The following is a 115,343-nucleotide window of genomic DNA, read 5'->3' as shown; positions in this document are numbered from 1 at the left end:
ACCCCTCTAAACCTGTCCATCAAATTAAAAATTGATTGTACGTCTGAATTTTTATTCAATCCATTTCACTTCCTTGTAAAGAAAATTGTATTCTTTCCTTTAAAGTCGGCTTACTAAAGTTTTGTAGCTCATCTAAATTTATTTCCGTATTAAAATATTTTAAAAAACATAATGCTTTCAATCCATCTAGATGGCAGCCAATTAAATCGGCTCTTAAACTATCTGCACGTTGCCAAATTAGTTCAGACTTCATAATTATTAGCATCTCCTACCGCATTTTTCAGCTTCTCATTCATTAACTTTTCTTCCATCTCATTTATTTCTGTTTGAAGTTTTATCTTTTGAATACGTATCATATGAATGTCTCCAATTAACACTTGCTTTTCATATGACGGCAATACCATTTCTAAATCCTTAATCCCGCTGATTTTTAGCATTGCAACTGTACGACTACTGTCTGTCATTGCTTCAATTTGTTTGCGCATTTCTTGGTGATGATTGAAGTACCAAACAAAAAATGGTGGATATACATCCCCATCTAATTCAACAGTCGCGAAGTTTGCAGGAACAATGTAACCTTCAACCTTTTCTGATAAAATTGCTGCTTTTCTAAGTTGTAAATGAATCACCAAACGCTCTCCGCCTACAGTATTTAACTTTTGTAAACCTACTTCTGTAACCTTAATTTGCTGTTCTTCTCCACTTCCCCGATAGCTCTCTCCTAGAGCCTCATTGAAATCTTTCGAATTTAATACGGTCACCTTTTGTGCTGCCTCATCCTCTGTTTCAAATCGTTTTGCCTGAGAACCAACCGATACTTTCGCTTTGTCCGAAATCTTCAAGTTCAGCACCTCCTTGTGAATACTATAAATTAAAACAAATAAAAAAACAAGTATTATTTATGTTATTTTTAAAAGTAACAGAAATAATACTTGTTCCTAATAGATAAAACAAGTTGTATTCTTTAATTTCATAGTTCATTCAAAACTAAAAATTTGTAGATATAAATAAATACCATGAAATAGAATAAATAATCTTCAGGTAATCTTTGCCCAAATAATTAAATACCCGTTTTTTCCATTTAAATAAAACAAATTCATATAACAAAGTGCAGTAAGGGTTGTCCTAATGGATAACCCTTTTTATTTTCTACAATACAAAAACCTGAATAATACTTTAGAACTATAAGAACGTAAAAAATCATAAGATATACTGATTTGCAGATTTGAAGAAATACACCGGGGTTGCATTTAAACAATTTAATAAAAATATTTATAGCTATTCGAATCTATAAAATACCATGGTAGAATAATTCAAATTTTAGTAAGACAAGTTGATTAGTCCTTCTAGTATTCGACAGCAGCCTATCCGGAAAGCAAGCTGTCAAAGTATTATTTAACGTTTAGGTACTTAGGCAAGAAAGTCAAAGAAAATGGAGGAAATTTGGATATGCAAAATAAACAAGAGTCGAATGAATTTGATCAAAATAGACAAGAAGTGGAGGTGAATTTCTCAACAGTTAAATCTAAGCAAAACATTGAAAGTGCAATAAAGCAAACTAAAATAATCACAACCAACGGTAAAGGTAAAGAACTTCAACTTTATGAAGAACTACATGAGAATATAAATAGTACTGATGAATATGGATACGAATGGCAACCACCAATAACATTTGAAGAGTTAACCTCAAAGCAATTTGACGTCAATGTTTTTCCTAGCACTTTAAAGAATATGGTTTTATCAGTAAGTCGATTTGCACAGACGCCAGTAGATCTTGCTGCAATTAGTTTAATTGGTGTACTATCAACTGCTTTACAAAAGAAGTTTCACGTTGAACCTACGAAAGGCTGGAAAGAACCTTTGAACACATACACTGCTGTACTATTGCAACCCTCAAATCGTAAGTCGACTATTTTTGGATTGATGATGGGACCTATATTCGAGTATGAATCAAACCTTATTAAGTCACATCAAGAAATACAAAAAAAAGATGCAAGACTACTATCTTTACTACAGAAACGTATAGATAAACTTGAAAATGAATATACAAAATCAGGCGACAGTGAACATCTAGAAGTGTTGGAGAATTTATGGGTTGAAAGAGAAAAGTTAAAACCAAAGCCAACCCCAGCCCTCATTCTAGATAACTCAACCGAAGAAGTAATCGTCTCAAGGATTACCCAAAACTCTGAACGTATTGCGATTGCTTCTTCAGAAGGTGATTTATTTGAACGGTTAAAATCATCAATTAAATTAGAAGCAAGTAAACTAGATGTGTATTTAAAGGGTTATTCGGGTGACTCCCTGCGGACTGATCGAATTTCAAGAGATACTGAACGAATAGAAGAGCCTTTAGTAACGATTTGCATCTCTGCGCAGCCAACCGTTATTCAGGATATGCCTCAAAAAATTATTGATCGGGGTTTAATCCCACGATTTCTTATCGCAATACCTGAAGATTTATTAGGCAAACGAGATGTGTACAATGCTAAACCAGTAGATTCCGTTACGAAAAAATCATATAACAATTTAATTTCTAAACTACTTAGTTTTGAAGAAAAAGTTTCAGTCGCACTTAAACTTTCCTCAGAATCGTATGATGTCTTGAAGAAATTCGAGCATAATGTAGAGACATTATTCTTGCCAGAAAAGCTATATGGCGACGCTTTAAAAAGTTGGGGCGGCAAAATCACTGGAAATTTACTACGGATTGCGGGTTTATTGCATGTTGCTAAACACATTGAAAACTCAAAAGAAAAGGCAGATATTCCTACGACGTTAGATGTAAAGACATTAGAGGATGCACTTAGATTAAAGGAATACTTTGATTCTCAAATTATGAATGCCTTTGGAATCATGTTTAACAAAGAATCGAACGATTTAGCTCAATATTTGCTACGTAAATTAGGATTACTAGCTCAAGAAAAGAAAACCAGTAAAGTTCCTAAACAAGATTTATGGCAAAAAACAAAAAAGACTTTTACTACTGCAGCGCCCTTTAACTTAGCATTAAAAACTTTAGAAGAGCGAGGCTTTATTCAGTATGAATTTGGTGGTAAATCTGGACGAAAAGAATTTATTATCTTATCGCCTTTTGTAAACCAAGTTAAAAATTTTTAACAGTAGCTATTCGAATATGAAAAAACAGCTGTTATTATATTTTCAGCTTTAAAACAACATTGCTAGATATCTAGTCTTCTAGCATGAGAAAGGGGGTGATACAGATGCAACAAAGTAACATTGATAATGATGTTTGGATGAATTTACAAGCAGCTGCAAAATATTTAAATGTGTCTTATAAGACATTATTAACTTTTCGTTCCATGGGATTAGAAGTAGCTGAGATTGGTCGACTTCGCCGTGTATCTAAATCATCCTTAGATGAATTTATGAAACAACACAGCTTTTAAATATTAATTTTTGAGGAGATTACTTCTTAGAACTAATCTCCTCCAATAAAAAGAATTAGGGGAATTTACAGTATGAAAAATGTGTCGAAAAGATACAATGCTATTAAAGCATATAAATTGAAGAATGGAGCAGAATTATTTCGTTTCACAGTATATCTTGGCGTTGATCCTTTAACAGGTAAAGATAAAATAGTAACTCGAAGTAAATTTAAAACCGTAAAACACGCAGAACTAGCTATTGATAAGCTGAAGTATGAGTTTACAAAAGGCATTTCCCCTACAAATATGTTAAAAACATTTAAGGATGTATTTGTATTATGGGATGAAAACTATAAAATTTCAGGAATTACAATGAGTACTTATTCTAAAACAGAGGGGTATTTTAATAATCATATCTTACCGTTCTTCGGCGAAAAAAAATTAGCTAAAATCACCGTGGCAATGTGTGATCAATTTGCTATTGAACTGTCAAAAAAGTTGAAGTTTTTCCATCATATTATTAACTATGCTTCAGATGTTATGGAAACAGCTATACGTTACGGGAATATTCATGTAAATCCATTCAATTCGGCTAAAATACCAAAGGAAGCTCCGCATACGCAAAACGACAATTACATCAAAGTAACAGATTTTAAAAAGTTGCTTCAAGTATTACCTGACCTAGCTTTTAAAAAGCAATGTATATTACGTCTTCTTATGTTTACAGGAATGCGTAAAGGCGAATTATTGGCTCTAACTTGGTCTGATGTAAACTTTGATGATGCGAAACTATCAATTGAAGCAGCTTACTCCTATTCAAAATATAATGAAGGGAATAATGTTGGTCCTACTAAAACTAAGGTTAATAGTATTATCCCCTTAGACCCTATAACTTTAGATATTTTAAAAACTTGGAAAGAGTTACAATTTGAAGAGTTAAAGCGATTGGGTCTACATCGTAAACCAGAAAAAGAACAGTTATTATTCACTAATACAGTGAATAAACATTTAAAACAAAACATACCAAATGAGTATCTAACAGAAGCTCTTAATAAAGCTAATTTGGAGCGTATTACTCTACACGGATTACGACATACCCACGTGACACACCTATGTGAAGCCGAAGCAAATTTCAGTGGTATCCAGCATAGAGTAGGACATTCACCAACGAAGAATCCGACAACTATCAGAGTTTATACTCACGTTACAGAATATGTAAAACTAGAGACTCTACAATCTTTGCTTGATTACTATGAAAAATTTGACATCAAGTAATTAGAAGGAAAGAAAGTATGGTAAAAAAGATAGTATCAGACTTACAATGTAACGAAGAATATCTAACGAAGGAATTCAATTGATCCGATGACCTACATCCCTCATGTAGTAGAATCAACAAATATTTATACGCAATAGAGCCTCAAAACTCTACTGCGTTTTTTTGTTTTACAATGTCCTATTTGCTAAAATATTGCTTCTCGCATAAAATCAAACTGTAGTACTAAATACTACACCCTCTTTGTCTCCGTAAGCACGATACAGGAGGAAAATACAGTGAAGATTAAAACATATAAACTACAAAATAATGAAATTCGGTATAAATTTCACATTTATATCGGCACTGATCCATTAACAGGTAAAGAAAAGACTACTACTCGCAGTGGCTTTAAAACTAAAAAGGACGCCAAAGATGCTTATTTAACATTGCAACAAGAAATCAGAAACGGGACGTATGGTACGGTTGCTAAAGATACTTATGGAGAGGTATACCATTTATGGTTAGAGCAATATGAAAATACTGTAGAAGACAGCACTCTATTAAAAACAAAGCGGATTTTTCAAAATCATATTTTACCGGCCTTCGGATCATATCGAATTGCCAATATTGATGCAGCTATTTGTCAAAAGCATGTTAATCAATGGTCAAAAAAATTAAAGCGTTTTAGTATGATAAAAAACTATGCCGCCCTTGTTATAAAGTATGCTATTAAACATAGCATTATTGATAAAAACCCTTTTGAGTTAGTTGAAATGCCTGTCATTAAATCTAAAATTTCAATTGATGTCGATGACGAAGAATTTGAAAACTTTTATTCTCGTGACCAGCTTGTACAATTCTTAAGCTACTTACAAGAAGATGCAAATATAAAAAAGCAAGCTGTCTTTCGATTACTTGCGTTTTCAGGTATGCGAAAAGGTGAAGTATTTGCACTGAGATGGAACGATATTGATTTTGAAACTTTTGAAATTCGTATTACGAAGGCGGTAAAGCGCGGTGAAAATGGTTTATATCTTGGTACTACCAAAACCGGTAAATCGCGTACCATTAAAGTCGACCAAGAAACGATGGACCTATTAAAACTTTGGCGGATCGAACAAGAGACCATTTTTTCGGCGATGAAAATCAATACCAAAACCAAGAAGCAGTTAGTGTTCTCTAACACCTATAACGTGCTACAAGATCCCAGTAAAACAGTTCTGTGGCTTTCAGACTTCCTAAAAAAACACCAGTTAGAACACATTACAACACATGGTCTACGTCATACGCACTGTTCCCTACTATTTGAAGCGGGTGCATCAATTAAAGAAGTACAATACCGTTTAGGCCATAGTGACGTAAAAACAACATTAGAAATTTACGCACACGTTACGCGAAAAACGAAATCAGGTACTATCGATAAATTTACAACCTTCCTAAACGATAAATCTGACGAAAACAATTAAAGGACTAACAAAGGATTAACAAAGGTTAATAAGGTATTTAATAAGGGTTCAATCCAATTCAGTACAACTCAATAGCATTAAAAAAGTGCCACAAACGTTGATTTAACAACGTTCATGACACTCAGTGAAATTCAGTACATTTCACAGTATGGAGACGGCGGGAGTCGAACCCGCGTCCAGAAACTCCAATACTTCAGCTTCTACGCGTGTAGTTTGCCTATTTACGATTCACGTAGCATTATGCCGACAAACAGGCGTCCTGTACGCTAACCTGGAAATCTCTTGTCGGTGACTCAGGTGGCACCATCGACCGTATCCCACTAAAGTTGGGCCCCACGTTCTCTACATGGGCGATAGAGAGGCAGAGCGCTTAAGAGCTTACGCTGCGAAAGCTAAGTTTTGTTGTTTGCCAGTTATTATATAACTTCCGTTGATGACGGAGCCGAGACCTCCGACGCGCGACCAAAGCTTGAACCATCCCTGTCGAATCCGTAACGTCCCCTTGAATATGAATCGAAGCACATGGCCTCGTTCAAGCAAAGGAGCTAGAATTTCTTCTAGTACGGTGGGAGCTAAAAGTACGCTTCCATGTAATCTGGCATTCATTAATACTTATTATAAAGCAAATCTATCTATAGTTCAAGTGTCCTGCTATGATGGAAAGAATTAGCTCCCTCGAAACTTATTTCTTATTGCATTACCTTAAATTTCAACTCTCGTAATTTTAATAATAGCTTCCCAACTATGGAATCTGTAAGATAACCAAAGTAAACATCTACCTCTTGTCCACCAAAGCCAAGCTTAAATTCTTTGATTTCTTCTTTGTTCGTTAATGCACCGAAATCATAGCGAGCGTAGCCTCTGCTTCGGAACATCATAATATTTTCCCATAGTAAATAACGATTAGCGAAGCGGATTTGCTGCTTTAAATCAGGTCTATTCTGGATCCATGCAGCAGTACCTGTGTATAAATTTAGTACCATATCTCCATCAACAATGTATATTCGATAGCAAAGTGCCTCACCTTTATCATTTTGAAGCTTTGTGTATATTAGTGCTCCTTGCTCGCGAAGTAGCTTCATTGTTTGCATATGGAATTTACGAACTCGATTTGTTTGTTTCATTTTTGCGAATGCATTGTAAAATTGTTGGAATTCTTTCAGCTCTATATCAGTTGGGTTTTCTTTAACAATTACTTCGTAGGGCTCTTTTCTTGCGCGTCTAAGCATATAGCGATTCATTTTTGATAAATCCGCTAACAGGACATCTTCGTCTTGCTGTAAAATAATTTGTAGTGTTGTATGTCCCTCAAGTTTTTGCTCAGGGAGCTTTGTTTGAGTATAGCAAACTAGCTTTTTTCTTTCTTGTAGATCCTTACACTTTTCTGCGAAATAAATATGCTCCATTTCCACAAACAATACTTTTCTTCTAATCGTAAGAATTGTGTCTCCTCCTTAAATCGCAAGACTTGCTCTCTATATGCATTCTCCATTATATTTTTTAACCAGCATCAATTAGAACGGTCTTGCACGATATATTTTATCCGTTCTCTCGCTAAAAAAACAAAAAGCTCACCATTCAATAGTGAGCTTTCTAACAACCTATTAATCTTGATTTTTTGCTTTGAAGGCACGTTCCATTTCGCGTTTTGCTGCTTTTTTGCGCATGTCGTCGCGTTTGTCGTAATCCTTTTTCCCTTTGCCGACGCCGATTAAGAGCTTGGCATAGCCATCTTTAATGTACATTTTTAACGGGACAATTGTGTAGCCGTCACGTTTTACGGCACCGACTAGCTCGCCGATTTGCTTTTTGTGTAGCAGCAATTTGCGGGCGCGCAGTGGGTCGTGGTTAAAGCGGTTGCCTTGTTCGAATGAGCTGACATGCATATTATTGATCCATGCTTCACCGCTACGGATTTGTACATAGGATTCTTTTAGTTGGACTCTTCCTGCACGGATGGATTTAATTTCTGTGCCTGTTAGCACCATGCCCGCTTCAATTGTTTCTTCAATGAAGTAGTCGTGCCCGGCTTTTTTGTTTTGTGCTAATACTTTACCAGTACCTTTTGCCATATTATTCACCCTCTACTTAAAGGTTAAGCAGGGTCAACCTGCCCTTATTGATAAAGTGAAAGCACCCGCTTCAAATTGCTCTAAAGCGCTAATTGGTGCCTTCACCTCTACTTTTACTTTATTTACGTTTTGATTTTTTCTTTTTGTTTTTCTTTGCTACGCCCTCGTAAAACTTTTGCTTTTGCTTCACGCCTTTTTTAGGGCCGGGGCTTGAGTTTGAGCCATCTTTGCGGCGTCCTCGTGGATCACGGTCATTTTCACGTCGTTCTCCTTGTCCGCCACGTCCTTCTTCATTGCGACCACTGCGATTGCCACTTCGGCCTCTTTCTTCTTCGTTGCGACTACTGCGACTGCCACGTCCGCCTCGTTCTTCTTCGTTGCGACCACTGCGACTGCCACGTCCGCTTCGCTCTTCCCCGTTGCGACCACCTTTGCGGCCATTACGACCATCTTTGTTGTCGCTATAATTTTTGCGTGCGTGAATCACAGTAGGTGCTGCTTTTCGTGTTCGTCCATAAGACGTTACCATTCCGACAATTTCAAAGTCAATCGATGACTCCTCAATAATAACATTTGCTACACGTACCGTTACTTCATCTCCGATACGGAATTGGCGATTTGTACGTTCACCGATCATCATCATTTGACGATCATCAAAGCGGTAGTAGTCATCTGTCATATTGCTAATATGGACAAGTCCTTCAATCGTGTTTGGTAGCTCCACGAAAATCCCAAAGTTTGTAATGGATGAGACGATCCCTTCAAACTCTTCACCAATTTTATCGGACATATATTGTGCTTTTTTCAGTGCATCAGTATCGCGTTCTGCATCGACAGCACGGCGTTCACGCTCTGACGTATGGTCAGCAATTTCATCCATCGCCATACTCCACTGTGCGACTGTCTCATTTGATGTATCTTTATTAATTAAATACGTACGAATTAAACGATGGACAATTAAGTCTGGATAACGTCGAATCGGTGACGTAAAGTGTGTATAGAAATCTGTAGATAAACCAAAGTGACCTAAGCTTTCAGGATAATATTTTGCCTGCTGCATGGAGCGTAGAAGCATTGTTGAAATAACAGGCTCCTCTGGCATACCTTCAATGGCTTTTAATACATCTTGTAAAGCTTTCGGATGGACTGTGTTTCCTGTACCTTTGATTAAAATACCGAAGTTCGTGACAAATTCAAAGAAGCGTTGGAGCTTTTCTGGCTTTGGATCTTCGTGGATACGGTAAAGGAACGGTACATTCATCCAATGGAAATGCTCTGCTACTGTTTCATTGGCAGCTAGCATGAAATCTTCAATTAATTTCTCAGCTACTGTACGTTCACGTAATTCGATATCTACTGGCCAGCCATCTTCGTCCACGATCACTTTAGATTCTTTAAAGTCAAAGTCAATGGCACCGCGCATTTGACGTTTATTTCGTAAAATGTTAGACAGCTCAGCCATATGTTTAAACATTGGTACTAGTGGCTCATAGCGGGCAATTAGCTCTGCGTCCTGCTCCTCTAAAATTTTGTAAACGTCTCTATATGTCATACGCTCAGTTGTTTTAATGACACTTTGGAAAATTTCATGTGAAATCACATTACCATTTGCATCAATAATCATTTCACAAGATAGTACTAGACGGTCAACCTGTGGATTTAATGAACAGATCCCATTCGATAATCGGTGCGGAATCATCGGGATAACGCGGTCTGTTAAATATACACTTGTCGCACGATCATAAGCTTCAATATCTATTACAGAGCCTTGTGTTACATAATAACTAACGTCTGCAATATGTACGCCAAGTTTATAAGTACCGTCTCCATTTTTCGTTACGGTTACAGCATCATCCAAGTCCTTCGCATCAGCTCCATCGATTGTCACAATCGTTTCATGGCGTAAATCACGGCGACCTTCTAAATCTGCCTCTGTAATTTCATCTGGCACTCGTTGCGCAGCAGCAACCACTTCTTCAGGGAATTCTGGTGGAATGTCGTGCTTATATAAAATAGAGAGAATATCCACACCTGGGTCATTTTTGTGCCCTAATATTTTTGTAATATAGCCTGTTGCCGATTTTAAATCTTCTGGCCAAGTAGCTACCTCCACGACAACCTTGTGTCCGTCAACAGCTCCTAATGTATCACCCTTAGCAATGAAAATGTCCATCGGTAGTTTTTTGTCATCTAAAACAACAAAGCCAAAGCCTCGATTTGCTTGGAACGTCCCAACAAAGCTCGTTTGTCCACGCTCTACTACCTTTGTCACCGTACCTTCACGACGATCACCGAATGATTCCTTTAAAACACGTATTAAAACGATATCGCCGTTAATCGCACCATTTATTTCATGCGGTGGAATGAAAACATCATCCATCCCCTCAATATCAGGTGTCACAAAGCCAAAGCCTTTCGCGTGTCCGATAAATTTACCTCGAAGTAAATTCATGCGCTCTGGCAAGCCATAACGATTGGAGCGAGAACGCACAACTAAACCTTGCCCCTCCATACGCACTAACGTTTTCACTAATTCTTTAAATTCGTCAGCATCTTCAAAGCCAAATACGTCCTCGATTTCGCCAACGGTTAATGGTTTATATTCTTCTTCACCGAAAAAATCGAGTAAACGACTTTGTAGTGAATTGTTCTGGTCTTTCATAATTTCCCTCCTTCATGAGAAAATCCTAATTATATTTTTATTGTGCCCAATTTAAGCTTTCTAAAAAGCGATAAATATCTTCATGTAACTGATCTTTTTCTTGATCTAACGTAATAACATGTTTTGAGTTTTCATACCACTTGATTTGTTTTTCAAGTGACTCAGTTTGATTATATATAATGTTGGCAGATTCTGTCTCAATTACCTCATCATTTGTCGCCTGTACGACAAAAATCGGTGCATATATCATGTCAATTTCTTGACGTGTCCGGGCAATAAACTCGCGCAATTCTTGTAAAGATGGCATGCCCTTTTCAGCAATTAACGCAACCTCAGCTTCGATTTGCTCCTCATCTTTACCTTGGAACTTTTTATAGTCCCTCGCATATTTCAGTACACCTTGAAACATAACATCTGTTGTACGCATCGTCATTGGAGCACACATTGTCACTATACCTTTCACTGGGTTAATAAGCGCAATATTTAATGCCATCACACCACCCAATGACAAGCCAGCAACAGCAATCTCCTCATAGCCCGCATCCTGCAGCTGTTTGTACGCAGCTACGACATCCTGCCACCAATCAGCAGGACCTGTTGTAATAAGTTCCTCCGGTTCCACACCGTGACCTTTATAATGAGGTGCTAATGTAGTATACCCTTTTTTCTCTAAAAATCTCCCAAGCATTCGCACATCCGCAGAGCTTCCCGTAAACCCATGCAATAACAAAACTGCTCTAGCTCCTGCCTGAAAGAAAAAAGGCTGTGATAACGATTTTTTCATTGCGCGCCCTCCTTCATCCAAATACATATACTATAACCATTATAGCCATACCGAAGCTTCCTAAAAAGTTTTGGCGATTGTTACATCTTTTATGAGGTTTTATCGGTTAATTTGATGGTCTTTTTCAGCATTTTGATGTTTCTGGCAATTCTATTCGGCATTTCGAGGAGTCTATCCGGCATTTTGGTTCTTCTATCCGTCACTTTGAGGTGTCTATCCGTCACTTTGACTCTTCTATCCGCCGCTTCGGGGTGTCTATCCGTCACTTTGACTCTTCTATCCGCCGCTTCGGGGTGTCTATCCGTCACTTTGACTCTTTTATCCGTCGCTTCGGGGATTCTCCGTCACTTTGACTCTTTTATCCGTCGCTTCGGGGATTCTCCGTCACTTTGACTCTTCGAAGTCAAGTCCTTAATATTGTGTAAAATTCTATACAATGTTCTTCAATTCTGACTTTAGTTTTGTCAAATTGTCCAGCTTATGTTTAGAATTCGCCTCTAAAAGTGTGAGTTGCGCCGCTAACCAAAGGAAGAACGCCGCTAAAACATGAAATTCCGCCGCTAACCAAGCAAGGATCGCCGCTAAAGCACGAAATCCCGCCGCTTCGGGGAGTCTAGCCATCACTTTAGCTTTTCCATCCGTAATTTTGCGATTCGCAGTATTTACACCCTAGCGCGGGTATTCACTTCGCTTCCATGAGTATCTCCCTGCCTCACGCGAGCATTCTTCGCTTCCGCGCCCGACCTCACGCGAGTATCTCCCTGCCCCACACACGACTTTGCTGAACTAACTATGTATTGACGACATCCAAATAATTAGTACCATAAAAGAAAACGCCCAACCAGTAAAGGTTAGGCGATATATCTTCAACTATTAGATTTTTGTAATAGCGAGTGCTAAAATAAAGAATAATATTGCTAACACAATTGTTACACGATGAAGGATTAGATCCATACCACGTGCTTTTTGCTTTCCAAATAGTTGTTCAGCTCCACCCGAGATGGCACCTGACAAGCCTGCACTTTTACTAGATTGAAGTAATACTACAACGATCAACGCTACTGAAACGATAACTAATGAAACTAATACTACTGTATGCATTCACTGCACCTCCCGAACTTCGAACATCACAACATAATATATTATAACAAAAAAAGGTTCTCTTGACAAACTAAGATTAATAAATATCCTCATTTTACCTCATTCGGTTAATTTTTCTAAAAAACAACATACCAACTTGCTATCACATTATCCTATAATAGTTAAAAGTATAGTCATCACAAAAATCCCAAAAAATGCCGTTCATATAAGTTGATTGGCGTGGAGGCCAGACAACTCTTGGGGATTAGCGACACAGAAGAGACCCTGCAAAAATAGAGGAACGAGGGGTAAGCGCATCACGTCCTCTGATCATGCCTTCGGACCAACATCCCGCCGCTTTCGCCCAAAAACATCTGTTGCTCTTAGTGGCATATCGAACGTCCCCTGGAAAACGCTGAAATCACCCTCACGTTTTAGTGATGAGCTAAAAATATAATTATAATGGAGGAATTATGAAAAAAAGTTTATTGCTAATTTTTTCACTTATTATTTTATGCATGCTTAGCGCTTGCTCAGCTGTTATCAAGGCCGTCGAAGTATTAGCACCAGAGGAACCTGCATCCGAAGAAGAGGCTTCTATGGACTTTAAGGAGCCTACTAGTAAAGCTCCATCAGTGGAGTTTTCTGCGGAAGACCTTTTTTCAACGACATTATTTAAGAAAGATCTTGCTTTGTTGCAATTCTCAAAAAAGGTTGAGAAGCATATATCAACGTTTGACCCAAACTTTACAGTAATATATAGGGGAAAATTAGATTGGGATACGTTTAAAGAACAACTGAATGATCTTTATAACATACTTAATTTTGTTAATCCTTATACAACAGGATATATCAAAAATTTCAACTGGGAAGCACGGGAAGTAGATAGTGGTTATGAGATAGAATTTGATTTTACATATTTTACAGATGCCAAAAAGGAAAAGAAAGTCGATGATTATGTAGAGAAATTTGCAACTAAGTATATTACAAATGACATGGATGATTTTCATCGTGCTAAAGTCGTTAATGACTTTGTAGTACAACTAGCCACTTATTCTGATGAAGATGCGTCAGAAGGTCAATCTGTTTATGAATTAATAAGTCAAGAAACTGGTGTTTGCCAAGCTTATACACTTTTAGCCTACCGTTTATTTTTGGCGGCTGGTCTTGATGCTAAATATGTTTATGGCTATAGCGATAATCAGCTTCATGCATGGAATTTAGTAAGTGTTAATAGTGATTGGTATCATGTTGATACGACTTGGAATGATGTTAATCCTGATGAACCTTATGCTATTTCCTACGAATATTTTTTAGTGAATGACGAAAAACTAAGTGAAGATCATATTTGGGCACGTGACAACTATTTTGCTGCTACAAGCGATGCATATGATTTTATGCATGATATGTGGTACGCGGATACTGTTGGCAACGTTATTTATTATAATAGCATGGCCGATAACACGGTATACGCCTATGATTTAGCAACAAAACAAAGTAGACAGGTTACAGAAACAGCTTGTTATTTCCTTGCGGCAGTTGACGATTCGATTTATTGTAGTGATTATGATAATGCCGGCTTTTTAACAAAGATATTTATAAAAGATGGCTCAGAAGAAGTGTTGTTAGAGGAAGAGGTTCAAAACTTGTTCATTAATGATAAAGGGGTTTTATTATACGAAACCATTGATGGTGAAAAACATTCACAAAATTTATAGCTTATGCTTCCATCCCAATAGATAGTAAGTCAGATTCTATTTTCACATTCAGCCTCTAGTTTTCGTAAAGACTGGGTGACTCCTCTTGGATCAGGTTACAGATGAGCCTGGAGGAAAGCGCTCAGTCGGAACGGAAATTAACCCCACATTTTAGTTATATATGCCACATTTAACAAGATCCACACAATATCATAACAATTAATTCATTGTAGCTTTACAACCTTCCTTTACACTTACTTGTGAAATGACCTTACCTTAAGGAGGAAAATCATGAAACATTCAAAAAAATGGAGTTCATTGTTACTAGCAAGCGCAATTGCTTTATCATCGATTAGTATCGCTCAACCGCAAGTAGAAGCTGCTCAAGTAAAGAAGCCAACAAATGTGATTATGCTCGTGATGGATGGTAGTAGTAATAATGCCGTTACACTTTCTCGTTGGTTTAAAGGTCAAAGTTTAGCGATGGATGAAATTTTATCAGGGGGCGTGCGTACATACTCTGCCGATTCAGCTATTACTGATTCAGCTCCTGCCGCTACTGCGTTAGCAACTGGCCATAAATCAAATGATAAATTTGTAGGTGTATTACCGTCCGTTATTAATTCACCAGGGCTTAAGCAAATTGCCAAAGAGGATGCTTTTAGACCTGTAGCTAATGTTTTAGAAGGGGCTAAACAACAGGGCAAGGCGACTGGATTGATTGCTACTTCGGAAATTCAGCATGCCACACCAGCAGGCTTTTCTGCACATGTTAAAAATAGAAGCCAATATGATGACATCGCTGAGCAGCAAGTTTATCAAAACATTGATGTCGTATTAGGTGGTGGCTTTGAGTCTTTGGCACCCGGCACAACTAAAAATGCTCGAAAAGATGGCGAGAATTTAGTGGATGTCCTTAAAGGAAAAAATTATGACATCGTGAAAACGCGAGATGAGCTTCTAAATAGTAAATCGTCAAAAATTTGGGGAAGCTTTGCTCCAGGTGCCCTTGCCTACGATTTTGATCGTGCCAAAACAAAAGCATCTGAGCCAAGTCTTGCTGAGATGACTAGTAAAGCTATTGATACGCTCAAAAAGGATGAAGATGGCTTCTTCTTATTTGTAGAAGGCAGTAAAGTGGACTGGGCGGCTCATGCCAATGACACAATTGGCATGATTAGCGATATTTTATCGTTTGATGATGCAGTCAAGGAAGCGGTTGATTTTGCAAAAAAAGATGGCAATACTATGGTCATTGCTGTTACAGACCACGGCAACAGTGGGATTACAATGGGGAATGCTAACACGACAAGTACTTATTCCAACACACCTGTTTCTGCCTATATCGATCCTCTAAAGAAAGCTAAAATGACCGTTGAAGGTGCACTAAGCCAATTAAAGGAAGATAAATCAAATATTGTAGAAGTCGCTGCACTTTATGGATTAGATGATTTATCTCCGGACGAGCTTGCGACCTTACAGTTAGCTAAAGACCCTGGAGAAGAAATGGTAAAAATGCTTGCCAACCGTGCTCATATTGGCTTTACAACCGGTGGGCATACTGGTGATGATGTGTTTTTATACTCATTCGGGCCATCTAAAATTACAGGCCTTGTAGAAAACACAGATTTAGCCCATGCGATGGCAAAGTTTATGGACTTCGATTTAAATAAGCTTACAGATGATTTATATATACCAGCAACAAAAGCATTTACGGAAAAAGGCTACACATCTAAAATTGACTTAACTGATAAAGATAACCCTAAATTGATTGCACAAAAAAATAATGTAACCGTTACAATCCCAGTTAATAAGAACATTTTAATATACGAACAAGACAAGACAGCACAAACACATACCTTTGATACAATCAATGTTTACAACGGTACTGAATTTTACGTTTCTAAAAAAGTTTTAAATGTAATCAAATAAGGGCTTTTACGGAAAGTTATTCTCCCACTTACTTTGGAATTCTGTAGCGAGATAAAAATAAGGGTGCTATCATAAGTTGAGATGTCTAACTTGATGGTGGCACTTTTCTTTTTTGCTCAAATTTGTTTTTGCAACAGTCCTCAAAAGATTACCACTTTAATCATCTGCTTAACATTTTTACAGCTTCCATTTTGGTTATCCCCTCTCACCATAAATTATGCCAATTTTTTCCGTCCGATTTACTTTGATTTTACTTTCATTTATTATGCTTAATGTAATAACGAAAAAATAGATTGCTTCGAATGCTCTAAAACGAAATTTAAGGATTTTTTAAGTACCATTGAAGCGGAAAAACAGCGATAATAAAGGTGATTGTAGTTTTAGTAAAATTCAAATTGAGGTACAAAGGAAAATCATTTTCTTTCCTTCATTTAGGTGAGTTTTTAGAAACCTTAATTTTACCTTAAATTAATCTTATGATTTTATGAATATCAAGAAATTTAGCAACATTTTAAGCTACAATCCGTCAAAACAGTGTTGAAAAATTAATAAGTGGAAAAATAATTTAGAAAAAACTTGAAAAAATATCTATTTATTTATATATTTACAAAGTTATAATCTTTTTTCATTTTTAATTGGAGGTGGACATATGCAATCCATTAAAAATAATGAGGTTTTACGTTTTATAGGCTTTACGTTATTTTACTTCATCATTTTAACGCTCTTGTTTCTTATCCATGGCTTCCATGATATGAACGCAGGACCATTTATATATACGGAATTTTAAGAAAAGGAGATATAAACTATGTTAAGTATTTTAGAGGCTATTCAAAAAGTGGCACAACAGCATCCACATCGAACTGCATATCAAACCAATAGTGATGCCTTAACGTATGGTGAGCTTTGGCATCTTTCTGATTGTGTAGCGCAATATTTAATGGCTCTTGATTTGAAAAGACAACAACCTATCGTCGTCTACGGGCATATGTCCCCTTTACAAATCGTTGCCTTTTTAGGAGCTGTAAAGGCAGGTCATCCATATGTACCGGTTGACTCTTCTACACCGTCTGAAAGGTTACAAATTATAATAGAAGCTTCTCAGGCTTGTTTACTACTAAAAACTGAAACATTAAACGCGAATCAATCAGTTCCTGTAGTGGAAGTAAGTGATTTAGTGGCTCAAGCTACTAGCATTTCGACAGAGCCTTCAACTTGGGTTAAGGATCAAGAAATTCATTATATTATTTACACATCTGGTTCTACTGGTAAGCCAAAAGGTGTTCAAATTACAGCTGATAATTTAGCACATTTTGTTGATTGGATGCATGAGCATTTCCCTTTACAGGAATCTGGCGTGTTTCTAAATCAAGCACCTTATTCCTTTGATTTATCGGTTATGGATTTATATCCTGCACTCGTTAGTGGGCAAACACTTTACGCTATTAAGCAGGAGCAAATTGCTAATCCAAAAGCGTTATTTGAGTCATTAGCTTCATCTGATATTCGCGTTTGGACTTCTACACCTTCCTTTGCGAAGATCTGCTTAATGAACAAAGAATGGGATCAGGCGTTAATGCCTACTTTAAATACGTTTTTATTCTGCGGAGAGGTTTTACCAGTATCCGTATCGAAAGAATTAATGCAGCGCTTCCCACAAGCTTCTATTTTTAACTTATACGGTCCTACAGAAACAACGGTTGCCGTATCTTATGTGAAAGTAACAAAGGAGCTTCTTGAGCAATTTGACCAATTACCAATCGCTCCTCTATCTGAGCCTAATCTATCCTTGCAAGAAGATGGCGAGATTATTATTTCTGGACCGACTGTAAGTGCAGGTTATCTTGGGGCACCTGATTTAACACTTAAAGCGTTTCCTACAATAGGGGATCAACGTATTTATAAAACTGGAGACGTTGGTTATGAAAAAGATGGTTATCTGTTCTTTTCTGGACGAAAAGATTTCCAGGTGAAACTACACGGTTACCGTTTAGAAATCGAGGAAATTGAAAAACAAATTGGCAATCTTCCAGCTGTTGCTAGCTGTGTTGTTATACCTATTTCAAAAGATGATGAAATTGTTTCACTAAGTGCGTTTGTTGTTCTACGAGAACCATTGACAGACTCTGCCTTCAAAATGACGAAGCAGCTTAAAGCATTGTTAGCGGAGTATTTACCATCTTATATGATTCCGAAAACGTTCAAATACATTGACACTTTACCTTTAAATACTAACGGTAAAGTTGATCGTAAAGGATTGGCGGTTATGGAAACAGTATGACGGCTTATGGAAATATATTTTTCTTCATCATCATTGGTATTTTATTAATGCCATCCATTATTTTAGGACTACGTGGGAAATCAGCTAAACGCTATAATATCTTTATTTCGATTGTCGTGTTAGCTCTTATTTTTGGTAACTCCCTTAATGGCTCAACTTCTCTTATACTATTTACAGTATTTCAGTTACTATTAATTGTCGGTTACCAAAAATATCGCTTACAGAAGAATAGCACGTCCGTATTCGTAATTGCTGTACTGCTGTCTATTTTGCCACTTGTACTTGTGAAGGTTCTGCCTATGCTTGGCCTTAATAATTTATTTGGATTTTTAGGGGTATCCTATATTACCTTTAAATCGGTACAAATGATTTTAGAAACTCGTGATGGCTTAATTAAGGATAAAATTTCAGTAGTTGAGCTTGCTTATTTCTTACTGTTCTTCCCAACAATAACTTCAGGACCTATTGATCGTTGGCGACGCTTTTATAAAGATATGCACACAGTGCCATCTAGTCAAGATTATCAAAAGCTGCTGTTAAGCGGAATTAATTGTATATTTTTAGGCTTTTTGTATAAATTTATTTTGGCTTATTTAATATACAATTACACACTTATTTATTTACCAAATCAAACGTATAACTATTTGACACCTTTTCAAGGGCAAATAGCGTATATGTATATGTATAGTTTTTATCTATTTTTCGATTTTGCAGGTTATAGTGCTTTTGCTGTTGGTGTCAGTCGCATTATGGGTGTTCAAACGCCAATTAACTTTAACCGTCCATTCTCGAGTCGCAATATTAAAGACTTCTGGAACCGTTGGCATATGAGTCTTTCATTCTGGTTCAGGGATTATGTTTATATGCGCTTCGTACTTTGGATGACGAAGAAAAAATGGATTAAAAACAAATATACAGTTTCTTATCTTGGCTTCTTTTTACTGTTCTTTTTAATGGGTATTTGGCACGGATTAGAATTGCACTTTGTTGTCTACGGTCTCTACCATGCCTTGTTAATTATTTGCTTCGATAAATTTGAACGTTGGAATAAAAAGCGCAAGATTTGGCCAAAAAATAAATGGACGCATGCAATCGGCGTATTTATTACGTTTAATGCCATTTGCTTTGGTTTCTATATTTTTTCAGGAACATTATTTTAATTAATGGCTCTGTTTTATATTTTTATGAATAACGCAGCCTAAACAATAAAGGAGATTTATAATATGGATAAACAACAAGTTTTAGAAATGCTAGTAGAATTATGTGAGGACGATATCATTTTAGAAAATCCAGATATCGATTTATTTGAAGAAGGACTTCTTGATTCATTCGGTACAATTAATTTATTAGTGGAAATTGAAAGCCGCTTTAATATCTCAGTGCCAATTACTGATTTCAACCGTGAGGAATGGAACACGCCAAATCGTATTGCTGCGGAATTAGCTGAAAGACAATGATTAAGAAAGGCTTTCTATCATTATTAATTGCTTTTGCTCTTTTTGCTGCCTTGATATTCTTCCCTAATTCCTGGATAAAAGCTTGGATTTCAGATGAAGATGTAGAGCAAGCAAAGACGAGTATGTCTCCGTTAGTGTTCCAAGGGATGTATTTCCAAGAGCGAATGTTGCAGGAGCCTAATACTATGCCTTTATATGGCTCCTCAGAATTAAATCGTTTTGATCCGTTCCACCCTTATAACTATACTCGTGCTACAAATGCTCCGTATACGACATTTATGGTCGGGCGTGGTGGAATGCAGTCTATTACACACTTTTTAAATTTTGCTGCACAGGAAAAGAATTTAAAGGATAAGAAAATTGTTTTCATCATTTCCCCCCAATGGTTTACGAAAAAGGGCATGAATGAATTACACTTCTCTCCTAACTATTCGATGTTGCATGCTTATGATTTAGCATACAATAAAGACATTGACGAAGATCTTCGAAATCGAGGAATGAAACGCCTGCTTGATTTTGATACAGTAAACCGCGATGACCTGCTAAGAACAATTTATGAATATAAATTATCTGGTGGGAAGGAAAAACCAATCATTGGGCGACTTGCAATGTTGGCTGGCCATTTCCAAAAGGCACTTTTAGAGAAAAAAGATTTGTATTACTCGCTCTTCCCTCGAGAGGGGAGTAAGTTAAAGAACAATGACAAACTAGTTGCGAACCAAACATTTGAGCAACAACTACAAAATGCCGAAAAATATGGCGAAAAGCGTGTTTCCAATGATTTAATGATTGAAAACAAGTTTTATAAGCGACTTAAAAATTCTAATCTTGATAGGTTTAAAGGATTCCGAAAAGGCGAAGATTACACGACTTCACCCGAATATGAGGATTTACAGCTTGTCATTGATATTTTAAAAGATGCTGGTGCAAAGCCTCTATTCATCTCTATTCCAGTAAATGGTCATTGGTATGACTACACTGAATATCCTGCGGATCGCCGTGATAAATATTACGCAAAAATGAACCAGATATTGACTGATAATGGTGTTCCATTTGTTGATTTCTCAAGCCATGACTATGATCCTTATTTCATTATGGATACGATTCATATTGCATGGAAGGGCTGGGTCTATCTAGATCAAGAGCTAGACAAATATTGGGCACAGAAATAAATCACTTAACGAAAGCAGAGACAGTCTAAAGTGTTACTCACTAAAGACTGTCTCTTTTTTATGTAGATTATCTTTGAGGGCATTCACTCTACAACTTCCATTTTCAACCCTTCCTTAAAAATTGATTGAGGAAGGGTTATTCTTATCTGAAATGAATAGCGTCACAGATGAGACCCTGAAGCAAATAGAGGAACGAAGGCTAAAACTATCACGTTCTGTGATAACGCCTTCGTGACCACAGGATGTGGCGTTTTTAGACTGAGTTTCTAGAGTTCAGCGGATGTTTGGTGACCCGCTGAAATATGTCTTAAACTCCCATTCATTTAACCACCTCTAAAGGTAGAGAATTCTCACCTGTCGCTCCATAACACATTTGCTAAAAGAAGTTAAATGAAAAAAGTCTAAGTTCTTCAGCATCATTGGAAAATTGGACTAATCTTTCAAACTTCAAGCCTATTTTTTCAAGCAACTTAGCTGAAGCCTCATTATCTTGGGTTGTAATAGCTACAATACGATTTAACCCTAGTATATCTATACCATATGCCAATGTTGCTGAGGCCGCTTCATAGGCGTATCCTTTTCCCCAATACTTAGGCAGAAAAGCGAACCCAATATCCACATCTTCTAGCGACTCCCTTTTAACAAAACCACAAATTCCAAGGGGGATTTGATCGTCTTTTCTTTCAACTAAATAAAAACAAAAACCAAATTGCTCATACATGCGAAGTGGTCCATTTATTATATATTCACATGCCTCCTCCACTGTTTTCACACCGCGATCACCAATGAACTGCAACCATGAAGGATCATTCATTAACTCAAGGATAAAATCGGCATCATCTGTTGTTTGTAGACGAAGGGTAAGTCGTTCTGTTTCAAAAATTTTCATTGTAATTCTCCTTTCAGTATTGTTTTCCCTATATATAATTTATGTTTTACTATTTAAACATATAATAATGGCATAAATGCACTTGCATAGCTTTCAATAAGTGTATTTATGCCATTAAAGCATTACAAGGTCTTTTTACAAGATTTGTCGAATAATACTCTATAAGGATAATCACCAAAACGTGTGGTTGATTTCCGTTCCGACTGGGCACTTTGTTGCTGCCGCTTCGCTTTCGCACAGAAAAAACATTTGTTGCTGACGCTTCGCTTTCGCACAGAAAAAACATTTGTTGCTGACGCTTCGCTTTCGCACAGAAAACATCCGCTACGCTGCAGGGGCTCGGGCCAACACGATGTTGGTCACGAAGGCGTTATCACAGGATGTGATGCTTTCCTCTATCGCTGATCCCCGAGGAATCGCCCAGTCTCCACTCCAATCAACTATTTACATAGTAGACATTTTAACAAAAGTCATCCACAACTTTTGGTGGTGAGCCCTCTATAAAGCACGTTGCCTTTTTTAATAAAGGCGGTAAATTCTTGAAAGGCGGTTTCGTTTATTGAGAAATAAGTATTTTATTAGTATCCTATCAACATTGTTTTTGTTATTTCTTTCAGGTTGCACTAATCAAAAAGATACAGCATTAGCGACTATTTCAATTAACACCGATTCTAAATATGTGAGTACTTTCATAGATTTAAATTTAGGCATAGCACAAGACTTTCATTTCAAATTAAATAATGCCGATAAAAGTTGGGTTGATCTTTGGGTTGAAAGTTACAAAGATGGGCAATTGGAGTCTAATTCCTTAACGGCACTTTCATATGGGCAAAGTCCAAACAAAGTAGAAGAAGGCAATATAGGGTTTGGGATAATAAATACTGATGATGAATCTTTTGCTTTTCTTTATGGACCAAGTGTTAAAGCAAACCCTATAAAAATCGACAAAATTCAAGCTGCTGGTAGTATTAGTGGATGGGATTATGCAATTGGGGATGAAACAGTAAAATTAAAATTGAACGAAACTTATTTACTAGGTGTATACAGAGAATCAAATGGAAACTCTATACGAACATACGACTTACAGAACGAGAATGAAGTGAAAAAAATGATAAATGATGACCATCTTGTATATTTATTGAAATTAAAAATTCATAACAAGTAACTGGATCTTTGTTAATTTGAATGGTTCTCTTTAGACTTCAAAGGCAACCTAGGGGATTTCATCTTACCTGAGCAGCCCGGAAACCCAGCTCCTACCCGAGCAGTTCTCTGGAGTATACGAGCACTTTTTCGTCCTACCTGAGCAGTTTTCCGGGTTACCCGAGCACTTCTCCTACCTGGGCAGTTCTTATGGGTACCCCAGCACTTTTTCTCCCTACCTGAGTAGTTCCCACGTTACCCGATCTCTTTGCCAAAAACTGCCCCTCAATCATCCAACCACCAAAAAAATCGCCTCAAAAGTATGTAAATACCTTCGAGGCGATACCAGTAAAGCTACTTAGTAATAGCTTATTTTAAGTTATAGAATGATTTTAAACCAAGGTACTCAGCTGTTGCACCTAGTTGATCTTCAATGCGAAGAAGTTGGTTGTATTTAGCTACGCGGTCTGTACGAGATGGAGCACCTGTTTTAATTTGACCAGCGTTTGTAGCAACTGCGATATCAGCAATTGTTGCATCTTCAGATTCACCAGAACGGTGAGAGATAACTGCTGTGTAACCAGCGCGTTTTGCCATTTCGATCGCTTCAAATGTTTCTGTTAACGTACCGATTTGGTTTACTTTGATAAGGATTGCATTACCAACACCTTGCTCAATACCAGCAGCTAATTTTTGCGTATTTGTTACGAATAAATCGTCACCTACTAATTGTACGCGAGCGCCGATACGATCTGTTAATAATTTGTGTCCAGCCCAGTCATTTTCGTCTAAGCCATCTTCAATTGAGATGATTGGGTATTTGTTTGTTAGCTCTTCATACCATCCAACCATTTCTTCAGAAGTTTTAACAACACCTTCACCGTCTAAGTGATATTTGCCATCTTCTTTATTGAATAATTCAGATGAAGCAACGTCCATTGCAAGTTTTACTTCTTCACCTGGTTTATAGCCAGCTTTTTCGATTGCTTCTAAAATTACAGTAATGGCTTCTTCGTTAGAACCAAGGTTTGGTGCGAAACCACCTTCGTCACCTACAGCCGTATTATAGCCTTTAGCTTTAAGTACTGCTTTTAAGCTGTGGAAGATTTCAGCACCCATACGTAATGCATGACGGAATGATTCTGCTCCTACAGGCATTACCATGAATTCTTGAATATCTACGTTGTTGTCAGCGTGAGCGCCACCATTTATGATGTTCATCATTGGTACTGGTAGTTGTTTTGAGTTAAACCCACCAAGATATTGATAAAGAGGTACATCTAAGTAATCTGCCGCAGCATGTGCAACTGCCATTGATACACCTAGAATGGCGTTGGCACCTAGTTTACCTTTGTTTTCTGTGCCATCTAGCTCGATTAAAGCTTTGTCGATGACTACTTGATCAAGAACTGAGTAATTACCTTCTAGCTCTTGAGCAATAATTGTGTTTACATTTTCAACTGCTTTTAATACACCTTTGCCTAGGTAACGAGATTTGTCACCGTCGCGTAATTCTACTGCCTCATATTCACCTGTAGATGCACCTGATGGTACGATTGAGCGTCCAAAAGCACCTGATTCTGTAAATACTTCAACTTCTACCGTTGGATTCCCACGTGAGTCTAAAACTTCGCGCGCATAAATTTGTGTAATAAATGGCATAATTAATTCTCCTCTTTTTCAATTAATGATTGACCTGTCATTTCAGAAGGTTGTGACACCTCTAATAATTCTAACATGGTTGGTGCCAAATCGGCTAAAATACCATCATTTCTTAACATTAAATTTGCTTTTGTCACAATTACTGGAACAGGGTTTGTTGTATGAGCTGTCATTGGAGCCCCTTCTAAAGTAAGAACTTCATCAGAGTTACCATGGTCAGCTGTAATAATAGCTGCGCCATCTTTTGCAAGGAGTGCATCTACTACTTTACCAAGACATTCATCGACTGTTTCAATGGCCTTGATGGTTGGCTCTAACATTCCGCTATGCCCAACCATATCAGGGTTAGCGAAATTAAGAATAATGCCATCAAATTTATCGGCCGCAATCTCTGCAAGTAATGCTTCTGTTACTTCATAAGCACTCATTTCAGGTTTTAAATCGTATGTTGCAACTTTTGGAGATGCAATTAAAATACGCTCTTCCCCTTCAAATTTCTCCTCACGACCACCACTCATAAAGAATGTAACATGCGGATACTTTTCTGTTTCTGCAATACGAAGTTGTGTTTTGCCATTAGAAGCTAACACTTCACCAATCGTATTTTTTAAGTTATCGTTTTCATACGCAACTTGAGCGTGTACTTCATCACTGTAGTGTGTGAATGATACAAATTTTAAATTCTTTGGATGCTTATCTGATAAAGCAAAGCCATCAAATTCACTATTTGTAAATACTTTAGACAGTTGAATTGCACGGTCAGGGCGGAAGTTGAAGAAAATAACAGCGTCATTATCGTCAATTGTTGCCACGGCTTCCCCATGCTCTTGAACGCTAAATGGAATAACAAACTCATCTGTTACATCGCGCTCATATGATGCAGCTACGCCACTTGCTGCGCTGTCAGCTGTTTGACCAACACCATCTACTAGTACATTATACGTAAGGGCTACACGATCCCAGCGTTTATCACGATCCATTGCATAATAACGACCATGAATAGAAGCGAATTGACCTACGCCTATGTCCTTCATTTGTTTTGCAGTTTCTTCAATATAGCCTAAAGCTGTTGATGGTCCAACATCACGACCATCTAAGAAACCATGTACAAAGACTTTGTCTAAGCCTTGTTGTTTTGCAAGCTTTAATAGTGCAAACATATGCTCATAATGGCTATGTACGCCACCATCTGAAAGTAAGCCCATAATATGAAGCTTAGATTGATGAGCTTTAGCATGTGCTATGGCATCCAAAAATGCTTTATTCGTAAAGAAATCTCCCTCACGAATAGATTTGTTTAAGCGTGTTAAGCTTTGGTAGACAATACGTCCAGCACCTATATTTAGGTGTCCAACTTCAGAGTTCCCCATTTGACCTTGAGGTAACCCCACCGCTTCACCAGCTGCAGTTAATGTTGAATGCGGGAACTCATTCCAAAAACGATCGAAGTTAGGTTTGTTTGCTTGAGCTACTGCATTTCCGAAAGTTTCGTCGCGAAATGCAAAGCCATCTAGAATAATTAATGCTACTGGCTTTTTAGGCATTTGCTGCCGCCTCCAATAATTTCAAATATGATTCTGGTTGTAAACTTGCTCCACCAACTAAAGCGCCATCGATATGCTCTTTTAATAATAATTCCTGAATGTTCTCAGGTTTTACGCTACCACCGTATTGAATTCGTACAGCATTGGCCGTTTCAGCATTATATAATTCCTTCACTACCGCACGAATTGCTCCACATACTTGGTTAGCATCATCTGCTGTAGCTGTTTTACCTGTACCAATTGCCCAAATAGGTTCATAGGCGATCACCATATGCTCCACTTCTTGTGCGCCAAATCCAGCAAGTGCTGCTGTAATTTGATGAGCAACCTTTTGCTCAGTAGTCCCCGCTTCACGTTCCTCAAGCGTTTCTCCACAGCAAATAATTGGTACGATATTATGTGCTAGTGCTGCAGCAACCTTTTTATTGATGGCTTCATCTGTTTCGTTATAATATTCACGTCGTTCAGAGTGTCCTAAAATAACATAGTCTACTTCCACACTTGCTAGCTGAGCTGGACTAATTTCTCCAGTGAATGCACCTTCGTTTTCATAATGCATCGTTTGTGCACCAATTGCTAGCTCAGATTCACTAGCAACTTGCACAAGCGTAGGTAGGTAAAGTGCTGGTGCACAAACAACAGCGTCTACTTTATCATTTGAAGGAAGTTTGTCCTGTACCGCATCAACAAACTGAATAGCCTCTTCAAATGTTTTATACATTTTCCAGTTACCTGCAATAATTGGTTTACGCATCATTCTTGCCTCCTATGTTTTTATTCCACGTTAATGATTTATTTATCGTTTAATGCCACAATTCCAGGAAGCTCTTTCCCTTCCATTAATTCCAGTGATGCACCACCACCTGTAGAAATATGGTCCATTTTATCGGCAACTTCAAACTTTTCTACTGCCGCTGCAGAATCCCCGCCACCGATCACAGTATAACCAGTTGTTGTCGCCATAGCGTCAGCTACAGTTTTTGTACCATTCGCGAATTTATCCATTTCAAAAACACCCATTGGTCCATTCCAAATGATTAATTTAGAATTTTTAATAACTTCTGCATATTTAGCAGCTGTTTTCGGACCAATATCTAAGCCCATCCAGTCCGCTGGAATAGCGTTTACATCTACAATTTGTGTTTCAGCATCTTTTGAAAATTCGCTTGCGACTACGGCATCGATTGGCATATGTAATTGCACGCCTTTTGCCTTTGCTTTTTCAATAAAGGATTTTGCTAAATCGATTTTATCTTCTTCTAATAAAGATTTACCGATATCATAACCTTGCGCTTTAATGAATGTGAATGATAAGCCACCACCAATAATTAGATGGTCTACTTTTTCTAATAAGCTTTCAATCACACCAATTTTGTCTTTAACTTTGGCACCACCGATAATGGCTGTAAATGGACGCTCAGGTTTAGATAATGCTTTACCTAGCACATCTAATTCCTTTTGCATAAGGTAACCAGATACTGCTGGTACATACTTAGTAATTCCTTCAGTTGACGCGTGTGCACGGTGAGCTGCACCGAATGCATCATTGACATAAACGTCTGCTAATTTTGCAAATTGCTCTGCTAATGCTGGATCATTTTTCTCTTCGCCAGCGTGGAAGCGAACATTTTCAAGAAGAATAATGTCACCATTTTGCATATTTGCAACAGCTTCTTCAACCTCTTGACCAATTGACTCATCTAATTTAGTAACAGGTTTACCCATTAATTCTGCTAAACGTACACCTACTGCAGTTAGGCGCATATCCTCTTTCACTTCACCCTTTGGACGTCCTAAGTGAGAAGCTAAAATTACTTTGGCACCTTGTTCCACTAAATATTCAATTGTAGGAATTGCTGCTCGAATACGTGTTTCGTCAGTAATCGCACCTTCTGCCATCGGTACATTAAAATCAACACGTACAAATACGCGCTTACCTTTTACATCAATATCTTTCATCGTCTTCTTATTTAACATGAAGAAACCCCCTTCAAAGTTTTTAGTCATGAATTACCTGGATTCACCCATCTTGGCTCCTCACATGATTCACTTAACTGTATTAGATAAAAATAGTTGATCCATCATCATATAAGATTAATTTTGTTTAATAAGCCTTTTCAACAAAGCGCTTGGAACGGATATCAACCCACGTTATGGTGAAGTACCCTTTTACTTGCTTTTATAGTAGCAAAAGTCACGTTCTATGTCTTGCAATTACATAACCAGTCACGTATCTGCCTTATATTTCGTATAAAAAAGGAGTAAGGGTAAATTCCCTCACTCCCATTACCCTTGTATATTATATCTTTAAGATATTATAAAGGCTATACTTTTTGTGCGCAAAAAGCGGTATTGTGTCACACTTTTTACTTTAGTTATCGAATTATGTCACTTATTTAGTGTTTAATCCTTTTTCTGCGATAAATAAAGCTAAGTCCATTAAACGAGTAGAGTAACCAATTTCGTTATCATACCATGCAAGAACTTTTACCATACTATTTTCTAATACCATTGTAGAAAGACCATCTACAGTTGAAGAGTTATGGTTACCATTGTAGTCAATTGAAACTAATGGTAGTTCGTTGTAGCCTAAAATACCTTTAAGCTCATTTTCTGAAGCTTCTTTTAATGCAGCATTAATGGCTTCTTTCGTTACTTCTGCTTTTAGCTCCACTACTAAGTCAACACATGAAACGTTCGGTGTTGGTACACGCATAGAGAAGCCATCTAGTTTACCTTTTAAGTGAGGTAATACTTTTGAAACTGCAACTGCTGCACCTGTTGTTGTTGGAATCATTGACACTGCACCAGCACGTGCGCGACGTGGGTCAGAGTGCGGGAAGTCAAGGATACGTTGATCGTTTGTATATGAGTGAATTGTCGTCATCATACCGCGCTCAATACCAAATTTTTCATCAAGTATTTTTGCAACTGGCGCTAGACAGTTCGTTGTACAAGAAGCGTTTGAAATAACATCATCTGTTTCAGGGTTATAATCCTCATGGTTAACCCCCATTACAAACGTCGGCATTTCGCCCTTCGCTGGAGCTGAAAGAATAGCTTTTTTAGCACCTGCTTGAATATGCTTACCTACTTCTTCCATTGAGCGGAATCTACCTGTACATTCAAGTACTACATCAACACCTAGTTCGCCCCAAGGTAAATTTGCAGGATCTTTTTCAGCATAAACTTTAATGTTTTTTCCATTTACTACGAAAGAATCGCCGTCTGCATAAACATCAGCATCGTAGATACCGTGTACTGAATCATAAGTTAATAAGTGTGCAAGCTGGCCTGCATCTGTTAGGTCATTTACTGCAACCACTTCAAATTCATCGTGCTTCATTGCTTCACGAAATACTAATCGTCCAATACGTCCAAATCCATTAATAGCTAATTTTAATGCCATTGTCAATTCCTCCAATAATGTTTAAATAATTTATTTTGCCTCGGACATTTATAATATCCACAATTGGCCCTATTCTCATTCAGAGAGTGTTGTAGCACCCGCCGAAATTTGAGTAATTTATAAAGAAGGTAAACCTTCAGCGATAGCTTTTGCGGCTACTTCATCCGTTATAAAAATGGTTTGCTTTGGTGCTACCTTAAAGTACGATAGCATTGCCTTCACTTTTTGTTTACCAGCAGCAACTGCAATGACTTGCTTACTTCTTTGCACTTGTTCAAACTGTATACCGATTGTTCGAATTCGATGTACAATTTCGCCTTCTGCATTGAAATAATAACCAAATGCTTCACTTACTGCACCCTTTTCTTCGAGTATCTGTAAATCCTCTGGCGATGAGTTACGACGAACTGCCATTTCTTCTGCCGAACCAATACCATGAATAACACAATCTGCACGATCATAATAATTCATCATTTCAGTTACCATTGGCTCTGTTAACATTGCTTGATAGGCCTGCTCACTTAAATGCTCTGGTAAAAATAATGTGCGATACTGTGCATCCATCTGCATGGCAAATGTTGAGACAAGTGTATTGGCTTGCATTTGCATTTCATGCCCAATACCTCCACGAGCAGCAACAAATGTAATGTTGTTTACATCAGCTGGATGTAAAAATTGCGCGAGTGATGCAACCGACTTGCCACCAGTAACAGCTACTATTTGACCATCAAAGGTTGTTGATATAAATTGTTGTGCTGCCTCTTTTCCAAGCAATGTTAATATCGTATTGTCCTCATTGTAATCACCTGGAACAACAATTACATGCTGTAAGCCAAAATGGTTTTTCAGTAATTTAGCTAGCTGTGTAATGCCAGACCATTCATAGACGAGTGCTCGAAGCTTATCAATAACTACATTACCTTCGTCTGTACATACCATACCCGACTTTTGAGAATCTAATAACCCTTGCTCACGTAAAATATCCGTTTCTTTACGAATTTCTCGTTCAGTCATTTTAAGTGAATCAGCAAGTGTACGACGCCCAATTGGCTGCATAAGCTGCACTGTTTGCAAAATACGATATCTCGATTGCAGAAGCGGATACATTTCTGGAAGTAGCCTTTGCTGCGCCTCAGGTACAGATAACATATTAATCTACTCCCTTTATAATAGTTGTGGGTTATTTTTCGTCCCACTATTTAAAATTATGTCCCACTTACAATTTCATTATAATACGCTTTAAAATAAAGAGCAAGTAAATGTTATGTTTTGGCATTGAAAAGTAATTTAAGCATAGTGACCTAAATGTGGATGACTAAGGCTTATAAAAGTTTTTTTACAGCTAAAATCATCACGTCATGTGATAACGGCTTCCATCGTGTTGGCCCGAGACCCTAGAGCGAGCGAAGCCGCTCATCGGACCCCTTCGGAAGCTTTGCTCTGTGCGAAAGCGTAGCGGCAGCAACATGATCTTAGCTGTGCGAAAGCGTAGCGGCAGCAACAAAGCGCCCAGCAGGAACGGAAATCACCCCCACGTTATGGTAGTGAGTCTGATTAATCAGTGTTTAGTTTCTATTAACAAAAAAACTCGTAACCACATTGTCATGGCTACGAGTTTTTTATTAGCTTATTTTGTGAAAGATAAAATTGCGTTTTTCTTAAATCCGCCTAAAGCTTTTGTTGCTTCACTTTTATTTGTGTATTCAAAAATACGAACGTCCTTTTTCTCAAATACTGTAATAACCCACATTGTAAAATCTCCCTTCAACTATATGTTTTTGTAATATAACAACCACTAAAAATGTGATATTTTTGATAAACTGTTTTATAACATTCTCTTACTGATTCTTATTCTACTCCTATTTTTTAAAAAATAAAGTCTAATGTGAAGGTCTTCACAAACTGTTCAATTTCTAAACGCTTTCATTGAACAATTTGTGAATTGTGGTTATTACCGCTAAAAATTCGAGTAAAGTAACTATCAATTATTTCGATGTGGGTCCTCAGTTTTGTGTTTTGCTGCCGCTACGCTTTCGCACAGATAAATTGCCATAAGACGTGGAGTTCTTAGCCATTCCTCTTTGGAAGCACGCTAAAAGAAGCAAAAATATTCCGCTCTTTCACCGCCACATACATAGCAGAAAAAATGCGGAATTTCTAGGATTCACTTATTGTTTTGCTTCATTAAACGAGCAATTTGCTGCTCATTTATATGTTCGATTTCTTCTAATTTTTGAATCACTAAATGCTGTCTTTCATTAGAATGATTCTGACTTAACTTCTTCTTCCCTTCCATACTTAAGATTTTTAATTTAAAGCCCTGAACCCCTTTATTTAGATTACTTACAAGCTGTTCATCTACCTGAGTTAGGCTATATGTGCTGGTAGGATGTTCATATTTTTTAATCATGTTGTTAAAGGAGTTCATTAATTCATCATCGTGTTCCATAAGCTCGATTTCCCCATAAACATGTACTGCTACATAATTCCATGTTGGAACAGCTTGATTTGTTTCATACCATGAGGGAGATATGTAGCAATGTGGCCCATGAAATATTGCTAAAACCTTTTGGTTCTCAATATCCTTCCATTGAGGATTCCCTTTTGCAAAATGCCCAATTAAATAATCTTTTGTGTCATTCAACAATAACGGAAGATGTGTAGCAAAGGACATTCCTTTATGAGTCGAAAAGAGTGTTGCAAAACTGTTTTCCTGAATCACTTCTATCATCTCGGAAACATCCTTCATTTTAAAAGCCGCTGGTATGTACATAAGCAAATCCCCCTTTGTTATTCGCTACACAAATGCTCCATAAGTGTTGCGTAATCCAAATTGCCGTATTGTATCACTTGCCCATCTTTTTCTACTACCGGAATCATCAACATATACTTTTCATGTATGCTCTCGTCTTCTTCAATATTAATAATTTCTATATCGAAATCTATATCTTCCTGTACAAGCTTTAATGTATGCAGTCCTTCTACACATAGTCCACAATTAGCTCGACTAAAAAATTTCACGTTCAATTACAGCACCTCCCTTAAGAGCTATTATAAAACTATTAAACAAGAGAGTGTAATGCTCCCTTCAAAACTGGCTCCTATCCCTAAGCACTGTTCTAGTTAGAAAAAACTGTGCAAGGTACTCCCTGCACAGTTTACTTTTATATTATTTTTTTAAATGGCTATCTAAGAATTTTAGCATGGCAGTGTAGAACTCGATACGGTTTTCTTCATTATGGAAACCATGGCCTTCATTATCTTTCAGCATGTATTCCACTTCAACGCCTCTAGCACGTAAAGCTTCAACGATTTGATCGGACTCAGCCTTATTTACACGTGGATCATTTGCACCTTGAGCTACAAATAGCGGTGTTTTAATTTTATCTACATGGAAGACAGGTGAAGCGGCTGTTAATAGCTCCTTATCTTTTTCTGGATGCCCTACACGCTCATAAAGCATTTCACGCATTGTTTCCCAATATGGAGGAATTGTATTTAATAGCGTAAAGATATTCGATACACCTACGTAATCAACTGCGGCTGCATATAGATCTGGTGTATAAGTGATACCTGCTAATGTTGCATACCCTCCAAAGGATGCCCCATAAATTCCGATGCGTTTAGGGTCTGCAATGCCTTGGTCGATTGCCCATTGTACGCCATCTGTAATATCATCTTGAATTTTTAGACCCCATTGCTTATTACCAGCCTCAAGGAATTTTTTACCGTATCCAGCTGAGGAACGGAAATTCATTTGTAGTACAGCATAACCACGGTTTGCTAGTAATTGCGTCTCAGGATTAAAGCCCCACATATCACGTGCCCATGGTCCACCGTGTGGATTGACGATAAGTGGCAGATTTTTAGCCTCTTTGTTTTTCGGTAAAGTTAAATAACCGTTAATCGTTAAGCCATCACGACTCTTATACGAAATTGGATGCATTTCTGCAAGCTCCTCTGGGTTTAACCAAGAGCCTAACGTTGCTAATTCTTTTATTTCATCAGTTGTTGAATCGTAGTAATAATATTTTCCGTAAACAGTGTCACTAGAAACGTTAACAATGAATTTTGTCATTTCTTTGTTGTAATCATTAATGCTTAATTCACTTTCTTGAACACCTAATTTGTTTTGAATTTTACGGAATAGTTTTTCAAAGTCTTCATCAAAGAATTGATAGTGTGCTTTATCTGTTATATAGCCACCATATAATATTTTATCTTTCTCAGGACTGTATAATACACCTAGTACATCCACTTCTGAGTTGGACATAATTACTTCTTCTTTACCTTCTAAATCATATTTCACCACTTCTACTTTATCTCTTCCTTTATTAGAAGTCGCGAAAATATGTTTATTGTCTTTAGAGAAGGCAAGTGGCATTACTTCATCTCCTGCTTTCATTTCAATAAACGGTTTGAATTCATCTTTCTCTGAATCACGGTAAAGGATAGTTCCTTCTACACCATCTGAAGTAACTGCCAGACGTACATTTCCATCATGATCTGCTAACCAACTTGCAATATTACCTGGATTTTTCGCAACATGTGTAGTTACTCCAGTCTTCACATTAAGCTTGTACACATCAAAGACCTTTGCATCTTCTTTATTCATCGTAATAAGGATTTCGTCTTTAACGCCCTGTAAATCACTTAATAACGCAACTGTTACATTCGGATATGGCGTTAAATCCTTCTCCTCATTCCCGTTAAATGTTGTGGAATAAATGTGGAAGTTTTCATCGCCACCTTTATCCTTTACATATAGTAAATTATCATCTTTCCAGAAGGATCCACCAATATCGCGATCCGTTGAACTAGATACACGTACTGGCTCACTATCGTCATTCATTTTCTTTACGAACACATTTGAACGATTTTCCCATGCAGATTTATAAGTAATGTAATTTCCGTCTGGTGAAAGATGATAGCCGCCGTTTCCTGGATTTTTCATGAAATCTTCTATGGAAATTTCTTTCACGCCTTCATTATTGCTGACACCATTTTTCACATTTTTAGCATTGTTTAAAATTTTGACCGCATCTTGTTTAGAAATTGTTTCACTAGTTGACAGACCGTTAAATAAGCCAAGTTTATTTGCTTTTTCTTGATACTCAGCAAGTGTTGCTTCTTTTTCCTCTTTATTTAAAGCTCTTACTAAAATACGTGCAGCTTCATCACGTTTAATATGGACACTTAAATCTTTTAATTCCTCGCCTTTTACCCACGTATCAATGATTTGCTGACGCATTGTCTCTGATCCATGTTGGAATGTTAGAGCTGTTACAGTTAAATCTAAAAATCCCTTAGCAGATAGACGTTCCTCTTTTACTTCTACTTGACTGCTAGTTTCATTGGCAGCGCGCACTTCCTGCATAGATACAGGAATAACCGCAGATGATGTTAAAATAACCGCTAATGATGCTGATAAAAACCTTTTTTTCAAAATGATTCCTCCTTATATCAGTACGCATTATGCATATTGTTAATACAATGAAATTATACCAACTTCAGTATATTTGTCAATTATTGGTCCTAACGATAAAAGACTGCGCGGGAAACTTAGTTCCTGCACAGTCTTCTTTCATTTATTATTTTTTTAAATGGCTGTCTAAGAATTTTAGCATTGCAGTGTAGAATTCGATACTGTTTTCTTCATTAAGGAAACCGTGGCCTTCATTATCCTTCACCATGTATTCCACATCAACGCCTCTTGCACGTAATGCTTCAACGATTTGATCAGATTCAGCTTTGTTTACACGTGGATCATTTGCACCTTGAGCTACAAATAAAGGTGTTTTAATTTTATCCACATGGAAGACAGGTGAAGCGGCTGTTAATAGCTCTTTATCTTCTTCTGGATTGCCCACACGCTTATAAAGTTGGTTACGCAATGTGTCCCAATACGGAGGGATTGTATTTAAAAATGTAAAGATGTTGGATACACCTACATAGTCCACTGCTGCAGCATATAAATCTGGAGTATATGTAATCCCAGCTAAAGTTGCATAACCTCCAAAGGATGCACCGTAAATTCCGATGCGTTTAGGGTCTGCTATCCCTTGGTCGATTGCCCATTGTACGCCATCTGTAATATCATCTTGGATTTTTAGACCCCATTGTTTATTACCAGCCTCTAAAAACTCTTTTCCATAGCCAGTTGAAGAACGGAAATTCATTTGTAGTACTGCATAACCGCGGTTAGCTAGTAACTGTACCTCTGGGTTAAAGCCCCACATATCACGTGCCCACGGACCACCGTGAGGGTTGACGATAAGTGGGAGATTTTTAGCCTCTTTGTTTTTCGGTAAAGTTAAATAACCGTTAATCGTTAAGCCGTCACGACTCTTATATGAAATTGGATGCATTTCTGCAAGCTCCTCTTGTTTTAACCAAGGGCTTAACGTTCCCATTTCTGTCATTTCATCTGTTGTTGAATCATAGTAATAATATTTTCCGTAAACAGTGTCACTAGAAACGCTAACAATGAATTTTGTCATTTCTTTATTGTAATCATTAATGCCTAATTCACTTTCTTGAACACCTAATTTATGTTGAATTTTACGGAATAGTTTTTCAAAGTCCTCGTCAAAGAATTGATAATGTGTCTTATCTGATACATATGCACCGTACAATACTTTATCTTTCTCAGCACTATATAATACACCCGTTACATCTACTTCTGAGTTAGACATAATTACTTCTTCTTTACCTTCTAAATCATATTTAACTACTTCTACTTTGTCTCTTCCTTTATTAGAAGTTGCGAAAATATGTTTATTGTCTTTAGAGAAAGCAAGTGGCGTTACTTGATCCCCTTCTTCCATTTCAATAAATGGCTTAAATTCATCTTTTTCTGAATCTCGATATAGAACAGTGCCTACTACACCATCTGAAGCAACTGCCATACGTACATTTCCATCACGGTCTGCTATCCAGCTCGTAATATTACCAGGGTTTTTCGCAACATGTGTAGTTTCACCAGTCTTTAGGTTAAGTTTGTACACATCAAAGACTTTTGCATCTTCTTTATTCATCATAATAAGGATTTCGTCTTTAACGCCCTTTAAGCTACTTAATACCCCAACTGTTACATTCGGATAAGGTGTTAAATCCTTTTCTTCATTACCATTAAATGTTGTTGAATAAATGTGGAAGTTTTCATCGCCACCTTTATCCTTTACATATAGTAAATTATCATCTTTCCAGAAGGATCCACCAATATCGCGATCCGTTGAACTAGATACACGTACTGGCTCGCTATCGTCATTCATTTTTTTTACGAAAACGTTTCTACGGTTTTCCCATGCAGCGTTAAAAGTTATGTAATTGCCATCCGGTGAAAGTTCATAGCCAACGTTTCCTGGATTTTTCATGAAATCTTCGACAGAAATTTCTTTCACGCCTTCATTATTGCTGACACCATTTTTCACATTTTTAGCATTATTTAAAATTTTAACCGCATCTTGTTTAGAAATTGTTTCACTAGTTGACAGACCGTTAAATAAGCCAAGTTTATTTGCTTTTTCTTGATACTCAGCAAGTGTTGCTTCTTTTTCCTCTTTATTTAAAGCTCTTACTAAAATACGTGCAGCTTCATCACGTTTAATATGGACACTTAAATCTTTTAATTCCTCGCCTTTTACCCACGTATCAATGATTTGCTGACGCATTGTCTCTGATCCATGTTGGAATGTTAGAGCTGTTACAGTTAAATCTAAAAATCCCTTAGCAGATAGACGTTCCTCTTTTACTTCTACTTGACTGCTAGTTTCATTGGCAGCGCGCACTTCCTGCATAGATACAGGAATGACCGCAGATGATGTTAAAATAACCGCTAATGATGCTGATAAAAATCTCTTCTTCAAAATGATTCCTCCATATATCAGTTTATGTTATATCGTTTGTCGATATAATTGAATTATAGCAATTTTATCTACATTGTCAATTATTGATAATAATTAAGTATATTTCCCTTTTAAACCAATAAAAAAAGCAAACTACATTGAGTTCACTTTTTTACTATAAACAATTGTGCCTCGGCATAATTACGTGACATCCACCGGAAGCTTCATCCCACCGCCTATAAAGGAGGGAGACTTCTGTATCTGTCTCTACCAAAACACTTGTAACTATCGGTTCACTTACGTTACATAAGGCTGGCATCTGAAATTAAAATTTCCGACTTGCTCCTCCACCAGCAGATGAGCCGCCTCCGAATCCGCCAAATCCACCGCCCCTAGAGCCGCCACCTCCGAATCCACCTGGAAAACTACCCGGAAAACCTCCACGTCTACCAGAACGAGGCCCTCCTCCTCTACCATTAGAAATAAATGTATAAATAACAAGTACGATGATAGCGATTAAAATAATCACCCACGGTGGCATTTCTTCATTGTCAGCTGTATTTTCAGGCATCTCTCCATCCCAATTGTATTCCTGTGCGACAGTTTGAAATACGTCTGCATACGTTGCTTTAAATGCCTTATTAATGTCTCCAGCTCTTGCATTTGGATAAAACGCTGTATCTAAAATGCGCCCCAGCTTGCCATCAGGTAATGCTCCTTCTAGACCTTGGCCTACAGCAATGACGACATCATTATTGCCATCGCCCTGCCCAAACGTTGCTAAAATTAAAACACCATTATTCTTTTGCGCATCGCCAATACCCCATGAACGAATCATTTTTGTTGCATACATTTTTGGTTCTTCTCCGTTAATAGTATCTACCGTTACGACCATAATTTCAGCACCTGTGCCTTTGTCTAGCTGCTCTGAATAGTGGTTGAGTTCTTCCTTTACGGATGTTGATAAAACATTAGCAAAATCATGAATATACGTATTTTTCATCGGTGTCGGCATTGCGGCCTCCGCCATTCTTATAGACAGAATAAACATGATGCTAACAATAGCAAGTTGGAATAGTAACCGTTTCATTATTGTTTACCTGAACTGCCAAAATCTATAGATGGTGCCTTTTCAGCACCCGCAGCTGCTTTAAAGTATTCTTTCTGTTCAAAACCAAACATCCCTGCAATAAGATTGCCTGGAAAACGTTTAACCGTTTTATTAAAAGTCTGCACTTCATTGTTATAATCTTCTCGAGCCACTGCTAAACGATTTTCTGTCCCAGCTAATTCATCCATTAATTGACGGAAATTTGCATCTGCCTTTAAATTCGGATAATTTTCTACGACTACTAGTAATCGACTAAGTGCTCCGTTTAATGCATCATTGGCAACCGCCTGTTCCTTTGGACTTTGAGCACTTCCCATTTGTGCACGTGCCTCTGTAATGCTAGCGATCACTTCTTTCTCATGGTTAGCATAACCTTTTACAGATTCTACTAAGTTCGGAATCAAATCGTAGCGACGTTGTAGCTGATTTTCAACTTGCGCCCATTTCGAATCTACGCTCTCCTCTGCCGTTACTAGACTATTGTATTTTGGAATAAATAGTAAGGCCAATACAACTAAAATAATAACGATTATTCCTACAGGTCCAAATATTTTTTTCAATTCTAAAACCTCCTTCGCTTTCTTTTAGCTATCATCCATGATAAGCCCTTCTTTTTTCTTACCACTAATGTGCAGCAAAAAAAACATCCCTATTCTACATATATGCAAATGCATTAATACCGTATGAAATTTCTCTAACGTGCCATACTTAATACTGTAACAAACTATGATATTTAGGAGGCGCTTTTTTTGACACAATCGTTTCAAAACGAATCATCAAACCAAACATCGTTTAATCAACAACAAAGCCTAAATCATGGTGGACATGAGCAAATGGACTTGCATGAAACAATAGGTGCAATCATTGCTTGTATGAATCAATCCATTGTTTTACGTCCACATGTTAAGGACACAGAGTTGCTTAGTATTTTGGATCGCCAATATAATTTCACATTAGGTATGTATAACACTATTGTGGAATCTTATAACACAGGTCATGATCCATCTGTTCCTACAGGTCGCTATCAAATGGAGACAGGAAATAATTTTAAATATGGATTGACTCCTGGCCAACCTAAAAAGCCAATGCAAAATGCAAATGAGCTCAGCGATGAATGTATTTCTGGCTTCTTACTTGGCGCTCAAAAAGGTGTGGCAAAAGGTATGACTGCAGCAGCAACAGAAACTACAAACCCTGTTGTTCGTCGCGTTATTGCAGATAGTATTCCCAACTGCATTGAAATGGCATACGAATTATCTATATACCAAAATATGCATGGCTACTATCAAGTACCTCAATTTTCTCAACAAGATATGCAAACGATGCTTAATGCATACAGCACTACAACAAATCCCCTTCATTAATTCTAAAAAACAAGAGCAGCCCCATCTGTGGTCACTATCACCCAGGGGCTGCTCTTGTTTAACTTTTCGCAAAAACTTCATAAAACTAAAAATAGCACCAGGAGTGAATGTTTATCCATTCATCTTGGTGCTATTTTTAGATTATTTGCAAAAAAAAAGAATCCCCTCAGATAGGATTCTTTTTTTCGACTAGTTTAACTAGTCTTCACGTACAGTATGTTCACTAAAAAATAATTTGGAATTGTTGCTTTTTTGAAGGTTTGAAAGGAACATATACGGGAATAATGCCTATTAGGCGATATTTCCATTATATTCCCTTCTCTTTTCCCCACTAAGCAGGCTGCTAAACTACTTATTAGGAGAATTGAGTTATAAAAGTAAATCAAATAATCAGTAAAATGGCGCCCTCGGAGGGAATCGAACCCCCAGTGCAAGAACCGGAATCTTACGTGTTATCCATTACACCACGAGGGCAATTAAACAAAAAAAAAGTACTCACCCTAGGCTTTAGAAAAGCATGATGTAGATAACCCTCATGTGAAGCATACCTGCAAAATAGTGTACTGTACTTTAACTTATGTGACCTTATCAATTATACAAACGTATTGCCCATATTTCAACTATAGAATGCAAAACATTTTAACTTTTTTTATCTTCATTCAATAAGTGTCAAAATACTACGGAAAAAGATAAACTACAGACGGATATCACAGATTCTTAATTATGCTGAGACACACTATCTCTGCGTGAGAGCAAAGCATTTGCGGTATTCCTTATCTGCGTGGAAGCAAAGGGCGGCAACGGTAAATGTTTTTATAGCAAAAGCAATGCGGTAGGATAAAATGTTTTCTGGGCGAGGGCGAAGCAACTGCATCAAATGTTTTTTGAGCGAAGCGAAGCGACTGCATCCAATGTTTTTTGAGCGAAGCGAAGCGACTGTATCAAATGTTTTTTGAGCGAAGCGAAGCGACTGCATCCAATGTTTTTTGAGCGAAGCGAAGCGACTGCATCAAATGTTTTTTAGACGAAAGCGATGGGTAGCATCCAATGTTTTCTGGGCGAGGGCGACGCGGCGGCGACAAATGTTTTCTCTGTGAAAGCGAAGCAGCACTATAATTACGCCAAGGCAAAATTGATTTAATTTATTTTACTTTAACAGGGTTAATATTTGACCTTCCCTGACTATAATGTGTATGATAAGGATACAGCTGAATTACCAAGGAAGTTTTCAGCAAAAGTATTCGAATTTAGTTTTTTAAGGAGGATTTAACATGAATTTAATTCCTACAGTTATTGAACAAACAAGTCGTGGTGAACGTGCGTATGACATCTATTCACGACTACTAAAAGACCGTATTATCCTATTAGGAAGTGCAATTGACGACAACGTTGCTAACTCAATTGTTGCTCAACTTCTATTCCTACAAGCAGAAGATCCAGACAAAGATATCTTTCTTTACATTAACTCACCAGGTGGATCTATCACTGCTGGTATGGCAATTTATGACACAATGCAAATTATCAAGCCACAAGTACAAACAATTTGTATCGGAATGGCAGCATCTATGGGTGCTTTCCTACTTGCTGCTGGTGAACCTGGTAAACGATTCGCATTACCGAATGCTGAAGTAATGATTCACCAACCTCTTGGCGGTGCACAAGGTCAGGCAACTGAAATCGAAATCGCTGCAAAACGTATTTTATTCTTACGTGAAAAATTAAATGGAATTTTATCGGAACGTACTGGTCAACCACTTGAAGTCATTGCAAGAGATACAGACCGCGATAACTTCATGACAGCTGAGCGTGCAAAAGAATACGGCCTAATCGACCAAATTATGGAACGCAAATAAAAATAGTTAAAGGCATCCCAGATTATTTCTGAGATGTCTTTTTTTGTTCGACATTGTATTGGTTTGATGGGACTATCCTTCACTTTGATAAGGCTATCCACGATTTTAATGGTTCTATCCACGACTTTGGCTACTCTATCTTTCATTTTGACGGTTCTATCCATTATTTTGACTCTTCTTTCCTTCACAGCCTTTTATTTCCGTCGCTTTGACTCTTCTTTCCGTCGCAGCTTTTTCTTTCCGTTGCTCTGATCGTTCTTTCCGTCGCTTTGACTCTTCTTTCCGTCGCTCGGCTCTTCTTTCCGTCGCAGCTTTTTCTTTCCGTTGCTCTGATCGTTCTTTCCGTCGCTCTGACTCTTCTTTCCGTCGTTTGGCTCTTCTTTCCATCGCTTCGGCCTTTCTTTCCGTCGCTTTGACTCTTCTTCCATCGCTTCGGCTCTTCTTTCCGTCGCTTCGGCCTTTCTTTCCATCGCTTCGGCTCTTCTTTCCGTCGCTTCGGCCTTTCTATCCGTCGCTCGGCTCTTCTTTCCGTCGCAGCTTTTTCTTTCCGTTGCTCTGATCGTTCTTTCCGTCGCTCTGACTCTTCTTTCCGTCGTTTGGCTCTTCTTTCCATCGCTTCGGCCTTTCTTTCCGTCGCTTTGACTCTTCTTCCATCGCTTCGGCTCTTCTTTCCGTCGCTTCGGCCTTTCTTTCCATCGCTTCGGCTCTTCTTTCCGTCGCTTCGGCCTTTCTATCCGTCGCTCGGCTCTTCTTTCCGTCGCAGCTTTTTCTTTCCGTTGCTCTGATCGTTCTTTCCGTCGCTCTGACTCTTCTTTCCGTCGCTTCGGCCTTTCTTTCCGTCGCTCTGACTCTTCTTTCCATCGCTTCGGCTCTCCTTTCCATCGCTTCGCCCTTTCTTTCCGCCGCTTTGACTCTTCTTTCCGTCGTAGCCTTTTCTCTTCACCTCTTTTACTATTATTTCTATTACATCCTTTTATTTCCTTGAAGCTTTAGCTCTACTTTCTGTGCAAAAGCGCAAAAAAAACTGTCCAACATGTAAGTATTACTGTTTGGACAGTTTTTGCATCATAGTTTTTTAATCTTCTTTTTCGATTAGTGCTGCTAATGCTGTAACCGCTTGCTCAGCATCGTTGCCATCGCCACTAAGTACAACCTCTGTTCCTTTTGCAATGGCTAAGCTCATAACACCCATAATGGATTTAGCATTTACTTTTTTCTCGTCTTTTTCCAGAAAGATATCTGCGCTAAAACGATTTGCTTCTTGTACAAATAGTGCTGCTTGTCTAGCTTGTAGTCCTAATTTTAATTTTACATGGACTCTTCTCTCGGTCATTCTTAAAACTCCCCTTTACTACCGTTCATCTATTATTTTTATCTTACCTTACTTACTAGCAAAAGAACAATACGCGATTAGGCTTTTCACATTCATACCTGAAAAGTATGAAAATTTAACCACCAATTTTTTCTCCGCTTCTTAATGCATCGGCTATTTCATCTATTTTCCGTAATCGATGATTGACACCGGATTTACTAACCGTTCCACTTGATACCATTTCACCAAGTTCTTTTAGTGTGACATCTTGGTATTCTACGCGTAATCGTGCAATTTCACGTAGTTTTTCTGGCAATTGATCTAGACCTATTGAATTTTCAATAAATCGGATATTTTCTACTTGACGTAATGCTGCGCCTATTGTTTTATTCAAGTTCGCTGTTTCACAGTTGACTATGCGATTGACACTATTTCTCATGTCTCGCAATATACGGACGTCTTCGAATTTCATCATTGCTTGATGCGCTCCAGCAATGTTAAGGAAATCTGAAATTTTTTCCGCTTCTTTTAAATAAGTTACAAAGCCTTTTTTTCGTTCAATTGTTTTTGCATTTAGCTCAAATTCATTCATTAAATCCATTAAAGCCTCGCCGTGCTCTTTATATAATGAATAAATTTCTAAATGGTAGGCGGATGTTTCTGGATTGTTGACAGAGCCACCAGCTAGAAATGCACCCCGTAAGTATGCTCTTTTTTGACCACTCTTTTTAATGAGCTTCCGAGAAATAGTATGATTAAATTGAAAGTCGTCTGAGATGATTTCTAAATCAATCAGTAGCTCACGCGCACCTTCTCTTACGCGGCAAATGTATACGTTATTTTTTTTCAAACGCATTTTTTTTCTAACAAGTAACTCTACATTATACGGATACAGCTTCTTCATAATCGTATAAAGTCTTCTTGCGATTGCAGCGTTTTCAGTTTGTACGTCTAAGCTTAACTGTTTATTAGCAAAGGATAATGAACCATTCATACGAATTAGGGCAGATACTTCTGCTTTCATACAATGATTGTCCGCTTCTATTTGAGTTAACTCTTTTTTCGTTTCAGAAGCAAAAGACATATCACGCCCTCCTTTCAACTTTTTATTCTATGTATATGTTCATCTTATCATATACAATAAGCGCTTTATGATTCACTAACTTCTTGTTCATAGATATTTGCGTAATCTACAAGCCATTTCGCAACGTTTGTAGCATTATGGCGCACCGTCCCATCTGGGCGAATCGTGGCAATATCCCGTTTAATAACCTCTAATCCCATGCTTTCAAGCTTTGCAACGTCGAATGTTACTGGCTCAGCACACTCTTCCTTATAAAGCTCTTTTACAGGATGAGGGAGTTTTACATCATTTACTAATATAGAATCAATGAAGGAGTCTCCAACATGTTTATATATAGCTTTAACATGATCACCTGCTGTATATGAAATGGTTTCACCTTTTTGAGTCATTAAATTACAAACATAAATTTTTCTTCCTTTAGCCTTTACAACAGCTTCTCCTATTCCTTTTACAAGGAGGTTTGGAATTATGCTTGTATATAAACTTCCTGGACCAATTAAAATATAGTCAGCACGATATATTGCTCGAATAGCCTCTGGTAACGGTTTCACATTTCCAGGCACTAAAAAAACTCGACTAATTCGTTTTTTCGCCTTTGGAATTTTAGATTCCCCTTCAATGATTGAACCGTCCTCAAGCTCAGCATGTAAATTTATCTTTTTGTTGGCAGCTGGTATGACGCGACCATGGACCTTTAAAACCTTTCCCATTTCGCTAATAGCATGGTTAAAATCCCCGGTAATATCTGTTAAAGCAGTCAGCATTAAATTACCTAATGAATGCCCACGTAAATCTTCTGATGCAGAAAATCGGTATTGAAACATTTGCTCTACAAGCGGCTCAACATCCGATAACGCCGCGATCACATTACGGACATCACCAGGTGGTGGAATATCATAGTCATCTCGTAAACGTCCTGAAGAACCACCATCATCTGCTACTGTCACAATTGCAGTAATATCAAATGGGTGGTGCTTGAGCCCTCGTAGTAACGTAGAAAGCCCCGTACCACCACCAATTACAACAAGCTTTGTTCGCTTCTTTCCCATTCACTCAATCCTTTCTACGATTGATGTCACGATGTGTAATAACAGTGTTTTCCTTTCCAGCTAAATATGCCCCAAAATACTCTGCTAATGTTACTGAACGATGCTGTCCTCCAGTACATCCAAAAGCAATGACAAGTTGTGATTTGCCCTCTTGTCTATAGAGCGGAATCATAAATTCAAACAAATCCGTTAGTTTTTGAATAAGTGTTTGCGTATCTTCAAGTGCCAGAACATAAGAAGATACCTCAGTTTGTAATCCCGTTTTATGGCGTAACTCTTCTACATAATATGGATTTTTTAAAAAACGGACATCAAATACTAAGTCGGCATCTATCGGCATACCATGTTTAAATCCGAAAGACATGATATTTACCGAGAAAATATTATCAGCATCACTGGCAAATTCTTTAGCGATTTTTTCTCGTAGCTCTTTAGGCTTCATATTAGATGTATTATAGACAAATTTAGCGCGACCTTTTACTTCGGATAAAAGCTTACGTTCTTGTTTAATGCCATCTAATGGTAAACCATTTACAGCCAATGGATGTGCACGTCTTGTCTCTTTATAACGTCTAACTAAAGCTGCATCATCTGCATCTAAAAATAAAATTCGTGCAACGATGTCACCTTCTTTAAGAATATGGTCGAGAGCGCCGATAAGAGAATCAAAAAAGTCGCCACCACGCATATCCATGACAGCTGCTATACGTGTAATATTTTTACCAGAATCCCTTAGTAAGGTTAAAAATGTTGGGAGTAGCGCTGGTGGTAAATTATCAATACAGTAATACCCTAAATCCTCAAAGCTTTGAATAGCTACTGTTTTCCCAGCTCCAGACATTCCTGTAATAATAACCAATTCATGTGTACCTTTTGGTCCTTCAACCACCACTGTCATGCAGCTCCTTTATTGTTCGATTGATATTTGTATTTTCTCATGAAGTAATTCAAAATCAGTTGTGTATTCAAATGTACCGTACTGAATGCCTGATTGTGAGATAGCAAATTGTAAGTTTGTTCGATCACCTTCAGCCATTGGCAAATGTTCCAAATCCTCTACTGGGTGCCATGCAAGTTTGCCTTCTCTAGTTTCTTTAAACGGTACTCCTTCTACATCCTTTGCAACAAATGTATAAAGCATCCATTCGTCCACTACCTCATTATTCTCTTTAATAACCATCGTATAAACACCTTTTAAATGAGCATTTATTGGTGTGACATTTGTTTCTTCTTTAAACTCACGTACTGCAGCCTCATAAATCGATTCACCGCTCTCCATTTTACCGCCAGGAGCTACGAACCAGCCACGTCTCGGCTTCTGAAGTAATAACACTTGACCGTCTTTTACGGCTATTAAATTTGCAATTCTTTGCATAGGCACACCTCTAATCTCTTTTGCATTCTACCTTTCATTATAGCAAGACCAAACAAGGTTTGTCCTCAATTCTAAACTTTACGTCATTTGCAATTGTAACTTCATCGATACTGTTTTTAACCTTTACTCAAACATATGAAACTCAGTCATAAAAATTTCCGCTCACAACAAAAATAGGCTGCTCCACCTAATTTGGTGGAAACAACCTACTCAACAAAATAAAAGGGGGATTGCTAATTACAATATATATATTACACCTTTTATATGTCATTCAAGTTACAACTATATTAAGAGCGTATTAAAATTGTATTTTTTTCCTCAAAATATCGATCTTGGGATCATCACCAAAACGTGTGGTTGACTTCCGTTCCGACTGGGCGCTTTCCTGGGGGCGTCCAGTCGGAACGGAAATCAACTATTTACATAGTAGACGTTTTAACAAAAGTCATCCACAACTTTTGGTGATGAACCTGATCTTGGGCACTCTACTAAAATATTCACTTGACTACACACCCCATTTTGGGAGGAGACTGCCCTTATCAATGATCCACTTTAAGCATTAATTTTTTCTAATAATTCTTCCACATAGTGCTGTACTGCTTGTGCTGCAATACTTCCGTCCCCTGTCGCTGTAACGATTTGACGAAGTGATTTTTCACGTACATCTCCAGCTGCGAAAATACCTGGTACTGTCGTTTCCATATTATCATTTGTCAAAATATAACCAGCATCATTTAAAATACCTAGAGACTCAAATGGTTTTGTTAACGGAAGCATACCAATGTATACGAATACGCCATCAGTAGCAAAATCAGATTCTGTACCATCTACAGTTGATTGTAATGTTACACTTCCAACTTTACCGTTAGCCTCATTAATTTCTTTCACTGTTGCATTCCAAATGAAATCAATTTTTTCATTAGCAAAGGCACGATCTTGGAGAATTTTTTGTGCACGTAATTTATCACGTCGGTGCACAATTGTTACTTTATCAGCGAAGCGAGTTAAATAAACGCCTTCTTCAACAGCAGAATCCCCGCCACCTACAACAACAAGATTTTTTTGCTTGAAGAATGCACCGTCACATACTGCACAATAGCTGACACCACGGCCTCCAAGTTCTTTTTCGCCAGGCACACCCATTTTTTTATACTCTGCACCTGTAGAAAGAATAATTGCTCGCGTTTTATATTCTTTAGTACCTGATTTTATTGTTTTATATTCCTCGCCATCAATAATTTCATTTACGTCGCCATATGCATACTCTGCACCGAATTTCTTAGCATGATCGAACATTTTTGTAGATAGCTCAGGCCCTAGTATTGTATCAAACCCAGGATAGTTTTCTACTTCTTCTGTATTTGCCATTTGTCCGCCAGGGATCCCACGTTCAATCATTAAAGTTGAAAGGTTGGCACGTGATGTGTAAACAGCAGCAGTCATCCCAGCAGGACCTGCACCAATTATTACTACATCATAAATTTTTTCTTCTGACATAAATACTTCCCCCTAAACAGATTTTTTACTTTTTTATAATAATGTTAGTATGTTCATCGTATGTGAAAGTAAAAAGTTATTCAACTATGTTGCTCACGTCTAATTATGAGTGTCTGGTAAAAACATTAAAATCTCTTCAATATACTTCGATAAAGTTGACACTGACACTCCGTATTGCTGAGCGATTTCTTTTTTTGTAACTTTAAGCATTCGGGAAGAACGAAATAAATAATCATTTGCTCCTGCAATAGCTGCTGGATTTGTAAAACGATAATTGTTCATCAATGCTTGCTCACAAAGTACAAACCACATTTGGAACATTGGTGCAATTAATGTCGTTAACTTTTCATACTGCTCTAGTAAAATTTCTGGCACACTAACTGCTCGTATAAAGCTAGCCTCTACTTTGTTTTTCATATCAAATTGATGTCCTAATGCATAGGCGAGGAATAGCTTTTCATACGCATTAAATTGGTCAACATCTATCCATTTTGGATGCGCAATAATTTCCTGTTTATGTGCTGTACAGCTTAATAAAAACAAACCAAATATGCGTTCACTTGTATATTCGCTCTCTAGCTTTTCTACAATATAATCACGATCATGTTCTAATGCATCAAGTGAATAATCGTTTTCTTCTTGACGCCAAGGTTCAAAGCCTTCTTTATCGGGATCTAGCTCAAGTAGCTGCTCCCATGTACTCTTTGAAATTTCTTCATGTCCTGAGAAATAAGCGGCATGTGATAACCAAAAGTAAAAGCCAGCATCGCCTACATAGCCTCTTTTCTGCATGCTACGCAACCATTTAAATGCTAAATCATATTGTCCAACGAGCGCTAATGTTGCACCCAGTTTGTAGCGATGTTCCCATAAGTATGGTTGAATTTTCACAAGTATTTCTAAAAGATCCTTTAAATCTTCTTCATTTTTTTCATAGTATGCGATAACCGTTAAATTACATAGTGCATGTAAATTCCCTTTATTTTCACGTAATACAGTGTTTAGCAGAGCTTTCGCTTGTTCTGCTTCACCTACATAAAAATAGGCAAGGGCTAAGTTATTATAAGCTGACCAAAAATCTGGTCTATCTTCAATTAAGTCTTCTAGCATTTTAATAGCTTCAGGGAAATCTCCCTTTTCCATACAACGTCTCGCCTGTTCTTGCCGATATAAATCTTCAGCTGAACCTTCAAGCTCTTCAAAATCATCCTGCTCAAAATCAACAAACTCTAATATTTCAGCAGCTTCATCTGCATAGGCACCTTCTGGCTCTATTTGTAAATATTGCTCTGCAAAGCGCTTAGCATCATGTAGGATGCCGATACATCCTGAAACCTCTGCCATGTAAAAAATAATTTCTGGATTGTCTTTATCTATTTGATAGGCACGACGAAGTAGATCATACGCTTCCTCAAAACGTTGACCCTCTAACTCTATTATCGCTAATTGTAATAAAATCATCGGATCATCAGGGCTTAAATCAACTGCTCGCTGTAAATATTTATAGGCTTTATTCATTTGTCCGCTATTCATTGCTTGAATTGATTTTTTATAATAATAGTCGCCTGTTGGAATGAACGACACTATATTCGTTTGATTCTCTTTTTGACGTTTCTTTTCCAAAATATTTCCTCCGAAACAAGAAATAAGGAACGTATTATACGTTCCTTTACACAGTAACTTCTATTATAACATACAATAAGCAATATGCCGTTATTTCTCCTCGTGACGTTTTTCTAACACATGTAACACGTCATAAATACTTACTTTTTGCTCTTGCAGTAATACTAGTAAGTGATAAATTAAATCGGCGGCCTCCCACTTCACTTCTTCTGCATCGCGATTTTTTGCACCTATGACAACTTCGGTTGCTTCTTCTCCAACTTTTTTACAAATTTTATCGATTCCTTTATCGAACAAATATGTAGTATACGCCCCTTCTGGCATTTCTTGCTCACGCTTTTCAATGACCTTTACGAGTTTAGAAATAATCTCAACAGATCCGACCTTGGCATTGTGCTGAATAATCTCCGTAAAACAAGAAGTTGTTCCATTATGACAAGCCGGTCCAGCAGGAATTACTTCCACAATTAATGCGTCACCATCACAGTCCGCCTTGATAGATACAACTTTTTGCGTATGACCACTCGTTGCCCCTTTGTGCCAGAGCTCTTGACGTGAACGTGAGAAGAACCATGTTTCTCCCGATTCAAGCGTTTTTTCTAGAGATTCTTTATTCATATACGCTACAGTTAGTACTTCTTTTGTATTAGCATCTTGTACAACCGCAGTGACAAGACCTTTTTCATCAAATTTAATGCTGTCAATCATCTCACTGTCACTCCTTTTTCACGTAAGTATTCTTTTACTTGTGCTACGCTCGTTTCTTTATAATGGAAGATGGATGCTGCAAGTGCTGCATCTGCATCGATACCTTCAGCTAATACCTCGTTAAAATGTTCGGCATTCCCTGCACCGCCGCTTGCAATAACAGGAACTGTCACAGCCTCTCTCACAGCTTTTGTTAGCGCTAAATCAAAACCGGATTTCTCACCGTCCTGATTCATACTCGTTAATAAAATTTCACCTGCACCTAAGCGAACCGCTTCCTTCGCCCATTCAGTTGCTCGCCATGTTGTTTTGTTTCGGCCCCCATGCGTATAAACCATCCACGTGGCATCTTCTTCGCTATAGCGGGCATCAATAGCTACAACAATACATTGTGCGCCAAAAAAGTCAGAACCTTCTTTAATAAGCTCTGGACGCTCTAAAGCAGAAGTATTCACTGATACTTTATCGGCACCTGCACGTAAAATACGTTTCATATCATCTAACGTTCGAATTCCACCACCTACTGTGAATGGAATGGCTAATGTAGCTGCAGTTTGTCGTACGACATCCACCATTGTTTCACGTCCTTCATGTGATGCCGAAATATCTAGAAACACAAGCTCATCTGCCCCTTGCTCATCATAAAACTTAGCAAGTTCAACTGGGTCACCCGCATCACGTAATGACACAAACTGTACACCTTTTACAACACGTCCCTCTTTCACATCAAGACATGGAATAATGCGCTTTGTTAACATGATGCCACCCCCTTCAACCATTGCTCTAATAAATGCACACCTAGTTCACCTGACTTTTCAGGATGAAACTGCATGCCCGTAATAGAGCCATTTGCCACAATGCCAGGAACTTTAATACCATGATAATCCGCATAAGCGACAAGCTCCGTTTCATCGATATCAGTTGCATAAAATGAGTGCACAAAATAAACATGCTTTGCCGTTACTTCACCATTTAACCAAGAAGGATGCTTTGTCACTACGAGCTCATTCCATCCCATATGCGGCACTCGATACTTCTGTGCAGCTTTGTCACCAGTAAATCGTTTAATGCTTCCTTTAAAAAAGCCCAGCCCCTTCGTCGGAGACACTTCTTCACTTTGCTCAAATAACAATTGCATGCCTAAGCATATTCCGAGAAGTGGTCGATTTTCTGCTTTCACCTTGTGTAAATATTGATCTAAATTCGTTTCAGCTAAACGTTTAATGGCATCTGGAAACGCTCCAACACCAGGAAGTAACAGTGCATCTGTTGCATCTAGCACTGTCTCGTTAGCCGTCACAACAACCTCACAGGCAAGTCGTTTTAATGCTTGTTCAACGCTAAATAAATTTCCCATTCCATAATCAATAACACCAATTTTCACGTTAACAGCCCCTTAGTCGATGGTACACCTTTAACACGTGGATCAATTTCAACTGCTGCGTCAATGGCACGTGCTAACGCCTTAAAAATAGCTTCAATAATATGATGGGTATTATGGCCATAAGGTACGATCACATGAACATTCATCCGTGCCTCAAGTGCAAACTTCCACAAAAATTCATGTACTAATTCAGTATCGAAGCTACCGACCTTTTCCTTCAACTGTGGCACACGATATTCTAAGTGTGGGCGATTCGAGCAATCTACAACGACCTGTGCAAGTGCATCATCCATTGGCACAAATGCTGTGCCGTAACGCTTTATTCCTTTTTTATCTCCGAGCGCTTCACGAATAGCTTGGCCTAATACAATTCCTAGATCTTCTGTTGTATGATGATCGTCTATATATGTATCACCATTCGCTTCTATCGTCCCATCAAAAAGCCCATGTTTAATAAATAGGTCAAGCATGTGATCCATAAAGCCAACACCCGTTTTAATATTTGCCTTCCCTTCACCATCTAAATCGATAGCTACAGAAATTTGAGTTTCATTTGTTGTACGTTCAACTTTTGCATATCGTTTCTTTTCAGTCATTGTATTACCCCTTTTCCCAACCACGCGATTCCACTGCACGCGCATGACCCTCTAAGCCTTCCATACGTGCTAGACGTGCAATTTTCGGTGCGTTTTCTGCCCAAGTTTTTTCACTATAAAAGACGACGCTCGATTTTTTCACAAAATCATCGACGTTTAAGCCGCTTGCAAAGCGTGCAGTACTATTCGTTGGCAGCACATGATTTGTCCCTGCAAAGTAATCACCAACGGGTTCAGAGCTATAACGGCCAATGAAAATACCCCCTGCATGTCGTACTTGCTCAGCTACAGCCTCAGCATTTTTTGTGATAATTTCTAAATGCTCAGGCGCTAGCGAATTAATGGCATCTACGGCATCTACCATTGTTTCAGCCACATAAATGACACCGAAGTTTTCTATAGATGCACGTGCTACCTCTTCACGCGGTAAAGTCGTTAATTGCTTCTCCACTTCATCAGCTACTTTTATAGCCAATTGTTCAGAAGTCGTTACTAAAATGGCACAAGCTAATTTATCGTGTTCAGCTTGTGATAAAAGATCGGCCGCGATTTCATCAGCAAATGCTGTGTCATCTGCTAACACGGCAATTTCACTTGGGCCTGCAATCATGTCAATTGCTACCTCACCAAACACTTCACGTTTTGCTAATGCTACAAAAATATTTCCTGGGCCCGTAATTTTATCAACTGGAGAAATTGTCTCTGTACCATACGCAAGAGCAGCAATCGCCTGAGCTCCACCGATTTTGTATATTTCTTCTACTCCTAAAATATGCGCTGCAGCAAGCACACCTGGAGGTAATTTTCCATCGCGACCTGCTGGTGATGTTATAACAATGCGCTGGACACCAGCAACTTGTGCAGGGATAACGTTCATCAAGACCGAAGAAGGGTATGCTGCTGTACCACCAGGAACATAAAGACCTACTGCATCGAGAGCAGTAATTCGTTGTCCAAGCCATGAACCATCTGTAAGTTCCAAGCGATAACCTGAACGTTTTTGCTGCTCGTGATAAAGGCGAATGTTTTGAGCAGCTTCTGTTAAATCAGCATAAAGCTGTTGATCAATTGTATTAGCGCCCTCTTCTAACTCTTCCTTCGTGACGCGTAAATAGTCAGGGGCAAAACCATCCCATTTTTCTGTATAAAAACGTATGGCTGCATCACCTTGTGCACGAACATCTTTCAATACTTGACGTACAACCTTTAACTGTTCTTCATTTCCACCTTCCAGTGGTCGTTTTAAGGAAATACCTTTTTCTAGCTTTACTATTTTCATAGGATTATTCTCCTTTAAATCTAGGGATGACCTCTTCCAGACAGTAGACATTTTTATTTAACGCATTTTTTCAAACGTTTCACGAGATCGATAATACGATCGCTCTTCATGCGATAGCTTACTGGGTTGGCAATTAATCGTGATGATACGTCTGTAATAAATTCATACTTCACTAAGCCATTTTCTTTCAATGTCCGGCCCGTTGAAACAATATCAACAATTCGATCTGCCAAGCCAATCATAGGCGCCAATTCAATCGATCCATTTAGCTCAATAATTTCAACCTGCTCTCCAATACCCTTATAATATTTCATTGCAATATTAGGATATTTCGTCGCTATTCTTGGTGCAATTTCATTCATCGTCGTATCAGGTAAGCCTGCTGATGCGATATAACAAGTACTTATTTTTAAATCCAGCAATTCATGCACTTCTCGTTGCTGTTCTAACAAAACATCCTTCCCGGCAATACCAATGTCAGCTACACCGTGCTCAACATAAACAGGAACATCCATCGGCTTTGCTAATATAAAACGTATTTTCTCTTCTGGAATCTCAAGCATTAATTTACGAGACATTTCGACTTCTTCTGGTAAATTAAAGCCAGCTTCTAATAGCATCTGATATGCCTCGTCAAAAATGCGTCCCTTCGGCATAGCAATCGTTAATTCATTCACCGTCAACGTCCTCCTGTCCCACCACAACTACTTCTGTAAAGTGTGCTAAAAAAGCTTCTTCATCGACAAGGCTACTCCTTAACTGTAAGGTAACCTGTTTACCGGGTACACGTAGCGTCTGTACCTTGGTAAGAGCCGCTTCAAATTGTTCTTCCTCAAATAGCACGACTGTAGCTTCTTGTCGTTCATGAGATTGCGCATCAATTGTTTCTAATAGGCGGTCAACACGAATACTAAATCCTGTAGCACCTACTTTTGAGCCAAATACCTCCAGCAATCCGTCATAGCGTCCCCCATTGCCTAATGGAAAACCACTGCCGGTTGCAAACACTTCAAATAACATGCCTGTGTAATAACTCATGTGACTAGAAAGTGTAAAATCAAAGGCTACATAATCCGCTAAGTTTGCCATTTCAAGTAGCTTAGCGAGCTGTTGCATATATTCTAATGCGTCATTTTTTCGCACATATTTTTCAATATCTTGAATTTCTTTCAAATGCATTGCTTCTTCAATAAATTGCAATAATGCATCGGATTTTGTTTTAGGTAAATCAAATGATTCTACCGCGTCTTCAAACCCTACGTAATTGCGTTGTACAAGTAGCGTCCGAAGTATATTTTGTTGTTCAACACTTTCTGTATAATCTTGTAAAATGCAATTTAATATACCAGCATGTCCGATCGTTACTTTAAATTTCGTTAATCCCAATTGCTTTAATAACTCCATTGCTGTCACAATAACCTCAGCATCCGCATATACGGAATTATCTCCAATTAACTCAATCCCCATCTGATCAAATTCTGCTGGGCGTCCACCTTCCGCTTCCTGTGCGCGAAAGACACTAGCAAAATAAGCAAGGCGTAAGGGAATCATCTCTTTTAATAATTTTGATGTTGCTACTCGTGCAATCGGTGTTGTCATATCAGGTCGTAGTACTAACGTGTTGCCCTGGCCATCTACTAATTTAAATAATTGCGCATTGGCTATCGCTGATGCTTTGCCGACTGTATCAAAATACTCTACTGCAGGCGTTTTAATAAATTCATAGCCTCTTCCGCATAAAAACTCTCGCCCTGTATTTCTTACAGCCTCTACCTTTTCAAAAATTTGCGGAAATGTATCGCGCATTCCAAGTGGTTTTTCAAACATTTTAATCGACGACAATTTTGACACTTCCTCGCGTTTCACTTTAACTCACTAGAGTATTAGAGAGTTAGATTATGAAAGTATTCTAACTTATTTTTTCTTGCTAGTCAATGCAACTTCGTTTGAATTATCGAATAATTTCAATACTGATTATTCTGTTAATTATACTCGAAAATAAATAAATTGAAACGTATTCAGCAGAGCAAGTTTTTCTCTCTTTAAACTTGTAACCTTTAGACAAAAAATCTTTTTTGCTCTTCGGAAGGTGGATGTTGATAAAATTTAGAAGTTGGGTAATAAAACTAAAAAGTTAGTATAAACGTTGAAATAAATAACCAAGTACATTTTTGATTCCCTTCGTATATTACAACTTTACTGGGAGTAGCGAGCATGATAGCCTCGATCGGTTAGCCAGCCATTGATATAGCTGGGTTCTAGGCTAGCGAATCATGCGAGTAGAGGCTCCGTGTCAAGTTGTGATTATTCACGCACTTGTATAGAAACGTAGTTAGTCAGCGAAAGTGCACATGATTAGACTAGCAAAAATGTACATTGTCGATAAAATTCAAAAGTTGGGTGATAAATTCTAAAAGTGTTCCGATAAACTAAAAGGACGCCCTCAGGGAGCTTTGCTCTGTGCGAAAGCGAAGCGGTAGCGACAAATGTTTTATCTGCGCGAAAGCGAAGCGGCAGCGATAAAGCGCCCAGTCGGGACGGAAATTCAACTCCTCTTTTTGCCGGAGAGTCCTACTTTAATTTCATTGTTACAATTGTTTTCAACAAAAAAACTGTGCACAGTAAAGCATGCACAGTTTAGATGTTATTATTTTTTCGGCGTGCACCATTCCACTACTTCATTGCGTTTGCGCTCCGCCATTTGTTCAGCTGTATAAATTATTTGCATAGGATTACCGCCTGCTAGACAGCCAGCTGGCACATCCTTATGCACAAGGGTTGCAGCTGACACAATCGCACCGTCACCTATCGTAACACCTGGTAGTATCGTTGAATTGGCGCCAACCATCACTTCATTGCCAATATGAACATCTCCAAGGCGATATTCCTCTATTAAATATTCATGCGCCAAAATAGTCGTACTGAAGCCTATAACGGTATTATCACCGATATGAATACGTTCTGGAAACATTGTATCTGGCATCACCATTAAAGCTATGGAAGTTTGGTCACCAATCTCCATCTTTAAAAAAGATCGATACAGCCAGTTTTTCACACGTAAAAATGGTGTGAAGCGTCCAATTTGAATGACAACGAAACACTTCATCACTTTCCAAAAGGACACCGTATCATAAATATTCCAAAGCGAGTTCGCTCCTTCGACACGGTAGCGTTCTGTTTTACGTGCCATTTACTTACCCCGCTTTCACAATTTCAAATAAATCCGTCATATGATGCAACATATATTCCGGCTTGAATTGCTGTAAGTATTCCTCACCTTTAAAAGCCCATGCGACACCAGCTGCTCTAACTCCAGCGTTATGCCCGGCCACAATATCATGAGAATTGTCGCCAATCATAATGGCATCTTCTTTGTTTACACCAAGACGTTCAAGCGCAAGCAAAACTGGTTCTGGGTCAGGCTTTACATTTTTCACATCATCCGTGCCAATACGGATGTCAAATAAATGACTTGCACCTAGTACAGATAGACCCCGATCTATCATCTTATTACGTTTTGTAGATACAATCGCTAACTTGATACCCATAGCCTTTAATTGCTCTAAAGTAGATACAACTTCAGGATATTGAGTGACAAGCTCATCGTGATGTAATTCATTATATTCACGATATTTAGTAATCATTGCTTCCTCTTCACCAGGAGCAATGTCAGAAAATGTCTGTTTCAAGGATGGCCCGAGGAATTTCAGGCAATCTTTTGGCGAATATTGCCCGGGAAATCGCTCGTTTAAAACATGCATAAATGTTTGAATGATTAAATCATTTGTATTAAGTAATGTACCATCAAAATCAAATAGTAATGCCTTTACAGTCATGCTTTGCACCCCTTATTTATGATCTAAATACTTTACTGCAGGTTTTACTTTTATACGACGGTAAATAATCGCGCCAAGCCCTACTACAATACCTATGATTGAAACAATCTGAGCAGAGCGTAAATCTCCTACTAAATATAGACTATCTGTACGCATGCCTTCTATATAGAAGCGACCGATTGAATACCAAATTAAATAGCCGAAAAATATTTCACCACGATTTAAATTTACTTTGCGTAAAACTAATAAAATAATGAGCCCAATAAAGTTCCAGACGGATTCATATAAAAAAGTAGGATGTACATATGTCCCTAATTCTTCAACATACATTTGATTAATAATCCAATCCGGTAGCATTAGATGTTCTAAAAATCCACGTGATACTGGACCACCATAAGCTTCCTGGTTCATAAAATTTCCCCATCGGCCAATTATTTGCCCAATTAAAATACTCGGTGCCGCAATATCCGCTACTTGTAAAAAGCTAATATTTCTTCTACGAGTGAATATGTAAGCTGTCAAAAAGGCACCAATAAGAGCACCGTGAATAGCGATACCACCATTCCAAATTTCAATAATTTTCCCAGGGTTTTCACTATAATAATCCCAACGCATCGTAACATAGTAAATACGTGCACAAATTATGGATATAGGAACAGCCCATAGTAATAAGTCCGCAAGAAAATCCTCGGGTAAACCTCTCTTCACAGCCTCTCTTTGTCCTACAATATAAGCTAAAATAATACCCGATACGATTAGTAACCCATACCAACGAACAGGAATAGGTCCTAAATGGAAAGCAATCGGATTAATTTCTAATAATAACAAGTCCATCTTATACTCCTCTCAATTCATTACATTTGCAAAAAAATTCTAATGCCTCGGCATAATTGCGTCCGGAATCGACTTTGTGCTTGTACAAAGAACTTTCCGATTTCCGTGACATCCGCCGGAGGCTTAGGCCAACACGATGTTGGTCACTTAGGCGTTTTCACAGGATGTGAAGTTCGTTCCTCTATTTCAGCATGATGTTTGTACACCCACTGAAAAGTAACTCGCATTCATCTCACCACCTATAAGGTCGAAAACTTCTGTACCTGTCGCTGCGCTTTCGGTACAAAAAACACTCGCTGGAAAAAGTTAAAAACGATTAGTCGTCCAATTCATCTGTTGATGAGATTACTTCATCTAATCGTCTAGAAAACTCCTCGGCTGCATTAACACCCATCTTTTTCAAACGATAGTTCATTGCTGCTACTTCAATAATAACAGACACGTTACGCCCAGGTCTTACAGGAATCGTTAACTTTGTTAATTCCGTATCAATGATTTTCATTTTTTCTTCCTCTAAACCTAGACGATCATATACTTTTTCTGGATCCCATATTTCTAATTCGATAACTAATGTGATACGTTTGTACGGTCGTACCGCACTTGCTCCAAAGAGTGTCATAATATCGATAATACCAATGCCTCGAATTTCGAGTAAATGTTCTAAAAGAGGAGGTGGACTCCCAATTAAAAAATTCTCTGATTCCTGACGGATCTCTACACAATCATCAGCTACTAAGCGGTGCCCCTTCTTGACAAGCTCCAGTGCTGTTTCACTTTTCCCTACACCACTTTTTCCGATAATTAGCACACCGATGCCGTATATATCAACTAAAACTCCGTGAGCAGCAGTCATTGGTGCTAAGCGACCTTCTAAATAGTTAGTTAGCCTACTCGAAAATTTTGTTGTTGTCATATGCGTTTTAAATACAGGTACATGTTTTTCATTAGACGCTTGTATAAGTTCCTTAGGCACCTCTAAATCACGAGAAATAATAATAGCTGGTGTATCCTGCGAGCACAGTAAACGCATGCGCTCCAGTTTCACATCTGAAGGCAGCATTTCAAAAAAGGATAGTTCTGTTTTTCCTAGCAATTGCACTCGATTGGCAGGATAATGCGTAAAATAGCCCGCCATCTCGAGCCCAGGTCTTGAAATATCACTAGTAACAATCGTTCTTCCTATTCCTTCCTCACCAGCTAATAGTTCTAACTTAAATTTCTCCATAACGTCTCTTGTTAATACTACGACCAATGTTTAGTAGCCTCCATTCAAAGGAATTGAATATGTTTTGTCCTAAGTTAACTAGCAATCAGCCTAATGATTGCAGTTTCACCTTATTTTAGCATGTCTATGTATAAAAGAAATGTATTTACACTCTGTTTGCCCTGACTAAAAAATCTACAAAATATAAAAAACTAGCGGTTCTCCAGCCCGCTAGTTTCATTTCGTTTTATTTTTGAGTAGCTAACCATTTGGCAACTGCTTCTGCATCCGCACCTTTAATAACACCAGGAGGCATTGTACCTTTACCATTTTCAATAACATTTAAAATTTCTTTTTCTGTTAAACGAGAGCCTACATCGCTAATTTTTGGTGCATTATTTTGGCCTTGTAGCTCGCTACCATGGCAAGCGATACAAGATTTCATAGCAATTGTTTCGCCATTTGGAGTAGCAGTTTTTGAACCTTCAGTTGAAGTTGTTTTACCTCCGCCACAAGCAGCTAAGAAGATTGCTGAACCAATCGCTAATGTTAACATTGCCTTTTTCATTAGGGCCCCTCCTAAAAATAAATAATATCTTTCTCCGACATTATACCAAAATTATGCACGTTTGAAACCTTCTCCTAACACCTCATAAGCATCAGAAACGATAACAAACGCTGATGGGTCAACGTTTTTAATGAGTTGTTTCAGCTTTGTGAATTCTGTTTGGTAAACAACAACCATGAGCACTGGTCGTGCTTCCCTTGTATAGCCACCTATAGCAGGCAACTTTGTCACTCCCCGATCAATCTCGGCATAAATGGCATCACGTACTTCATCTTGTTTCATCGTAATAATATAAACCATTTTAGACTGACTTAAGCCGAGCTGAATAATATCAATCGTTTTTGTAGTGACATAAAGTCCAATCAGGGCATACAAACCTTTCTCTAAGTCAAAAACAATTGCTGCACTAATCGCGATAATCCCATCAATTAAAAGTACACTTGTACCAAGCGATATGCCGGTATACTTTGTAATTATTTGTGCTAGTAAATCAGTGCCACCAGTAGAAGCATTCCCCTTAAAGACAAGTCCTATTCCTAAACCGACCACAATACCCCCAAAAAGTGCACCGAGTAAAGGATTATCCGTCCATGGTCCCCAACTGTTCGTTAGTAATACAATAAACGGTAATGTTATTGTTCCAATAAACGATTTGATTCCAAATTTTTTCCCAAGTACTACTACACCTGCTATAAATAATGGAATATTGAATGCATATTGGATAAAGCCTGGATTCCAACCAAATAAACCGTGTAAAATTGTACTAATCCCACTTACTCCGCCAGAAGCTACTTGATTTGGCAGTAAAAATACATTGAAGCCAATAGCAATAATTGCTGCTCCTACTATGACGTACATATACTCTACAATGCTTTCCCTTACTCCACGAATTTGACTCATTTCCCCACCCGCTTCAACTATCAGAATCTTTTAAATACGAGATGATTATAGCAAATAGTATTCGCATTGAGAACTTCGTCTTGATGAAGGAAACATGTAATTTTATATTTTAGTTCATCACCATAACGTGTGGTTGATTTCCGTTCCGACAGGGCAATTCGTGCTGGCGCTTCGCTGTCGCACAGAGCAAAGCTTCCTGGGGGTGTCTAATGCACCGCTTCACTCGCGGTGTTATCTGACCCCAAGAAATCGCCCAGTCTCTACTCCAATCAACTATACACAAGGCATAAGTTTAAAAAATGTCATCCCCTACTATAAATGATGAGCCCAATAATGTATAAAACATAAAAAATAAGCTACCTTAAATAGAATTTTAAGATAGCTTATTTTTGACTTTTCACTAAAATATATACTTAACTGCAAATCCCACTACAGGACATTGAAGATAACAAATCCTTGTTTTATAAAGATTTTTCTGCCCACTCCATTGCTTCGTTGTATAAAAGATCAATATTTGTGAAATTCATATTGAGCTGAGGAGCTAAATTTTCTAAAGTAGACCAATCTAACTTACCTAACGCTATACTGAATTCCAGATAAGGTGTCATTTCAGTTTGATTACCTAAAATCGTTTCTGTTATTTCTTCTGAAAAAGGTAGCTGCTGTAAAATAACATTCAGCGGTCTTTGCAACAAAGTGTCTATCAACGAAAACATCCCGACTAAAAAATATTCAGAGAAGTTTTTCTTATAGGAAAGCTTGGCTAATTTCTCACAAACTTTTGCTCTAAATAAAGAAGTACGCATGACTTCTTTAAAAAGATCATTTTCAGCATTTCTATCAATTTCTCGCATTGCCAATAAATAAATCCACTTTTGTAAATTTGAAACGCCGAGTAATATAATTGCTTGTTTTATCGAACGTACCTTGGATTTAGACCGTAGCTCTGAGTTATTAACCATTTGCAATAATTTATACGTTAAAGAAATATCACGCTCGATATTATCAGCTAATAATTGTATATTCGGTTCCTCTTCTTTTAATAGCGTAATAATATATAAATATTGAATAGTATTAGCAGGTATATCGGTAGCTGTAATGATTTGAGGTTGTTCAAAAAAATAGCCTTGAAATAATTCATAGCCAGAATGCTTTGCCACTTCAAATTGATTACGTGTTTCAACCTTCTCAGCCAGTAGTTTTATGTGAGGGAAATTTTCTTTCACTTTATTTTCAATTTCCATGCGCTCCAATAACGGTGATACTAAAAAATCAACTTTTATAAAATCGATATAAGGAAATAACTCATCATAAACTTGTACCTTATCATCCAAAATAAAATCATCTAATGCAATATTAAACCCATATGATTTTAGCTCAATAACTCTCTCGACTAACTGAGTTGTAATAGGGACATTCTCTAAAATCTCAATAACAACTTGCGATGGATTTAAAAATTCATTTAAGGAACTCATAAGTAAGTTTTCTGTAAAATTAACAAAACTAGGTTTACCTTTTGTTACCTCTTCAATGCCAATTGAAAGAAATGAGTTTACTAGTACATCGATTGTTGCAGCATCTGGATCGACTATCGGAAAAGCATTTACGTTTTTGCTACGATATAATAATTCATACGCAACGACTTGTTCATGAAGGTTAAAAATAGGCTGTCTGCCGATAAATACTTCCATTTCGTCGCCCCCCATTTCTCCATATTCTAGTAATAAATATTATAGCATCTTTCATTACTCTCTGCTTATCATTCAAGTAACTGTCTAAAAGTCGCCTAACATTAATTAACATTCTATACAAGAAAATATTTTATCACTTTTATGACGCTATCCGAAGGACACTTCAAATTCTTTAATCCCAACTTTCGGTGATTAACCCCTAAAAATCATTACCTAAAACTCCAAACTACTCATATTTCATGTATTCCTTTTCCAGAGAGATTTTTTTCAATTTCACTTAATCCTTCCTAAACATTTTTGTCAAAAATTTCATTTCATATTGACATTTTCCAGTTTTCAATATACAGTACATTACAACACTAATGCACTATGTTACATAGGAATGAAAGGGGGTTTTGCGATGCACGTTCATCTAGATGGTACAACACCGATTTATATTCAAATTGCTGAATGGCTACAGCACGAAATCATCGCCGATCGATTACAGACAGACGCGAAGGTCTATTCACAATACCAGCTAGCTGAATTATTCAATATAAATCCTGCTACAGCTGGTAAAGGGCTGACAATTTTACTTGAAGAGCAACTTTTATATAAAAAACGGGGGTTAGGTATGTTTGTCGCTACGGATGCAAAGGAACGAATTTTATTGAAACGTCGAAACGAAATATTGACGAAAATGGCACAAGAGATCGTATTAGAGGCAAAACGTTTACTTGTATCTGATGAAGAATTGCTAGTGCTTATTCGAAAAACACAGGAGGGATTGGAATGAATATTATTCAATGTGAGGAGCTATCTAAAAGCTTTGGACGCCGTAATGCACTACAGCGCGTAACCTGCGCTATTGATGCAGAGAAAATTATCGGCATTATTGGTCGCAACGGTGCTGGTAAGTCGACATTACTTAATATTTTTGCTGGCTATCTAAGGCCTACAACTGGATCATGCAAAGTGTTTAATGAAAATCCCTTTAATAATATTCAAACTGCTGCCAATATGATTTTTATCGATGATCAATTAAGCTTTTCTGATTACTTGTCACTCGAAGATATTCTAAAGATGGGCGCTGATTTTTATCCTAATTGGCAAAATGAGTTAGCTTATCGCATGCTCGATTATGCAGGTATAGATCTCACAGCAAAGCATCAGCAATTATCTAAAGGTCAATTAGCAACCTTTAACCTTGTCTACGGATTAGTAAGCCGCTGTGCACTGACTATTTTAGACGAACCGATGAATGGCATGGACGAAGTGATTCGTACAGATTTTTACAGAGCGATTTTAAAGGAATACCTAGCCTTTCCACGAACATTTTTAATTACTAGTCACCATTTGCAAGAGATGGAATCTATTTTAGAAGAAATTATATTAATAGATGAAGGCTCTGTCATTGCCCACGCACCATTGGATGAATTTAAGGAACAGCTTATATCACTTAGTGGACCAAGCGATGCACTTGCAGATCTGTTCTCTGAGACGGAAGTATACGCTCAAAAGATTATGGCAGGGATGACCTCAGCAATAATAGATGCTAGTAATCTATTCGTCTCAGAAGAAATACTTCGAGCAAAAGGCATCACGGTATCATCCCTTACAGCAAGTGAAGTGTGCAAGTATTTAACAAGTAAAAAAGGAAGTGATATTGATGCAATCTTTGACTAATATTTCACTGAAAACCATTGTTAAAAAACAAGTGAAATGGAAAGCAAAATTATATATTTCTGCCCTTAGTTCCTTAGTTATTGTACAAATCATTTTTGGGCTTTTAACATCTAGCTCAGGGAGTGGGTCTTCTGGTCATGGAGGAGAAAATTTAACTGTTCATTTCTATAATTACTCACTCGATATATTTCTTATTGTTACAGCAATTTGGGCATTTATTGTAGCACTTCTCTTTACAACAAAAGCGTATCGTATTGATGACTTATCCATTATTTCTAGTCGAACATCTAGCGCTATTGCCAATATATTTGTCATGATTATTTACAGTTTTATTGCGGTCATCATTATGATTTCTACTTACTATTTACAAGTATTCGGAATTTTATTAGTGGAGAAAAAATCCTTTATAATAGAAGATCTATTTATTTCACCATCAATATTACTATTATGTTTCAGTAGCCTCTGTTTATTTGGCGCAATCGGCTTACTATTAGGCACCAGCTTCAAGGGGCCAGTAGTGATAAAAATACTTGTATCTACTTTTCTGCTGCTTGGCTTTATATTATTTTTTATGTCACCAGAGTTGATAAATCTTAGGTCATTAATAATGTTATCCAATCTTATGATTAGTGTTCTTTATTTGCTTATGGCTCTACTATGCTTTAGCCTCACTATTTGGATTGCTGATAAATCGGAGGTGACTCGCAAATGACGGCGACTACACTATTCTTTTTTACTACAATACTACTGGTAATTGCTATTTATATACTACTAAGTAAATTAGGGAAAAAAGCTAAAAATATTTGGACCCCTAAGCGTATTATAATTGGCATTACTAGCTATATCGTACTTGGACTTACTGCCTTCATTTATATTAGTTTTTTTTCAGAATCAAAAATACCAATACTTTCTCCTTCTGAAATTAAACAAGTTGAGAAAAAATCAGATCAAATACAAAAGTACGATCAAGAAAACGATTCTTCTTATTTAACGGAGGAATACAAAAAGAAAACGTGGGAGCTAAGATATAAAGGAGATACATTACCTGTTGTTGTAAATGAAGGTGACAGTGGTTCAAGCGTTACTATTCGAGTGCGCTATAATGACAATATGGAATCTGGAAAAGCTCTTGTTACCTATTATCAACTTCCTGTCATTATAGAAGGTATTGATCTTTCAGACGAAGTACCGTTACCTAACATATACGTGGCACAAAACCAGCTATTTATTGAATCTCTTTCTAGACAACAAGTAAATTATTTTCGTATAAAAGCAACATTAGGTATTTTAGATATGAATCGTGAGCTAGAACGTGAATCATATGTAATGAGCTATTCCAATCCAAATGTCATCGTTATCGACATTCCACGAAGTACAGTTCTGGAAGACTCCCAAGGTCTTTTTTAGATAGTAAAAAACAAGGACAGTCCGCAGTGATTTTTTTCACCTTTAGACTGTCCTTGTTTTATTTTCTACTTGTTTTTGATTTAATAGCACCAATAACGGCTGGTACAACTGAAATTAAGATAATTAATATAAGAACCGTTGAGAAGTTATCTTTAATAATTGGAATATTACCAAAGAAATAACCTAGTAATGTACAGCTGAATACCCATAACACTGCACCTAAAATATTATACATAATGAAGTAGCCATACTTCATTTTACTAGCCCCTGCAACAAATGGTATGAATGTACGGATAAAAGGCATAAAACGCGCGATGACAATCGTTTTTCCACCGTGTTTATTAAAGAACTTTTCTGCTGCTTCCATACGTTCTTTTTTTACGACTCTACCAAGGAAGCTCTTTTGTGGAATGGATGTCCCTACTTTATGACCAATATGATAGTTCATCGTATCCCCTAAAATGGCAGCCGCTAAAAACACAGGAATTAATATCCACATATTAAATGCGCCCATTGCTGCTGCTAATGTTCCACTTGCAAAAAGCAATGAATCACCTGGCAGGAATGGGAAAATTACGACACCTGTTTCAACAAAAACAATTGCAAATAGAACGAAATAACTCAAATTACCAAACTTACGAATGATCTCCTCTAAATGCACATCAATATGCATAATAAAACTAATTAACTCCTTGATGAGTTCTATCATTTTTCCGTATGCTCTCTTTCAATTAAATTTTCTAAAGGCTTTGACGTAGCTAGACACCAAAGGTTCCATTCTTCTTTACAGTTATTGGTGTTACTTCTCCCTCACTATATGACAAGCCTTTAAAAAGTATGTAGATTTCACAAGTTTGATTTTATCACTTACAGACATATACACTCAACTTATTTAAATAAGTGGCCACGCTTTTTTACATTGCTGTAATATTGGCCTAAAGTGAAGGTTCAATCAGTGGGTGTTCCGCGTCCCTCACTAGAGGAACACTAGCTAATATCTCACATTCTATGCAAACGTTTATGTGCTCACGCGCTTTCTCACAGAATACATTTGTGGCCCCTAATCAATTGAACTTTAGGGGCAGTTGATCTCCCACCTTCTCTTAAATTTTGAAATGAGAATCTGACTGTTCATTTATGCGGAATAAATCAGATGATACTTACAATTCCATTTCGTATGGGCTAAACTTTTATTATCCATTTGGGTACCCCTTTCGCATGAAGTCGGTTGACCAGACCATCTTCATTGTATGATTGGTTTTTTTTTCTTGTCCATAGCTAAAAACTTTCCGGAACCCCTCGCCTAGCAAGGTGTTTTCAAAGAATACAAAAAAAGCTACTATTTTTTTCAATAGTAGCTACGGTTTCTTATACTTTTTCTTTTAATGTACGACGCAAAATTTTGCCTGTCGTATTTTTCGGTAATTCATCCATAATCTCAATTACTTTAGGAACCTTGTATTTCACCATATGCTTTGCACAGTATGCTAGAAGGTCTTCTGTCGAAGTTGCTTCTGCATCTTTTAAGACAACATATGCATGTACAGCTTCACCTAAGTTAGGGTCTGGGTAACCTACAACTGCCGCTTCAACAATATTATTATGAGCAAAGAGTACTTCTTCAACCTCTCTTGGATAGACATTAAATCCACCTACAATAATCATATCTTTTTTACGGTCAACGATGTAGAAATACCCTTCTTCGTCAACTCTAGCTAAGTCCCCTGTATATAACCAGCCATCACGTATAGTCATCGCTGTTTCTTCAGGTAATTTATAATAGCCCTTCATAACGTTAGGCCCTCGTACAATTAGCTCCCCTACTTCTCCAACGGGCACTTCCTGACCGTTAACATCCACCACCTTATTTTCAACATTGGAAATGGATGTCCCAATAGAACCTGCCTTACGCTCACGATCCAATGGGTTAAAGCACGTTACTGGTGAAGCTTCTGATAGGCCAAAGCCCTCTGATACACGCACATTAAATTTCTTCTCGAAATTATGTAATAGTGCTACCGGTAAAGACGCGCCACCTGAAATCGCTAAACGTATTGTAGAGAAATCTTCAGGGTTGCTTTCAGGTAATTGATACAAGAAGTTATACATAGTTGGCACACCAGCGAAGACTGTTGCCTTTTGTTCCTTCGTTAATTTAAAGATTTCAGTTGGACTAAAACGTGGTACAAGTAAAATCGTTGCTCCACTCAATAAAGGTGCATTGGCGACGACAGTTAATGCAAATACATGGAAAACTGGTAACGTGGCAATAACACGATCATCTGCTTTATAGTCTAAATAATGCGCAACATCTCGTGCATTTGAATAGATATTTCTATGAGTCAGCATTGCACCCTTCGGAGTACCTGTCGTTCCTGAAGTATATAAAATAATTGCATTATCATCATCAGCTACTTCTACTGGTTGGAAAGAGTCCGATGCACTAGCAATCACTTGTGAAAATAAATGAATTTTTGCCTTTGCTTCTTCGGATAAAGTCATTACTTTTTCAGCAACATTCTCTGTTGTTTCACAAACAACAAATGTTTTTACTTTTGGAAAAGCATGTACACCCATTTCTACTAATGGAAGAAGTGCATCTAGTGCAATAACAGCTTTTACATCACCATTATGCAAAATATACGAAATTTCATCCGGTGTATAGATTGGATTAATCGGAATTGCCGTTGCTCCTAAACGCATTGTTGCATATAACGCAATTAAATAATGTGGTGTATTGCCGAGTAAACACGCCACATGGTCCCCTTTTTCTACCCCTAAATCTTGTAACCCCTTTGCAAAGCGACCTACCGTGTGTTCAAATTCACCGTACGTCGTATCTTTCCCCATAAAATGATACGCAATTTTATCCGGTTGCTCTAATGCTTGTTGACGAACACTTGAAACTAAATTCAATTACACCATCCCCTTATCGTATCAATTTCGCCTTGGCATAATTGAGGTCAGGATTTTTAATTGTGCCCAGGCCTGCACGAGGGCCGACACGATGTCGGTCATTTCGGTAATGCCACAAGGACGTGGCGTTATTACCGATGCAGGTCAGTTAGCCGTTTTCGCAAGATGCGAAGGTTTTAGGCTAACATCCTTTAAGCATTCCTTTGTAAATCCGTGACATCCGCCGGAGGCTTTACCTTCACTCAGTAGATGTATGGACATCCCTTAAAATGGAATCACACCCGAATCCATCACACCACCTCAGAGGTGGGAGTCTGCTACTGAATGAAGATAAAATGAATCATTATTCAGTAATATTATATAAGAAACACATCTAAAAGACAACGAAACTTTTTATTTCATGTCATAAATTACGTCAAATAATTCATTTTTTTCTCCATTGCACATTTTGATTACGAACGAATATGCGAGATGTACCGCCAACGAATCAAATAAAAATAGACTACTTGTATTAAAACAAAAAATCCAAAAGCAAAGACAACTTCTTTGACAATGGAAATATTAGCAATATCCTTCAAGATACCTTGAACCATAAGAAAAGCAAAGGCACTATGCATCATTGCAACACCCCATGGCAAGAAAAATTGTGGGAACAAATGACGATTCACAAGCTTTTTGAGCTCTGTATCTGTTAAGCCCATTCGCTTTAAGACATCGAATTTACGCTTTTCTCTTTCAAGAGAAGTATGCAGTTTAAAGTAAACGAAGCTACCTGCTGCTAATAAAAATACCGTTGCTACTAAAACCCCTACTAATGTGAATAATGAGTAAGTAGCTAATATATAAGAATAATTTAACCCTGCATTTTCAAAGTAAAATGGGCTGAATCTATCCTTCTTATAAAAATATTGAGAGGCTTTTAACTCCTCTATGTCCTTGCCGATCTCTTTCGTTGCCACCCACTGAGGGATATAGAAGGTAAATAAATGATAGATTGGCTGCACAACGTTTTTATCAGCAATCGGCTTTCTAAGCTTTCTAAAATCCTCATCACTTATCACTATAGAATTCACACTAACAATAGACCCTGGGAATACTATTTTAGGATATACGCTATCAATTGTTATCGGGATAGAATTTTCCTCTAATACAGTATGCACAACTTTATTTTTTAGTCTTTTTAGAGAATCTTCCGAGTATGGTATAAACACTGCCTCCCCTGAAGCCAAATCAAGTAAAGGGTAACTATAGGAAGAAAGTAATACATTCATATCCGATTCCCTAAAAACTTCAACCTCATTGTGAGTATATGAAGATGTTTGCTTGATGACAACAAAGCGCGATAAATGATAGGACAAACCCTTCTCCTCTAATTGAATTCGTAAAGAGGCGATATGATTTCGCTCATAGGGATTGTCGACATCCCCCTTATAGACAAGCCCTAATGGATTTAAACGATCATATTGTATTGTATAGGATGACATCGTCGCTAATACACCGACCGATAAAAAGGCCATTGTTGACACCATCGTTACTACAAAAAACATTTTCACATTGTCCATCATAATATGCGTTTGCTCAGCTAACGAAAGAAGTCGATAGCGTTGCCAATGAAATTTACGTTTGCCCCGTGCTTTATCTAAAAAGCAAGGTAAAGAATCACTGAAAAAATAATATGTTCCAAAGGTCGCTAAAAACGGGATTATTAATGTTAAACCAATCCAAGATGTATTCGATACGATAAACGTTAGTACATATGCTGATATAATAAGGGTAATACCAAATACTGCACGAATTTTAGAATAGGTTGAAACACTATTTAAATAGTCATTCCCCTTCAGGAGATCGCGTAATTTTCTTTCACGTGTAAAATAGACACTAATAAAGGAAATCACTACAAAAGCACTTGTGAAGACACCAATCGTTAGTAAAAATGGCTGCCATGAAACATATAAGGGTAAACTATCTAAATGTAAAATTTCTCGAACAATCATGAAAAAGAATTTCGAAAATGAGAACCCAAATATAATCCCAACAAAAATAGAGCCTGATCCAATAATCATTGTCTCCAAAAAGACAAGCCTATTCATCTGGCGTTTTTCCATTCCTAAATGTAATAAAATTGCAAACTCATGTGATCTAGCCTCTAAAAAAGCACTCATCGAATAATATAAAAAGAATAAGGTAAAAAGGACGAGTACGGTTTCCGCACCTACCATTCCAATTAATGATGCTTCTCCTAAAATCCCTTGTTCAATATCCGGATGAAACATGAGCATTGAATAGATGAAAAACACAGCCACAGAAAAAAAGCTTGCCATGAAAAAGGCACCGTATATACGGCTGTTCCGTACGACATTACGGTAAGCGAATTGTCGAAAGGTCACCTACTTGTCCTCCTCCTAGTAAGCTCAAAACATTTAATATTCGTTGGAAAAACATTTGACGACGATCATCTTTGTAAATTTCATTGAAAAATTCACCATCTTTAATAAATAACACGCGATCGCAGTAACTAGCTGCAATTGGATCATGTGTTACCATTACAATCGTTGTTCGTTTTTCCTGATTAATTTTTGTTAAAAGTTCAAGTACATCACGTGAAGAATTCGAATCCAAATTTCCTGTTGGCTCATCTGCTAAAATGAGACTTGGATTATGAATAAGTGCCCGCCCAATGGCAGTTCTTTGTGCTTGTCCACCTGATATTTCATTTGGGCGTTTATGCAAGAACGAAGTTAAATCGAGCTTTTCCACAATGCTTGCAAGACGCTCCTCCATTACTTCTAATGGTTGTTGATCTAATGTAAGTGGCAGCACAATATTCTCTTCCACTGTCAGCATATGCAAAAGATTAAAATCCTGAAAAACAAAACCAAGCTGTCTTCTTCTAAAGTAAGCTAGCTCAGTTGCTTTCAGCGTATGAGGGTTCATGCCATCTAAAATGATTTCTCCACTCGTTGGTTCATCAATCGTAGAAATGATATTCAATAATGTTGTTTTTCCACTTCCTGATGGACCCATGACTGCTAAAAACTCACCTTCCTCAACATCAAAGCTTAGTTGATTTAACGCACGATGAGTTACTTTGCCTTCATACACCTTTGTCACGTCTTTTATTTGTAAAATAGGCATACCTTGTTCACCTTATTTCTTGTTTAATTCCATAGATTCTGGTAACAGCCATTGCAATACTACCTCAAAGCCAATTTGAAAATGCGGCCCTGTTAATGATTCAGCTAACTGATTACCATCCTCCTCCACTAGACTAAAGCAATGCGACCCAACAATTACATCCCAGGCATCCATTTCGCCTTCCATGACTTCTCCACAAATCGTATAATGCCCACTGTACATCACTTGCTCACCTTCTACTGGAAAAGCGTTAAGTAAAGTTGGTTTATGTAAGTCTAGCCCAAGCTTATTCGAAAAATGCATTACTTCTTCATTAAACAAAAGACTAGCTTTACGGAAATTTTCACAGGATAAACAATCACAAACATCATTTTGCGATTCGTATAATGTCTCTGTTTTTTCTGTCTCTACATGTAAAACCCATTCATCCAAACGTACTTCTATCATTTCCGATCCCCCTAATTCGTAAATGTCACTGTAACAATTGTTCCTTTTCCTACCTCTGATGTAATGTGTAATTCGTGACCGAGTTTTTCACAGATTTCTTTTGCTAAATATAAGCCCATCCCTGTGGATTCCCCAGTTTTACGCCCATTCTCACCAGTAAAAAAGGCTTTAGTGACACGAGAAAGATCGGAAGCTGGAATACCGATACCTTCATCACGAATGGCTAATTGTACGTAGTCATCCTTTATAATGGCGGAAATGACTATTTTTTTATTTGATTCAAACGTATATTTAACCGCATTCGTTACAAATTGTCCGAGAATAAAGCGCAGCCATTTTGAATCACTTGCTACGATAATATCATCCTCAATATGAATTTCTGGGAAAACACGCTTTGTAATAAATAAACGTTTATTTTCATTTACAGTTGCAGTCACAATCGTTTTTAAAGCAACCTGTTCTACTTGCATATCCTCTTCAAAATTTTCTAATCGAGCATTCACCAACACCATATCCAAGCCTCTTCGCAAACGGTCAATTTCCTCCTGCACATTCTTTTTATCGAGAGGACGTTCATCCTGCAATAAAAGCTCAATAACAGAAATTGGCGTTTTCATCTGATGCACCCATTGATTAATAAACTGATCATGCCGTTTTTGGCCTGCATATAACGTTTGAAGCTCATGCTTATATTGTCGATATAGTTCATGCATATATTTCTCAACCTGTATCGCCTCAGGTGTTTTAGCATTTTTTTGCAACACATCCTCCATTGTTTTAGGAAGCAGTGATATTTTTAATAAATAACGTTGGCGCATTAAATAACGGATAAGTAAAAACGAAGCTAATAACACTAAACTAATACAGAAGGAATAAATAGCAGTATCAACATTTCGAAAGCCGTCCAACCAATATAAGACCATGATGAAGCCGACTAATATGATCTGGAATACAATGAACGATGCGTAATCACGCAGAAATAATTTCCAGCCCACTATAACTCACCTGCACTTAAAATAAAGCGATAGCCTGCTCCACGTACAGTTTCTATAGAAGACGCAATATGATAATCAGCCAACTTTTTCCGCACTCGTGTCATATTGACGTTCAATGTATTCTCATCGACAAATGCCTGATCGTCCCAAAGCTCTTCTAACAATTGCTCACGTGTCACTACTTTCGGAGCATTCCCCATTAACAGTTCTAAAATGATACATTCTTTTTTCTGAAGTGGAATCTCTAAATCATTTTTATGAAGCTCCATTCTTTCTAAATGAAGAATAAGCTGTCCTTGTTTAATTGTCCGCTCCTCTTGTCTTGCTGCATATTCACCATATGTACGACGCAAGTGACTGCGGATTTTAGCCAGTACAATTTCATAATTAAATGGCTTCGTAATGAAATCGTCGCCCCCATTTTCAAGCGCAAAAATTTGATCCATTTCGCCAGAACGAGCGGAAATGAAAATAATTGGACAAGTTGTATGTTGACGTAGCTGGCGACACCAATAGTAGCCATCGTACGAAGGTAAATTTATATCAAGCAACACCATATGTGGATTAAATGCTGTAAATTCTTCAACGAGATGATCAAATTCTTTGATCGTTTCAACTTCGTATTGATATTTTCTAAGCGTTTCTGCAAGCAATGACGCAATCTTTACATCATCTTCGACAATAAATATTCGATGCTTCTCCATACCAACACTCCTTTCTATCCTATATTGTATCAAAAAAAGGTTCGATGACATAACTGTCAGCGAACCTTTTGTAGCAGGTGTGCTAATTAACCATTTTTATCCACTATAATCATTTAGAAGGCTCTGATTTCCGCTACGGGCTACTCGCTTTCCTGCGGGCGTCCGTGTGCCGCTTTCTTTGGCTCTTTCATCCGTCGATTCATTCTCTTTCTCTTTCCAGTCAAGTCCTTAATATTGTGTAAAATTCTATACAATATTCTTCAACTCTGACTTTAGTTTAGTCAAATTGTCCAGCTTATGTTGGAATTCGCCGCTAAAAGTGTGAGTTGCGCCGCTAACCAAAGGAAGAACGCCGCTAAAACACGCATCCGTCTATCACAGGACGTAATGCCTTTAGCCTTCGTTCCTCTATTGCTAATTCCCAATTAGTCGCCTAGCTTCCACACCCATCAACTTATCCGCATGATACGTGTCATCTACCTTTGTTTATCGAAACATTTTTACGTTTTATCGCCCAATTTTTAATTTTTATCGACATCCAAAAAGGATTCATCCACAAAATTGTGCGTGAGTCCTTTTACTTTATTATGTCAAACTCGAATCCTCAATTTTCTACGCAAGCTTTTCTTAATAAATTAATTGTAAAAACTCTTCTGTCGTAATTCCACCAAAGTATGTTGGAATATCAATATTTGTTAACGCCTCAGCAATTGCAGTTCGATCATAGTTTGTCCCAACTAATCGTTGTTCAACATCTGCCATGTCGCCCACGCCGAAGAAATCACCAAAAATATGCACTTCTTCAATAATTCCGTGATTCACCTCTAAGCGAATATCAATGCCTCCTGTTGGGAAACGATGTGTTTTTTGAATGTTAAAGCGTGGCGATTTCCCATAGTTCCATTCCCATGTTTGATAACGCTCAGCAGATAGCTTATGGATATTTGCCCAATCTTCCTCCGTTAACTCATAATAGCGAATCTTTTCTTCACCACCGAAAATGGATTTTAAAATTTCTAGGCGGAATTCTTCGACTGTCATCTTGTCCTTTAAGAACTCCGAAATATTAGCTACTCGTGAACGGATCGATTTAATGCCCTTTGATTCAATTTTATCTTTCTTCACCTTTAATGCGGATACAACAGCATCAATTTCTGTATCAAACATTAAAGTACCGTGGCTAAACATACGGCCCTTTGTAGAAAACTGTGCGTTACCAGAAACTTTACGCCCTTCCGCTAAAATGTCGTTACGGCCAGAAAGCTCAGCATGAACGCCCATTTTTGCAAGTGCATCTACAACAGGCTGAGTAAACTTTTTATAATTCATAAAGCTATCGCCGTCGTCTTTCGTGATAAAACTGAAGTTAAGATTCCCTAAATCATGATACACCGCGCCCCCACCAGAAAGACGTCGCACAACGATAATGCCATTATCCTCTACATAATCCGTATTAATCTCTTCTATAGTATTTTGATTTTTACCAATGATGATTGAAGGTTGATTAATGTAAAAAAGTAACACTGGCTCCTTCTCAACATCCATCTTTTTTAATAAATACTCCTCAATGGCAAGGTTAATGCGTGGGTCATGAATCCCTTTATTATCAACGAATATCATAAATTACGTTTCCTCCTTCACAAAATATCCATATTTATTTTATCGTAAATTAGGCATTTTGTGTTGACGAAAAGCATCTGTTATAATACACTATAAAATATCAAAACAGTAATAGTACAGATGAATTTAAAGGAGGAGTCCACAATGTTAGAAAATGTAGTTGAATTTTTCAAGAACCTACCTGCAAAGCAATGCACAGAATGCGGTGAAAAAATTGAAGAACAAAGTGAATGCTACAGCAACACTTGTGAAAACTGTAACCACCTATAAGCATTTGCCTATTCTGTAAAGTCGTCATATACGTGCCCCACACGTACTAATAATGACAACCCTCATCATATTTTGATGAACCCTTAATTAAATCTCTTACACTTACAAAACAGCAGCTGATACGCTCATATCAGCTGCTGTTTTTTGTGTGATTTTTTACATATGAGCGATTTTCACCCGTACCCGAGCAGTTCTTCTCTCCAACTGAACAGTTTTTTGGTAGCTCTTCCTCCCCCTATTTAAAGCAATCATTCAACCAAAAAACACCCACCAATATTGGTGGGTGTAAAAAATTCCTATTTTTAATTTTCTTCAGCTACTTTTGAGTAACGTTTCGTGTGTAGTAACATGAAATAACCGAAAGTAATAGCTAAGAATGCTACTAGGAAGCCTGCTAAAATTCCGTAGTTTTGCATTAAGAATGATGTATCACCAGTTGAGATACTTGCTTTAAATGCTGAAACAGTATATGTCATTGGTAATAGTTTATTAAATACTTGCAATGGTGATGGGATTAACTCAAGTGGGAATGTACCCGCGCTTGTTGTAAGTTGTAAAATTAATACAACAATCGCCATGAAGCGTCCTGGATCACCGAAAATAGATACTAACATTTGAATTAAAGCTAAGAAAACATAACTTGTTAATAATGCTGTTAGGAAGAAGTATCCGAAATTGTTTACTTCAAGGCCTAAGCCCCATTTTACAATAACCACTGTTAATATAGTTTGAATTAAGCCGACTATTGCTAAAACTGAAGCTTTACTTGCAAACCAAGCTGCTCCATTTTTTGGACGAATTGCTGGTTCCACAAGTGGGAAAACGATAGAGATTAATAACGCACCAACGAATAAACCAAGAGAAATAAAGTATGGTGAGAAACCTGTTCCATAGTTAGGTACATGGTTAACAGATTCTTTATCAACCTCTACTGGGCTACCTACCATATCATATGTGTCTTTACTTGAATGAACTTCTTTTGCTTTTTCACTTGCTTCACCTAGTTTGCTAGATAAAGTTGATGTACCATCTACAAGTTCAGTAGTACCATCAGCAAGCGTTTTAGAACCTTCTGCTAATTCACCTGATTTAGAGGCAAGTGTTGATGTACCTTGATTCAATGTTGTTGAACCACTTGCTAGCTCATTTAAACCTGAAGCCAATGTTTTAGAACCTGTTACGGCTGTCTTAACACCAGCATTTAATTCACCTAATTTTTGAGCAAGTGTTGCATTACCAGCTTGGAGACCTTTTGCTCCTTCGATTAATGCACCACTTTTTGATGTTAATGCATTAGCGCCTGCTAACACTTGTGATTGACCTGCTGCAATTTGCGATGCACCAGAACTTAATTGATTAGCACCAGCTTGTAATTGACCTGTACCAGCAGTTAAAGAACCTAAACCATTATGCACGCTTGCACTTCCTGCTTGTAGCTCTGCTAATGTTTGTTTTAATACTGCCGCTTGCTCTTCAGGCAATGAAGCCATCATGCCTTGTAATTGATTAGATAAAGCTGTGATGCCTTCTGCTACTTTTGCAGAACCCGCTGTTAATTGGCCTGCTGCACCATTTAATTTACCGGCATTATCAGCGATTGAAGCTGCGCCTGCACTAATTTGTTTTTGTTTATCGCTAAGTGTAGCTAAACCTGCTTGAACTTGCGCTACACCTTGTGTATATTGTGATACACCTTGCGAAAGACTTGATGCTCCTGTTGCTGCTTGCTGTGCACCCTTTTGTAACTGTACTGTACCGTCTTGTAATTTTACTAGACCAGTAGATAAGTCATTTGCACCTTTTGCAGCATCTCCAGCACCTTTAGTAATTTTATCTGCACCATTTGACAATTCAACTGTACTTGATGCTAATTTCTCAAGATAACCTTTTAAATCTTTTGCACCATTGGCTAAAGTTTTAGCACCTTCATCTAGCTTACTTGAGCCATCTGCAGCCTCTGTAAAGCCATCTCCAAGTGTTGTAATTGAATCAAATAATTTTTCTGCATAAGTAGCAGAAACTTTTGAATTCACTTCTGCACGTACACGGTCCATTGCTGTTTCACCAATTTGTGCACCAAGGAAGTTTAATCCTTCATTCGGAATATAATTCATAACTAGTTTAGAAGGTTTGTCATCTAATAACGTAGTTGCATGCTCTGAGAAATTTGTTGGAATTTCTAGAATCATATAATAGTCTCGACCATGTAAGCCTTTTTCAGCTTCTTCTTTGGAAACGTCAATAAACTTAAACTCGTTACTATCGACAAGCTTATCGACTAATTCTTTCCCTAGATCTAATTTAACCCCTTCCATTTCTGCGCCCTTATCTTCATTGACAACAGCTACTGGTAAATTAGGCAGGCCTTCATACGGATCCCAGAACGCCCATAAGAACATGCCTGCGTACATCACCGGGATAAATAATACAGCGATTATTGAAACAAGCATTTTCCTTGTTTTTAAGATTTTAAGCCACTCAGCTTTAATCATAAGTTTTCTTCACTCCTATAATATTTGACCGAAAACGTCAGTCGGTCATTTTTATTCAAAAAAACCTAAATCCTCAATAGACTATCATTGATTCACCTTTAGCTCAGCTGAATCAAGTTAGAATTAGCCCACGGAAGATTGTTTCCTTGAAAAGATTTAATATCTTTTCTTCAGGAATAATGTCGCCATGTAGCTCATGCCAATCAACGACAAATGCTAGATACGCCTTTAACAACAGAAAGCTTACTAATTCTGCATCACAATCTCTAATTTCTCCTTTATCGATACGTCTTTGAATTAATTCTGTAACGTAGGATAAAATTTCAGTCTCAATGCGAACTAAAGCTTGTTTAACTACTGGCGTTCGTAGCTCTTTTTCTTCCTCTAATAACTTCGCAAATAAAAGATGTTTTTCACGGAACTGTAGCATTTTCATTAAAGCATTATGCGCATTGTCCATAAAGCTAGCGGATGCATCCAACACTACATCTGCTTCTGCTTGCATCTCTCGTACAAGTGACATAGCTATCTCTTGAAATAAAATTTCTTTATTTGCAAAGAATGTGTAAATCGTCCCTTTACCGACGTTAGCGATTTTAGCCACTTGCTCCATTGTTGTTGCCTTGTAACCAAACAATGTAAAGGATTTTGCAGCTGCTTCAAGAATTTCCTGCCTACGATCCATTAATAACATCCTTTCTTGTTATGTTATGTACATGCCTTTGTACACGAAAATGATAATGACCAGAAAACCATTCCGGTCATCTGGTCATTATCATATTCCTATTTTAAAAATAATGCAAGCATTAATTGTGATTTTTTTCACTTTTTTTCATGATCACTATGCTCAGAAGTATCATTACCGTGATTCATCATGTTATGATCCATACTATTGTTATTTACTTTTTCATCCTCTGGTAAAACTTTTGTCATATCAGGGCTGCCAGCAGTAATTTGTTGCTTCGGCATAGTATGAACACCATTAGCAGTTGTATGAGCATACATATAATATACCCCATCATGGTCAAATGTAGTCGTCGCTTTATAAACGCCATCTTTCTCTAATTCACCGTCAATCATTTGCGATTGATCACGTTTACCAGATTCCCAAACCTCAAATTGTACAACTGCATTATCTACTTTTTGGCCACCTTGTACAACTTGCGCCGCAAGATCAATTGTTTCATTGATCGCTACTTCTTTCGATGTTAAAATTTCAACTTCTGGTATTGGAGCCACTTCAGGCTCTGGTAGAGCTGCTGACTCTTTCTTTTCTCCGCAACCTACTAATAATGCAGGTACTGCTACTAATGCCAATAACCATTTTTTCATGTTTTATTCCTCCATTAACGGCAATGTGATTTTTACAACTGTGCCTTTTTCAACTTCACTTTCAATCTCAATCTTGCCATGTAACTGCTTCAACAATTGCTCAACAATTGACAAGCCTAGTCCACTACCACCATCTGCTCGGCTCCGCGCTTTGTTAACACGATAAAAACGCTCGGTTACATGCGATAAATCCTCTTGAGGAATACCCATTCCATAATCCTTAATGATAATTTGTGCTCTAGCATCTTTCTCTAAGGCAGTAATTTCAACCTTTGACTGTTCATACGAGTAATTAATGGCATTTTCAATAATATTAATAAAAATTTGTTTCAGCTTTACTTCATCCGCTTTGATGATTAATGCATCATCAGCATCTAAATGGAGTACAATGTTCTTCTTCTCTGCCTGATGAGTTAATATTTTTTGAACCTCACGTAATGTTTCGGCAAGAGGAATTGGATATAAAGTAATTTCTGCTTGTTCATTTTCCATACGAGCAAGTTGAAGTAATTCATTCGTTAAACGTTCCATACGATTTGCCTCACGTACAATGAGCTGGATCGTTTCCTCTTTTTGATGTTCTGGGATAATACCTTTTTGCATCGCTTCGCTATAGCCTTTTACATAGCTAATAGGTGTCCGTAATTCATGTGAAACAGTCGCCAAAAACGTCTTTTGAGCCTCATCCTCTTGTTGGATCGCCTCTGCCATTTGATTAAAGGTGCTCGATAGCCTTCCGATTTCATCTTTCGAATGAACTGGCACACGCGTTCCATAGTTTCCGTATGACATTTGCTCAACAGCTCTTTGTAAATTACTTAACGGTCGCATAATATGTCGAATTCCTTTATAAATTAAATAGCTGATGACAAGTAAAAATATAAAGGCGCTGACAAATAAGAAAATGACTTCATTATTCGCTAACTCACTAATTTTTGCTAGTGGGAAGTATATATAAATAATTCCTTCGAGCCTATTTTGATCCACTAGCGGAAGTACTACAGAAATTAGCTGTCTATCAAATCGGGGTTCATATCCAATTTTTTGTACATATTCACCCGCAAGTAATTGCTGTCGCTCTTCTGGACCAATTAATGTTTCGAAATCTATATCAAACGGCACACAGGCACTTAGTTCTCGCGGATTTCTTACTGCAAAAATATTCAAATTCGAATAATTAGCATAATGTTCAATATCTGCAATAAATTCATCTGTTACCTTACTACCGGTATACATCGTTTGTAGCTTTGTCCCTACTTCTACCATCATCTCTTCTGTGTCTTCTACATAAAGTCTTTCATATAAATAATCTGTCAGGACATACATAAAGACAACGGTAATGATCAAAAATGCAAAGATTAATAGCCAAATGCGTGTTGAAATTTTTTTCATTCGCCAGGATCAAAGCGATAGCCCACTCCCCAGACGGTTTGAATATGCCCCGCCGCTTCCTTTCCAAGCTTTAGACGTAAGGTTTTTATATGAGTGTCAACAGTTCTTGTTCCCCCTACATAATCGATATCCCAAATGCGTTCTAGTAATTGCTCCCTCGTATAAGCATTTCCAGGATTATTCATAAATAAATGTAATAGTTCAAATTCCTTCAACGTAAGTGGAACACTCTTTCCATCTACAGATACCTTGCGTGCTATCTCATCTATTTTAATAGGTCCTAATATCACATATTTTTGCTGCAAGTCTTCAATATTAGTACCACTTCTTCTTAGCACTGCATGAATCCGCGCAACTAGTTCGTCATTTGTAAAGGGTTTTACAATATAATCATCTCCGCCAATTGTTAAGCCTTTTACCTTATCCTCATTTGCATCACGTGCTGTCAGGAAAATAATTGGTATATTCGACATCGCACGTATACTTTGACAAACCGCAAAGCCATCTTCGTGTGGCATCATCACATCAAGTAGAACTAAATCAATATTTTCGCGTACAATCATATCGTAGGCTTCTGTACCACTTGCTGCTGTTACGGTCTCAACTTTTGCATTATGGAGCATCATTTCTATTAAATTACGCATATCTTGCTCATCATCAACAATTAATACAGTTGTCACATTTTTTCCTCCCTCACTAACAATTGAAATGCACCTTTCCCCACATCAACTGTTTTTTTCACCTGACCTTCTTTTATAAAATACAAAGTATGGTCATCATAACCAGCGACAACAATATAATCTTTAAACTGATTTACGACAAACGGATTAGCTCCTACCTCTTGCTGCCATTTCACATTTCCATCAAAGTCAGCAACATATAATGCATTACGGCCATGACTAACAACGAGAACAGCATCCTTTGTTTTAGTTAATCCAACAGGCATTAAAGGCATTGCTATCTCCCCATGTTTGACGCCTGTTATAAGATCATATTTTTTAACAGAGCTATTCGGTTTACTTCCTTCTCCATGGCCACCAATCCATAGTTCATTTTTCTCTTCAAGAATTGCTATGCCATGTGATGATTTTTGAATCGGCCACTCTTGTTCAATTTCTAGATTCTCAATATTTAACACCGATAATTTCGTATCTTTATAATTAATCACATATAGCTTATCTTTATAGGCCGCCATTGACATAGGATAATTACCAAGCTTCTGAGTTGCCAGTTCGTTGCCCTCTTCATCAAAGCTTGTCACTGTATTCGTTTTGCTATTCGCAATAAAAAACTGTTTTCTATTTTCAGCATAATACGCATTCGTTGAGCCAAGCTGTACTTTTTTGGAATAGAGCTTCTTTCCAGTTGATAATGTATAGATGTCAAATTCATTTAATTGATGACCATACAATAACACACGATCATTTCCGAGGAGAATTGCCCCCGAGTAAGCTTTATCTAATAACCATGTTGCTTTCACATTACCTTGTTCATCGATAAAATCTAGAGAAGGCTCTTGTATATTTAAGGATGCTACAAAATTCTGATCGCGTTCAATAGGCTCAAACGATTTCTCCGTACACCCTACTAGCAATACTAGCTGTACTAAAGAAAAAATGAAAATTGCCCATTTTTTCAACATCATCACCTCTGTTTCTTAACTATACTTCACAATTGTGAAATTCACGTGAAACTTGAGAGGTAAATTTATGACAAAGAAAACAAGCAAATTTCACAATTATTATTATGTAATGCTTACATTTACGAGCATTTATCCAATCCAAAATTATAGTAGCACATATACTACATAGATTATGGTAAGGAGGAATCAACTTTATGGTATCCATTAGCTTATGTATGATTGTGAAAAATGAAGAAGCTGTCATCGGTAGATGTCTAACATCTGTAAAAGACTTAGTCGATGAGATTAATATCATCGATACTGGCTCTACCGACAATACAAAGCAAATTGTTAAAGAGTTTACAGATCGTATTTTTGATTTTGAGTGGATTCATCATTTTGCAGCTGCAAGAAATTTTTCATTCCAACAAGCAACAAAGGAGTACATTTTATGGCTAGATGCAGATGACGTATTATTAGAGGAGGATCAGGAAAAATTTAAAGCACTAAAAGAATCCCTGACTCTTGATATAGACGCCGTTTCAATGAATTATAATTTAAGCTTTGATAATGAAGGAAATGTAAGTTCTCTATTAAGAAGATATCGCTTAGTAAGAAGAGATAAACAATTCCAATGGATAGGCGCCGTACACGAATATTTAGAAGTAGGTGGAAAACTATTGGATAGTAATGTCGCTGTCAGTCATTTACCACTTAGTCACGATCATTCCCGAAATATTAATATCTATAAGCAATTAGTTGACTCAGGCGAACCGCTCTCTCCACGAGATACTTTTTATTACGCAAATGAATTACTTGATCACGGACAATTTGAGGACGCAATATTTTACTATGAGACGTTTTTAACTTCAAAATTAGGCTGGGTAGAAGACAATATTACAGCCTGTTTCAAATTAGCAGACTGTTATTCTCATTTAAATGATCCCGAAAATAATTTGAGTTCCATTCTAAGAAGCTTTGAATACGATATTCCACGTCCTGAAGCGTGTTGTAGACTTGGTTTTCTTTTTATGGAACAGGCCAAAACCTATGAAGCAATCTTTTGGTATGAACAAGCGCTTAACATCAAACAAAATCCTAACGCCCCTTTTCAAAATAAAACCTTTACAACATGGTTACCCCACTTACAACTATGTGTCCTCTTTGATCGGTTACAACAATATGAACTTGCCAACGCACATAATGAATTAGCCAGATCCTTTTTACCAAATGACGAAAAAATACTACACAATAAAAAATATTTTGAGCGTATTTTAAATAAAGAAAATGAAACATCTTAAATAGCTTCTATACTAATGGGTTGTTATTACACCGTGATTAAAAAATACTTTTATCGCTATTGATATTTTTAGAATAACCAACAAGTTAACTGTCTATTTCACCTTCTCCCTCTATGAATACGCTATTTGAGAGAGGAGGTGAAACAATGCAATTTGGAAAATTTAAAGAGAGAGTTTGCAGTCAATGTAATACATTCCCATGTTGTTGTAATCCTTGTGCTCCAAGCTGTCCTGTTTGGCCTGTTAAACCTGGAAGAACTGGCCCTACAGGAGCTACAGGGGCTACAGGGGCTACTGGGATGACTGGGGCTACTGGTGTTACTGGCGCTACTGGCGCTACCGGCATTACTGGTGTTACTGGGGCTACTGGCATTACTGGTGTTACTGGGGCTACTGGCGCTACTGGCATTACTGGTGTTACTGGGGCTACTGGCGCTACCGGCATTACTGGTGTTACTGGGGCTACTGGCGCTACTGGCGCTACTGGGGCTACCGGTGTTACTGGTGCGACTGGATCTACTGGGGCTACCGGTGTTACTGGTGCGACTGGATCTACTGGGGCTACCGGTGTTACTGGTGCGACTGGATCTACTGGGGCTACCGGTGTTACTGGTGCGACTGGATCTACTGGGGCTACCGGTGTTACTGGTGCGACTGGATCTACTGGGGCTACCGGTGTTACTGGTGCGACTGGATCTACTGGGGCTACTGGCTCTACTGGCGCTACTGGCGCTGGCTCTACCGGCGTTACTGGTGTTACTGGGACTACCGGTGAAACTGGCTCTACCGGCTCTACTGGGACTACTGGGGTTACTGGGGCTACTGGCTCTACTGGCTCTACTGGCTCTACTGGCTCTACTGGCTCTACTGGCTCTACTGGCTCTACTGGGGCTACTGGGGCTACTGGCTCTACTGGCTCTACTGGGGCTACTGGCTCTACCGGCGTTACTGGCTCTACCGGCGTTACTGGCGTTACTGGTGGACTTGGGGCTACTGGGATTACTGGCGCTACCGGCTCTACTGGGACTACTGGTGAAACTGGCGCTACTGGGGTTACTGGCGCTACCGGCTCTACCGGCGTTACTGGTGTTACTGGTGTTACTGGTGTTACTGGTGTTACTGGTGTTACTGGTGTTACTGGTGTTACTGGTGTTACTGGGACTACTGGGACTACTGGGACTACTGGCGCTACTGGCGTTACTGGGGCTACTGGGGTTACTGGCGCTACCGGTATTACTGGTGAAACTGGGGTGACTGGTGCTACTGGGGTTACTGGCGCTACCGGCTCTACCGGCGTTACTGGGGTTACTGGGGTTACTGGGACTACTGGGGTTACTGGCGCTACTGGGGTTACTGGGGTTACTGGCGCTACTGGGACTACTGGGGCTACTGGGGCTACTGGGGTTACTGGTGAAACTGGCGCTACTGGCGCTACTGGCGCTACTGGCGCTACTGGCGCTACTGGCGCTACTGGCGCTACTGGCTCTACTGGCTCTACTGGCGTTACTGGCGCTACTGGGGCTGGCTCTACCGGCGTTACTGGGGTTACTGGGACTACCGGTGAAACTGGCGCTACTGGGGTTACTGGCTCTACCGGCTCTACTGGTGCTACTGGGGTTACTGGCTCTACCGGCTCTACTGGGACTACTGGGGTTACTGGCTCTACCGGCTCTACTGGGACTACTGGTGAAACTGGCGCTACTGGATCTACTGGATCTACTGGGGTTACTGGGGTTACCGGCTCTACCGGTGTTACTGGTGTTACTGGCGCTACCGGCTCTACCGGCGTTACTGGTGTTACTGGGGCTACTGGGGCTACTGGCTCTACCGGCGTTACTGGTGTTACTGGGACTACTGGTGAAACTGGGGCTACTGGCTCTACCGGTGTTACTGGCTCTACCGGTGTTACTGGCTCTACCGGTGTTACTGGCGCCACTGGGGTGGCTGGATCTACTGGGGCTACTGGCTCTACCGGCGTTACTGGTGGACTTGGTGCGACTGGCGCTACCGGCTCTACTGGGGTGACTGGAGTTACTGGAACTACTGGCGTTACCGGAGCTACTGGCATTACTGGCGCTACTGGCGTTACTGGCATTACTGGCATTACTGGCGTTACTGGGGCTACTGGCATTACTGGCATTACTGGCGCTACTGGCGTTACCGGAGCTACTGGCGCTACTGGGGCTACCGGCATTACTGGTGAAACTGGGGTAGCTGGGGCTACTGGCGCTACTGGCGCTACCGGCATTACTGGTGAAACTGGGATGACTGGGGTTACTGGTGTTACTGGGACTACTGGCGCTACTGGTGTTACTGGTGTTACTGGCGCTACCGGTGTTACTGGCGCCACTGGGGTGGCTGGGGCTACTGGCTCTACCGGCGTTACTGGTGCGACTGGTGTTACTGGCGCTACCGGCTCTACTGGCGCTACCGGTGTTACTGGTGTTACTGGAACTACTGGCTCTACTGGGGTTGGAGCTACTGGCGCTACTGGGATTACCGGACCAGCATTTACAGAAGGTTTCTCAGCATTTAATAATGCTATATCAGTAAGTGCTTCTACTACATTCACCAACTGGAGTGTTGCATCACCATATTTCACAACACCAGCATTCGATCCAACGACTGGTATTTTCACAGTCCCAACAACTGGAAGATATGCTTTTGAGGCTACAATCAACTACTCTACAACTGCAGCACTTACTTTAAGTTTAGGTCCTACTGTCAATCCGTCATTTGCAATTCGCAGAAATGCATCAACAAATTTAATAAGTGGGTTATTCCCTGTATTAAACGTAGCAATACCTGTAGTGTTAACTTTGCGCGCTGTTCTTGGTAATGGCACAGTAACATTAGCAGGTGAAGTCGATTTAAATGCAGGTGATACCATTGATTTATTCTACAATGCTAACGGTTTAACAATAGGGCTTACTCTTGGAGGAGCTAACTCTGGCGGTATTGTATGGTCTTGTCACCGAATTTCATAGCATTAAGATCTTTACTGGGAAAGTAGAAACTTACTTTCCCAGCTTTTAATTTGAGATATCTAACTTGTGCAATCATTTGTACTTTGCCACATCAAACTTCAAAAATAAAAAAAGTAGTACAAACATTGATCTTCAAGTTTGTACTACTTACTGATAACTATTTATTTCTTACAAATCCGCAAACATTTCCTTCAACATTTCTTCAGCAACATTTTTACCTTGCTCAACGCACTCAGGTATTGATATTCCTTCGAAGGAGCTCCCTGAGAGCTTTACAGCGGGAAAATGTTCACGTAACTCTTGTTTTGAACGCTCGACCTTCGCCTCATGTCCTACCGTATATTGTGGCATGGCATTTTTCCAGCGGGAAACTACAGTCATTAACGGTTCTCCATCTACACCAATTGTTTTCATTAAATCCTGCAATACAGTCTTTTCAATTTCTGTATCAGATAACGCAACAATTGCCTCATCGCCCACTCGGCCAATATAACTGCGTAACAGTACATAATCATCTGGTGTTGTACCAGGCCACTTGCGGTTAATCCACGTACAAGAAGTTATTGAAAAATCACTATTTCGGGAGACAAAAAATGATAACGCATCTAAATCACCTAACTGATCTTTTTTAAATGCCATTGTCACAGTAGCAATAGTTGCTGCCTTCATCGTACTCAATTCATTTAATAACTGGTGTTTACTGAACATTTTTCTTGCCACATTAAATGGTGTAGCAATAATAACAGCATCTGCTTTTAATTGTGTAAAATTGTTGAACAAAACTTGGACTGTACCATCCTTACCATGTTCAATTTCCTCAACTTTAACACCCTTCATAACTATCCCAGGAAGTAGTGATTCTTCAAGTTTTTCGATAAGTGTCTCAAGACCATTATTAAATGTTTGAAAAATCCCCTTATCTTTCGTATTGAGTTTGTTACTTAAAAAATTCGAACCAGACTTTTTCATACCAATCAGTAGGCTACGATATTTTTGCTCTAATCCATAGAGCTGCGGGAATGTTGAGCGCATACTTAACTGTTCAATATCACCAGCAAATGTTCCAGCAAGTAATGGCTCTACTAAATTTTCTACAATTTCAGCACCGAATCTTCTTCTAAAAAATTGCCCTAATGGTTGGTCATCGTTCTGTGCAGAACGAGGGATGAAAAAATCCCCCGCCGCACGAACTTTCCCGCTAAGTGAAAACAAACCTGATGTAATAAATGACGTGACATGTGGTGTTGCTCCAGACAAAAGATTGCTAGGGATTGGATACAATTGACTACCGACGGCAACGTAAGTCGGACCTGTATTGCTTGTAATCATTTCCTGTTCAATGCCTAAATCCTTTGCCAAAGCATATACATAATTCTCACGATCAAAAAAAGATTCTGGACCGCGTTCGATAATAAAGCCATCTTTTCTCAGTGTTTGTATTTTTCCGCCAAGACGTAATGACGACTCGACAAGTACGATATCTAACGGCAATTCTTTTGCGCTTGCTTCTTTTTGCAAATAGAACGCAGCTGTGAGGCCAGTAATGCCACCGCCTACAACAACTACCTTTCGTCTTTTTTGAGTCACCAACATCATCACTTTCTTTTCGCTTAGCTTAATTTTTTATGAATGGCATCAACCATTGCATCAATAAATAACGGGTGTGTATTTGGCATTGCTGGACGATAATATTTCGCGCCAAGTTCATCACAAACAACTTTACATTCATAATCGTTGTCATATAAAACTTCTAAATGTTCTGTTACAAAGCCAACTGGCGTATAAACGAACGAATGGAAGCCCTTTTGCTCGTAAAGTTCACGCGTTAAGTCCTGAACATCTGGACCAATCCATGGCTCAGGTGTTTGCCCTGCTGACTGCCAGCCAACTTCTACATTGTTTACACCTGTCGCTTCTCTAATTAATCGAGCCGTCTCAATTAATTGATCTTCATATGGATCGCCTAGCTCCTTAATTTTCTCTGGAAGTGAGTGTGCAGACACGATTAAACATGCTTTTTCACGTTCTTCTTCTGACATTGCATTAAACGTTTCATTTACTTTCATTTTCCAATACTCAATGAACTTTGGTTCATCATACCAAGATTCTACAGAAGTAATTGTTAATCGATCTCCAGCCGCTTCTGTTGCACGACCATTATATGATTTAATAGAGAACGTTGAGAAGTGAGGAGCTAACACGATAGAAACCGCTTCTTTAATACCTTCCGCTACCATTCCTTCTACAGCATCTTCAATGAATGGGTGGATATGCTTTAATCCGATAAATAATTTGTATTCCACATTATCTTGCACTTCATTTAAACGTGCACATAAAGCCTCAGCCTGCGCTTGAGTAGCAGCAGCAAGTGGCGATAAACCACCGATTGCTTCATAACGACTGCGTAAATCTTCTAAATGCTCTTCTGAAGGTTTGCGACCGTGGCGAATATGCGTATAGTAAGGTTCGATGTCTTCTTCTTTATAGGGTGTTCCGTATGCCATAACTAATAAGCCTTTAACTTCTTTCATTAACCTTTTCACCTCTAAATAATAGTTATCTTTAATCGTACGTAATGTGACAAAAAGAAGCTGTCCAATACATTAGGTTGGACAGCACCCTTTCTACGATGAAATCAAGATATCATTCATAAAAAAGAAATATGAGCGTTAATATCCTGTTCACATCTATATTAAGAGCGTGCTTGGATTTGTTGAGCACTATACTCATGAATAAGAGCTGTTAAACGTTTTAACACTTCTGGGTCTACCTCTGGGAATACACCATGACCTAGGTTAAAGATATGCCCTGGCATTTCTAAGCCTTGATCGATAATATCTTTCGTGCGTTTTTCAATAATTGACCAATCAGCAAGTAATAGCGATGGATCTAAATTGCCTTGTACTGGTTTAGTAATTCCGTTTGCACGTGCTTCTTTAATTGGTAAACGCCAATCTAAGCCAACAACATCAACCGGTAAATCATTCCACTCTTTCGCTAAATGACTTGCACCGACACCAAACTGAATAAGTGGCACATTTTCTTTTTTCAATTCAGCAAAAATACGTGTCATAATCGGTTTAATGAAGACACGATAGTCTTCAACATTTAAAGCACCAACCCAAGAGTCAAATATTTGGATAGCTTTTGCTCCCGCTTCTACTTGAGCAGAAATATCAGAAATAATCATGTCAGCCAACTTGTCCATTAAAGCAAACCAAGCTTGAGGCTCTGATACCATAAATGACTTTGTTTTATTATAGTTTCTTGAAGGACCACCTTCAATCATATAGCTTGCGAGAGTAAATGGCGCACCTGCAAAGCCGATTAGAGGTACATTCAATTGTTCCGCTGTTAACATTTTTATTGTTTCTAAAACGTATGGTGTATGTTCTTTCGCATTGAATTCGCCTAGTTTTTCTATATCAGCGATTGAGCGAATAGGATTTGAAATAACAGGACCTACTCCTGCTTTGATTTTCACATCTACCCCAATACCAGGGAGTGGAGTTACTATATCTTTGTATAAAATTGCCGCATCAACATTGTAATTTTCTACTGGTAATCGCGTTACATATGCACAAAGCTCGGGTTGAAGTGTAATTTCCTCTAAAGAATACTTTTCTTTAATCGCACGATATTCTGGTTGAGAGCGTCCTGCTTGTCGCATATACCATACTGGTGTATGTTCAGTTCTTTCTCCTCGTGCAGCACGTAGAAGAGTATCATTAAAAGTTGTCATGAATAGTTCCTTCCCCTCAATAAAATTCATATCGTAAAATTCTCTTGTTTATTTCATTATTATTGATATCCGTTTTCAATAGTAAACGCTTCCTCTGTTATTGTATAGTTTTCATAGTGAAATGTCATAAAATTGTTCTTTCTAAAGGATTTCTTTTTTGACAAAGCTTTAGACTTCCACTTAAATGGAGATAATCACGCTATATTAAGAAAATTCATAAGGAGGTCAATTTTATGTATATTTATTTAACTTCTGGTACAGGTGATTTTTTAGAACAGTTAAAGAATAAATATCCAAACGAGGCAATGATTTTAATACACGGAGAAGGGAACTCTGTGCTTATACACGAAACTGAAGGAAAATCTGTCTTTGCCACACCTCGTAAATTCGAAGTATTAGATTCAGTAAATGATTTAGAAGAACGCGGCTTTTTTGTATTCAACAATATTCCCGTTACAGATGAGGGTCGACCAGTTTTTGAACATCGCTTTTTAAATCGAGCGGGCGCTATAGAAGATGAGCCAGGCTTTGTAGCATTTCGACTACTTCGTCCATTAAATAGTGAAACATACATTGTCATGACACAATGGAACGGCCCTCATTCGTTTGAAGCATGGAAAAGCTCAAAAGCCTTTGCATCCGCACACGCTGAACGTAAAGAACCAACAGGTGTGAATCAGCAAAATATTTTCTCAGCAGCCTCATATGTCACAACCTATAGCGCAGCTCCAAAAGAAGAAAACGAGGATTAGTTGAAGCGTGCAAGGATTCACTGCTTTCCGCGGGTATCCCGAGTGCGCGGGTATTCACTGCTCTCCCGGAGTATTCACCGGGTGCCCGGGTACCCCCGCTGCTCTTCGAGTATCCCACTTCGATTCACGACTATTTTCTGCACTTCTGCGGATATCCCCCGGGTGTGCGCACGTATTCACTGCACTTCCGGAGGGCATTCTCCAGAACGTGGGGAATTCATTACTCTTGCTTAGAATATCTTTTATATGAAGTGTTGAACCGTTGTTTATCCAGTTTGTGAAACTATTATGTTATTAATAAAAATCTAGGATAATCTGTTTAAGGAGGTTCTACTGTGAACCAACGTCTACTCGAAAAGATTGATAACCATTTTGATGAAATGGTGGCGATTCGTCGTCATCTACATATGCATCCAGAGCTGAGCTTCCAGGAGCAAGAAACCGCTAATTATATTATTCGTTTTTATAAAAATTTAGGCGTACCGGTTGAAGCTAATGTCAGTGGCTACGGATTAATTGCCCGGATTAAAGGAAGCAAGCCTGGCAAAACAATTGCTTTACGAGCAGACTTTGACGCACTGCCTATACAAGATGAAAAAGACGTTCCATACAAATCAACTGTGGCTGGCGTTATGCATGCTTGCGGGCATGATGGACATACAGCTACTTTGCTAATCGTAGGTAAGCTATTGTGGGAAATGCGCGATGAATTAGCAGGAGAATATGTACTAATTCATCAGCATGCTGAAGAGGCTGATCCAGGCGGAGCAATCGGAATGGTACAGGCTGGAGCTTTGAATGGCGTTGATGCTATTTTTGGTACACATCTATCTTCTAATCATCCAACAGGCATGATTGGCTACCACGTCGGTCCAACGATGGCTGCTGTTGATAGTTTTGAAATGAAAATTCGAGGTCAAGGCGGTCACGGTGCTCATCCGGACCAAACAAAGGATGCGATTGTTATTGGCTCTCAGCTTGTTATGAATTTACAACAACTTGTGGCACGTCGAGTTGATCCAATCGAATCGGCTGTTTTATCAGTTGGTTCATTCGTAGCATCTAATGCTGACAATATTATTGCCGATACAGCCTATTTAAATGGTACAATTCGAACATTTGATAAAGATGTTCGTGAAACGATGGAGCGTGAGTTTAAACGGGTTATCCAAGGTACAGAAATTGCGCATGATTGTACAATTGAATTGGATTATCGTCGTGGCTACCCTGCGGTTGTAAATCATGAGAAAGAAACACTATTTGTGCGTACGATCGCTCAGGATATTTGCGATGTTATTGAAGTAAAAGCAAGTATGGGGGCTGAAGATTTCTCTTACTACTTAGAGGAAAAACCAGGTACTTTCTTCTTTACTGGAGCCAAACCAACTGAATATGCACCACATCATCATCCAAAATTCGATATAGATGAAAAAGGTATGCTCATTGCTGCAAAGGTATTATTAACAGCAGCACTAGACTATCAATTAGTAGAATAGAAAATAAAGCTCATTTCTCCAAGTCTGTTATTGGAGAAATGAGCTTTTGATTTGAAATTAACCATTATCAAGGTTTTGAGACCTTAGCAGTTAATTCACTGACAACCAGTATGATAATAAAAGTTACATAAAACATTGGCTGTGTGATACTACATAGACCAACTAAAATAGCTTGAGTGACCATCGCAAGACGTACAATTTGATTGACTGCTACTTTACGTGCTTCATCAGGTAACGGATAAAGCATGTCCATGCGGAATTCACCGCTTGATAATAAAGCCTGCTTTAATTGAATAGTTGTAGCAAAGCTCAATACACCTGCAACAATCCATGAAACGACAGGGATATCTACAAAGGCTGCAATAACAGCTGAAATCACGGTTAAACGGAACCATAAATAAAAATGATCATCTGTTCGGATGAATGTACGGAACACCAAGTACTTTTGAGTATTATCCTTGTTGTATGGCACAAATTTGTAAAGCCAGTCAAGCCAACCTCGACGACGGATGCTACCACGTAGATGTGGAACGTCTGTGAAATAATTAGCAAAACGATAGAAGCTCATCATGCGATTTTGTTCAAGCTTCACAAAATGCTCGTATGGGACAGGTTCACCTGTGCATTTTTTTCTAAATATTACAATATACACGCACCCAATTACAGCAGCAACAATCGCTAAAATAAGCTGCATATGAAGCCCCATGTACACAGCCACACTAAAGATAACAGCTCGAATCAGCCTGTCCACCCAGATCATTTGACCGCGTTCACTATACCGAAAGCTAAATTCACCCTGAACGCTCAAATACTTCAATATAATAATAAGTAGGAACACTGACCAAATTTCAAATGTAGTTAATTCAGTAACAGTCTTTAGTAAAGGGATACTAACGATATAAACAATTGCCACAATCCACACCTGTGACCAAAACGTCCACGCTAAAGCCTTTTTGAAATACTGCGACATTTTTGATTCTAAAGGTAATAAATACACTTGGTCTGGCTCTCTCAAAAGTGAAGTCGGACGACTAAATGCCAATAAAACCCCTACAAATCCTGCGATTAATACCTCTGCTGGAAAATCAGACTGTACGACTTTCAGCCATTCACTATATTGATAGCCCCCTGCTCCGATAAGAAATACTAGTACTATCGCTAAATGCCCTGTAAAAATAAACCGCATATATTTTTGCACTTCACCTATATAGTGCATGAAGCGAGAGGACCAAACATCACGCAAGTTCTTCATGGTCGCGCTCCTTTGTCATTGCAATATATAAATCATCCAATGTCGCATGTGGCATCGCAAATGCCTTGCGTAAATCCTCCATTGTTCCTTGTGCTCGCACACGTCCTTCATGCAATAAAATGATACGGTCACAATGCTTTTCAGCGGTCGATAAAATGTGCGTGGACATTAATATAGAAGCGCCCTCTTTTTTCTTTTCATCCATCTGATCAAGCAATGATTGAATACCAAGTGGATCGAGCCCTACAAAAGGCTCATCAATAATGTAAAGACTTGGATTGACTAAAAAGGCACACATAATCATAACCTTTTGACGCATTCCCTTTGAGAAATGCGAAGGGAACCAATTAAGTCGCTTTTCCATTCGAAATTCTTTTAATAATATTTGTGAACGAGCTGCAAGTGTTGCTTCATCTAGACCGTAAGCCATTGCGGTTAATTCTAAATGCTCACGTAATGTTAGCTCATCGTACAATACAGGTGTTTCAGGAATATAAGAAAATGCTGTACGATACTTGTCCGTATTTTCCTTTAACGTCACACCATTTAAACGAATGTCTCCTTCTTTTGGAAGCATTGTTCCGATGATATGCTTAATCGTTGTACTTTTACCAGCGCCGTTCAAACCTATTAAGCCAACAAGTTCTCCTTTTTCAATCGTAAATGATAAATCTTTAATAACAGGCTTTCTTGTATAACCACCTGTCACATGTTGTACCTCTAATACCGTCATGCCCTCACTCCTCTTCTAGTTTATATTTTATCAAAAATTAGCAAATGATACAGTTATGATTATGATAGAATGTACTTACATATAAAATAAGGAGGAATTTTCAAATGAGCGATTGCCTATTTTGTAAAATCATTGAAGGATCTATTCCAAGTACAAAAATTTATGAAGACGAGCATGTCTATGCATTTACTGACATTTCGCCTGTAGCAAAAGGTCATACACTATTAATTCCAAAACATCACTGTAAGGATCTATACGAAATGCCTGAGGATGTAGCTCGTAATTTATATGCAGTAGCACCGAAAATTGCAAATGCTATTAAGGCGGCTTTTCATCCAATCGGACTTAATACAATTAATAATAATGGTGCTGCAGCTGGACAAACTGTTTTCCACTATCACTTACATTTTATTCCTCGTTACGATGAAAAAGAAGGCTTGGGCTTAATTTGGCAAACACAAAAATATACACCTGAGCAATTAACTGAAGTTGCTGAAAGCATTAAAGCTAACCTTCAGTAATTGAGCCTAATTGTCAGAATTGTCTATTGCATTTTTGAAATTTATAGCGTACAATCACAAATAAGTTTCGCTAACGGTCATGAGGACACGTTAGGAGACAAAAAAAGATTAGCATAGTCGAGGAGAGATTAGAAATGAATACAAAAAATTTAGTATTAATGGCTCTTTTAGTTGGTGTTGGTGCTACCCTTTACGTGGTCACACCAGGTATGGTAAATGGCATGAAGCCTGATTTCATGCTAACAATGATGTTTATCGGCATTTTATTGTTCCCTACCATTAAAGAAACGTTCTTACTTTCTTTAGCAACAGGGGTACTTTCAGGATTGTTTACAACATTTCCAGCTGGCCTTGTTCCAAATATTATCGATAAAGCAGTAACAGGCTTTGTCTTTTTAGCTGCCTTAATGGTGCTGAAAAAATTGGCAAGTAATTTTGCAGTATCTGCTGGCTTAGTTGGTTTAGGAACAATTTTATCTGGAACTGTCTTTTTAACAGTCGCACTTTTTGTATTCAATGCAAATGTAGGTGCAACATTCGCTGTTCTGTTTGTAGGCGTTGTATTACCTGCTGTTGTATTTAATGTTATTGCTTTTGCAATTATATATCCTATAGTTGCAAAATTAGTGAAGCGTTCTAAATTCCAAACAGCTATTTCAATTTAATAAAAATGCACGTTCATCTTCAAGGAAACTAAACTGTGATTGAAAATCACTCGTTTAGTTTCTTTTTTCTTTTTGTATTCATGCATTTCATGGTTTAATAGTAGGTAACACATGATCATTACAGAAATGAGGTATTTAAAATGAAAGCAAAACCATTTTTATTTGGAGTGGCAGCTGGGATTGTCGGCGGTACAATCGCTGTACTTTTTTCAGCTCCTCAATCAGGACAACAGCTACGTGCTAATTTGCGAGCAAACGCTACAAGCACAAAGGACAAGCTTTTAGATGTAAAACAGCAAGCAGGTACAGTTAAACAATCCGTTAATTCACTCACAAATGAAATGAAAAATAATATACCACTAATAATAAATGATTTAAAACAAACTATTACTACATTTACTGAAGAAATCGAGCCATCAAAAAATAACTTACAACAAGAAATAGAAGCATTACAGAATTCAATAAGCGAAATCGAGAAAAACGTTGCACAATTTACAGAAAAAAAGGAAAAAACGCAAGAAAAAGTTAGCGACTAAAGTCCTTACACCCTGATAAATAAACTATATTTTTATCAAATCCAATCTACACAATGTTATTTTTTAACCACTTTTCAATTTTTTAATTTTTCTAACTTTAAACTTTTTTCCTTTATTGCTATAATATTTTTAAAATGTTAAAGAAAGCAGTAGGTGATGGCTTTGTCAGAGGAATTATACACTCAAAAAGAAGCGATGCTTTATAGTCAAAGAATTGCGCAATTATCAAAAGCCTTATGGAAAGCAGTGGAGAAAGATTGGCAGCAATGGATTAAACCCTACGATTTAAATATTAACGAACATCATATTTTATGGATTTCGTATCATTTAAAAGGGGCTTCAATTTCTGATGTGGCAAAATTCGGGGTTATGCACGTTTCCACAGCATTTAATTTTTCTAAAAAATTAGAAGAACGTGGATTCCTTAAGTTTTCAAAGCGAGATGACGATAAGCGTAATACGTACGTTGAGTTAACAGAAGCAGGTACAGAACTTATTGTTGAAATGAATAGTAATTATCATAATACGTATCATTCTGTCCTAGAAGGCTCATTAGCTTTAAAGGATCTATACGGTCGCTTCCCAGAATTTTTAGATGTTATGGCTGTTATTCGCAATATATACGGCGAGGACTTCATCGACATTTTTGAGCGTTCCTTCCAGCACTTCCGTGAGTCCTTTGATAAGGTAGAAGAACGTCCAACTGTAAAAGGATGAAAGTGATAATAGTAGGCTTTAAGGCTCGGCTGTTCGTAATCTGAGCTTAATGGCCTTTAAAGCTATAAATCATGCTAAAAGAGGTACTTCAGAAATTTTTCTGAGATACCTCCTTTTTCTTGCATTCTAGCATAATTCAATTTACATTAGATAGGACCATTCATACTACGGAGTTGATAATCATGCATTGTTGGAAAATTTTAAATCTTGAACATCATTACGGAACAACGCGTATTATGATCATGGCTGTCTTTGCTTTTTTAACTGTATTCTCTCTTTCCTATGTAACGTTTAATTTATTTAATGATGAGCACTATACAGATCGTTTGTTTTGGCTCTTTGTAATTGCTGTATTTGCAATCTATCCAATTCACAAATGCTTACACTTTCTAGCATTGTATGATTTACGTCAACATTTAAAATTGCGTGTGCGTACCCAATTTTATGTTATTCCTGTTCTACACATGCGTATCCGTGAACCTTTATCGAAAAATCGTTATATTTTAGCTTTACTCACACCATTTATTGTTTTAAATACAAGCATTATATTAGGTACACTGTTATTCCCTGCGTATACACATTACTGCACATTACTTTTAGCTTACCATTGTAGTCTATGTGTAATTGATATTCTATATGTGAAATATTTATTGGATTCGCCTAAAGACTCCCAAATTGAGGAGACGCCTAAGGGCTATGAAATTTTAGTGCCACCTACTATTCACTAAATTGCTTGTACTTGTGTTTTATTGACGTTTTTTGTTATGCTATTAATACTGAAAGAGGGGAGGAATAGACTTGCTGTTAATGATTGTAGTTCTATTCTCGGTATTCTATTTATTTCAAATAAACCGCATGACTTATGCGCTGTGCATGCGACGTGAAATTCCCGAAGAAAAACAACCAAAAGTATTCCGAACTATAAATATACTTATTACAATATTACTTGTCTCATTTTATATTGAAGTTTTATATGCAGTATAGTAGAAATTATGCCTCGGCAAAATTGCGTCAGAAATCGGCCTTTTGCAAGCACAAAGCCGATTCCGCCGGAAAGAAAAAGGCATCCACTTCCTTTTGGACACCTAATGTGATAACTCGGTCTGACCAATCATATTTTGTAACGTCACCTAAAATGCGGTGCGGATGTCTTACATTGTAAAAAAAGCTAAGGACGTTACATCCTTAGCTTTTCGTCATTTTTATTAATTAGTATAGGAACGCTGCGCCAACGATAATTAATAAAATAAACAACACAACTAATAAAGCAAAGCCTGAGCCGTAGCCACCGCCACCATATCCTCCGCTGCTCATAACTTCACCCCCTTTCTTTTCTATATCCTATGCGCTTGAAAATTTGAAATATAGGCTATACTCAAGGGGGAACCATTTTGTTTTTAAAACGTTTATGTTATAGTAAAAAATGGACGAAACCATTGTAAGGAGAGAATATCCACTATGAAAAAGACAGTTTTATCTTTAACATTAGCTGCCTCGGTATTAGCGCTTGGAGCTTGTAGCGGAGGGGACAGTAAAACAGTTGTTACTTCTAAATTAGGTGACATTTCAGGCGCTGACTTTAATGAATCAGCAAAAAATTTAGCAGGTGCTCATGTAGTTCAACAAATGGTGACTGAAAAATTACTATCTGATAAATATAAAGTATCAGACAAAGAACTTAAAGAAGCATACGACAATACTGCTTCACAATTAGGTGATGAATTTGACCAAGCTCTTGTTCAATATGGCTTAACGAAAGAAGGCTTTAAAGAGACTTTACGTGTTCAGCTTCTTTCAGAAAAGGCTTTAAAAGATAAAGCTTTTACAGAAAAAGATGTAAAAAAACATTATGAACAAATGAAAACGGAGTTAAATGGTCGTCATATTTTAGTTGCAGATGAGAAAACAGCTAAAGAAGTGATTGCCAAAATTAAAGGCGGCGCAAAATTTGCAGATGTAGCAAAAGAATACTCAACTGATACTGGCTCTGCTGACAAAGGTGGAGAGCTTGGCTGGTTCTCTGTTGGTGCAATGGTAGATGAATTTAATGATGCTGCTTATGCCCTTCCGTTAAAAACTTTAAGTGAACCAGTTAAAACAAGTTTCGGTTACCACGTAATTGAAATTACGGAAAAGCGTGATGTTAAAGGTGTTGGCTCATTCAAAGACGAAGAAGCAAATATCCGTTCACAAATGCTAGCTAAATTAGTGAACACAGGTCAAGATAAACAAGTTCTTAAAGATATCCTTGCAAAAATGGCAAAAGATGCAGATTTAAAAACTTCTGATAAAGAATTAGAACCTGCTATCAAGGATCTTACAACAACAAGTGAAGAGCAAGCTAAAGCGCAAGAAGAAGCTGTTAAAAAAGCGCAAGAAAACGCTGAAAAAGAAAGTAAAAAAGATACTGACAAAAAGTAATCTGTTATTTTACTATATGAAAAAGGGTTACGCTTATACAGGCGTAACCCTTTTTATATACAAAAAGTATCTTGAAAACACATACTCATTTTGAATAAAGTTTACTCAAAATGAATCCTCTTTCCTTTTTTACAAAGGTATTAGAGGTTTAGCCTTCGTCCCTTTACTAAGGAGCTCATCTATGACCTATCCCCAGCCTCGAATCCACTCAACTTATAGACAAAGCATCCCCTATGAAACCACAAATCTACATTTATTTAATAGACGGCTTATAAAACGATCGATTATCCAGCGGAAATAATCGTTCAGTAAATTCTCCCGGTGCTGTTTTGCCTAATGCTCGTGCTAGCATGTTCATCTTTGCATCAATATTATCAATATAATGTAAAATTTCCGCTTCTTGAATCATTGGTTTTTTCGGGCTGCCCCATTCTTCTTTACCATGGTGAGATAGCACCATATGTTGCAATAGCATAACTTCCTCGCCCTCGATCTCTAGTTCACTAGCAATCTTGGCAATTTCATTGACCATAATCGTAATATGACCAAGTAAATTCCCTTCAACAGTATACATAGTTGCAACTGGCCCTGATAGTTCAACAACCTTACCGATATCATGCAGAATTATCCCTGCATATAACAGATCTCGATTTAATGTAGGATATAAATCAGCAATTGCTCTTCCTAGTCTTAACATGGACACCATATGATCCAAAAGACCAGATGCATAATCATGATGATTTTTCGTTGCAGCTGGATATACTAAAATAGCATCCTGATGTTTTTTAATCGCTGCACGTGTAATTCGAGAAATATTTGGATTTTTAATATCAAAGAAAAATTGCGTCAATTCTTCATATAATTCTTCTTTTGGAGTTGCTGAGGAAGGAACTAAATCATTAATAGCAATTCCCTCCTCCGGTTTTGCTACACGGATTGATTTTATACGCAATTGGTTTTTGCCACGGTAGTCATGAATTTCCCCACCTACACGGACAATTGCCTCAGCGTGATACAGTTTTTCATGATCATCATTTGTATCCCATAGCTTTGCCTCAATATCTCCACTTTTATCTTGTAATAACAGTGACATAAATGGCTTTCCAACTGTGGTAACTCCTTTTGTCGCCTGTTTAATTAATAAAAATTGATCAACTGATTCTCCAACCTGGAGCGTCGTAATACCCTTCATGTTGACGCCACTCCCCTTTCATTTGCTAGTGCTCCAACATTGACTATTTGGTCTTTCTGCCAATGCTCGAGCATCCCGTCATGGCAAGTAAAATATAAAATTTGACGTTCATATCCTACTTCTTTCATTAATTGTACCATTTTGTCTGTACGGTTTCGATCAAAATGGACAAAAGGATCGTCCATAATAAATGGAAATGGAGCAGAAGTTGTCAGTGTTTTTGCTAGTGCCATGCGCAACGAAATATAAGCTTGCTCCTTCGTAGCCTGTGATAATTCTGCCATTTGATAACGTAATCCAGAAACATCCTGTGTAACAAAATAGCCTTCATCATTAATTAAAAGCTTATCGTAACGTCCACCTGTTAACAAATTAAATATTGTATTAACCTCTGTCAAAACATAGGGTAGTTTTTCTTCTCTTAGGCGGAACAATGTTTCATGAATCGCAGTAGCCAATGCCTTTTTTGTAGCCCACTGCCCTATTAGCTGTTGTAGCATTGATTTCTCCTCTTCAAACTGTTGCAGCAATTGACCATATTTCTCGTCATTTAGAAGATTCTCTTTTTGGATTTGTAGTGTCGCGCGTTGTTCTAGGCAATGATCTATGGCTACCTGCATTGCGCCACGCTCTTCTTCTAAAGCAAGTAGTTTTTCTTTAAGCTGTTTATCGTCTATTAATGACTGTTCGTTGTCTACATTCAGCGAGGCTAGCTGACTCTGAATGGCTTGAAGTTCTGTTGTTATTTTTTGTTGTTGCTCAAATTGTTCATGCGTTTCATAATAATCCTTCTCTGTTTGAACATTCGCAGCATTATATAACTGAGTAATTTCAGACTCATAGCTGTCTATATGTGATTGAACTCCTTGAATTTTGGTCTGAAGGCTAGTCAGCTGCTCTTTTGCTTGTTGAGATATCTGTTGCTCCTGCTGTAAAGTAAGGAATGTATTACGTAAATGCATAAAGATTTCTTGCTCACTATACTCTACTTGTAAGACTCGCTGCGCTTGTTCTAGGAACTCGATTTTCTCCGCTTGTACCGTTTGTAGAAGAGTAAATGTACTCTTCTTTTTTGCTGCTAACTCTTGAGCACCGCGAATGCGCATAAACAGCTCTGGTAATAATGTTTTCGGTATATTCCCCTCTATCCGATAGCGCCTTAAAAAATGTTGAAGCGACTGAGTGGCCTCTTCACTCACCTGCTCAGCTCGCTGAATTTTATATTCAAGTTTCACATATTGACGTTCTTTTTCTTGCTGTTGCTCATTTACATGTAACAAGCGATCTTCAAGTTTTTGTTTTTTCAGCAGGATGGCTTGAGCAACATTTTCCTCCTGCTCTAACTCATGTATTTGCTGATTTTGTTGTTTACTCGGCGCTTCATGTGCTTGTCTAGCAAATTTCAAATAAAAAATAATGATCAGCGACATAACCGCTCCTATAACGACGACAGCCATATTTTTTTCCATAACACCATAAATAAATGAAAGCATACTTATAGCTAACACAATAAATATAAAAACACTTGGTTGTTGTTGTTTCGAGCGTTGCGACCTTCCATAGCGCAATTGTTCAAGCTTTCGCTTATGTTGAGGCCACTGTGCTAAAATATGTTCTTCCTCTGTAGATAATGACTCCTGTTGAAGCTGTTGTTTTAGTTGAGCAATTGTATCTAATTCTGCATGTAGTTGCTCCAACGAACGCAAATGAAATTTCAGCTCTTCTTCTGCTTCTTCTAATAGGCTTAACTGTTGTTGAAACTGTTCTTCTTGCTGTAATGACACTGTTTCCTCGAGCAAAATATCCTGCGCCGTTTTTTCCTGAACACCTAACAAACGAAACTGCGCTTCTATTTCTTGCTCAATTAAATACAGCTCATCCATCAAGTTCTGTTCCTTAACAACTAACTGATTCCATGTTGCTTCCCTATTTAAAAGTCTAGACATTTCAGTAATAGCTTGCTCGTTCACCGTTAATTGAAGCTTTTTTTGTAGTTCCTGATACTGCACGTTCAGCTGCTGTAATTGTAGTGTTTCATGCAAAAGCCGATCCTTTAATTGCTCATAACGTCGAATCCCTTCTGGCGGAAACTGCACATGTTCATAGCTTTTTCGCGTCTGTTCGAAAGCTTTTTGCTGTTTTAAAAGCGGCATAGCCTGTTGAAGAATTGTGAGCTGCTGCCAATTTTGCTGCTGTGTTTTTTGCTGACTATATAACTCTTCTAGCCTTTGATCGAGCTGTTGTAATTGTAATAATTTATCCTCAAAGGTCTGAATATTACCTTGTTCTTGTTTAATTGTGCGTTCTAGCTTTTTCACATACTCCAATTTTTGATTAATGAGTGGCACTTTGCCTGTTTTTTTAAAAAGCTCACCAGCATCTTTGTCCATCTTCTTTTCTAGAGACGATAACTGTTGAACCCCTGTTGTCCCAGAGGCAAGCAACAAATGCGTGAGCTCTTCTTCTGACATTTTTTCAATGCCCTGTAGTTCATGTAATGAAAAGGAGAATATAGACTCAAAGGAGGCCTTTGAATAACCATATAATAGTTTTGCTAAAAGTTCCTCATGCCCAATTGTTCCGTCTTCTAGATAAACTGTGACGTCCCCAGCCGCCTTTCCTTTAATGCGTTCTATCGTGCATTGCCCATACGTTGGATGCCCAATTGTAAGCTGACCACCGAATTTAGTCGATACTTTCGGCTCATATTTGCGTTGTGTCTGCTGTCTCGTCGGAAATCCGAAAAGTATTTGTAAAATAAACTGTTGAATGGTAGTTTTACCCGCCTCATTCATACCATAAAAAATGGTAACGCCCTCGTGTAAAGTAATGGTGATGTTTTCATGCTTACCAAAGCCATATATTTGGATTTTTTGTATCGTTAGCATGTTATTCACACCCTTTGAATTTCTTCTGCTAATAATTCTTGCGCGTTGTGCATTAAATTTTTAATGTCCTGTTCTGTTAAAGGCTCGATCAGTCTTGCACCACCAGCATGTTGGTATAATTCCTTTAAAATATCCTTCCATTCAGAAATGTCCCATTGCTCCATTAAATTCATCACCGATTCAGTCGCAGCAGTATGCTCATACAATACGGATGATTGATGTAACACAAGCTTTTGTACCCAGCACATCGGTTCAATCCCATCCTCAGCTTCTCGAATTGTTTCTAGCCATGCATCAACTGTAGCATGTTCAAATAAAGATTGTGATTGATCATCTATATTTTTCAAATGCAGTTCAACAACAGATGCCCCATACTCTTGACGATTAAACATCAGTGCTTCTTCACATTTTTTTAGGAGTTCATTTGCATGAAACACATTCGTACAATCCATCTCTACCGTGTTATAAACAACAGCAGATGTAGGTACAAATTCCAAATCAGTAGAGGTTTGTGACAAGGTTACGTCATAGAAACCCTTTATCCCCTGCTCTTTCCGATGTCGGCTTTGAATATTGCCTGGATAAACAATCGGTGGATTTTGATGTAAAAGTTGTCGTTTATGAATATGCCCTAAAGCCCAATAATGATAGTTTTTTTCAAGAAGTTGATCTTTTGTGAACGGTGCATAAACAGCATGTGAAGTATCGCTAGCTTCACTACCGTGAAGCATACCAATATGAATCGCATGCTCGTCCTGTGCAATAGGATAACTATCAATCATTGATTTCGTTATATGACGGTCACTATAGCTGAAGCCATAAATATTAACTTGCTGACCACGTATTTTTAATTGCACTACACTTGTTTCAGCTGGTAATTCATAAACGTTGCTCGGTAACGCAAAACGGGTCCAAGCACCATTTAAGTGATCGTGATTACCATAGCTTAAAATGACCGGGATATTATACTGAAAGAGTTTTTCCATAGCCTCTTGAAATCTTCTTTGTGCCTGCAAGCTACGATTTTCACCATCATATATATCACCGACGATCAGTAAAAAATCAGGTTTCTCCTGAATAGCTTTTTGAATAATTTTATCAAAAGCTTCAAATGTACTTGTTCGAATCTTTTTGAAGTTTTGTTCTGGTAAACCAAATAAGCCCTTAAATGGACTATCTAAATGTAAATCTGCCATATGAAAAAAACGAATAGCTGACATCCAATCACCTCAAGTAATAAATAATCTATATCTTGTCGTCATTCTTTCATCACTCGCAATGCAGTAAATAATTTAGTACATTAGAGGATCATCACCAAAATGTGTGGTTGATTTCCGTTCCGACTGGGCGCTTTGTAGCTGACGCTTCGCTTTCGCTACAGAAAACATTTGTTGCTGACGCTTCGCTTTCGCACAGAGCAAAGCTCCTTCGTTCCTCTATCGCTAATCCCCAAGGAGTCACCCAGCCTCCACTCCAATCAACTTATTTCATAGTAGACGTTTTAACAAAAGTCATTCACAACTTTTGGTGATGAACCACATTAGAATCATTACTTCAATAATTTACCAACCGCTATTTATCTCATTTTTATAATGAGATATTCGTGAATCACGTCGAAACCGAATATTTGTTCTATTTTATCATACTTCACGCTAGTTGAGAAATGTATTCAAAGAATGTTCATTAATAGTATTGCCTCAAATTTTCCACAACTTTCATAATTTATCGAAATTTTCGCTAGTTTTACCGTGAAGTTTATAAATCTTCTATGTATAATAGAATATATATTAAATAAAGGGTGGGGTTTGTATGGAGAATTATCGTTTTACAGCTTTTGAAAAAACTGGGGAAACATTATTTGATGAAACATGGACATTCGAAAACGATGAGGCTGCAAAAATCAGCGGTCTACAACAAATCGAAGAAAAAGGTGTTGCCAACAAAACTCATCGCCTTGTGAACTCCTCAGGTAAATTAATTTTATTTCATGTCTAAAAATGGCTATTAAAAGGCGCGTAGAAAAGCTTACTACGCGCCTTTTTACTTCTTTTAGCGGGTCTTTGGACGCCCACTGAAAGAAATAGTTAAATTTATTTTCCTACAAAGGCAGGTGCTCTTTTCTCTACAAACGCATGGATTCCCTCTAAATGATCAGCCGTTTTACGCATCGCTGCTTGCCCCGCTGCTTCCATTGATAAAATACTCTCTAATTGCGGTAAATTTTGAGCATGAAGAATTTTTTTAGTCGTAATCATCGATGCAATTGGAGAAGCAAGCATTTTTCCGACTAGTTGGTCAGTAATCGCAAAAACAGTCCCATCTGGTGCAACATAGTCAATTAACCCTTCATCATGCGCTTCTGATGCAGTTAATACCTTGCCTTCCCAAATCATTTGTTTAGCTTTAACAGTACCCACACGTTCCTTCATAAAGAAATGACCGCCACCATCTGGGATGAGCCCTATACCTATGAAATTCATAGCGAGCTTACTATTTTCACATGCCACAACTATGTCAGCTCCTAACGCTAGACTAAAGCCTAATCCAGCTGACGCCCCATGAACTGCTGCAATGACGATCATCGGTAGCTGATAATATGCCTTGACAATACGCGTTAAATAAACCATTGCATTATTAATATCAAGTGGCTTATTTGAATCTAGCATCGCTTTAATATCGCCACCTGCGGAAAAGACCTTTCCTTCCCCACGAATAACAAGAATTTGTATTTCTTGTTCTTGCTGTAGTGCTTCGAAGCATTCTGCTAGTTCACGCATCATCACATCGTCCATGGCGTTCATGGCATGTGGTCGATTTAATGTTAATGTTGCACGGCGATCTAATTTTTCTAATGTAATTGTTGAAAATTCCATCCCAACACCCCCAAATATGAATAGTCATTCACTATCTATTATTCGTGTTTTTTTAGAAAACTCCTTCTCTCCTACGCAAAATAGCACTTGATAGGCTATCTTTAATTTCCCTATGAAAGAAGTCTTCCACTTCTAAACGTGGAGGGGTGACAGCACCAGTGAAAGCGGTAGATGAATTTCGGTTAGGTGTAGACTAAAGAAGTCTCTTTTTTTTGCCATGGCATGATATAATCAGCTTTAGATAGATGAAAGGTTGTTATATCTCCGAGATATCAAAATCCATGAATACTTTTATTAGAAAATAAGGTATGAAGTGAGGTGATTTGATATGGCCAAAGCCTATAAGTTTCGTCTGTATCCAACGCATGAACAAGAGGAACTCCTTACGATTAGATTTGTCTACAACAAAATGCTTTCGGAGCGAAAAGAAATGGTTGAGCAGTTCAAGGACGACAAGGAAGCATTAAAGAGGCAAAAACTCCCGACTCCTGCTAAATATAAAGAGGAGTTTGAAGAAGTAGACAGCCTTGCCTTAGCAAACGCTCAACTACATTTGCAGCAAGCATACAACAATTTCTTCTCTGGTCGTGCGGAATTTCCGAAGTTCAAAAATCGGAAGTCAAAGCAATCCTATACAACCAATGTGGTCAACGGAAACATTATGCTGTTGGACGGCGCTATCAAATTACCAAAACTAAAACTTGTAAAAATAAAGCAACATCGGGAAATTCCGTCTCATCATCTCATCAAGTCTTGAACGGTATCTCGCACTAAAACGGGTCCTGTTGTGGTCAAGTAAAGGTGTCCCTTTCTCTTTCTGAGCGTACGTTCTACTGTGATTGTGGGTTTGTAGCAGACAGAGACTGGAATGCCACCATCAACATCAAACAAGAAGGATTGCGCCTATTAGCGTTAGTATAACAAAAGAACTTTTGGAACAAGAGGGATAGCTCGATCAGTTTTCGTTGGCTACTAAAAGCAACGATGAGTCGAGAAGCCCCCACTTTATAAACTGTTAGGTTTTAAGTGGTAGGTAGTTCACGGACGAATATTGATTTAAAGGTGGTTAATAATTGTGACACAGAAAGACTATCGTGTATTACTTTATTATAAATATATAGCTATTGAAGACCCTGTAGCATTCGCAGAGGAGCATTTAGCGGTTTGTCAAGAAATCGGGCTACTTGGCCGTATTTTAGTTGGATATGAGGGCATTAACGGAACGGTTTCAGGTACAGTCGAGCAAACTGATGCATATATGAATCATATGAAGGCAGACCCTCGTTTTAGCGATATTATGTGGAAAATTGATGAAGCTGAAGGGCATACCTTTAAAAAGATGCATGTACGCCCTCGTCGAGAGATTGTACACCTAGGTTTAAAAGATGATATCAATCCTTTAGAAATAACAGGGGATTATTTATCACCAAAGGAATTTATGGAGCGTATGCAGGAGGATAATACAGTAGTTATTGATGCGCGTAATGATTATGAATATGACCTCGGACATTTCCGTGGTGCGGTGCGTCCAGATATTGAAAACTTCCGTGATCTACCAGCTTGGATGGAGGCTCATAAAGAAGATTTTGCTGATAAGAAAATTTTAACTTACTGCACGGGTGGTATTCGCTGTGAAAAATTCTCTGGTTGGTTAAAACGTGAAGGCTATGGGGAAAGTGTAGGTCAGTTACATGGTGGAATTGCCACGTATGCTAAAGACCTTGAGGTAAAAGGTCAACTATGGGATGGACAAATGTTTGTCTTTGATCGACGTCGTAGTGTACCGATTAATCAGGTTGAGCATGTTATTGTCGGCAAGGATTTCTTCACTGGTGAACCGACAGAACGTTTTACAAACTGCGCAAATCCTGAATGCCATAAATTAATGCTTTGCGAGGAAAAGCATGAGGCCTTCTATATGCGTAGCTGTTCAGACGAATGTCGCCGCGCAAAACGCAACTTCTTCGTTGAAGAGAATGGTTGGACAAAAGAGCAGATTGAGGAACAAATAGTTAAAATCGCTGAAGTTCAAAATTCCTCTTTATAAGAAAAAAAGAGCATCATCCATTTGTGGTGATGCTCTTTCATATTTTTTGTTCATCTACCTTGTCTGTAAAGGGTAGTAATTGTGCATTTACTTAAGCAGATATTTTTAGTACCCGAGCGATTTCACATGGCACCTGATCACTTTCTCGTCTTACCCGAGCACCCCTTTAGCTAAGTAACGCCCTACCTGTCGGCCACTAAATAAACAACCACCAACAAATGTCCCTTCTAAAGCACGGTAACCATGTACGCCGCCACCGCCAAAACCACTAACTTCCCCAGCTGCAAATAAACCCGGTACAGGCTGATTATTTATTCCTAACACTGCACCATTCAAATTTGTCTGTAAGCCTCCTAATGTTTTACGCGTTAAAATATTTAAACGTACCGCAATAAGGGGCCAATTTTGGGGATCTAATATTTTATGAGGCTTCGCAACGCGCACAAATTTATCACCAACATAGTTTCTTGCGCCATGAATAGCATTAACCTGTAAGTCTTTTGTAAATTTATTGTCCATTTCACGATCCCTTGCTAAAATTTGCTCTTTAATTTTGATAAAATCAAGAAGATCATTGCCAGCCAGCTTGTTCATCCCTGCAACTAAATCCTTTAAATCATTAGCAATCACAAAATCCTCACCATGATTTTTAAATGCCTGAATTGGACCTGGCGCTCCTGGCAAAACACGTTTCAGAACATCACGAATACTTTTATTTGTTAAATCAGGATTTTGTTCAGAGCCTGATAATGCAAATTCTTTTTCAATAATTTTTTCAGTTAAAATAAACCAGGAGTAATCATAACCTGTTTTTTGAATTGCCTCTAATGTGCTTAACGTATCAAAACCCGGAAAATTTGGTGCTCCAAATCGATTGCCTTCTGCATCAAACCATAATGAAGAAGGGCCAGGCAAAATTCGAATGCCGTGATTTGGCCAAATAGGGTCCCAATTTTTCAAGCCTTCTGTATAATGCCACATGCGGTCTCGATTAACGATACGTCCTCCCGCATGCTCAGTAATTTCTAACATTCTGCCATCTACATAAGCAGGTACACCACTGACCATATTTTTGGGTGGTGTACCTAGTCGAGCAGGCCAATTTTTTCTGATTAAATCAAAATTTGCCCCTATCCCACCGCTCGCCACAATAACCGCTCCCGCTTCATAAGAAAATTCGCCAATACCTAGCCTAGAGCTTTTTTCACCGCGAATTGCATAGCTTTCAGCCAACACTGTTCCACTAATCCCTGTAATCCTTCCATCTTGTTGAATAAACTCATCTACTCGATGTCTTGGTTTAAAATCTATATATCCATCCTTTATGGCCTTTTTCACTTTTTCAGCAAAAGGCTTTACAATGCCTGGCCCAGTTCCCCAAACAACATGAAATCTAGGAACCGAATTTCCGTGGCCGCCTGCTAATGATCCACCACGTTCTGCCCAACCGACGACAGGGAAAAACTTAATACCTATAGACTTTAACCAACTATATTTTTCACCAGCTGCAAATTCAACATAAGCTTTGGCCCATTTATACGCCCACGAATCTTCATCCTCCAAGCGATCAAAGCCAGCGGTTCCTTGCCAATCTTGCCACGCAAGCTCTTTACTATCCTTAATACCAAGCCTTCTTTGCTCGGGTGAATTTACTAAAAATATACCTCCAAAGGACCAGAACGCCTGTCCTCCCATTGAATTTTCAGGTTCTTGATCTACTAAAACAATTTTTTTCTTTGCATCTGCTAACTCACAGGCAGCTACTAACCCTGCCAGTCCTGCACCGACAATTGCTACATCATACATCATTCAATACCCCCTAAAAATCAATCTTTCATTACTTACATTCTTCTCTAAAGGACCGTTTACCTTCTACACATTATAAATTTGACGAAAATGTGACAAGAAAAAACGTTCGCTTTCTTCCACTAAACAAAGAAAGTTTCTATTCACATAATCCATTTAACACCAATATATTTCCGTATAATTTTCGACCTCAAATATTTGTTAAACGCCCATGTAATCAGACTTAGCATCTATCGGCAGCGCTTTCATTGTCCTTTCTAAAAAGACGAACATTAATCAAATAAAAATAATATAATATTCGTCTTTAGTTCCTTTCTAGACTTTCAAAGTCAAGATTTTTAATCTTTTTTAGAAATATTGTTGACAAAGGTGAACAATAAGGATTATGATGTTAACAAATTTAATCACACGAAAATATAACGACGGAGACATGCTAGTCGCAAGAAAATCCAAAGAGAGCTGATGGTTGGTGTAAATCAGCGATTTCTACGATAATAGTTCCACTCCTGAATAGATAAGCCGAACATCTCCAAAGTAAGCTTATCCGTCACATGCACGTTACGCATATTGCTAAGACTGCTAGAAATCTTTCAAGCAGTGATTAAGGGTGGTACCGCGAACCAATGTTTATTCAGCCTTTCGCCCCTTACAACACAATCTTTGTGTTTGTAAGGCGTGGAAGGCTTTTTTATTGTTTTTTATTTTAGAAAGGAGATTGTTTGCATGCTGTAAAATATTTAGTTTTACAAAATTCAGACTGTTTCGTATATAAAGAACACTAAAAAATTTTTAATTAAAAGGAGCTAATTACAAATGACTACTGCACCAAAAACAATTAACGTATTTATCGCTGACCCACTAAGTGAAGATGGTATTTTCCCACTACGACAAGAACAAGATTTAGACTTAAATATCATTGTTGATACTGGTCTTGCACCAGAAGAATTAATCGCAAAAATCGCGGATGTAGATGTTTTACTAGTACGTTCTCAAACAACGGTAACACGTGAAGTAATCGAAGCGGCTAAAAACTTAAAACTTATCGGACGTGCTGGAGTGGGTGTAGACAACATCGATCTAACTGCTGCAACTGAACATGGCATTATCGTCGTGAATGCACCAGACGGTAACACTAACTCTGCTGCTGAGCACACTATTGCCATGATGACTTCACTTGCTCGTCACATCCCACAAGCATTCAATACACTTAAAAATGGTAAATGGGATCGTAAATCTTATGTTGGAGTTGAGCTTAAAAATAAAACGCTAGGTGTTGTAGGCTTCGGTCGTATCGGTGTTGAAGTTGCTTATCGTGCAAAAGGTCAACGCATGAACGTTATGGCATACGATCCATTCCTAACAGATGAACGCGCTAAAGAGTTAGGGGTAACAAAATCAACAGTTGAAGAAATTTGTGCAACTGCAGATTTCATTACAGTACACACACCACTTCTTCCTGAAACACGCAACCTTATTAACAAAGAAAAATTCGCTATGATGAAAGATGGCGTGCGTATCATTAACTGTGCACGTGGCGGTATTATCAATGAGGATGATTTATATGATGCAATCATAGATGGTAAAGTAGCGGGTGCTGCTCTAGACGTATTCATATCTGAGCCAGCAACAGATCACAAACTACTTACTTTACCACAAGTAATCGCAACACCTCACTTAGGTGCATCTACAATTGAAGCACAAGAGTCTGTAGCTGTAGACGTTTCAAACGACATCATTAAATTTTATAAAACAGGTACTGTAACTAACCCTGTAAACATGCCATCTATTCCAAAAGAGTTACTAGCACAAGTCGAGCCTTTCTTTGAATTAGCTGAAAAACTAGGTTCATTCTTATCTCAACTTACAACTGAGCCTGTAAAAGAAATCAACTTATCTTATGCTGGTGAAGTAGCAAATTATGATGTTCGTCCATTAACGTCAAACGCTTTAAAAGGCTTATTAGCTAAAAACCACGGTAATCATGTGAATGACGTAAATGCTCGCTACTTATCTGAACGTATCGGCATGAAAATTAATGAGCATAAAACTACAACTGCTAAAGGCTTCACTAGCTTAATTACGATTGAAATCAAAACAGTAAACGAAACACACACAGTTGCTGGTACATTATTAAATGGTTTAGGTGCACGTATTGTTAAAGTTGAAGACTATGTTGTTGACGTTATTCCACAAGGTCACCTTCTTTACATTAAAAATACGGACAAACCAGGTGCAATCGGCCGCGTAGCAACAAAGCTAGCAGAAAAAGATGTGAACATCGCAACAATGCAAGTTGGTCGTGCACAAGTTGGTGGTACAGCAGTCATGATGTTAACAATCGACAATGCTGTAACAGAAGAAGATTTAACATTCGTAGCAAAGCTTGAAAATATTGATGAAGTAAAAGCGATTAACTTATAATATATTGATTTATAAGCAGGGAGTACAAATACTCTCTGCTTTTTATTTTTGAAGATTATCATCTTAACGTAGGGTTGATTTCTGTTCCGACTGGGCGCTTTGTTGCTGCCGCTACGTTAGCACTACGCTTTCGCACAGAGCAAAGCTTCCTGGGGGGCGTCCGATGAGCCGCTTCACTCACGTTGCTCGCTCCAGGGTCTCGGGCCAACACGATGTTGGTCACGAAGGCGTTATCACAGGATGTGATGCTTTTAGCCTTCGTTCCTCTATTGCTGATCCCCAAGGAGTCGCCCAGCCTCCACTCCAATCAACTTATATACATAGTATACGTTTCAACAATGTCATACCTAATTTTTAATGAGAAGCTTTTTTTTTGGTAAAATGATACTTTTCAGAAAGTCACTCGTCTTTAAGAGAAAGGAGGTGCACATTTTGACGATTGAAGAGCTATTTTACTTACATAATCAAACCATTTTTAAATACTTATATTACTTACTCAATGATGAGAAATTAGCGGAGGATTTCACACAGGAGACATTTGCCCGCTATTTAAAATATCAGCAGACAATCAAAGAAGGTGCAGAGCTCGCTTGGCTTAGGAGTACTGCACGTAATCTTGCCTACGATCATTACCGCCGGAAAAAACTTATTCAATTTGTACCGTTTTTAAACGATCATGAAGAGCTTGAGCCAACTTCACCACACCAATGGCTCATCCAGCAAGAAGATGCAAAGACGTTGTATTTTGCAATTAGTAGACTTAAGCTCACCTATCGAGATGTCATTATTTTACGTAAAATCGAGGGTTTATCCATTCAGGAAACTTGTGATGTACTTGGCTGGAATGAAGGAAAGGTAAAAAACACATTAAAACGTGCACTTGTTGCATTAAAAAAGCAGCTTGGAGGTGAATTTGATGAAGAACAATGAGGAATCCTGGCAACATTTACGCGACCTAAAATTAACTAAGCAGCAGCAGGAAAAAATACTGCACAATATTACTACACCTACTACAATAGAAAAACGACCTATTAAAAAGCCTTGGAAAATACCGGCAGTATCTTTGTTGTTTATCACAGTTCTTGGTATTTTAATTTTGTCCTTTATCCAAGGGCCAGCCATCTCTCCACTGACAACAGATACAAACAAAACAATTGCTGAAGTCTATGTACACAGCAATGAAAACAAAGAAACATTTATCGCGAAAGCTTCATGCCTTTATGTACCTCAGCAATGCTATACAAATAAGCAATTTTTAACGCAGCTACAAGAAAAAATGGAACATGCATCTTCAGTTTCAGTAACAGAACCGCAGTGGGTAGCTAATGGTTACTTTACACCTCATGACGTGTTGATTATCTATTCTGATGGAACCCAAGAGAAATGGAAGGTGCTTAATAACGATACTTTCTTTAATGTCGTAACAGAACAAGCAATTCAATTCGACAATGCATCTGATTCACTGGAGTACTACTATGATGATAAACGTTCCATCAAGTTTCTCATTGGCAATATTTTTATATTGCTTACGCATTTCACACTATGGCTTGCCAAAAAAAGAATGCCTCATATTAAACGACGTTTTGTTGCAGCTACAGTCGAACATGCCATCGCCAATGCCATCATGCTAGTTTTGTTTGTAGGTATTTTATTTGCTATCTATTTACTGATGCATTCCATACACGCTACGATTATATATGGCTTATTTACGCTCTACTCTATTATGCAAATTTATTATCGTAAAAAAGCAGGTGAGCCCCGAGGTTACCTAGTAGCAAGTGCTGTTGTTCAACTATGTATTGCATTAGCTTTTTCATTTCTATATCTTGCATATTATATATACTACTAGCTGTTCAATAAGTTATTGGACAGCTCTTTTTACACAGACGGATTGTAATATTAAGTGCAACACCCAGAAGTCAATATAAAGGAAGCCCATAACGACCTCGTGTAGAATGTAGTTACCACACCAACATTCAAACGGAGGAATC

106 protein-coding genes, 1 tRNA gene, 1 other RNA gene, 1 pseudogene and 1 other annotated feature (1 of these 110 running past the window's edge) are annotated in these 115,343 nt (G+C 38.1%); of the genes and pseudogenes, 37 read left to right on the top strand and 72 right to left on the bottom strand.

The window, feature by feature from the left end; translation table 11 throughout:
- The 3 genes in view from C7Y47_RS13900 to C7Y47_RS13890 are tightly spaced (each overlapping or abutting the next) and all read right to left on the bottom strand, a layout consistent with a single transcriptional unit that may run on beyond the window.
- Positions 1-59, bottom strand: partial view of an N-6 DNA methylase gene (locus C7Y47_RS13900; protein ID WP_142509317.1) — the start only. The gene continues 1,426 nt to the left of window position 1, outside the view; the window shows 59 of its 1,485 coding nt (coding positions 1-59); its start codon is at positions 57-59; its stop codon lies beyond the left edge, outside the window.
- On the bottom strand, positions 56-253 hold the full coding sequence (locus C7Y47_RS13895) for a hypothetical protein (RefSeq protein WP_142509316.1): 198 nt from the start codon (positions 251-253) through the stop codon (positions 56-58). The genes C7Y47_RS13900 and C7Y47_RS13895 overlap by 4 nt, the downstream gene beginning before the upstream one ends.
- Positions 243-842 (bottom strand): hypothetical protein, encoded by a 600-nt coding sequence (locus C7Y47_RS13890; protein WP_142509315.1) that lies wholly within the window; start codon positions 840-842, stop codon positions 243-245. Before C7Y47_RS13890 ends, C7Y47_RS13895 begins: the two co-directional genes overlap by 11 nt.
- 607 nt (positions 843-1,449) lie before the next feature.
- On the opposite strand from C7Y47_RS13890, the gene C7Y47_RS13885 reads away from it, so the two are divergent.
- The 4 genes from C7Y47_RS13885 to C7Y47_RS13870 all read left to right on the top strand — a co-directional run bounded on the left by C7Y47_RS13885 (position 1,450) and on the right by C7Y47_RS13870 (position 6,110).
- The gene (locus tag C7Y47_RS13885; RefSeq protein ID WP_142509314.1) at positions 1,450-3,120 is read left to right on the top strand and encodes a YfjI family protein; all 1,671 of its coding nucleotides are present in this window, start codon (positions 1,450-1,452) and stop codon (positions 3,118-3,120) included.
- A 104-nt stretch (positions 3,121-3,224) separates the two neighbouring features.
- Complete coding sequence (locus C7Y47_RS13880; protein ID WP_185903489.1) at positions 3,225-3,410, top strand: helix-turn-helix domain-containing protein; 186 nt, start codon at positions 3,225-3,227, stop codon at positions 3,408-3,410.
- A 72-nt stretch (positions 3,411-3,482) separates the two neighbouring features.
- A complete protein-coding gene (locus C7Y47_RS13875; RefSeq protein ID WP_142509312.1) occupies positions 3,483-4,664 on the top strand; it encodes a tyrosine-type recombinase/integrase in 1,182 nt (393 codons plus the stop codon).
- A gap of 276 nt (positions 4,665-4,940) precedes the next feature.
- The gene (locus C7Y47_RS13870; RefSeq protein ID WP_255505175.1) at positions 4,941-6,110 is read left to right on the top strand and encodes a site-specific integrase; all 1,170 of its coding nucleotides are present in this window, start codon (positions 4,941-4,943) and stop codon (positions 6,108-6,110) included.
- A 146-nt stretch (positions 6,111-6,256) separates the two neighbouring features.
- On the opposite strand, the gene ssrA is transcribed toward C7Y47_RS13870, so the two are convergent.
- The 6 genes from ssrA to secG all read right to left on the bottom strand — a co-directional run bounded on the left by ssrA (position 6,257) and on the right by secG (position 12,729).
- Positions 6,257-6,612: a transfer-messenger RNA gene (gene ssrA, locus C7Y47_RS13865) on the bottom strand.
- Between the two features lie 187 nt (positions 6,613-6,799).
- A complete protein-coding gene (locus tag C7Y47_RS13860; RefSeq protein ID WP_142509310.1) occupies positions 6,800-7,528 on the bottom strand; it encodes a GNAT family N-acetyltransferase in 729 nt (242 codons plus the stop codon).
- A gap of 186 nt (positions 7,529-7,714) precedes the next feature.
- The gene (smpB, locus tag C7Y47_RS13855) at positions 7,715-8,182 is read right to left on the bottom strand and encodes an SsrA-binding protein SmpB (protein ID WP_142509309.1); all 468 of its coding nucleotides are present in this window, start codon (positions 8,180-8,182) and stop codon (positions 7,715-7,717) included.
- Positions 8,183-8,300: 118 nt separating this feature from the next.
- Positions 8,301-10,844: a ribonuclease R gene (gene rnr, locus C7Y47_RS13850; RefSeq protein ID WP_142509308.1), complete on the bottom strand. Its 2,544-nt coding sequence runs from the start codon at positions 10,842-10,844 to the stop codon at positions 8,301-8,303.
- Between the two features lie 37 nt (positions 10,845-10,881).
- On the bottom strand, positions 10,882-11,628 hold the full coding sequence (locus C7Y47_RS13845) for an alpha/beta hydrolase (RefSeq protein ID WP_142509307.1): 747 nt from the start codon (positions 11,626-11,628) through the stop codon (positions 10,882-10,884).
- Positions 11,629-12,501: 873 nt separating this feature from the next.
- Complete coding sequence (gene secG / locus C7Y47_RS13840) at positions 12,502-12,729, bottom strand: preprotein translocase subunit SecG (RefSeq protein ID WP_142509306.1); 228 nt, start codon at positions 12,727-12,729, stop codon at positions 12,502-12,504.
- A gap of 452 nt (positions 12,730-13,181) precedes the next feature.
- On the opposite strand from secG, the gene C7Y47_RS13835 reads away from it, so the two are divergent.
- From C7Y47_RS13835 to dltD, 7 genes are all read left to right on the top strand, one after another.
- Entirely contained in the window at positions 13,182-14,426 is a 1,245-nt protein-coding gene (locus tag C7Y47_RS13835; RefSeq protein ID WP_142509305.1) for a transglutaminase domain-containing protein, read from the top strand.
- 270 nt (positions 14,427-14,696) lie between these two features.
- Positions 14,697-16,337 carry an alkaline phosphatase gene (locus C7Y47_RS13830; RefSeq protein WP_142509304.1) on the top strand — a complete coding sequence of 547 codons (1,641 nt, stop codon included), beginning with the start codon at positions 14,697-14,699 and terminating at the stop codon, positions 16,335-16,337.
- 649 nt (positions 16,338-16,986) lie between these two features.
- Positions 16,987-17,124 carry a teichoic acid D-Ala incorporation-associated protein DltX gene (locus C7Y47_RS13825; protein ID WP_132361964.1) on the top strand — a complete coding sequence of 46 codons (138 nt, stop codon included), beginning with the start codon at positions 16,987-16,989 and terminating at the stop codon, positions 17,122-17,124.
- A gap of 18 nt (positions 17,125-17,142) precedes the next feature.
- Positions 17,143-18,615, top strand: a complete 1,473-nt coding sequence (gene dltA, locus C7Y47_RS13820) for a D-alanine--poly(phosphoribitol) ligase subunit DltA (RefSeq protein WP_142509303.1) — start codon at positions 17,143-17,145, stop codon at positions 18,613-18,615.
- Positions 18,612-19,775: a D-alanyl-lipoteichoic acid biosynthesis protein DltB gene (dltB, locus tag C7Y47_RS13815; protein WP_142509302.1), complete on the top strand. Its 1,164-nt coding sequence runs from the start codon at positions 18,612-18,614 to the stop codon at positions 19,773-19,775. The genes dltA and dltB overlap by 4 nt, the downstream gene beginning before the upstream one ends.
- Positions 19,776-19,838: 63 nt before the next feature.
- Positions 19,839-20,072 carry a D-alanine--poly(phosphoribitol) ligase subunit 2 gene (gene dltC, locus C7Y47_RS13810; protein WP_053485840.1) on the top strand — a complete coding sequence of 78 codons (234 nt, stop codon included), beginning with the start codon at positions 19,839-19,841 and terminating at the stop codon, positions 20,070-20,072.
- Positions 20,069-21,244 (top strand): D-alanyl-lipoteichoic acid biosynthesis protein DltD, encoded by a 1,176-nt coding sequence (gene dltD / locus C7Y47_RS13805; protein WP_142509301.1) that lies wholly within the window; start codon positions 20,069-20,071, stop codon positions 21,242-21,244. The genes dltC and dltD overlap by 4 nt, the downstream gene beginning before the upstream one ends.
- Positions 21,245-21,620: 376 nt before the next feature.
- Here dltD and C7Y47_RS13800 read toward each other — a convergent pair whose 3' ends face one another.
- On the bottom strand, positions 21,621-22,133 hold the full coding sequence (locus tag C7Y47_RS13800) for a GNAT family N-acetyltransferase (protein ID WP_142509300.1): 513 nt from the start codon (positions 22,131-22,133) through the stop codon (positions 21,621-21,623).
- Positions 22,134-22,692: 559 nt separating this feature from the next.
- Between C7Y47_RS13800 and C7Y47_RS13795 the strand changes: the two genes are divergently transcribed.
- A complete protein-coding gene (locus C7Y47_RS13795) occupies positions 22,693-23,298 on the top strand; it encodes a hypothetical protein (protein WP_142509299.1) in 606 nt (201 codons plus the stop codon).
- A gap of 347 nt (positions 23,299-23,645) precedes the next feature.
- On the opposite strand, the gene eno is transcribed toward C7Y47_RS13795, so the two are convergent.
- From eno to C7Y47_RS13735, 13 genes are all read right to left on the bottom strand, one after another.
- Positions 23,646-24,938 carry a phosphopyruvate hydratase gene (gene eno / locus C7Y47_RS13790; RefSeq protein WP_142509298.1) on the bottom strand — a complete coding sequence of 431 codons (1,293 nt, stop codon included), beginning with the start codon at positions 24,936-24,938 and terminating at the stop codon, positions 23,646-23,648.
- Positions 24,939-24,940: 2 nt separating this feature from the next.
- Positions 24,941-26,482, bottom strand: coding sequence for a 2,3-bisphosphoglycerate-independent phosphoglycerate mutase (gene gpmI, locus C7Y47_RS13785; RefSeq protein WP_142509297.1), 1,542 nt, complete (start codon positions 26,480-26,482; stop codon positions 24,941-24,943).
- Entirely contained in the window at positions 26,475-27,236 is a 762-nt protein-coding gene (tpiA, locus tag C7Y47_RS13780) for a triose-phosphate isomerase (protein WP_142509380.1), read from the bottom strand. The genes gpmI and tpiA overlap by 8 nt, the downstream gene beginning before the upstream one ends.
- A gap of 38 nt (positions 27,237-27,274) precedes the next feature.
- Entirely contained in the window at positions 27,275-28,459 is a 1,185-nt protein-coding gene (locus C7Y47_RS13775; protein ID WP_142509296.1) for a phosphoglycerate kinase, read from the bottom strand.
- 415 nt (positions 28,460-28,874) lie between these two features.
- The gene (gene gap, locus C7Y47_RS13770) at positions 28,875-29,891 is read right to left on the bottom strand and encodes a type I glyceraldehyde-3-phosphate dehydrogenase (protein ID WP_142509295.1); all 1,017 of its coding nucleotides are present in this window, start codon (positions 29,889-29,891) and stop codon (positions 28,875-28,877) included.
- 117 nt (positions 29,892-30,008) lie between these two features.
- The gene (locus C7Y47_RS13765) at positions 30,009-31,040 is read right to left on the bottom strand and encodes a sugar-binding transcriptional regulator (protein WP_142509294.1); all 1,032 of its coding nucleotides are present in this window, start codon (positions 31,038-31,040) and stop codon (positions 30,009-30,011) included.
- A 478-nt stretch (positions 31,041-31,518) separates the two neighbouring features.
- Complete coding sequence (locus C7Y47_RS25670; protein ID WP_255505174.1) at positions 31,519-31,641, bottom strand: hypothetical protein; 123 nt, start codon at positions 31,639-31,641, stop codon at positions 31,519-31,521.
- A gap of 414 nt (positions 31,642-32,055) precedes the next feature.
- Positions 32,056-32,664, bottom strand: a complete 609-nt coding sequence (locus tag C7Y47_RS13760) for an FMN-binding negative transcriptional regulator (RefSeq protein WP_142509293.1) — start codon at positions 32,662-32,664, stop codon at positions 32,056-32,058.
- 17 nt (positions 32,665-32,681) lie between these two features.
- Positions 32,682-32,918 (bottom strand): glutaredoxin family protein, encoded by a 237-nt coding sequence (locus C7Y47_RS13755; protein ID WP_053485826.1) that lies wholly within the window; start codon positions 32,916-32,918, stop codon positions 32,682-32,684.
- 142 nt (positions 32,919-33,060) lie between these two features.
- Positions 33,061-35,337, bottom strand: coding sequence for a S9 family peptidase (locus tag C7Y47_RS13750; protein WP_142509292.1), 2,277 nt, complete (start codon positions 35,335-35,337; stop codon positions 33,061-33,063).
- 145 nt (positions 35,338-35,482) lie between these two features.
- The gene (locus C7Y47_RS13745) at positions 35,483-37,759 is read right to left on the bottom strand and encodes a S9 family peptidase (protein WP_142509291.1); all 2,277 of its coding nucleotides are present in this window, start codon (positions 37,757-37,759) and stop codon (positions 35,483-35,485) included.
- Positions 37,760-38,063: 304 nt separating this feature from the next.
- Positions 38,064-38,828, bottom strand: coding sequence for a TPM domain-containing protein (locus C7Y47_RS13740; RefSeq protein WP_142509290.1), 765 nt, complete (start codon positions 38,826-38,828; stop codon positions 38,064-38,066).
- Positions 38,828-39,409 (bottom strand): LemA family protein, encoded by a 582-nt coding sequence (locus tag C7Y47_RS13735; RefSeq protein WP_142509289.1) that lies wholly within the window; start codon positions 39,407-39,409, stop codon positions 38,828-38,830. The genes C7Y47_RS13740 and C7Y47_RS13735 overlap by 1 nt, the downstream gene beginning before the upstream one ends.
- 189 nt (positions 39,410-39,598) lie before the next feature.
- Between C7Y47_RS13735 and C7Y47_RS13730 the strand changes: the two genes are divergently transcribed.
- Positions 39,599-40,213: a spore coat protein gene (locus C7Y47_RS13730; protein ID WP_142509288.1), complete on the top strand. Its 615-nt coding sequence runs from the start codon at positions 39,599-39,601 to the stop codon at positions 40,211-40,213.
- Between the two features lie 399 nt (positions 40,214-40,612).
- On the opposite strand, the gene C7Y47_RS13725 is transcribed toward C7Y47_RS13730, so the two are convergent.
- A tRNA-Arg gene (locus tag C7Y47_RS13725) sits at positions 40,613-40,687 on the bottom strand.
- A gap of 797 nt (positions 40,688-41,484) precedes the next feature.
- Between C7Y47_RS13725 and clpP the strand changes: the two genes are divergently transcribed.
- Positions 41,485-42,066 (top strand): ATP-dependent Clp endopeptidase proteolytic subunit ClpP, encoded by a 582-nt coding sequence (gene clpP, locus C7Y47_RS13720; RefSeq protein ID WP_132361998.1) that lies wholly within the window; start codon positions 41,485-41,487, stop codon positions 42,064-42,066.
- A gap of 156 nt (positions 42,067-42,222) precedes the next feature.
- On the opposite strand, the gene C7Y47_RS13715 is transcribed toward clpP, so the two are convergent.
- The 23 genes from C7Y47_RS13715 to C7Y47_RS13605 all read right to left on the bottom strand — a co-directional run bounded on the left by C7Y47_RS13715 (position 42,223) and on the right by C7Y47_RS13605 (position 63,006).
- On the bottom strand, positions 42,223-42,453 hold the full coding sequence (locus tag C7Y47_RS13715; protein ID WP_142509287.1) for a hypothetical protein: 231 nt from the start codon (positions 42,451-42,453) through the stop codon (positions 42,223-42,225).
- 117 nt (positions 42,454-42,570) lie between these two features.
- A complete protein-coding gene (locus C7Y47_RS13710; protein WP_142509286.1) occupies positions 42,571-42,927 on the bottom strand; it encodes a hypothetical protein in 357 nt (118 codons plus the stop codon).
- Between the two features lie 214 nt (positions 42,928-43,141).
- Complete coding sequence (locus tag C7Y47_RS13705; protein ID WP_053485816.1) at positions 43,142-43,399, bottom strand: HPr family phosphocarrier protein; 258 nt, start codon at positions 43,397-43,399, stop codon at positions 43,142-43,144.
- 115 nt (positions 43,400-43,514) lie between these two features.
- Entirely contained in the window at positions 43,515-44,462 is a 948-nt protein-coding gene (gene whiA / locus C7Y47_RS13700) for a DNA-binding protein WhiA (protein WP_142509285.1), read from the bottom strand.
- A gap of 65 nt (positions 44,463-44,527) precedes the next feature.
- The gene (locus tag C7Y47_RS13695; protein WP_142509284.1) at positions 44,528-45,511 is read right to left on the bottom strand and encodes a gluconeogenesis factor YvcK family protein; all 984 of its coding nucleotides are present in this window, start codon (positions 45,509-45,511) and stop codon (positions 44,528-44,530) included.
- A 4-nt stretch (positions 45,512-45,515) separates the two neighbouring features.
- A complete protein-coding gene (gene rapZ, locus C7Y47_RS13690) occupies positions 45,516-46,409 on the bottom strand; it encodes an RNase adapter RapZ (RefSeq protein WP_142509283.1) in 894 nt (297 codons plus the stop codon).
- Positions 46,410-46,418: 9 nt separating this feature from the next.
- Complete coding sequence (locus tag C7Y47_RS13685; RefSeq protein ID WP_142509282.1) at positions 46,419-46,886, bottom strand: NUDIX domain-containing protein; 468 nt, start codon at positions 46,884-46,886, stop codon at positions 46,419-46,421.
- A gap of 552 nt (positions 46,887-47,438) precedes the next feature.
- The gene (gene trxB, locus C7Y47_RS13680; RefSeq protein WP_142509281.1) at positions 47,439-48,383 is read right to left on the bottom strand and encodes a thioredoxin-disulfide reductase; all 945 of its coding nucleotides are present in this window, start codon (positions 48,381-48,383) and stop codon (positions 47,439-47,441) included.
- A 99-nt stretch (positions 48,384-48,482) separates the two neighbouring features.
- Entirely contained in the window at positions 48,483-50,006 is a 1,524-nt protein-coding gene (locus C7Y47_RS13675) for a tetratricopeptide repeat protein (protein ID WP_142509280.1), read from the bottom strand.
- A 90-nt stretch (positions 50,007-50,096) separates the two neighbouring features.
- The gene (gene hisIE / locus C7Y47_RS13670) at positions 50,097-50,714 is read right to left on the bottom strand and encodes a bifunctional phosphoribosyl-AMP cyclohydrolase/phosphoribosyl-ATP diphosphatase HisIE (protein ID WP_142509279.1); all 618 of its coding nucleotides are present in this window, start codon (positions 50,712-50,714) and stop codon (positions 50,097-50,099) included.
- Positions 50,711-51,472, bottom strand: a complete 762-nt coding sequence (gene hisF, locus C7Y47_RS13665) for an imidazole glycerol phosphate synthase subunit HisF (protein ID WP_142509278.1) — start codon at positions 51,470-51,472, stop codon at positions 50,711-50,713. Before hisF ends, hisIE begins: the two co-directional genes overlap by 4 nt.
- Positions 51,466-52,098 (bottom strand): imidazole glycerol phosphate synthase subunit HisH, encoded by a 633-nt coding sequence (hisH, locus tag C7Y47_RS13660; RefSeq protein ID WP_142509277.1) that lies wholly within the window; start codon positions 52,096-52,098, stop codon positions 51,466-51,468. The genes hisF and hisH overlap by 7 nt, the downstream gene beginning before the upstream one ends.
- The gene (hisB, locus tag C7Y47_RS13655; protein WP_100544051.1) at positions 52,095-52,694 is read right to left on the bottom strand and encodes an imidazoleglycerol-phosphate dehydratase HisB; all 600 of its coding nucleotides are present in this window, start codon (positions 52,692-52,694) and stop codon (positions 52,095-52,097) included. The genes hisH and hisB overlap by 4 nt, the downstream gene beginning before the upstream one ends.
- Before the next feature lie 4 nt (positions 52,695-52,698).
- On the bottom strand, positions 52,699-53,973 hold the full coding sequence (gene hisD, locus C7Y47_RS13650; RefSeq protein ID WP_142509276.1) for a histidinol dehydrogenase: 1,275 nt from the start codon (positions 53,971-53,973) through the stop codon (positions 52,699-52,701).
- 53 nt (positions 53,974-54,026) lie between these two features.
- Entirely contained in the window at positions 54,027-54,650 is a 624-nt protein-coding gene (gene hisG, locus C7Y47_RS13645) for an ATP phosphoribosyltransferase (RefSeq protein WP_142509275.1), read from the bottom strand.
- The gene (locus tag C7Y47_RS13640; protein ID WP_142509274.1) at positions 54,643-55,815 is read right to left on the bottom strand and encodes an ATP phosphoribosyltransferase regulatory subunit; all 1,173 of its coding nucleotides are present in this window, start codon (positions 55,813-55,815) and stop codon (positions 54,643-54,645) included. Before C7Y47_RS13640 ends, hisG begins: the two co-directional genes overlap by 8 nt.
- 805 nt (positions 55,816-56,620) lie before the next feature.
- The gene (locus C7Y47_RS13635; protein WP_132362028.1) at positions 56,621-57,163 is read right to left on the bottom strand and encodes an acyltransferase; all 543 of its coding nucleotides are present in this window, start codon (positions 57,161-57,163) and stop codon (positions 56,621-56,623) included.
- Between the two features lie 4 nt (positions 57,164-57,167).
- Entirely contained in the window at positions 57,168-57,809 is a 642-nt protein-coding gene (gene ppaX / locus C7Y47_RS13630; protein ID WP_142509273.1) for a pyrophosphatase PpaX, read from the bottom strand.
- Between the two features lie 12 nt (positions 57,810-57,821).
- Positions 57,822-58,643, bottom strand: a complete 822-nt coding sequence (gene lgt / locus C7Y47_RS13625; protein ID WP_142509272.1) for a prolipoprotein diacylglyceryl transferase — start codon at positions 58,641-58,643, stop codon at positions 57,822-57,824.
- Between the two features lie 316 nt (positions 58,644-58,959).
- Entirely contained in the window at positions 58,960-59,895 is a 936-nt protein-coding gene (gene hprK / locus C7Y47_RS13620; protein WP_142509271.1) for an HPr(Ser) kinase/phosphatase, read from the bottom strand.
- A 199-nt stretch (positions 59,896-60,094) separates the two neighbouring features.
- Entirely contained in the window at positions 60,095-60,415 is a 321-nt protein-coding gene (cccB, locus tag C7Y47_RS13615; RefSeq protein WP_142509270.1) for a cytochrome c551, read from the bottom strand.
- A gap of 51 nt (positions 60,416-60,466) precedes the next feature.
- Positions 60,467-61,315, bottom strand: coding sequence for a YitT family protein (locus C7Y47_RS13610; RefSeq protein WP_142509269.1), 849 nt, complete (start codon positions 61,313-61,315; stop codon positions 60,467-60,469).
- A gap of 461 nt (positions 61,316-61,776) precedes the next feature.
- Positions 61,777-63,006, bottom strand: coding sequence for an EAL and HDOD domain-containing protein (locus tag C7Y47_RS13605; protein ID WP_142509268.1), 1,230 nt, complete (start codon positions 63,004-63,006; stop codon positions 61,777-61,779).
- Between the two features lie 400 nt (positions 63,007-63,406).
- On the opposite strand from C7Y47_RS13605, the gene C7Y47_RS13600 reads away from it, so the two are divergent.
- The 4 genes from C7Y47_RS13600 to C7Y47_RS13585 are packed head-to-tail and all read left to right on the top strand — an operon-like array spanning position 63,407 to position 66,078.
- Positions 63,407-63,781, top strand: a complete 375-nt coding sequence (locus C7Y47_RS13600; RefSeq protein ID WP_132362042.1) for a GntR family transcriptional regulator — start codon at positions 63,407-63,409, stop codon at positions 63,779-63,781.
- On the top strand, positions 63,778-64,671 hold the full coding sequence (locus C7Y47_RS13595) for an ATP-binding cassette domain-containing protein (RefSeq protein ID WP_142509267.1): 894 nt from the start codon (positions 63,778-63,780) through the stop codon (positions 64,669-64,671). The genes C7Y47_RS13600 and C7Y47_RS13595 overlap by 4 nt, the downstream gene beginning before the upstream one ends.
- Positions 64,655-65,383 (top strand): hypothetical protein, encoded by a 729-nt coding sequence (locus C7Y47_RS13590; protein WP_142509266.1) that lies wholly within the window; start codon positions 64,655-64,657, stop codon positions 65,381-65,383. The genes C7Y47_RS13595 and C7Y47_RS13590 overlap by 17 nt, the downstream gene beginning before the upstream one ends.
- Complete coding sequence (locus C7Y47_RS13585; RefSeq protein ID WP_142509265.1) at positions 65,380-66,078, top strand: hypothetical protein; 699 nt, start codon at positions 65,380-65,382, stop codon at positions 66,076-66,078. Before C7Y47_RS13590 ends, C7Y47_RS13585 begins: the two co-directional genes overlap by 4 nt.
- Positions 66,079-66,136: 58 nt before the next feature.
- Here the strand turns inward: C7Y47_RS13585 and C7Y47_RS13580 are convergent, their stop codons facing one another.
- A complete protein-coding gene (locus tag C7Y47_RS13580; protein ID WP_255505182.1) occupies positions 66,137-66,784 on the bottom strand; it encodes a VTT domain-containing protein in 648 nt (215 codons plus the stop codon).
- Positions 66,785-67,446: 662 nt separating this feature from the next.
- The gene (locus C7Y47_RS13575; protein ID WP_142509263.1) at positions 67,447-68,994 is read right to left on the bottom strand and encodes a fatty acid--CoA ligase family protein; all 1,548 of its coding nucleotides are present in this window, start codon (positions 68,992-68,994) and stop codon (positions 67,447-67,449) included.
- Positions 68,995-69,085: 91 nt separating this feature from the next.
- Here C7Y47_RS13575 and C7Y47_RS25665 point away from each other — a divergent pair, with 91 nt between their 5' ends.
- The gene (locus C7Y47_RS25665; RefSeq protein ID WP_255505172.1) at positions 69,086-69,211 is read left to right on the top strand and encodes a hypothetical protein; all 126 of its coding nucleotides are present in this window, start codon (positions 69,086-69,088) and stop codon (positions 69,209-69,211) included.
- A gap of 235 nt (positions 69,212-69,446) precedes the next feature.
- Here C7Y47_RS25665 and C7Y47_RS13570 read toward each other — a convergent pair whose 3' ends face one another.
- The 6 genes from C7Y47_RS13570 to C7Y47_RS13545 all read right to left on the bottom strand — a co-directional run bounded on the left by C7Y47_RS13570 (position 69,447) and on the right by C7Y47_RS13545 (position 75,895).
- Entirely contained in the window at positions 69,447-71,381 is a 1,935-nt protein-coding gene (locus C7Y47_RS13570) for an FtsX-like permease family protein (protein ID WP_142509262.1), read from the bottom strand.
- Positions 71,353-72,129, bottom strand: a complete 777-nt coding sequence (locus tag C7Y47_RS13565) for an ABC transporter ATP-binding protein (protein WP_142509261.1) — start codon at positions 72,127-72,129, stop codon at positions 71,353-71,355. The genes C7Y47_RS13570 and C7Y47_RS13565 overlap by 29 nt, the downstream gene beginning before the upstream one ends.
- 12 nt (positions 72,130-72,141) lie before the next feature.
- Complete coding sequence (locus C7Y47_RS13560; protein WP_142509260.1) at positions 72,142-72,576, bottom strand: hypothetical protein; 435 nt, start codon at positions 72,574-72,576, stop codon at positions 72,142-72,144.
- 11 nt (positions 72,577-72,587) lie between these two features.
- The gene (locus C7Y47_RS13555) at positions 72,588-73,571 is read right to left on the bottom strand and encodes a sensor histidine kinase (RefSeq protein WP_142509259.1); all 984 of its coding nucleotides are present in this window, start codon (positions 73,569-73,571) and stop codon (positions 72,588-72,590) included.
- Entirely contained in the window at positions 73,571-74,275 is a 705-nt protein-coding gene (locus tag C7Y47_RS13550) for a response regulator transcription factor (RefSeq protein WP_142509258.1), read from the bottom strand. Before C7Y47_RS13550 ends, C7Y47_RS13555 begins: the two co-directional genes overlap by 1 nt.
- 627 nt (positions 74,276-74,902) lie before the next feature.
- A complete protein-coding gene (locus C7Y47_RS13545; protein WP_142509257.1) occupies positions 74,903-75,895 on the bottom strand; it encodes a lipoate--protein ligase in 993 nt (330 codons plus the stop codon).
- Between the two features lie 144 nt (positions 75,896-76,039).
- Between C7Y47_RS13545 and yhfH the strand changes: the two genes are divergently transcribed.
- Complete coding sequence (yhfH, locus tag C7Y47_RS13540; protein ID WP_132362068.1) at positions 76,040-76,165, top strand: protein YhfH; 126 nt, start codon at positions 76,040-76,042, stop codon at positions 76,163-76,165.
- Between the two features lie 302 nt (positions 76,166-76,467).
- Here yhfH and C7Y47_RS13535 read toward each other — a convergent pair whose 3' ends face one another.
- From C7Y47_RS13535 to C7Y47_RS13510, 6 genes are all read right to left on the bottom strand, one after another.
- Positions 76,468-78,657, bottom strand: coding sequence for a YhgE/Pip domain-containing protein (locus C7Y47_RS13535; RefSeq protein ID WP_142509256.1), 2,190 nt, complete (start codon positions 78,655-78,657; stop codon positions 76,468-76,470).
- 112 nt (positions 78,658-78,769) lie between these two features.
- Positions 78,770-79,342, bottom strand: a complete 573-nt coding sequence (locus C7Y47_RS13530) for a TetR/AcrR family transcriptional regulator (protein ID WP_132362072.1) — start codon at positions 79,340-79,342, stop codon at positions 78,770-78,772.
- A 137-nt stretch (positions 79,343-79,479) separates the two neighbouring features.
- The gene (locus C7Y47_RS13525) at positions 79,480-79,989 is read right to left on the bottom strand and encodes a FixH family protein (RefSeq protein ID WP_142509255.1); all 510 of its coding nucleotides are present in this window, start codon (positions 79,987-79,989) and stop codon (positions 79,480-79,482) included.
- 3 nt (positions 79,990-79,992) lie between these two features.
- Positions 79,993-81,381, bottom strand: coding sequence for a sensor histidine kinase (locus C7Y47_RS13520; protein WP_132362076.1), 1,389 nt, complete (start codon positions 81,379-81,381; stop codon positions 79,993-79,995).
- Complete coding sequence (locus C7Y47_RS13515) at positions 81,378-82,061, bottom strand: response regulator transcription factor (protein WP_142509254.1); 684 nt, start codon at positions 82,059-82,061, stop codon at positions 81,378-81,380. Before C7Y47_RS13515 ends, C7Y47_RS13520 begins: the two co-directional genes overlap by 4 nt.
- Positions 82,058-83,026 carry a YncE family protein gene (locus tag C7Y47_RS13510; protein ID WP_255505171.1) on the bottom strand — a complete coding sequence of 323 codons (969 nt, stop codon included), beginning with the start codon at positions 83,024-83,026 and terminating at the stop codon, positions 82,058-82,060. The genes C7Y47_RS13515 and C7Y47_RS13510 overlap by 4 nt, the downstream gene beginning before the upstream one ends.
- A 191-nt stretch (positions 83,027-83,217) precedes the next feature.
- Here C7Y47_RS13510 and C7Y47_RS13505 point away from each other — a divergent pair, with 191 nt between their 5' ends.
- Together C7Y47_RS13505 and C7Y47_RS13500 are read left to right on the top strand one after the other, a co-directional pair.
- Positions 83,218-84,303 (top strand): glycosyltransferase family 2 protein, encoded by a 1,086-nt coding sequence (locus C7Y47_RS13505; protein ID WP_142509253.1) that lies wholly within the window; start codon positions 83,218-83,220, stop codon positions 84,301-84,303.
- 146 nt (positions 84,304-84,449) lie between these two features.
- Positions 84,450-87,290 carry a beta strand repeat-containing protein gene (locus tag C7Y47_RS13500; protein WP_142509252.1) on the top strand — a complete coding sequence of 947 codons (2,841 nt, stop codon included), beginning with the start codon at positions 84,450-84,452 and terminating at the stop codon, positions 87,288-87,290.
- A gap of 168 nt (positions 87,291-87,458) precedes the next feature.
- On the opposite strand, the gene hemY is transcribed toward C7Y47_RS13500, so the two are convergent.
- The 3 genes from hemY to hemE all read right to left on the bottom strand — a co-directional run bounded on the left by hemY (position 87,459) and on the right by hemE (position 91,032).
- On the bottom strand, positions 87,459-88,886 hold the full coding sequence (gene hemY / locus C7Y47_RS13495) for a protoporphyrinogen oxidase (protein ID WP_142509378.1): 1,428 nt from the start codon (positions 88,884-88,886) through the stop codon (positions 87,459-87,461).
- Positions 88,887-88,900: 14 nt separating this feature from the next.
- A complete protein-coding gene (hemH, locus tag C7Y47_RS13490) occupies positions 88,901-89,821 on the bottom strand; it encodes a ferrochelatase (RefSeq protein ID WP_142509251.1) in 921 nt (306 codons plus the stop codon).
- A gap of 161 nt (positions 89,822-89,982) precedes the next feature.
- A complete protein-coding gene (gene hemE, locus C7Y47_RS13485) occupies positions 89,983-91,032 on the bottom strand; it encodes a uroporphyrinogen decarboxylase (RefSeq protein ID WP_132364008.1) in 1,050 nt (349 codons plus the stop codon).
- 233 nt (positions 91,033-91,265) lie between these two features.
- Between hemE and C7Y47_RS13480 the strand changes: the two genes are divergently transcribed.
- Positions 91,266-91,784 carry an antibiotic biosynthesis monooxygenase family protein gene (locus tag C7Y47_RS13480; protein WP_142509250.1) on the top strand — a complete coding sequence of 173 codons (519 nt, stop codon included), beginning with the start codon at positions 91,266-91,268 and terminating at the stop codon, positions 91,782-91,784.
- Between the two features lie 335 nt (positions 91,785-92,119).
- Positions 92,120-93,280 carry an amidohydrolase gene (locus C7Y47_RS13475; RefSeq protein ID WP_142509249.1) on the top strand — a complete coding sequence of 387 codons (1,161 nt, stop codon included), beginning with the start codon at positions 92,120-92,122 and terminating at the stop codon, positions 93,278-93,280.
- Positions 93,281-93,347: 67 nt separating this feature from the next.
- Here C7Y47_RS13475 and C7Y47_RS13470 read toward each other — a convergent pair whose 3' ends face one another.
- Positions 93,348-94,532, bottom strand: coding sequence for an ABC transporter permease (locus C7Y47_RS13470; protein ID WP_142509248.1), 1,185 nt, complete (start codon positions 94,530-94,532; stop codon positions 93,348-93,350).
- Complete coding sequence (locus tag C7Y47_RS13465; protein WP_049668934.1) at positions 94,516-95,265, bottom strand: ABC transporter ATP-binding protein; 750 nt, start codon at positions 95,263-95,265, stop codon at positions 94,516-94,518. The genes C7Y47_RS13470 and C7Y47_RS13465 overlap by 17 nt, the downstream gene beginning before the upstream one ends.
- A 104-nt stretch (positions 95,266-95,369) precedes the next feature.
- On the opposite strand from C7Y47_RS13465, the gene C7Y47_RS13460 reads away from it, so the two are divergent.
- From C7Y47_RS13460 to C7Y47_RS13440, 5 genes are all read left to right on the top strand, one after another.
- Positions 95,370-95,786 (top strand): HIT family protein, encoded by a 417-nt coding sequence (locus C7Y47_RS13460; RefSeq protein ID WP_142509247.1) that lies wholly within the window; start codon positions 95,370-95,372, stop codon positions 95,784-95,786.
- Between the two features lie 134 nt (positions 95,787-95,920).
- Positions 95,921-96,451: a tryptophan transporter gene (locus C7Y47_RS13455; RefSeq protein WP_142509246.1), complete on the top strand. Its 531-nt coding sequence runs from the start codon at positions 95,921-95,923 to the stop codon at positions 96,449-96,451.
- 140 nt (positions 96,452-96,591) lie between these two features.
- Entirely contained in the window at positions 96,592-96,987 is a 396-nt protein-coding gene (locus C7Y47_RS13450) for a YtxH domain-containing protein (protein WP_142509245.1), read from the top strand.
- Between the two features lie 156 nt (positions 96,988-97,143).
- Complete coding sequence (locus C7Y47_RS13445; protein WP_132364123.1) at positions 97,144-97,704, top strand: HTH-type transcriptional regulator Hpr; 561 nt, start codon at positions 97,144-97,146, stop codon at positions 97,702-97,704.
- A gap of 182 nt (positions 97,705-97,886) precedes the next feature.
- Positions 97,887-98,432, top strand: coding sequence for a DUF3267 domain-containing protein (locus C7Y47_RS13440; RefSeq protein ID WP_142509244.1), 546 nt, complete (start codon positions 97,887-97,889; stop codon positions 98,430-98,432).
- A 481-nt stretch (positions 98,433-98,913) separates the two neighbouring features.
- On the opposite strand, the gene C7Y47_RS13430 is transcribed toward C7Y47_RS13440, so the two are convergent.
- Positions 98,914-99,018: a YjcZ family sporulation protein gene (locus tag C7Y47_RS13430; RefSeq protein ID WP_082337661.1), complete on the bottom strand. Its 105-nt coding sequence runs from the start codon at positions 99,016-99,018 to the stop codon at positions 98,914-98,916.
- 144 nt (positions 99,019-99,162) lie between these two features.
- On the opposite strand from C7Y47_RS13430, the gene C7Y47_RS13425 reads away from it, so the two are divergent.
- A complete protein-coding gene (locus C7Y47_RS13425) occupies positions 99,163-100,125 on the top strand; it encodes a peptidylprolyl isomerase (RefSeq protein WP_142509243.1) in 963 nt (320 codons plus the stop codon).
- A gap of 253 nt (positions 100,126-100,378) precedes the next feature.
- Here C7Y47_RS13425 and yhaM read toward each other — a convergent pair whose 3' ends face one another.
- From yhaM to C7Y47_RS13410, 3 genes are read right to left on the bottom strand one after another with little or no spacing between them, the layout of a single operon-like run.
- The gene (yhaM, locus tag C7Y47_RS13420; protein WP_142509242.1) at positions 100,379-101,317 is read right to left on the bottom strand and encodes a 3'-5' exoribonuclease YhaM; all 939 of its coding nucleotides are present in this window, start codon (positions 101,315-101,317) and stop codon (positions 100,379-100,381) included.
- Positions 101,314-104,205, bottom strand: a complete 2,892-nt coding sequence (locus C7Y47_RS13415; RefSeq protein WP_142509241.1) for an ATP-binding protein — start codon at positions 104,203-104,205, stop codon at positions 101,314-101,316. Before C7Y47_RS13415 ends, yhaM begins: the two co-directional genes overlap by 4 nt.
- Before the next feature lie 5 nt (positions 104,206-104,210).
- Complete coding sequence (locus tag C7Y47_RS13410) at positions 104,211-105,425, bottom strand: metallophosphoesterase family protein (RefSeq protein ID WP_142509240.1); 1,215 nt, start codon at positions 105,423-105,425, stop codon at positions 104,211-104,213.
- Between the two features lie 589 nt (positions 105,426-106,014).
- Between C7Y47_RS13410 and C7Y47_RS13405 the strand changes: the two genes are divergently transcribed.
- Entirely contained in the window at positions 106,015-106,200 is a 186-nt protein-coding gene (locus C7Y47_RS13405) for a YhzD family protein (protein ID WP_079563325.1), read from the top strand.
- Between the two features lie 95 nt (positions 106,201-106,295).
- Here the strand turns inward: C7Y47_RS13405 and C7Y47_RS13400 are convergent, their stop codons facing one another.
- Positions 106,296-107,078, bottom strand: coding sequence for an enoyl-CoA hydratase (locus C7Y47_RS13400; RefSeq protein ID WP_142509239.1), 783 nt, complete (start codon positions 107,076-107,078; stop codon positions 106,296-106,298).
- 328 nt (positions 107,079-107,406) lie between these two features.
- Here C7Y47_RS13400 and C7Y47_RS13395 point away from each other — a divergent pair.
- The 3 genes and pseudogenes from C7Y47_RS13395 to trhO all read left to right on the top strand — a co-directional run.
- Positions 107,407-107,832, top strand: a pseudogene (locus tag C7Y47_RS13395) (RNA-guided endonuclease InsQ/TnpB family protein); the annotation flags it as partial.
- A 47-nt stretch (positions 107,833-107,879) separates the two neighbouring features.
- Positions 107,880-107,999, top strand: coding sequence for a zinc ribbon domain-containing protein (locus tag C7Y47_RS26115; protein ID WP_366151273.1), 120 nt, complete (start codon positions 107,880-107,882; stop codon positions 107,997-107,999).
- 154 nt (positions 108,000-108,153) lie between these two features.
- Entirely contained in the window at positions 108,154-109,125 is a 972-nt protein-coding gene (gene trhO, locus C7Y47_RS13390; RefSeq protein WP_142509238.1) for an oxygen-dependent tRNA uridine(34) hydroxylase TrhO, read from the top strand.
- A 150-nt stretch (positions 109,126-109,275) separates the two neighbouring features.
- On the opposite strand, the gene C7Y47_RS13385 is transcribed toward trhO, so the two are convergent.
- Complete coding sequence (locus C7Y47_RS13385; RefSeq protein WP_142509237.1) at positions 109,276-110,934, bottom strand: FAD-binding dehydrogenase; 1,659 nt, start codon at positions 110,932-110,934, stop codon at positions 109,276-109,278.
- Between the two features lie 407 nt (positions 110,935-111,341).
- Positions 111,342-111,581: a binding site (T-box leader), on the top strand.
- A 163-nt stretch (positions 111,582-111,744) separates the two neighbouring features.
- On the opposite strand from C7Y47_RS13385, the gene serA reads away from it, so the two are divergent.
- The 3 genes from serA (at position 111,745) to C7Y47_RS13370 (ending at position 115,201) form a co-directional block, all read left to right on the top strand.
- The gene (serA, locus tag C7Y47_RS13380; protein WP_142509236.1) at positions 111,745-113,352 is read left to right on the top strand and encodes a phosphoglycerate dehydrogenase; all 1,608 of its coding nucleotides are present in this window, start codon (positions 111,745-111,747) and stop codon (positions 113,350-113,352) included.
- Positions 113,353-113,784: 432 nt separating this feature from the next.
- On the top strand, positions 113,785-114,282 hold the full coding sequence (locus C7Y47_RS13375) for an RNA polymerase sigma factor (protein WP_142509235.1): 498 nt from the start codon (positions 113,785-113,787) through the stop codon (positions 114,280-114,282).
- A complete protein-coding gene (locus C7Y47_RS13370; protein WP_142509234.1) occupies positions 114,269-115,201 on the top strand; it encodes a hypothetical protein in 933 nt (310 codons plus the stop codon). Before C7Y47_RS13375 ends, C7Y47_RS13370 begins: the two co-directional genes overlap by 14 nt.
- The last annotated feature ends 142 nt before the right edge of the window (positions 115,202-115,343 follow it).

The organism is Lysinibacillus sphaericus (assembly GCF_006864135.1).
Lineage (GTDB): Bacteria > Bacillota > Bacilli > Bacillales_A > Planococcaceae > Lysinibacillus.
Note: the sequence above shows the minus strand (reverse complement) of the source record. Positions and strands in the feature narration are given on the sequence as shown.

Excerpts from the sequence above, each read along its gene's own strand:
- C7Y47_RS13605 (WP_142509268.1), bottom strand. The coding sequence starts at position 63,006 with ATGGAAGTATTTATCGGCAGACAGCCTATTTTTAACCTTCATGAACAA.
- C7Y47_RS13775 (WP_142509296.1), bottom strand. The coding sequence starts at position 28,459 with ATGTTAAATAAGAAGACGATGAAAGATATTGATGTAAAAGGTAAGCGC.
- rnr (WP_142509308.1), bottom strand. The coding sequence starts at position 10,844 with ATGAAAGACCAGAACAATTCACTACAAAGTCGTTTACTCGATTTTTTC.
- C7Y47_RS13535 (WP_142509256.1), bottom strand. The coding sequence starts at position 78,657 with ATGATTAAAGCTGAGTGGCTTAAAATCTTAAAAACAAGGAAAATGCTT.
- whiA (WP_142509285.1), bottom strand. The coding sequence starts at position 44,462 with ATGTCTTTTGCTTCTGAAACGAAAAAAGAGTTAACTCAAATAGAAGCG.
- clpP (WP_132361998.1), top strand. The coding sequence starts at position 41,485 with ATGAATTTAATTCCTACAGTTATTGAACAAACAAGTCGTGGTGAACGT.
- C7Y47_RS13530 (WP_132362072.1), bottom strand. The coding sequence starts at position 79,342 with ATGGATCGTAGGCAGGAAATTCTTGAAGCAGCTGCAAAATCCTTTACA.
- hemY (WP_142509378.1), bottom strand. The coding sequence starts at position 88,886 with ATGATGTTGGTGACTCAAAAAAGACGAAAGGTAGTTGTTGTAGGCGGT.
- C7Y47_RS13885 (WP_142509314.1), top strand. The coding sequence starts at position 1,450 with ATGCAAAATAAACAAGAGTCGAATGAATTTGATCAAAATAGACAAGAA.
- C7Y47_RS13590 (WP_142509266.1), top strand. The coding sequence starts at position 64,655 with ATGCAATCTTTGACTAATATTTCACTGAAAACCATTGTTAAAAAACAA.
- hemE (WP_132364008.1), bottom strand. The coding sequence starts at position 91,032 with ATGACAACTTTTAATGATACTCTTCTACGTGCTGCACGAGGAGAAAGA.
- ppaX (WP_142509273.1), bottom strand. The coding sequence starts at position 57,809 with ATGACTGTAAAGGCATTACTATTTGATTTTGATGGTACATTACTTAAT.
- dltB (WP_142509302.1), top strand. The coding sequence starts at position 18,612 with ATGACGGCTTATGGAAATATATTTTTCTTCATCATCATTGGTATTTTA.
- C7Y47_RS13705 (WP_053485816.1), bottom strand. The coding sequence starts at position 43,399 with ATGACCGAGAGAAGAGTCCATGTAAAATTAAAATTAGGACTACAAGCT.
- C7Y47_RS13470 (WP_142509248.1), bottom strand. The coding sequence starts at position 94,532 with ATGAAGAACTTGCGTGATGTTTGGTCCTCTCGCTTCATGCACTATATA.
- serA (WP_142509236.1), top strand. The coding sequence starts at position 111,745 with ATGACTACTGCACCAAAAACAATTAACGTATTTATCGCTGACCCACTA.
- eno (WP_142509298.1), bottom strand. The coding sequence starts at position 24,938 with ATGCCATTTATTACACAAATTTATGCGCGCGAAGTTTTAGACTCACGT.
- C7Y47_RS13695 (WP_142509284.1), bottom strand. The coding sequence starts at position 45,511 with ATGGGAAAGAAGCGAACAAAGCTTGTTGTAATTGGTGGTGGTACGGGG.
- C7Y47_RS13460 (WP_142509247.1), top strand. The coding sequence starts at position 95,370 with ATGAGCGATTGCCTATTTTGTAAAATCATTGAAGGATCTATTCCAAGT.
- yhfH (WP_132362068.1), top strand. The coding sequence starts at position 76,040 with ATGTTAGAAAATGTAGTTGAATTTTTCAAGAACCTACCTGCAAAGCAA.
- tpiA (WP_142509380.1), bottom strand. The coding sequence starts at position 27,236 with ATGCGTAAACCAATTATTGCAGGTAACTGGAAAATGTATAAAACATTT.
- C7Y47_RS13610 (WP_142509269.1), bottom strand. The coding sequence starts at position 61,315 with ATGAGTCAAATTCGTGGAGTAAGGGAAAGCATTGTAGAGTATATGTAC.
- C7Y47_RS13465 (WP_049668934.1), bottom strand. The coding sequence starts at position 95,265 with ATGACGGTATTAGAGGTACAACATGTGACAGGTGGTTATACAAGAAAG.
- C7Y47_RS13405 (WP_079563325.1), top strand. The coding sequence starts at position 106,015 with ATGGAGAATTATCGTTTTACAGCTTTTGAAAAAACTGGGGAAACATTA.
- C7Y47_RS25670 (WP_255505174.1), bottom strand. The coding sequence starts at position 31,641 with ATGTGGGTTATTACAGTATTTGAGAAAAAGGACGTTCGTATTTTTGAA.
- C7Y47_RS13385 (WP_142509237.1), bottom strand. The coding sequence starts at position 110,934 with ATGATGTATGATGTAGCAATTGTCGGTGCAGGACTGGCAGGGTTAGTA.
- C7Y47_RS13445 (WP_132364123.1), top strand. The coding sequence starts at position 97,144 with ATGGCTTTGTCAGAGGAATTATACACTCAAAAAGAAGCGATGCTTTAT.
- C7Y47_RS13430 (WP_082337661.1), bottom strand. The coding sequence starts at position 99,018 with ATGAGCAGCGGAGGATATGGTGGCGGTGGCTACGGCTCAGGCTTTGCT.
- C7Y47_RS13740 (WP_142509290.1), bottom strand. The coding sequence starts at position 38,828 with ATGAAACGGTTACTATTCCAACTTGCTATTGTTAGCATCATGTTTATT.
- secG (WP_142509306.1), bottom strand. The coding sequence starts at position 12,729 with ATGCATACAGTAGTATTAGTTTCATTAGTTATCGTTTCAGTAGCGTTG.
- C7Y47_RS13450 (WP_142509245.1), top strand. The coding sequence starts at position 96,592 with ATGAAAGCAAAACCATTTTTATTTGGAGTGGCAGCTGGGATTGTCGGC.
- C7Y47_RS13600 (WP_132362042.1), top strand. The coding sequence starts at position 63,407 with ATGCACGTTCATCTAGATGGTACAACACCGATTTATATTCAAATTGCT.
- C7Y47_RS13715 (WP_142509287.1), bottom strand. The coding sequence starts at position 42,453 with ATGGAAAGAAGAGCCAAACGACGGAAAGAAGAGTCAGAGCGACGGAAA.
- C7Y47_RS13550 (WP_142509258.1), bottom strand. The coding sequence starts at position 74,275 with ATGGAGAAGCATCGAATATTTATTGTCGAAGATGATGTAAAGATTGCG.
- C7Y47_RS13830 (WP_142509304.1), top strand. The coding sequence starts at position 14,697 with ATGAAACATTCAAAAAAATGGAGTTCATTGTTACTAGCAAGCGCAATT.
- C7Y47_RS13585 (WP_142509265.1), top strand. The coding sequence starts at position 65,380 with ATGACGGCGACTACACTATTCTTTTTTACTACAATACTACTGGTAATT.
- C7Y47_RS13685 (WP_142509282.1), bottom strand. The coding sequence starts at position 46,886 with ATGCAAAGAATTGCAAATTTAATAGCCGTAAAAGACGGTCAAGTGTTA.
- hisD (WP_142509276.1), bottom strand. The coding sequence starts at position 53,973 with ATGAAAATAGTAAAGCTAGAAAAAGGTATTTCCTTAAAACGACCACTG.
- C7Y47_RS13415 (WP_142509241.1), bottom strand. The coding sequence starts at position 104,205 with ATGCTAACGATACAAAAAATCCAAATATATGGCTTTGGTAAGCATGAA.
- C7Y47_RS13560 (WP_142509260.1), bottom strand. The coding sequence starts at position 72,576 with ATGATAGAAGTACGTTTGGATGAATGGGTTTTACATGTAGAGACAGAA.
- hisF (WP_142509278.1), bottom strand. The coding sequence starts at position 51,472 with ATGTTAACAAAGCGCATTATTCCATGTCTTGATGTGAAAGAGGGACGT.
- C7Y47_RS13410 (WP_142509240.1), bottom strand. The coding sequence starts at position 105,425 with ATGTCAGCTATTCGTTTTTTTCATATGGCAGATTTACATTTAGATAGT.
- dltC (WP_053485840.1), top strand. The coding sequence starts at position 19,839 with ATGGATAAACAACAAGTTTTAGAAATGCTAGTAGAATTATGTGAGGAC.
- C7Y47_RS13825 (WP_132361964.1), top strand. The coding sequence starts at position 16,987 with ATGCAATCCATTAAAAATAATGAGGTTTTACGTTTTATAGGCTTTACG.
- yhaM (WP_142509242.1), bottom strand. The coding sequence starts at position 101,317 with ATGAAGGGTATTACGACGCTCCAGGTTGGAGAATCAGTTGATCAATTT.
- C7Y47_RS13455 (WP_142509246.1), top strand. The coding sequence starts at position 95,921 with ATGAATACAAAAAATTTAGTATTAATGGCTCTTTTAGTTGGTGTTGGT.
- C7Y47_RS13500 (WP_142509252.1), top strand. The coding sequence starts at position 84,450 with ATGCAATTTGGAAAATTTAAAGAGAGAGTTTGCAGTCAATGTAATACA.
- C7Y47_RS25665 (WP_255505172.1), top strand. The coding sequence starts at position 69,086 with ATGTCGGTCATTTCGGTAATGCCACAAGGACGTGGCGTTATTACCGAT.
- C7Y47_RS13525 (WP_142509255.1), bottom strand. The coding sequence starts at position 79,989 with ATGAAAAAATGGTTATTGGCATTAGTAGCAGTACCTGCATTATTAGTA.
- C7Y47_RS13425 (WP_142509243.1), top strand. The coding sequence starts at position 99,163 with ATGAAAAAGACAGTTTTATCTTTAACATTAGCTGCCTCGGTATTAGCG.
- C7Y47_RS13800 (WP_142509300.1), bottom strand. The coding sequence starts at position 22,133 with ATGAAAATTTTTGAAACAGAACGACTTACCCTTCGTCTACAAACAACA.
- C7Y47_RS13510 (WP_255505171.1), bottom strand. The coding sequence starts at position 83,026 with ATGATGTTGAAAAAATGGGCAATTTTCATTTTTTCTTTAGTACAGCTA.
- trxB (WP_142509281.1), bottom strand. The coding sequence starts at position 48,383 with ATGTCAGAAGAAAAAATTTATGATGTAGTAATAATTGGTGCAGGTCCT.
- C7Y47_RS13545 (WP_142509257.1), bottom strand. The coding sequence starts at position 75,895 with ATGATATTCGTTGATAATAAAGGGATTCATGACCCACGCATTAACCTT.
- C7Y47_RS13440 (WP_142509244.1), top strand. The coding sequence starts at position 97,887 with ATGCATTGTTGGAAAATTTTAAATCTTGAACATCATTACGGAACAACG.
- C7Y47_RS13505 (WP_142509253.1), top strand. The coding sequence starts at position 83,218 with ATGGTATCCATTAGCTTATGTATGATTGTGAAAAATGAAGAAGCTGTC.
- C7Y47_RS13895 (WP_142509316.1), bottom strand. The coding sequence starts at position 253 with ATGAAGTCTGAACTAATTTGGCAACGTGCAGATAGTTTAAGAGCCGAT.
- C7Y47_RS13765 (WP_142509294.1), bottom strand. The coding sequence starts at position 31,040 with ATGTTATCTGTACCTGAGGCGCAGCAAAGGCTACTTCCAGAAATGTAT.
- gap (WP_142509295.1), bottom strand. The coding sequence starts at position 29,891 with ATGGCATTAAAATTAGCTATTAATGGATTTGGACGTATTGGACGATTA.
- hisB (WP_100544051.1), bottom strand. The coding sequence starts at position 52,694 with ATGACTGAAAAGAAACGATATGCAAAAGTTGAACGTACAACAAATGAA.
- C7Y47_RS13480 (WP_142509250.1), top strand. The coding sequence starts at position 91,266 with ATGTATATTTATTTAACTTCTGGTACAGGTGATTTTTTAGAACAGTTA.
- hemH (WP_142509251.1), bottom strand. The coding sequence starts at position 89,821 with ATGAAAGAAGTTAAAGGCTTATTAGTTATGGCATACGGAACACCCTAT.
- lgt (WP_142509272.1), bottom strand. The coding sequence starts at position 58,643 with ATGGACTTGTTATTATTAGAAATTAATCCGATTGCTTTCCATTTAGGA.
- smpB (WP_142509309.1), bottom strand. The coding sequence starts at position 8,182 with ATGGCAAAAGGTACTGGTAAAGTATTAGCACAAAACAAAAAAGCCGGG.
- C7Y47_RS13370 (WP_142509234.1), top strand. The coding sequence starts at position 114,269 with ATGAAGAACAATGAGGAATCCTGGCAACATTTACGCGACCTAAAATTA.
- C7Y47_RS13635 (WP_132362028.1), bottom strand. The coding sequence starts at position 57,163 with ATGGCACGTAAAACAGAACGCTACCGTGTCGAAGGAGCGAACTCGCTT.
- dltA (WP_142509303.1), top strand. The coding sequence starts at position 17,143 with ATGTTAAGTATTTTAGAGGCTATTCAAAAAGTGGCACAACAGCATCCA.
- C7Y47_RS13595 (WP_142509267.1), top strand. The coding sequence starts at position 63,778 with ATGAATATTATTCAATGTGAGGAGCTATCTAAAAGCTTTGGACGCCGT.
- C7Y47_RS13835 (WP_142509305.1), top strand. The coding sequence starts at position 13,182 with ATGAAAAAAAGTTTATTGCTAATTTTTTCACTTATTATTTTATGCATG.
- C7Y47_RS13760 (WP_142509293.1), bottom strand. The coding sequence starts at position 32,664 with ATGTACATACCAGCGGCTTTTAAAATGAAGGATGTTTCCGAGATGATA.
- C7Y47_RS13845 (WP_142509307.1), bottom strand. The coding sequence starts at position 11,628 with ATGAAAAAATCGTTATCACAGCCTTTTTTCTTTCAGGCAGGAGCTAGA.
- rapZ (WP_142509283.1), bottom strand. The coding sequence starts at position 46,409 with ATGACAGTGGTGGTTGAAGGACCAAAAGGTACACATGAATTGGTTATT.
- C7Y47_RS13565 (WP_142509261.1), bottom strand. The coding sequence starts at position 72,129 with ATGCCTATTTTACAAATAAAAGACGTGACAAAGGTGTATGAAGGCAAA.
- hisIE (WP_142509279.1), bottom strand. The coding sequence starts at position 50,714 with ATGATTGACAGCATTAAATTTGATGAAAAAGGTCTTGTCACTGCGGTT.
- C7Y47_RS13520 (WP_132362076.1), bottom strand. The coding sequence starts at position 81,381 with ATGAAAAAAATTTCAACACGCATTTGGCTATTAATCTTTGCATTTTTG.
- gpmI (WP_142509297.1), bottom strand. The coding sequence starts at position 26,482 with ATGCCTAAAAAGCCAGTAGCATTAATTATTCTAGATGGCTTTGCATTT.
- cccB (WP_142509270.1), bottom strand. The coding sequence starts at position 60,415 with ATGAAAAAGGCAATGTTAACATTAGCGATTGGTTCAGCAATCTTCTTA.
- C7Y47_RS13880 (WP_185903489.1), top strand. The coding sequence starts at position 3,225 with ATGCAACAAAGTAACATTGATAATGATGTTTGGATGAATTTACAAGCA.
- C7Y47_RS13400 (WP_142509239.1), bottom strand. The coding sequence starts at position 107,078 with ATGGAATTTTCAACAATTACATTAGAAAAATTAGATCGCCGTGCAACA.
- C7Y47_RS13710 (WP_142509286.1), bottom strand. The coding sequence starts at position 42,927 with ATGGAAAGAAGAGTCAGAGCGACGGAAAGAAAGGCCGAAGCGACGGAA.
- C7Y47_RS13875 (WP_142509312.1), top strand. The coding sequence starts at position 3,483 with ATGAAAAATGTGTCGAAAAGATACAATGCTATTAAAGCATATAAATTG.
- dltD (WP_142509301.1), top strand. The coding sequence starts at position 20,069 with ATGATTAAGAAAGGCTTTCTATCATTATTAATTGCTTTTGCTCTTTTT.